The organism is Stappia indica (genome assembly GCF_020177335.1).
In the GTDB taxonomy this organism is placed as follows: Bacteria; Pseudomonadota; Alphaproteobacteria; order Rhizobiales; family Stappiaceae; genus Stappia; species Stappia indica_B.
In genome coordinates this window covers 173015-287260 of the sequence record NZ_JAIVMG010000004.1, presented here as the reverse complement: position 1 = coordinate 287260, position 114246 = coordinate 173015, and the positions used below count along the sequence as shown (strand labels likewise).

The 114246-nt window shown below is 65.7% G+C and carries 101 protein-coding genes and 1 tRNA gene (2 of these 102 only partly in view); 52 read left to right on the top strand and 50 right to left on the bottom strand.

Annotated features, from left to right (window positions below):
• From LC062_RS08250 to LC062_RS08230, 5 genes are all read left to right on the top strand, one after another.
• On the top strand, positions 1–59 hold the end of the coding sequence (locus tag LC062_RS08250) for an ABC transporter permease (RefSeq protein WP_224910552.1). 808 nt of this gene lie to the left of the window's left edge; the window shows 59 of its 867 coding nt (coding positions 809–867); the start codon falls outside the window, past its left edge; it ends in the stop codon at positions 57–59.
• Complete coding sequence (locus LC062_RS08245) at positions 52–1368, top strand: cytosine deaminase (protein WP_224910551.1); 1317 nt, start codon at positions 52–54, stop codon at positions 1366–1368. The genes LC062_RS08250 and LC062_RS08245 overlap by 8 nt, the downstream gene beginning before the upstream one ends.
• Positions 1368–2768 (top strand): FAD-binding oxidoreductase, encoded by a 1401-nt coding sequence (locus LC062_RS08240; protein WP_224910550.1) that lies wholly within the window; start codon positions 1368–1370, stop codon positions 2766–2768. The genes LC062_RS08245 and LC062_RS08240 overlap by 1 nt, the downstream gene beginning before the upstream one ends.
• A gap of 104 nt (positions 2769–2872) precedes the next feature.
• A complete protein-coding gene (locus LC062_RS08235; RefSeq protein WP_224910549.1) occupies positions 2873–3460 on the top strand; it encodes an NAD(P)H-dependent oxidoreductase in 588 nt (195 codons plus the stop codon).
• A 168-nt stretch (positions 3461–3628) separates the two neighbouring features.
• Positions 3629–4111: a MarR family winged helix-turn-helix transcriptional regulator gene (locus LC062_RS08230; protein WP_181760585.1), complete on the top strand. Its 483-nt coding sequence runs from the start codon at positions 3629–3631 to the stop codon at positions 4109–4111.
• Between the two features lie 89 nt (positions 4112–4200).
• Here the strand turns inward: LC062_RS08230 and chrA are convergent, their stop codons facing one another.
• Entirely contained in the window at positions 4201–5535 is a 1335-nt protein-coding gene (gene chrA, locus LC062_RS08225; RefSeq protein ID WP_224910548.1) for a chromate efflux transporter, read from the bottom strand.
• Between the two features lie 238 nt (positions 5536–5773).
• Between chrA and LC062_RS08220 the strand changes: the two genes are divergently transcribed.
• The 4 genes from LC062_RS08220 (at position 5774) to LC062_RS08205 (ending at position 9534) form a co-directional block, all read left to right on the top strand.
• Positions 5774–6673, top strand: a complete 900-nt coding sequence (locus LC062_RS08220) for a DMT family transporter (protein WP_224910547.1) — start codon at positions 5774–5776, stop codon at positions 6671–6673.
• Positions 6674–6794: 121 nt separating this feature from the next.
• Positions 6795–7868, top strand: coding sequence for a LacI family DNA-binding transcriptional regulator (locus LC062_RS08215; protein ID WP_224910546.1), 1074 nt, complete (start codon positions 6795–6797; stop codon positions 7866–7868).
• 37 nt (positions 7869–7905) lie between these two features.
• Complete coding sequence (locus tag LC062_RS08210; protein WP_224910545.1) at positions 7906–8904, top strand: 2-hydroxyacid dehydrogenase; 999 nt, start codon at positions 7906–7908, stop codon at positions 8902–8904.
• A 189-nt stretch (positions 8905–9093) separates the two neighbouring features.
• Positions 9094–9534 carry an AprI/Inh family metalloprotease inhibitor gene (locus LC062_RS08205; protein WP_224910544.1) on the top strand — a complete coding sequence of 147 codons (441 nt, stop codon included), beginning with the start codon at positions 9094–9096 and terminating at the stop codon, positions 9532–9534.
• Between the two features lie 70 nt (positions 9535–9604).
• Here LC062_RS08205 and LC062_RS08200 read toward each other — a convergent pair whose 3' ends face one another.
• On the bottom strand, positions 9605–10804 hold the full coding sequence (locus LC062_RS08200) for a pyridoxal phosphate-dependent aminotransferase (protein WP_224910543.1): 1200 nt from the start codon (positions 10802–10804) through the stop codon (positions 9605–9607).
• A 149-nt stretch (positions 10805–10953) separates the two neighbouring features.
• Here LC062_RS08200 and LC062_RS08195 point away from each other — a divergent pair, with 149 nt between their 5' ends.
• The 4 genes from LC062_RS08195 to LC062_RS08180 all read left to right on the top strand — a co-directional run bounded on the left by LC062_RS08195 (position 10954) and on the right by LC062_RS08180 (position 14547).
• Entirely contained in the window at positions 10954–11409 is a 456-nt protein-coding gene (locus LC062_RS08195; protein WP_224910542.1) for a methylated-DNA--[protein]-cysteine S-methyltransferase, read from the top strand.
• A gap of 137 nt (positions 11410–11546) precedes the next feature.
• Positions 11547–12608 carry a CobW family GTP-binding protein gene (locus LC062_RS08190; RefSeq protein WP_224910541.1) on the top strand — a complete coding sequence of 354 codons (1062 nt, stop codon included), beginning with the start codon at positions 11547–11549 and terminating at the stop codon, positions 12606–12608.
• Between the two features lie 6 nt (positions 12609–12614).
• Complete coding sequence (locus tag LC062_RS08185) at positions 12615–13595, top strand: WD40 repeat domain-containing protein (protein ID WP_224910540.1); 981 nt, start codon at positions 12615–12617, stop codon at positions 13593–13595.
• A gap of 43 nt (positions 13596–13638) precedes the next feature.
• Positions 13639–14547, top strand: a complete 909-nt coding sequence (locus tag LC062_RS08180; protein ID WP_224910539.1) for a LysR family transcriptional regulator — start codon at positions 13639–13641, stop codon at positions 14545–14547.
• A 40-nt stretch (positions 14548–14587) separates the two neighbouring features.
• On the opposite strand, the gene LC062_RS08175 is transcribed toward LC062_RS08180, so the two are convergent.
• On the bottom strand, positions 14588–15664 hold the full coding sequence (locus tag LC062_RS08175) for a Leu/Phe/Val dehydrogenase (protein WP_224910538.1): 1077 nt from the start codon (positions 15662–15664) through the stop codon (positions 14588–14590).
• A 312-nt stretch (positions 15665–15976) separates the two neighbouring features.
• On the opposite strand from LC062_RS08175, the gene LC062_RS08170 reads away from it, so the two are divergent.
• Both LC062_RS08170 and LC062_RS08165 read left to right on the top strand, forming a co-directional pair.
• The gene (locus tag LC062_RS08170; RefSeq protein ID WP_224910537.1) at positions 15977–16636 is read left to right on the top strand and encodes a DUF1007 family protein; all 660 of its coding nucleotides are present in this window, start codon (positions 15977–15979) and stop codon (positions 16634–16636) included.
• Positions 16637–16652: 16 nt separating this feature from the next.
• The gene (locus LC062_RS08165; protein ID WP_224910536.1) at positions 16653–17720 is read left to right on the top strand and encodes a nickel/cobalt transporter; all 1068 of its coding nucleotides are present in this window, start codon (positions 16653–16655) and stop codon (positions 17718–17720) included.
• Positions 17721–17752: 32 nt separating this feature from the next.
• On the opposite strand, the gene LC062_RS08160 is transcribed toward LC062_RS08165, so the two are convergent.
• The 5 genes from LC062_RS08160 to LC062_RS08140 form a co-directional block, all read right to left on the bottom strand.
• Positions 17753–18625 carry a DMT family transporter gene (locus LC062_RS08160; RefSeq protein WP_224910535.1) on the bottom strand — a complete coding sequence of 291 codons (873 nt, stop codon included), beginning with the start codon at positions 18623–18625 and terminating at the stop codon, positions 17753–17755.
• 158 nt (positions 18626–18783) lie between these two features.
• Positions 18784–19128: a nitrile hydratase accessory protein gene (locus LC062_RS08155; protein ID WP_404829697.1), complete on the bottom strand. Its 345-nt coding sequence runs from the start codon at positions 19126–19128 to the stop codon at positions 18784–18786.
• A gap of 40 nt (positions 19129–19168) precedes the next feature.
• Positions 19169–19828, bottom strand: coding sequence for a nitrile hydratase subunit beta (nthB, locus tag LC062_RS08150; protein ID WP_224910533.1), 660 nt, complete (start codon positions 19826–19828; stop codon positions 19169–19171).
• Complete coding sequence (gene nthA / locus LC062_RS08145; RefSeq protein WP_224910532.1) at positions 19825–20490, bottom strand: nitrile hydratase subunit alpha; 666 nt, start codon at positions 20488–20490, stop codon at positions 19825–19827. The genes nthB and nthA overlap by 4 nt, the downstream gene beginning before the upstream one ends.
• A gap of 147 nt (positions 20491–20637) precedes the next feature.
• A complete protein-coding gene (locus LC062_RS08140) occupies positions 20638–21402 on the bottom strand; it encodes a gamma-glutamyl-gamma-aminobutyrate hydrolase family protein (RefSeq protein WP_224910531.1) in 765 nt (254 codons plus the stop codon).
• A gap of 208 nt (positions 21403–21610) precedes the next feature.
• On the opposite strand from LC062_RS08140, the gene LC062_RS08135 reads away from it, so the two are divergent.
• Positions 21611–22705, top strand: coding sequence for a TRAP transporter substrate-binding protein (locus LC062_RS08135; protein ID WP_224910530.1), 1095 nt, complete (start codon positions 21611–21613; stop codon positions 22703–22705).
• A 118-nt stretch (positions 22706–22823) separates the two neighbouring features.
• Here LC062_RS08135 and LC062_RS08130 read toward each other — a convergent pair whose 3' ends face one another.
• Positions 22824–24215, bottom strand: coding sequence for a TRAP transporter large permease (locus tag LC062_RS08130; RefSeq protein WP_224910529.1), 1392 nt, complete (start codon positions 24213–24215; stop codon positions 22824–22826).
• Positions 24215–24823, bottom strand: coding sequence for a TRAP transporter small permease subunit (locus tag LC062_RS08125; protein ID WP_224910528.1), 609 nt, complete (start codon positions 24821–24823; stop codon positions 24215–24217). Before LC062_RS08125 ends, LC062_RS08130 begins: the two co-directional genes overlap by 1 nt.
• 335 nt (positions 24824–25158) lie before the next feature.
• Here LC062_RS08125 and LC062_RS08120 point away from each other — a divergent pair, with 335 nt between their 5' ends.
• On the top strand, positions 25159–28620 hold the full coding sequence (locus LC062_RS08120) for an indolepyruvate ferredoxin oxidoreductase family protein (protein ID WP_224910527.1): 3462 nt from the start codon (positions 25159–25161) through the stop codon (positions 28618–28620).
• A 24-nt stretch (positions 28621–28644) separates the two neighbouring features.
• Here LC062_RS08120 and LC062_RS08115 read toward each other — a convergent pair whose 3' ends face one another.
• Positions 28645–29394 carry a response regulator transcription factor gene (locus LC062_RS08115; RefSeq protein ID WP_224910526.1) on the bottom strand — a complete coding sequence of 250 codons (750 nt, stop codon included), beginning with the start codon at positions 29392–29394 and terminating at the stop codon, positions 28645–28647.
• Entirely contained in the window at positions 29391–31346 is a 1956-nt protein-coding gene (locus LC062_RS08110; protein WP_224910525.1) for a PAS-domain containing protein, read from the bottom strand. The genes LC062_RS08115 and LC062_RS08110 overlap by 4 nt, the downstream gene beginning before the upstream one ends.
• Before the next feature lie 297 nt (positions 31347–31643).
• Here LC062_RS08110 and LC062_RS08105 point away from each other — a divergent pair, with 297 nt between their 5' ends.
• The 11 genes from LC062_RS08105 (at position 31644) to LC062_RS08055 (ending at position 43906) form a co-directional block, all read left to right on the top strand.
• Positions 31644–33632, top strand: coding sequence for an AMP-binding protein (locus tag LC062_RS08105; RefSeq protein ID WP_224910524.1), 1989 nt, complete (start codon positions 31644–31646; stop codon positions 33630–33632).
• Positions 33629–34450, top strand: coding sequence for an ABC transporter ATP-binding protein (locus tag LC062_RS08100; RefSeq protein WP_224910523.1), 822 nt, complete (start codon positions 33629–33631; stop codon positions 34448–34450). Before LC062_RS08105 ends, LC062_RS08100 begins: the two co-directional genes overlap by 4 nt.
• Before the next feature lie 5 nt (positions 34451–34455).
• Positions 34456–35409 carry a branched-chain amino acid ABC transporter permease gene (locus LC062_RS08095; RefSeq protein WP_181760614.1) on the top strand — a complete coding sequence of 318 codons (954 nt, stop codon included), beginning with the start codon at positions 34456–34458 and terminating at the stop codon, positions 35407–35409.
• Positions 35410–35419: 10 nt separating this feature from the next.
• Positions 35420–36496 (top strand): branched-chain amino acid ABC transporter permease, encoded by a 1077-nt coding sequence (locus LC062_RS08090; RefSeq protein WP_224910522.1) that lies wholly within the window; start codon positions 35420–35422, stop codon positions 36494–36496.
• Positions 36497–36650: 154 nt separating this feature from the next.
• The gene (locus tag LC062_RS08085) at positions 36651–37973 is read left to right on the top strand and encodes an ABC transporter substrate-binding protein (RefSeq protein ID WP_224910521.1); all 1323 of its coding nucleotides are present in this window, start codon (positions 36651–36653) and stop codon (positions 37971–37973) included.
• A 120-nt stretch (positions 37974–38093) separates the two neighbouring features.
• Positions 38094–38930, top strand: a complete 837-nt coding sequence (locus LC062_RS08080) for an ABC transporter ATP-binding protein (RefSeq protein ID WP_224910520.1) — start codon at positions 38094–38096, stop codon at positions 38928–38930.
• Positions 38931–39043: 113 nt separating this feature from the next.
• Positions 39044–40288 (top strand): phenylacetate--CoA ligase family protein, encoded by a 1245-nt coding sequence (locus LC062_RS08075; RefSeq protein ID WP_224910519.1) that lies wholly within the window; start codon positions 39044–39046, stop codon positions 40286–40288.
• Between the two features lie 131 nt (positions 40289–40419).
• Positions 40420–40869, top strand: a complete 450-nt coding sequence (locus tag LC062_RS08070) for a response regulator (RefSeq protein ID WP_224910518.1) — start codon at positions 40420–40422, stop codon at positions 40867–40869.
• A gap of 369 nt (positions 40870–41238) precedes the next feature.
• A complete protein-coding gene (gene hemH, locus LC062_RS08065; protein WP_224910594.1) occupies positions 41239–42270 on the top strand; it encodes a ferrochelatase in 1032 nt (343 codons plus the stop codon).
• 182 nt (positions 42271–42452) lie between these two features.
• Complete coding sequence (locus LC062_RS08060; protein ID WP_224910517.1) at positions 42453–43448, top strand: SPFH domain-containing protein; 996 nt, start codon at positions 42453–42455, stop codon at positions 43446–43448.
• Positions 43445–43906, top strand: coding sequence for an NfeD family protein (locus LC062_RS08055; RefSeq protein WP_318246099.1), 462 nt, complete (start codon positions 43445–43447; stop codon positions 43904–43906). The genes LC062_RS08060 and LC062_RS08055 overlap by 4 nt, the downstream gene beginning before the upstream one ends.
• Positions 43907–44022: 116 nt before the next feature.
• Here the strand turns inward: LC062_RS08055 and LC062_RS08050 are convergent, their stop codons facing one another.
• The 3 genes from LC062_RS08050 to LC062_RS08040 all read right to left on the bottom strand — a co-directional run bounded on the left by LC062_RS08050 (position 44023) and on the right by LC062_RS08040 (position 46845).
• Positions 44023–44874 (bottom strand): flagellar motor protein MotB, encoded by an 852-nt coding sequence (locus tag LC062_RS08050; protein WP_224910516.1) that lies wholly within the window; start codon positions 44872–44874, stop codon positions 44023–44025.
• Between the two features lie 29 nt (positions 44875–44903).
• Positions 44904–45671, bottom strand: coding sequence for a motility protein A (locus LC062_RS08045; RefSeq protein WP_224910515.1), 768 nt, complete (start codon positions 45669–45671; stop codon positions 44904–44906).
• Positions 45672–45837: 166 nt separating this feature from the next.
• Entirely contained in the window at positions 45838–46845 is a 1008-nt protein-coding gene (locus LC062_RS08040; RefSeq protein ID WP_224910514.1) for a KpsF/GutQ family sugar-phosphate isomerase, read from the bottom strand.
• 162 nt (positions 46846–47007) lie between these two features.
• Between LC062_RS08040 and LC062_RS08035 the strand changes: the two genes are divergently transcribed.
• From LC062_RS08035 to LC062_RS08020, 4 genes are all read left to right on the top strand, one after another.
• Positions 47008–48504, top strand: a complete 1497-nt coding sequence (locus tag LC062_RS08035) for an outer membrane beta-barrel protein (RefSeq protein WP_224910513.1) — start codon at positions 47008–47010, stop codon at positions 48502–48504.
• 88 nt (positions 48505–48592) lie between these two features.
• Entirely contained in the window at positions 48593–49864 is a 1272-nt protein-coding gene (locus LC062_RS08030) for a lytic murein transglycosylase (protein WP_224910512.1), read from the top strand.
• 40 nt (positions 49865–49904) lie between these two features.
• The gene (locus LC062_RS08025; RefSeq protein ID WP_224910511.1) at positions 49905–51077 is read left to right on the top strand and encodes an SGNH/GDSL hydrolase family protein; all 1173 of its coding nucleotides are present in this window, start codon (positions 49905–49907) and stop codon (positions 51075–51077) included.
• Between the two features lie 146 nt (positions 51078–51223).
• Positions 51224–52588, top strand: a complete 1365-nt coding sequence (locus LC062_RS08020) for a methyl-accepting chemotaxis protein (RefSeq protein WP_224910510.1) — start codon at positions 51224–51226, stop codon at positions 52586–52588.
• Between the two features lie 136 nt (positions 52589–52724).
• Here LC062_RS08020 and LC062_RS08015 read toward each other — a convergent pair whose 3' ends face one another.
• Positions 52725–54155, bottom strand: a complete 1431-nt coding sequence (locus LC062_RS08015) for a glutamate synthase subunit beta (RefSeq protein WP_224910509.1) — start codon at positions 54153–54155, stop codon at positions 52725–52727.
• Between the two features lie 14 nt (positions 54156–54169).
• Complete coding sequence (gltB, locus tag LC062_RS08010; protein WP_224910508.1) at positions 54170–58918, bottom strand: glutamate synthase large subunit; 4749 nt, start codon at positions 58916–58918, stop codon at positions 54170–54172.
• A gap of 594 nt (positions 58919–59512) precedes the next feature.
• Here gltB and LC062_RS08005 point away from each other — a divergent pair.
• Complete coding sequence (locus tag LC062_RS08005) at positions 59513–60541, top strand: threonine aldolase family protein (protein WP_224910507.1); 1029 nt, start codon at positions 59513–59515, stop codon at positions 60539–60541.
• 203 nt (positions 60542–60744) lie between these two features.
• On the opposite strand, the gene LC062_RS08000 is transcribed toward LC062_RS08005, so the two are convergent.
• On the bottom strand, positions 60745–61197 hold the full coding sequence (locus LC062_RS08000) for an Hsp20 family protein (protein ID WP_224910506.1): 453 nt from the start codon (positions 61195–61197) through the stop codon (positions 60745–60747).
• Between the two features lie 297 nt (positions 61198–61494).
• Here LC062_RS08000 and LC062_RS07995 point away from each other — a divergent pair, with 297 nt between their 5' ends.
• Positions 61495–61854 carry a hypothetical protein gene (locus tag LC062_RS07995; protein ID WP_224910505.1) on the top strand — a complete coding sequence of 120 codons (360 nt, stop codon included), beginning with the start codon at positions 61495–61497 and terminating at the stop codon, positions 61852–61854.
• A 168-nt stretch (positions 61855–62022) separates the two neighbouring features.
• A complete protein-coding gene (locus LC062_RS07990) occupies positions 62023–62961 on the top strand; it encodes an alpha/beta fold hydrolase (protein WP_224910504.1) in 939 nt (312 codons plus the stop codon).
• 10 nt (positions 62962–62971) lie between these two features.
• On the opposite strand, the gene hisN is transcribed toward LC062_RS07990, so the two are convergent.
• Together hisN and LC062_RS07980 are read right to left on the bottom strand one after the other, a co-directional pair.
• Positions 62972–63763, bottom strand: coding sequence for a histidinol-phosphatase (gene hisN / locus LC062_RS07985; protein ID WP_224910503.1), 792 nt, complete (start codon positions 63761–63763; stop codon positions 62972–62974).
• A 478-nt stretch (positions 63764–64241) separates the two neighbouring features.
• Positions 64242–65132 carry an N-formylglutamate amidohydrolase gene (locus tag LC062_RS07980; RefSeq protein WP_224910592.1) on the bottom strand — a complete coding sequence of 297 codons (891 nt, stop codon included), beginning with the start codon at positions 65130–65132 and terminating at the stop codon, positions 64242–64244.
• Positions 65133–65385: 253 nt separating this feature from the next.
• Between LC062_RS07980 and cpdR the strand changes: the two genes are divergently transcribed.
• From cpdR to LC062_RS07960, 4 genes are all read left to right on the top strand, one after another.
• Positions 65386–65745 carry a cell cycle two-component system response regulator CpdR gene (gene cpdR, locus LC062_RS07975; protein ID WP_181760540.1) on the top strand — a complete coding sequence of 120 codons (360 nt, stop codon included), beginning with the start codon at positions 65386–65388 and terminating at the stop codon, positions 65743–65745.
• Between the two features lie 187 nt (positions 65746–65932).
• Positions 65933–66007 (top strand) — tRNA-Val (locus LC062_RS07970).
• A gap of 289 nt (positions 66008–66296) precedes the next feature.
• Complete coding sequence (gene ykgO, locus LC062_RS07965; protein WP_029059454.1) at positions 66297–66422, top strand: type B 50S ribosomal protein L36; 126 nt, start codon at positions 66297–66299, stop codon at positions 66420–66422.
• A 65-nt stretch (positions 66423–66487) separates the two neighbouring features.
• Positions 66488–67219, top strand: coding sequence for a tetratricopeptide repeat protein (locus tag LC062_RS07960; RefSeq protein ID WP_224910502.1), 732 nt, complete (start codon positions 66488–66490; stop codon positions 67217–67219).
• Between the two features lie 63 nt (positions 67220–67282).
• On the opposite strand, the gene pyk is transcribed toward LC062_RS07960, so the two are convergent.
• The 4 genes from pyk to LC062_RS07940 form a co-directional block, all read right to left on the bottom strand.
• Positions 67283–68719 carry a pyruvate kinase gene (gene pyk / locus LC062_RS07955; RefSeq protein ID WP_224910501.1) on the bottom strand — a complete coding sequence of 479 codons (1437 nt, stop codon included), beginning with the start codon at positions 68717–68719 and terminating at the stop codon, positions 67283–67285.
• A complete protein-coding gene (locus tag LC062_RS07950) occupies positions 68716–69138 on the bottom strand; it encodes a DUF1036 domain-containing protein (protein WP_181760537.1) in 423 nt (140 codons plus the stop codon). Before LC062_RS07950 ends, pyk begins: the two co-directional genes overlap by 4 nt.
• Before the next feature lie 105 nt (positions 69139–69243).
• A complete protein-coding gene (locus LC062_RS07945) occupies positions 69244–70572 on the bottom strand; it encodes a glycerate kinase type-2 family protein (RefSeq protein ID WP_224910500.1) in 1329 nt (442 codons plus the stop codon).
• 29 nt (positions 70573–70601) lie between these two features.
• Positions 70602–71510 carry a DMT family transporter gene (locus LC062_RS07940; protein ID WP_224910499.1) on the bottom strand — a complete coding sequence of 303 codons (909 nt, stop codon included), beginning with the start codon at positions 71508–71510 and terminating at the stop codon, positions 70602–70604.
• Between the two features lie 212 nt (positions 71511–71722).
• Here LC062_RS07940 and LC062_RS07935 point away from each other — a divergent pair, with 212 nt between their 5' ends.
• The 3 genes from LC062_RS07935 to LC062_RS07925 all read left to right on the top strand — a co-directional run bounded on the left by LC062_RS07935 (position 71723) and on the right by LC062_RS07925 (position 73323).
• Positions 71723–72535, top strand: coding sequence for an N-formylglutamate amidohydrolase (locus tag LC062_RS07935; protein WP_224910498.1), 813 nt, complete (start codon positions 71723–71725; stop codon positions 72533–72535).
• Positions 72536–72632: 97 nt separating this feature from the next.
• Positions 72633–72929: a DUF1244 domain-containing protein gene (locus tag LC062_RS07930; protein ID WP_224910591.1), complete on the top strand. Its 297-nt coding sequence runs from the start codon at positions 72633–72635 to the stop codon at positions 72927–72929.
• Positions 72930–73059: 130 nt separating this feature from the next.
• Entirely contained in the window at positions 73060–73323 is a 264-nt protein-coding gene (locus LC062_RS07925) for a DUF2312 domain-containing protein (RefSeq protein ID WP_224910497.1), read from the top strand.
• Between the two features lie 147 nt (positions 73324–73470).
• Here the strand turns inward: LC062_RS07925 and LC062_RS07920 are convergent, their stop codons facing one another.
• The 7 genes from LC062_RS07920 to LC062_RS07890 form a co-directional block, all read right to left on the bottom strand.
• Complete coding sequence (locus LC062_RS07920) at positions 73471–74871, bottom strand: NAD(P)(+) transhydrogenase (Re/Si-specific) subunit beta (RefSeq protein ID WP_224910496.1); 1401 nt, start codon at positions 74869–74871, stop codon at positions 73471–73473.
• Between the two features lie 12 nt (positions 74872–74883).
• On the bottom strand, positions 74884–75360 hold the full coding sequence (locus tag LC062_RS07915; protein WP_224910495.1) for a proton-translocating transhydrogenase family protein: 477 nt from the start codon (positions 75358–75360) through the stop codon (positions 74884–74886).
• A gap of 9 nt (positions 75361–75369) precedes the next feature.
• A complete protein-coding gene (locus LC062_RS07910) occupies positions 75370–76509 on the bottom strand; it encodes a Re/Si-specific NAD(P)(+) transhydrogenase subunit alpha (RefSeq protein ID WP_224910494.1) in 1140 nt (379 codons plus the stop codon).
• Positions 76510–76609: 100 nt separating this feature from the next.
• On the bottom strand, positions 76610–76921 hold the full coding sequence (locus LC062_RS07905; protein ID WP_224910493.1) for an aa3-type cytochrome c oxidase subunit IV: 312 nt from the start codon (positions 76919–76921) through the stop codon (positions 76610–76612).
• A 107-nt stretch (positions 76922–77028) separates the two neighbouring features.
• The gene (locus tag LC062_RS07900; RefSeq protein WP_263625545.1) at positions 77029–78318 is read right to left on the bottom strand and encodes an ABC1 kinase family protein; all 1290 of its coding nucleotides are present in this window, start codon (positions 78316–78318) and stop codon (positions 77029–77031) included.
• 52 nt (positions 78319–78370) lie between these two features.
• Positions 78371–79354, bottom strand: a complete 984-nt coding sequence (locus LC062_RS07895) for a heme-dependent oxidative N-demethylase family protein (protein ID WP_224910491.1) — start codon at positions 79352–79354, stop codon at positions 78371–78373.
• A complete protein-coding gene (locus tag LC062_RS07890; protein ID WP_224910590.1) occupies positions 79351–81177 on the bottom strand; it encodes a M3 family oligoendopeptidase in 1827 nt (608 codons plus the stop codon). The genes LC062_RS07895 and LC062_RS07890 overlap by 4 nt, the downstream gene beginning before the upstream one ends.
• A 241-nt stretch (positions 81178–81418) precedes the next feature.
• Here LC062_RS07890 and LC062_RS07885 point away from each other — a divergent pair, with 241 nt between their 5' ends.
• The 3 genes from LC062_RS07885 to LC062_RS07875 all read left to right on the top strand — a co-directional run bounded on the left by LC062_RS07885 (position 81419) and on the right by LC062_RS07875 (position 87248).
• Entirely contained in the window at positions 81419–83020 is a 1602-nt protein-coding gene (locus LC062_RS07885; RefSeq protein WP_224910490.1) for a sigma-54-dependent transcriptional regulator, read from the top strand.
• 197 nt (positions 83021–83217) lie between these two features.
• Positions 83218–85101: a L,D-transpeptidase family protein gene (locus LC062_RS07880; protein ID WP_224910489.1), complete on the top strand. Its 1884-nt coding sequence runs from the start codon at positions 83218–83220 to the stop codon at positions 85099–85101.
• A gap of 449 nt (positions 85102–85550) precedes the next feature.
• Positions 85551–87248 carry a DUF882 domain-containing protein gene (locus LC062_RS07875; RefSeq protein ID WP_224910488.1) on the top strand — a complete coding sequence of 566 codons (1698 nt, stop codon included), beginning with the start codon at positions 85551–85553 and terminating at the stop codon, positions 87246–87248.
• A gap of 148 nt (positions 87249–87396) precedes the next feature.
• Here LC062_RS07875 and LC062_RS07870 read toward each other — a convergent pair whose 3' ends face one another.
• Both LC062_RS07870 and rpsU read right to left on the bottom strand, forming a co-directional pair.
• Entirely contained in the window at positions 87397–88248 is an 852-nt protein-coding gene (locus tag LC062_RS07870; RefSeq protein WP_224910487.1) for a tetratricopeptide repeat protein, read from the bottom strand.
• Between the two features lie 446 nt (positions 88249–88694).
• Positions 88695–88922 (bottom strand): 30S ribosomal protein S21, encoded by a 228-nt coding sequence (rpsU, locus tag LC062_RS07865; protein ID WP_029059436.1) that lies wholly within the window; start codon positions 88920–88922, stop codon positions 88695–88697.
• Positions 88923–89315: 393 nt separating this feature from the next.
• Here rpsU and LC062_RS07860 point away from each other — a divergent pair, with 393 nt between their 5' ends.
• On the top strand, positions 89316–90707 hold the full coding sequence (locus LC062_RS07860) for an MATE family efflux transporter (protein ID WP_224910486.1): 1392 nt from the start codon (positions 89316–89318) through the stop codon (positions 90705–90707).
• A 69-nt stretch (positions 90708–90776) separates the two neighbouring features.
• Here the strand turns inward: LC062_RS07860 and LC062_RS07855 are convergent, their stop codons facing one another.
• The 3 genes from LC062_RS07855 to LC062_RS07845 form a co-directional block, all read right to left on the bottom strand.
• Positions 90777–91886 carry a 5-(carboxyamino)imidazole ribonucleotide synthase gene (locus tag LC062_RS07855; protein WP_224910485.1) on the bottom strand — a complete coding sequence of 370 codons (1110 nt, stop codon included), beginning with the start codon at positions 91884–91886 and terminating at the stop codon, positions 90777–90779.
• A 26-nt stretch (positions 91887–91912) separates the two neighbouring features.
• Entirely contained in the window at positions 91913–92410 is a 498-nt protein-coding gene (gene purE, locus LC062_RS07850; RefSeq protein ID WP_224910484.1) for a 5-(carboxyamino)imidazole ribonucleotide mutase, read from the bottom strand.
• A gap of 157 nt (positions 92411–92567) precedes the next feature.
• Entirely contained in the window at positions 92568–92789 is a 222-nt protein-coding gene (locus LC062_RS07845) for a YdcH family protein (RefSeq protein WP_224910483.1), read from the bottom strand.
• 279 nt (positions 92790–93068) lie between these two features.
• On the opposite strand from LC062_RS07845, the gene LC062_RS07840 reads away from it, so the two are divergent.
• Complete coding sequence (locus tag LC062_RS07840) at positions 93069–93248, top strand: YdcH family protein (RefSeq protein ID WP_224910482.1); 180 nt, start codon at positions 93069–93071, stop codon at positions 93246–93248.
• A gap of 130 nt (positions 93249–93378) precedes the next feature.
• Here the strand turns inward: LC062_RS07840 and LC062_RS07835 are convergent, their stop codons facing one another.
• Together LC062_RS07835 and LC062_RS07830 are read right to left on the bottom strand one after the other, a co-directional pair.
• Positions 93379–95016: an acyl-CoA synthetase gene (locus tag LC062_RS07835; protein WP_224910481.1), complete on the bottom strand. Its 1638-nt coding sequence runs from the start codon at positions 95014–95016 to the stop codon at positions 93379–93381.
• 102 nt (positions 95017–95118) lie between these two features.
• Complete coding sequence (locus tag LC062_RS07830; protein WP_224910480.1) at positions 95119–95880, bottom strand: sulfite exporter TauE/SafE family protein; 762 nt, start codon at positions 95878–95880, stop codon at positions 95119–95121.
• A 351-nt stretch (positions 95881–96231) separates the two neighbouring features.
• Between LC062_RS07830 and LC062_RS07825 the strand changes: the two genes are divergently transcribed.
• Complete coding sequence (locus tag LC062_RS07825; protein WP_224910479.1) at positions 96232–98145, top strand: propionyl-CoA synthetase; 1914 nt, start codon at positions 96232–96234, stop codon at positions 98143–98145.
• 272 nt (positions 98146–98417) lie between these two features.
• The gene (locus LC062_RS07820) at positions 98418–99209 is read left to right on the top strand and encodes an SDR family NAD(P)-dependent oxidoreductase (RefSeq protein WP_224910478.1); all 792 of its coding nucleotides are present in this window, start codon (positions 98418–98420) and stop codon (positions 99207–99209) included.
• Positions 99210–99335: 126 nt separating this feature from the next.
• On the opposite strand, the gene LC062_RS07815 is transcribed toward LC062_RS07820, so the two are convergent.
• Positions 99336–101195: an ABC transporter transmembrane domain-containing protein gene (locus tag LC062_RS07815; protein ID WP_224910477.1), complete on the bottom strand. Its 1860-nt coding sequence runs from the start codon at positions 101193–101195 to the stop codon at positions 99336–99338.
• Between the two features lie 458 nt (positions 101196–101653).
• On the opposite strand from LC062_RS07815, the gene rpmE reads away from it, so the two are divergent.
• On the top strand, positions 101654–101878 hold the full coding sequence (rpmE, locus tag LC062_RS07810) for a 50S ribosomal protein L31 (RefSeq protein WP_181760514.1): 225 nt from the start codon (positions 101654–101656) through the stop codon (positions 101876–101878).
• Between the two features lie 113 nt (positions 101879–101991).
• Here rpmE and rcdA read toward each other — a convergent pair whose 3' ends face one another.
• Positions 101992–102534, bottom strand: coding sequence for a protease adaptor protein RcdA (gene rcdA, locus LC062_RS07805; RefSeq protein ID WP_224910476.1), 543 nt, complete (start codon positions 102532–102534; stop codon positions 101992–101994).
• Between the two features lie 416 nt (positions 102535–102950).
• Positions 102951–103157: a DUF1192 domain-containing protein gene (locus tag LC062_RS07800; protein WP_224910475.1), complete on the bottom strand. Its 207-nt coding sequence runs from the start codon at positions 103155–103157 to the stop codon at positions 102951–102953.
• A 140-nt stretch (positions 103158–103297) separates the two neighbouring features.
• Between LC062_RS07800 and LC062_RS07795 the strand changes: the two genes are divergently transcribed.
• Positions 103298–104305 (top strand): NAD(P)H-quinone oxidoreductase, encoded by a 1008-nt coding sequence (locus LC062_RS07795; RefSeq protein WP_224910474.1) that lies wholly within the window; start codon positions 103298–103300, stop codon positions 104303–104305.
• 223 nt (positions 104306–104528) lie between these two features.
• The gene (locus tag LC062_RS07790) at positions 104529–105257 is read left to right on the top strand and encodes a DUF1013 domain-containing protein (protein ID WP_224910473.1); all 729 of its coding nucleotides are present in this window, start codon (positions 104529–104531) and stop codon (positions 105255–105257) included.
• A gap of 88 nt (positions 105258–105345) precedes the next feature.
• On the opposite strand, the gene LC062_RS07785 is transcribed toward LC062_RS07790, so the two are convergent.
• From LC062_RS07785 to gap, 9 genes are all read right to left on the bottom strand, one after another.
• The gene (locus tag LC062_RS07785; protein WP_224910472.1) at positions 105346–106377 is read right to left on the bottom strand and encodes a peptidoglycan -binding protein; all 1032 of its coding nucleotides are present in this window, start codon (positions 106375–106377) and stop codon (positions 105346–105348) included.
• Between the two features lie 40 nt (positions 106378–106417).
• Positions 106418–107425, bottom strand: coding sequence for a flagellar motor protein MotA (locus tag LC062_RS07780; RefSeq protein ID WP_224910471.1), 1008 nt, complete (start codon positions 107423–107425; stop codon positions 106418–106420).
• Between the two features lie 89 nt (positions 107426–107514).
• Positions 107515–108309 (bottom strand): inositol monophosphatase family protein, encoded by a 795-nt coding sequence (locus tag LC062_RS07775; RefSeq protein WP_224910470.1) that lies wholly within the window; start codon positions 108307–108309, stop codon positions 107515–107517.
• Positions 108310–108426: 117 nt separating this feature from the next.
• A complete protein-coding gene (gene efp / locus LC062_RS07770; protein WP_181760506.1) occupies positions 108427–108990 on the bottom strand; it encodes an elongation factor P in 564 nt (187 codons plus the stop codon).
• Between the two features lie 233 nt (positions 108991–109223).
• Positions 109224–110432 (bottom strand): tetratricopeptide repeat protein, encoded by a 1209-nt coding sequence (locus LC062_RS07765; protein WP_224910469.1) that lies wholly within the window; start codon positions 110430–110432, stop codon positions 109224–109226.
• Positions 110429–111073 carry a thiamine phosphate synthase gene (locus LC062_RS07760; protein ID WP_224910468.1) on the bottom strand — a complete coding sequence of 215 codons (645 nt, stop codon included), beginning with the start codon at positions 111071–111073 and terminating at the stop codon, positions 110429–110431. Before LC062_RS07760 ends, LC062_RS07765 begins: the two co-directional genes overlap by 4 nt.
• A gap of 356 nt (positions 111074–111429) precedes the next feature.
• On the bottom strand, positions 111430–112461 hold the full coding sequence (locus tag LC062_RS07755; RefSeq protein ID WP_224910467.1) for a class I fructose-bisphosphate aldolase: 1032 nt from the start codon (positions 112459–112461) through the stop codon (positions 111430–111432).
• Positions 112462–112624: 163 nt separating this feature from the next.
• Positions 112625–113818 (bottom strand): phosphoglycerate kinase, encoded by a 1194-nt coding sequence (locus LC062_RS07750; protein WP_224910466.1) that lies wholly within the window; start codon positions 113816–113818, stop codon positions 112625–112627.
• A gap of 134 nt (positions 113819–113952) precedes the next feature.
• A protein-coding gene (gap, locus tag LC062_RS07745) for a type I glyceraldehyde-3-phosphate dehydrogenase (RefSeq protein ID WP_224910465.1) crosses the window boundary here: on the bottom strand, positions 113953–114246 show its end. 714 nt of this gene lie beyond the right edge of the window; 294 of the gene's 1008 nt are visible here — the last part of the coding sequence; the start codon falls outside the window, past its right edge; it ends in the stop codon at positions 113953–113955.

Genomic DNA, 114246 nt, shown 5'->3' with positions numbered 1-114246 from the left:
TGGTGACCCATCTCCTGTTGCGCAATTGGCATGAAAGTGCGGTGAAACGCGATGGTTGAAGCAATTTCCCCGCCTGGGCAGGAGCGTTACCTGCTCGTCAATGCGACCCTTCCCGGCAGCTTGACAGCCGGCGGGCTGGACCATGCGGGCGATGGTCTGGGGCGGGCGGATATCCTGATCGAGAATGGCGGGATCGCGGCGGTGTCGCCCTGCGGTGTCCTGCGCGGCCAGGGGCTGCCGAAAAGTGAGCTCGATGGCGGGCTGGTGCTGCCCGGGTTCATCGACATGCATACCCATCTCGACAAGGGGCACATCTGGCCGCGCAAGCCCAATCCGGACGGGACCTTTGACGGGGCACTCGCCGCCGTGGACACGGACCGGGCCGCCCATTGGTCGGCGGAGGATCTGCGCCGCCGGATGGACTTTGCCCTGCGCTGTGCCCATGCCCATGGCACGGTGATGATCCGCACTCATCTCGACAGCATGTCGCCGCAGGACGCGATCACCTGGCCGGTGTTTCGCGAGCTGCGCCGGGACTGGGCCGACCGCATCGAGCTGCAGGGGGCGGCGCTTTATGGGGTGGATCTTTTGAACACGCCCGGCTTCCTGCCGCGTATCGCCGACCGGGTGGCGGAGGCGGGCGGTGTGCTTGGGGCCGTGACCTACATGATCGACGGGCTGGAAGGGCATCTGGACAGCCTGTTCCAGGCTGCGGCGGAGCGCGGGCTCGATCTCGATTTCCACGTGGACGAGACGGCGGATCCGGGCGCGCGGTCACTGCGGCTGATCGCCGAAGCGGCGCTGCGCAACCGGTTCGAGGGACGCATTGTCTGCGGTCATTGCTGTTCGCTGGCGCGGCAGGACGCGGATGAGGTCGACAGGACGCTGGATCTGGTCGCGCGCACCGGTCTCGGCGTTGTCAGCCTGCCGATGTGCAATATGTATCTGATGGACCGGAAGGCCGGGCGTACGCCGCGCTGGCGCGGTGTCACCCTGCTGCATGAGATGAAGGCGCGGGGCATTCCGGTGGCGGTTGCCTCCGACAACACCCGCGATCCGTTCTATGCCTATGGCGATCTCGACATGGTGGAGCTGTTTTCCCAGGCGACCCGCATCCTCCATCTCGATCATCCGGTGGGGGACTGGATCGACGTGGTCACGCAGGCGCCGGCACGGATGCTCGGCGATGCCGCCCATGGCCGTCTCGACCCGGGCGGGCGGGCCGATCTGGTGGTGTTTCGGGCCCGCAACTGGAACGAGCTGGTTGCCCGGCCCGGCGGGCCGCGCACAGTGCTGCGCGGCGGGCGGGCCATCGACCGGGACTTGCCCGACTATCGTGAACTCGATGATCTGATGGAGCGTTTGTGATGAATGATCTTGCCGCGCTGAAGGCGGACCTTGAAGGTCTGGCGATCGAAGACAATCCGCAGATCGTCCGACAGAAAAGCCGCGATTTCTTCTGGTACTCGCCGGTGCTGAAGCGGCAGCTCGACGAGGTGTGCGCCGATATCGTCGTGACCGCGACGAACGAGGCGGAGGTGGTGCGGGTGCTGCGTGCCTGCTACGCCCATGATGTTCCGGTGACGACCCGTGGGGCCGGCACCGGAAACTACGGCCAGGCCATGCCGCTGTCGGGCGGTGTGGTGCTCAATCTGGCGGAGATGAACAAGGTGCTGGAGGTCTCCACCGGCATGGTGCGGGCCGAGGCCGGGGCGATCATGTCGGCGATCGACGACGCGGCCCGGCCGAGCGGTCAGGAGCTGCGCCTGCATCCGTCGACCTATCGGACCGCGACCATCGGCGGTTTCGTCGCCGGCGGGTCCGGAGGTGTCGGTTCGATCAACTGGGGCGGCTTGCGCGATTTCGGCAATATCCTGCGGCTGCGGGTGGTGACGATGGAGGCGGAGCCGCGCATTCTGGAGCTGTCCGGGGCGGATCTGCACAAGGTCAGCCATGCCTATGGCACCAACGGGGTCATCACCGAGGTGGTGATGCCGCTGACGGCGGCCTATGACTGGGTCGATGTGCTGACCGGTTTCGGCAGCTTCGCCGAGGCGGCCCGTTTCGCCGATGCGCTGGCCAATCAGGACGGGTTGCTGCTGAAGGAGATCGCGCCGATCGCCGCGCCGGTGCCGCATGACTATTTCCTCCGGCACCAGAAGTTCATCCGCCGGGATCAGTCGGTTTGCGCGCTGATGGTCGCGCCTTTCGCGATGGATGCGTTTGCCGCCTTCACCAGCCGGTTCGGCGGCGTGGAGATCCTTTATCGTTCGGACCTTGCCAGCGACGAGGACAAGCAGGGGCTGCCGCCGGTGTATGAGCTGGCGTGGAACCACACCACCTTGCGCGGCTTGCGGGTCGACCCGACGATCACCTACTTGCAGGTGCTCTACCCGTTCCCCGACCATGTGGAAAAGGCGGTGCATCTGGCCGATCTCCTTGGCGACGAGGCGCCCGCGCATCTGGAATTCGTGCGCTTCGACGGCCGGAACACCTGTTTCGGCCTGCCGATCATCCGGTATTCCTCCGAGGACAGGCTTGAGGAGATCATCCGCATTCACGAGGACCGGGGCTGTCCGGTGTTCAACCCGCACTGCTACACGCTGGAAGAGGGCGGCATGAAACAGACGGATGCGGTGCAACTGGCCTTCAAGAAAGAGGCCGATCCGAAGGGGCTGCTCAATCCGGGCAAGATGATTGCCTGGGAAAATCCTGATTTCGACTTCAGCAGCGACCAGACTTACCTGTTTCCCGGCCTGGCCAGGTAGGCGGCCAGGCATTTTCGCCGGAGGGCGGGCCGGTGGGGGCCCGCAGCCGGTGCGGGAGAGGGGCGCCCGCCCGGGCGGCCTCCGGGTGCGACGAGGACGTCTTGATGCGGGTTCTGCTGATCCATTGTCATCCGTGCGGGGAAAGTTTTGGCGCGGCGCTATGCGCGGCGGCGCGGGATGCGCTGGAGCGCGGCGGGCATGAGCTGCGCGTCACAGACCTCTACCGCGAGGGCTTCGACCCGGTGATGTCGGAGCCGGAATGGCGGCGGTATCACGACGAGGAGGTCAACCGCACACCAGTGGAGCGCCATGTGGAGGACATCCTCTGGGCCGAGGCGCTGGTGTTCGTCTATCCGACCTGGTGGTTCGGCCTTCCGGCGATGCTGAAAGGGTATCTCGACCGGGTCTGGGTGCCGCATGTCACCTTCGATGTTCCGACTGCGGCGCGCGGGATGCAGCCGAGAATGCAGCACATCTGCAAGATCGCTGTGGTCACCACTTGCGGGGCGTCGTGGCTGGTGTCCTGGCTGATGGGGCAGCCTGGCCGCAGGACCATCCTGCGCGGCATTCGCGCCCTGTGCGCGCCGCGCTGCAAGACATGCTATCTGGCGCACTACAACATGGACAGCTCCACCCAGGATAGCCGGGTTCGTTTCTTGAAAGCCGTCGAACGACAGCTCGGCAAGTTCTAGGATCCAGACTCTGGCGGAAAAGCAGCGCCATCCCGGTAAAGTGTTTTGCCTCGTAAGAATGAACAGGGCACATTTATGGTCTCTGGCGGCATGAGCGCTTTCGCGGGTGCTGCCCGATCCGGTGGCTATGTCACAAAGGGTTCATTTGCCGGCATTAGAAAGTGCACCATGGCGTTCAATTACAAGAAAAGCGTGACGTTTCGTCTGGCGCAAACCGCCAAGGCCCATCGTTCGCGCGCTGGCACCCACCTTGCCCGGATCGGCTTGCACCCGGGGCAGGAAGCGGTTCTCAAGATTCTGTCCGACAATGACGGGCAGACCATGAGTCAGCTCGCGGCGGTTCTCTGCGTCCAGCCGCCCACGGTGACCAAGATGGTGACCCGGCTTTCGGCGCAAGGGTTGTTGCGCCGGGCCGCCTCCGAGACCGACGGGCGGCTCTCCCGGGTGTTCCTCACCGAAGAGGGGCGGGCACGGGTCGAGATCATCGACAAGTCATGGAAGCGGCTGGAGCGGGAAGCGCTGGTCGGGCTCGATGACAAGGACCGCAAGAAGCTGCGCAAGCTCTTGCGGCAGGTGGAGCGCAATCTGGGCGCGCGCGTTGGCGAGGATCCGGAGATCGAGGATCTGGAAGAGCCCCCCGTCGCCAGTTGAGTTGAGGGGGGCGTTCGCGACGTAAGGGGCCTGGCGGACGCGCCGGGCTCTTGTTGTTCCGGCTCGTGCCTGTCTCTTGAGCCGAAGATCTAGCCGAGGCCGGCGGCACGGGCGGCGATGCCGGCCAGCGCGGCAAGGATGACCACCTCCGCGACACCGCGTTTCAGCAGGAACAACAGACAGCCGGCGAGCAGCGCCAGTATTGCGGCCAACGGGTCGAGGCTGGCGGGAACGGGCAGGGATGTGTCGAGCCATCCGCTGTCGATGGGGATGGTTTGCGTGAAGAGCACGTTGATCGCGAACCACAGGGACAGGTTGAGGATGGTGCCGACCACTGCGGCGGTGATGCCGGACAGGGCATCCGACAGCCAGGCGATGCTGCGCAGCCGTTCCATGTAGGGGGCGCCGACGAGGATCGCCAGGAAACTGGGGGCGAAGGTGACCCAGGTGGTCATCATGGCGCCGAGGACGCCGCCGATGGCCGGCGGGAACGGTGCCGGCTGACCATAGCCGCCGAGGAAGCCGACGAACTGGGTCACAAGGATCAGCGGACCCGGCGTGGTTTCGGCAAGGCCGAGACCGTCGAGCATTTGGCCGGCGCTGAGCCAGCCATGGGTCTCGACCGCCACCTGGGCCATGTAGCTGAGCAGCGCATAGGCGCCGCCGAAGCTGACCACCGCCATCAGCGAGAAGAAGCCGGCGATGTCGAGCAGGATATGCTCGGGCAAGAGCAGCAGGACGAGACCGGCCGGGGCACCCCAGAGGCCAAGGCCGATCGCCAGCCGGGCTGCTGTCTGCCGCCAGCCAGGCACTGCGGCCGCCGGTGGGGTTTCTTGCGGGGCGGCGGGAGCGGACCGGCGACGGCCGCGACCGAACAGGGTGCCGGCCAGCGCGGCGGCGGCGATCACCAGCGGAAACGGCAGGGCGAAGAGGTAAAGGGCGAGGAAGGCACAAAGCGCGATCCCCCAGGCACTGGCGGTGATGAGGGCGCGGCCCGCGAGGCGCAGGAGCGCTTGCAGGACGATGGCGAGAACGCCGGCCTTGATGCCGAAAAACAGGCTCTCCACCACCGGGGTTTCGCCATGGGTGACGTAGAGCGCCGAAAGGGCCAGCATGGCCAGTGCGCCGGGCAGGATGAACAACAGGCCGGAGATGATGGCCCCGCGGGTGCCGGCGACGATCCAGCCGCAATAGGTGGCAAGTTGCTGCGCTTCGGGGCCGGGCAGGATCATGCAGACATTGAGCGCGTTCAGGAAACGCTCTTCCGAGACGGCCTTGCTGTCGGCCACGTATTCCCGGTGCAACAGAGCGATCTGCGCCGCTGGGCCGCCAAAGGACAGAAGACCGATGCGCAGCGCACGCCGCGCCAACGGGCCGAGGGCCTGTGTCTTGCCGGCGTGTTGCATCTCTGGGTTCCCGGTCATCTGGTGGTCACTCTCGTGGGGCTGTTCAAACTTGCGCGCATAAAGGCTTTGCCGATCAGTTTGATGACGGCAAGCGACTTTCCCGCAAGAAAGGGGTAAGAGGGGCGTGTTCGCGCAATTCGCGCCTCAAGAACCTCTCCGCCTGCCCCCTGGGCTGGCCAGCTCTGCCCTGCCAAGATGGTGACCTGCCATGAATACCCGTTTCTTGCGTCGCGATCCCGCGGCAGGAACACCTGAAGTGCGCGAGCGGTTGCTCGGGATCGCGTTGATTTCCTTTGCCTTCTTCTGTTTGTCCGTGCTCGATGCGACGGCCAAGTACCTGGGCGCGACCCTGCCGGCGGAACAGATCGTCTGGACCCGGTTCACCACCCATGTGGTCTATGCGGCGCTGTTGTTTCGCATCTGGCGGACACCGCGGCTGCTGCAAAGTCGTCGTTGGGGCTTGCAGATCCTGCGGTCGCTGTTGCTGCTTGGGACGACGGTGTTCAACTTTATCGCTGTCCGCTATCTGCAGCTTGCGGAAACGATCTCGATCATGTTCGCCGCGCCCTTCGTCGTCACGGCACTGGCCGGGCCGCTGCTCAACGAATGGGCGGGGTTGCGGCGTTGGCTGGCGATCATCGTCGGCTTCATCGGCGTCCTGATCGTGACCCGGCCCGGCTTCGGCGGGATGCATTGGGCCGCGCTGCTGTCGGTCGGTTCGATGGTCTGCTACGCGCTTTATGCCCTGACCACACGGATGCTGGCGCAGACCGATTCGCCCGTCGGCATGTTGCTGATCTCCGCCGTGGTGGCGAGCCTGGCGATCTCGCCGGTTGCGATCGATGTCTGGGTGGCCCCGCCCGACCTGACAACCTGGCTGTTGTTGCTGTCGACGGGAGCCCTGGGCTGCATCGGTCATTTCGCGCTGATCCGCGCCCATGTGCTGGCCCCGGCGCCGGTGCTGGCCCCGTTCATGTATGTCCAGATCCTGTGGATGGTCGCGCTGGGGTATCTGATCTTCGCCGATGTGCCCGGTGCCTGGACGGTGATCGGGGCCTCGGTGGTGATTGCCTCCGGCCTCTACATTCTTTATCGCGAACGCCGGGTGGGCGGCGCGGAACCGGATGCGGAGACCTCCGGGCGGACGGGGACATGAAACGGTCGCCAGCCCACATCGGGGGCGGTATGGTGGGCGGCGCCTGTTCCAGCCGCTGTTTCACGCGACCGTTCAGGTGTTGTCAGCGAGAGGTCGCAGCGTGAGCAGGAAGACACCGCCGATGTCTGAAGGGACCGCCCGGGAGGCGGACCGCAAGCGGCGCGCGCGCCGACTGACCCTTGGCGATCTTGCCGCCGAACTCGATGTCTCGACCGCGACCGTGTCGCTCGCCTTGCGGGATTCGCCGCTGGTTGCCGGGGAAACGCGCAAGCGGATCAAGCGCCACGCAATCGAGGTCGGTTACATCTACAACCGGTCGGCGGCGGCGTTGCGCACGGCGCGGTCCAACATGATCGGCATTGCCGTCCACGATATTCTCAACCCCTATTTCGCCGAGGTGTTCCGCGCGCTGGAAGACGAGCTGGAGCGGGAACATCAGGTGGTGCTGATCTGCAATCATCGGGACGACGCGACCCGCCAGCGCAATTTCGTCGACAGCCTGTTGCAGCACCGGATCGACGGGTTGGTGCTGTGCGCCTCGGTCGGAACCACGGCGGAGGAAATCAACGCCATCGCCCGGTCCGGCATTCCGGTCACGCTGATCTGCCGCGATGTGGAAGGCGCCGAGGTGCCGGTGGTGCGCGGCGACGATGTGGCCGGTGCCCGGGCCCTGACCGAACACCTGATTGCCCGTGGCCATCGCCATATCGCCATGGTCGGCGGGCGGCGGCAAAGTTCGGCCGGTCGCGACCGCAATCTCGGCTGGCGGCAGGCACTGGAAGCGGCGGGGATCGATCCTGCGGCGCAGCTCGATCTGCCGGAACTGATGACCCAGTCCGATGGCCGTGATGCGGTGCCGCGCCTGCTGGCCGCTCGGCCCCGGCCCACGGCGGTGTTCGGCTTCAACGACCTGTTGGCGCTCGGCATGCTGTCGGCGCTGCGCCGGGCCGGCGTCGAGCCGGGGCGGGACATGGCGATCGTCGGCTATGACGACACGGACGGGGCGGCAACCCGCACGCCGGCGCTGACCTCCGTGTGGAACTGCCCGGACGAGATCGGGCGCCGGGCGGCGGATCTTATCCTGCGGCAGATCGCCGGGGAGAAGGTGGGCGCGGCGCGGCTTCTGATCGCGCCGGAACTGAGGATCCGCGAAAGTTCGCCGCCGCCCCTGAAGAGCGCGGGCGCGCCGGGGTGATCGGGCCGGGCTGCGGGGATGGGAGACAGCGGACAAGATGGACAGTGAGGGAGATGGCGTGATGTCGGCGGTGGAGATCCTGATGGTGGGCCGCATGCCGGCGCTGGTGGAGCGGCAGCTACGGGAGCGATTCACGCTGGTGACGGGCGCGGATACCAGCGATGTGGCCTTGTCGCGGGTGCGCGGTGTCGCCTCCGGGGCGCATGCGCCGGTCGGCCCGGAGCTGCTGCAGCGGCTGCCGGCGCTGGAGATCGTCGCCAATTTCGGCGTCGGCTACGATTCCGTTGACGTTGCCTGTTGCGCCGAGGGCGGCATTGTCGTCACCAACACGCCGGATGTCTTGACGGAGGAGGTGGCCGATACCGCGCTGGGTCTTCTTTTGATGACCGCGCGGGAGTTGTCCGCCTCGGAACGCTGGCTGCGGGCCGGACGCTGGGCGCGGGATGGGGCCTATCCGCTGACCCGGACCACCTTGCGCGGGCGCACGCTCGGCATCCTCGGTCTTGGCCGGATCGGCAAGGCGATCGCCCGGCGGGCCGAGGCCTTCGGCTTGACAGTGATGTATCACGGCCGCCACCGGCAGGAGGATGTGGCCTATCCCTATTTCGAGACGCTGGAGGGGCTGGCGGGGGCCTGCGACACGTTGATGGTGGTGGCGCCGGGCGGGGCGGAAACCCGGCATCTGATCGATGCGAAGATCCTCAAGGCGCTGGGCCCAGAGGGGATTGTGATCAACATCGGCCGGGGCACGGTGATCGACGAGGCGGCGCTGATCGAGGCGCTGAAGGCAGGCACGATCCTGGCCGCCGGGCTCGATGTGTTCGAGCATGAGCCAAGGGTGCCGCAGGCGCTGATCGACATGGACAATGTGGTGCTGCTGCCGCATGTGGGGTCGGCCTCGCAACACACCCGCGACGGGATGGGGCAGCTGGTGGTCGACAATCTGGCGAGCTGGTTCGGCGAAGGCCGCCCCCTGACGCCGGTGCCCGAGACCCCAGTACCGCAGACACCTGTAACCGTTACAGGGCCATCTTAACGAATTTTTATCCTTAACGATGCGTTAACGCCCTTTTCGCATACTGGCATCAGGCAGGCGGCTTGTTCTGAGGACTTCCGGCGATATTTCGCGGCGCGCGGCGATGACGCCCGCGCGTCCTTCGACCGGAAGCCGGGCCGCCAGGCTCCCATGTGCCGGCAGATCGCCGGCCGAGCAAGGAGCGAGATCATGGGCAAGCAGTTCAATCAGATCGGCGTCCTGGTGTCCTGGGCGCTGTTCGCACTGTTGTTTTTCGGAACCGGCATCACCGGGGCCGAGCAATTGGCACGCACGGTCTCCGGCAACTGGCAACTGGTCGACGAGATGTCCGGCGCCAATTGTACGCTGGTTCTGGGCGCGCGGCCGGCTGCGGTTGCCGGTCCTGCCGGGGTATTCACCGCACGGGCGGACGATTGCCAGGCGCTGTTTTCCGGAGCGCAGGATGTCGCTGGTTGGGTGGCGATGCGCGAGGGCGGCCTTGCCCTTGTTGATGACACGGGCGCGATGCTGGCGGCGTTCGACGTGGGCGAAAGCGAGGGGCTCGTCTCGGTGGAGCCGTCCGGTGTGTTCCTGACGCTGATCCCGGAGACCACCGTCGCCGTCTCCGCGCTGATCCCGACCGTGCGCTGACGCGGATCTTCAGGACATTCGTTGCAGGTGGGCCGGCCGGAGCCGGCCTCCTCCTCGTGGCTGATGCCAGCTATCGGCCGGCGGCGGCCGCGGTGCCCTGGTTCTCTTCAAGAAACAGCTTCATCCGCGTGAGCGCCCGGGCGATGTTCTCCGCCGAATTGGCGTAGGACAGGCGAATATACCCCTCGCCGAGCGTGCCGAAATCCGGGCCGCCGATCACCGCCACACCGGCGTCTTCCAGCAAGGCGCCGGCCAGGGGCTTTGCCTGCCAGCCGGTCGCTGAAATGTTCGGGAAGGCATAGAACGCGCCCATCGGCGTGCGGGCGCTGACCCCGGGCAGGGCGTTCAGCCCATCGACCACCAGTTTCCGCCGCATATCGAATTCGTGCATCATGTCGGCGACCGCGTCTTGCGGTCCGGTCAGTGCGGCCAGACCGGCGAATTGCGCCGGCGCGTTGACGCAGGACCAGGCATTGACCGCCAGCTTGCGCGCCTTGTCGATCAACTGGTCCGGCCAGACCGCGTAGCCCAGGCGCCAGCCGGTCATGGCATAGGTCTTGGACCAGCCATCGAGCAGGATCAGCCGGTCGCGCAGGGCCTCAAAACCCATCAGCGAGCAGTGTTCCGCCCCGTCATAGGTCATCTGACCGTAGATCTCATCGGAGAGAATGGCGATGTCCGGCCGGTCGGCAAGGCCGGCGACGAGCTTCTCGATCTCGGCGCGCGGGGTGACGCCGCCGGTCGGGTTGGCCGGCGAATTGAGGATCAGAAGCCGTGTTTGCGGCGTCAGCAGCTCAAGGGTTTCCTCGGCGGAAAAGGCAAAGTCGTTGCTCTCGCGGATCGGCACCGGCACGGGCCGGGCGCCGGTGAACTCGATCATCGAGCGGTAGATAGGAAAGCCCGGGTCGGGGTAGAGGATATCGACGCCCGGGGCGCCGAACATCAGGATCGCCATGAACATGGTGACCTTGCCGCCGGGCACGATCATGATGTTTTCAGGCGATGCCTCGGCGCCGGTGCGCCGCGCGACATCGGCGGCCACCGCCTCGCGCAGCGGCAGGATGCCGGTGGCCGGGGTATAGCCGTGATGACCGTCGCGCAGCGCCTTGATGGCGGCTTCGACAATGTGCTCGGGCGTGCGGAAATCGGGCTGGCCGATGCCGAGATTGATGATGTCGCGGCCCTCATCGGCCAGCCGGGTCGCCCGGGCCAGCACGGCGAAGGCGTTTTCCTCGCCAATCCTGTCGAACCCTTCGATGGTCGTGAGCATCCGTTCCCCTCCCTTGGCGGCCTTTCGCGCTGTGCGGCCCTCTTGCTTCTTGTTACGGTGCCGGGCGGCGGAAGGAAAGCACCTGGCAATCGACAGGCGGTCCAGGTGGGGCCTATGCTGGCCGCGCCCGGCGGCGGAACGAGGATGCCATGCCCCTTGCCCATCTTGAGACATCGGTCGGTTTGCTGGAGGTCGAGGCGCGGGACGGGGCCATCGTCCGGCTCGGCTGGGAGCGGACCGGGGAGGCTGGCTCCTCGCCGGTGCTCGATGCGGCGCTGGCGCAGCTGGAGCGCTATTTCGCCGGCACGCTGACGGTGTTCGATCTGCCGCTGGCGCCAGCGGGCGGCGCGTTCCAGCAACAGGTGCATGCGGCCATGCTGGCGATTCCCTATGGGGAGACCCGCAGCTATGGCGAGATCGCCCGGGACCTTGGCAGCTACGGCCAGCCGGTCGGGCGCGCCTGTGGCGCCAACCCCATCCCGATCATCATCCCCTGCCACCGGGTGCTGTCGGCAAACGGCCTTGGCGGCTACTCGGGCGACGGCGGGACCGACACCAAGATCGCCCTTCTACGGCATGAAGGGGGCTATCCCTTCCTGCTGTAGGCCGCGCGGCGCGGCGACACCCACGCGCCCCTTTGCCATGGCCGGCAAAACGCTATAGTGCGGCACAAGATCTCTTCCCGGTGCGGTTCGTCTTGAACCGGCGCCGGCCCCGGCTGACCGAAAAGGCTTCAGGTTCGATGACGACTGCAAACGACGGCAAGATCCCCGTAACCGTGCTGACCGGCTATCTCGGCGCCGGAAAGACCACCTTGCTCAACCGCATTCTCAGCGAGAATCACGGCACCCGCTATGCGGTGATCGTCAACGAGTTCGGCGAAATCGGCATCGACAATGATCTTCTCGTGGAATCCGACGAGGAGATCTTCGAGATGAACAACGGCTGCATCTGCTGCACCGTGCGCGGCGATCTGATCCGCACCGTCGAGAACCTGATGAAGCGCAAGGGCAGCTTCGACGCCATCGTCGTGGAAACCACCGGCGTCGCCGATCCGGCACCGGTGGCGCAGACCTTCTTCATGGACGACGATGTGCGCGACAAGGCCAAGCTCGATGCGGTGGTCGCGGTGGTCGATTGCCGGCATGTGCTGCAGCGCCTTGCCGACACCAGCGAGGCCGAGGACCAGATCGCCTTCGCCGATGTGGTCCTGCTCAACAAGACCGATCTGGTCACCGCCGCCGAGCTTGCGGCGGTGGAGGCACGGATCCAGTCGATCAACCCGTATGCGCGGCTGCACCGGACCGAACGCTGCTCGGTCGCGCTCGACGCAGTGCTGAACCGGGGGGCGTTCGATCTGGACCGGGTGCTGTCGCTCGACCCGCATTTCCTGGAACCGGCCGAGCATGCGCATGAATGCGGGCCCGATTGCGACCACGACCACGGGCACGATCATGACCACGGGCACCACCACCATGACCATGATCACGCTCATGCGCATGACGCGCCCCATGCGGTGAAGAGCGTGTCGATCACCGCCGGCGAGCTCGACCCGCAGGTGTTCTTTCAGTGGATCGGCAATGTCAGCCAGGTGCAGGGGCCGAACATCCTGCGGCTGAAGGGCATCATGGCCTTCCGCGACGATCCGCAGCGCTATGTGGTGCAAGGGGTGCACATGATCCTGGAAGGCGATCATCAGCGCGACTGGAAGGCGGATGAGGCGCGCGAAAGCCGGCTGGTGGTGATCGGCCGGGATCTCGATTTCGCGGCGCTCACGACCGGTTTCAAGGCGTGCGAGGCCTGAGCGGGGATGTTGACACTGGCACCTTATGAGTTCGGCGGCTTCGTCGTTGCCGCCGGTTTTCTGGGCGACACCCCGATCTTTGCCCTTGGCGATGGCACGGTGCGTCTCTTTCCGGACGGGGCGGAGCGGTCCGTCGAGGTGCATCAGGGCGGTTTGCTGGCCGCCTGCCGCAGCCAGGACGGCGCGGCGCTGATCACCGGCGGGGATGATGGCCTGGTGCGGCGCACCGCTGTCGATGGCACTGTCGAAACCCTGGCCGAACTGCCGCGCAAGTGGATCGACATCGTTGCCGCCGGGCCGCAAGGGGCGGTGGGGTTCGCCTCCGGGCGAAACGCCCATGTGCGGCTGGCCTCGGGCGAGTTGCGCGATTTCTCGGCCGCGCGGGCGGTTGGCGGGTTGGCCTTCGCGCCGAAGGGGTTGCGACTGGCGGTGGCCCGCTACGACGGGGTCACGCTTCACTGGGTGAACACCCAGGCGCCGGCGCAGGAGCTTGCCTGGAAGGGCGCCCATGCCCGCGTCCTGTTCTCGCCGGACGGCAAATACGTGGTCACCACCATGCCGGAAAATGCCCTGCATGGCTGGCGCCTGTCGGATGGTCAGGACATGCGCATGACCGGTTATCCGGGCAAGGTGAAATCCGTCGACTGGTCAGCGCGCGGACGGTATCTGGCCACCTCCGGTGCCAACGCGGCGATCCTCTGGCCGTTCTTCGGCAAGACCGGACCGATGGGGCAGCAGCCCTTGCAGCTCGGCACCCGCTCCGATCAGCTGGTGACACGGGTCGCCTGTCATCCGGGCGAGGAGGTGATCGCCATCGGCTATCAGGACGGCATGGTTCTGGCGGTGCGGTTCGCCGATCAGCAGGAGGTCTTGTTGCGCCGGCCGGGCCGCAGCGGCATCAGCACCCTCGCCTGGGATGGCGCCGGTGCGCGATTGGTGTTCGGCACCGAGGAGGGCGAGGCCGGGTTGATCTCGCTGGCCGGCTGACCGGTGCTTACCGGCGACAGGTCATGATCGGGGGGAGGCATTCGTGGATACACTGAGCAGGATGCGCTGTTTCCTGAAGGTGGTCGATGCGGGCGGTTTTTCCGCCGCCGCGCGCGAGCTGGGCCGTTCCAAGGCGCTGGTGTCGAAATATGTCGGCGAGCTGGAGGACGAGCTGGGGGCCCGGCTGCTCAACCGGACCACCCGGCAGATCTCGATGACCGAGGTTGGCCATGCCTTCTACAAGGAGGCGAGCGATATCCTCACCCGGATCGATGATCTCAAGGCGTCGGTCCAGAACACCCATCAGGCGGCGCGGGGCAAGCTCAGGATCAGTGCGCCGCGCTCCATGGGCGATGATTTCATCAATCAGGCGGTGATGGACTTCCTGGTCGCCGAGCCGGATATCTCGATCGATCTGCGGCTGGAGGACCGGTTCGTCGATCTGGTCGAGGAAGGCTTCGACGTGGCGATCCGGGTGAGCGAATTGACCGACTCCAGCCTGATCGCCCGCAAACTGGCACCGTTCCGCGGTGTGATCTGCGCGACGCCGGCGGTGATCGAACGCTACGGGGTCCCGCGTCAGCCGCAGGATCTGGCGGAGCTTCCCTGCATCATCGACAGCAACTACCGGTTCCGCAACAACTGGCAGTTCAAGGGAGAGGCAGGGCGGATCAGCGTGGCGGTCTCCGGCCGGGTCGAGGTGAACAGCGCCCAGGCGGCGCGGGCGGCGGCGCTGCGCGGCCTTGGGTTCTTGCGCACGCCGCATCTGTTCGTGCACCGGGACATGGTGGCGGGCGATCTCGTCGAGGTGCTGCACGACCACCAGCACGACGGCCAGGCGATCCACGTCGTCTACCCGCACCGGCGCCATCTGTCGGGCAAGGTGCGGGCCTTTGTCGATTTTCTCTCAGACTGGTTCGCCGCCAAGCGCAAGCGCGGCGAAATCTGCTGAGGAGGCGGCGGATCGCCCCGCCGCCTCGTGAAGACGCGCCTCAGCGACCGTCCAGCCGTTCCCGGGCGATCTGGTCGGCCACGTCCTGGGTCGACAGATCGAGCGCATCCGCGCGCTGGAAGATATCCATCAGGGTTGAGCCGATGGCGAGCACCTTGGCGCGTGCCGCGCTGTCGTCGCCACCCGGGCGGGCGAGGGCGATGGAGATCACGCCGCCGGCGTTGATGGCATAGTCGGGGGCGTAGAGCACACCGCGCGCGCGCAGCATGGTGCCATGGCGGGCTTCGGCAAGCTGGTTGTTGGCGGCGCCGGCGACAATCGGGGCGCCCAGTTCGGGAATGCTGGCGTCGTTGAGACCGGCACCGAGCGCGCAAGGGGCGAAGACATCGGCGACGGCGGCATGGGCGCGGTCGGCGGCAACGACCGTGGCGGAGAATTCCGACACGGCCTTCTCCACCGAGGGCGTGTGGATGTCGGCCACCAGCAGCCTGGCGCCGGCCTCATGCAGGTGACGGGCCACCGTCATGCCCACATGACCGAGACCCTGGACGCAGACCGTGCGTGCCGTCAGATCGTCGGAGCCGAAACGATGGGCAACTGCCGCCTTGATGCCGGTGAAGACGCCAAGCGCGGTGTAGGGCGAGGGGTCGCCGAAGCCGTTGGCCGAGGTGCCGCGCACATGGGCGGTCTCGTTGGCGATGATGTCCATGTCGGCGCAGGTCATGCCGACATCCTCGGCGGTGATGTAGCGGCCGCCGAGCCGGTCGACCTGGCGGCCGAAGGCGCGTAGCAGCTCCGGCGTTTTCTGCGTGCGCGCATCGCCGATGATCACCGCCTTGCCACCGCCCAGATCGAGGCCGGCGAGGGCGTTCTTGTAGGTCATGCCGCGCGACAGGCGCAGCGCATCGGTTTCCGCCTCGGCGTCATTGGCATAGGCCCACATGCGGCAGCCGCCGAGCGCGGGCCCGAGCCGGGTGTCATGAATGGCGATGACGGTGCGCAGGCCGGTGGCCGCGTCGAAACCGTGCATCACCTGTTCATGACCGTCGAAGTCGGGGTGATCGAACAGGGAAACCGGCGCGCTTTGCGTTGGCCGGCGCGACAGCGGGGCGTTCATGACTGTTTCCTCCAGAGCGCGGTCGTATCGCTTGGCCATGTGGAGACGACTGGCCAGTCGGTCGATGCGTTTTATGAAGGGTAATATGCCCGCGATATGGCGGAAGATCGCTCTTTTCTGCCGACCTTTGCAGGAAATGTGGGAGGAAATATACTCATAGGGAGGAATTTCGCGAAAATCCTCCCTATTCGTGATCTTGCATGCGATGCCCTGTCGCTTCGCCTTGCTGTTGCCGTGAATTGCCGAAACAAACCGGAGGTGCGAGAACCACGGATAATTGCGTGGATTCGCACATTGGAGGCTTGGCTGTCGATGAGGTTGGATTTTGCCCGGGCGATTGTCGCCCTGTTGGCGCTCTTGGTGCCTGGGACACAGGCCCTTGCCCATCCGCATGTGTTCGTCGAGGCCCGCGCGGAGATCGTGTTCGACGCGGCGGGCCGGCTCGCGGCGGTGCGCCATGTCTGGCGGTTCGACGAGGCGTTCACCGCGTTTGCCGTGCAGGGGCTCGATGCGGACGGGGACGGCACGTTGTCGCGCGAGGAGCTGCAGCCCCTGGCGCAGATCAATGTGGAATCCCTTGCCGAGTATGATTTCTTCACCTTCCTCTACAAGGGCGAGGATGAGGTCGCTTTTGGCGATCCGGTGGAATACTGGCTCGATTTCTACGGCGGACGCCTGACCCTGTTCTACACCTTGCCGCTCAAACAGGCGATGATCACAGATGCCTCCTCGCTGACCCTTGAGGTCTTTGATCCGAGCTATTTCGTTGCCTTCGAAATGACGCCGGATGCCCCGTTCTCGATGGTGGATGCGCCGGCGACCTGCACGCTGACCTTCACCCCGCCGCCGAAGCTCGATGAAGGCACGGCGATGGAACTGGCGCAGATCCCGGCGACGGAGCGCGAGCTTTCTCCGGATCTGATGCAGGTCACCGAAACCCTGTCCAACTCGGCAAGTGTCGGGTGCAAGTAGGAGTGCAAGCAGGAGCATGAGCATGCGCAAGGCCTTCTCCCTCCTGGCGGCAGCCGCTCTGGTCTGCGTCGGCGTCACCGCCGCCGTGGCGGCGCCATCGCCCTTCGGCGTCGGTCTGCCGGAGCCGGCGCTGACGCCGTCCGGGCCGTTTGCCGGGTTTTTCGCCTGGGTGGCGATGAAGCAGAGCGCGTTTTATGCCGCGCTGACCGGCGCGCTGAAGGAGATGCAGGCCGATGGCACCGCCGGATGGTGGCTGATGGCTCTGTCCTTTGCCTATGGCGTGTTTCACGCGGCCGGGCCTGGGCATGGCAAGGCGATCATCTCCTCCTATGTGCTGGCCAATGAGAAAACCCTGAAACGCGGCGTGCTGCTGTCCTTCGCCTCGGCTCTGGCCCAGGCGGTGACGGCGGTGGCGGTGATCGGGGTGGCCTCGGTGCTTCTGAAGATGACGTCGATCGCCATCACCGAGACGACCCGCTGGTTCGAGATCGGCTCCTATCTGGCGGTGATGCTGCTCGGGGCGTTCCTCGTCTGGAGCAAGATCCTGCGGCCGATGTTCGGCCCGCGCCGCGCCGCCGCGCTCGGTGCCCAGGCGGCGGTCGCCCATAATCATCATGACCACGATCATTCGCACCACGGTCATGATGGTCATCACCATCATCACCATGGGGATCATGCGCATCACGATCATGACCATGGACCCGGCGAGGTCTGTTCCAGTTGCGGCCATGTGCATGCGCCGCCGCCCGCCCTGCTTCAGGGCAAGATGTCGCTGGCCCGCGCCTGGTCGGTGATCCTGGCGGTGGGCCTGCGCCCCTGCACCGGGGCGCTGGTGGTGCTGGTCTTCGCGATTTCGCAAGGGTTGGCCTTGGCCGGCGTGGCGGCGACTTTCGCCATGGCGATCGGCACGGGGATGACCGTCTCGGTGCTGGCCATTCTGGCGGTGACGGCCAAGGGGGCGGCGATGCGGCTGACCGACGGTCGGCGCGCGCTGGTCCTGCACCGGGCGGTGGAAGGCTTCGGTGCGCTGTTCGTCTTCGCCATCGGGCTGACGCTGTTTGTCGCGGCGGTGGGCTGGGGATAGACCCGTCTCGCTGACCGTCTGCGAAGGGGGCTTCAGGTTTCTGGAACCATCTCGCGTGCGGCGGCCTGCTCCCGGTGAATGACATAAAGCCCGGCGGCGATCGTCAGGGCGATGCCGAAGGCGGCGGTGCCATCGGGCAGGTCGTGGAAAATCGCCCAGCCGATCAGCGTGGCGAAGGGGATTTCCAGATACTGCATCGGAGCCAGCGTGGCAGCTGGCGCCAGGCGCAGCGACCAGGTCATCAGCAGATGGGCGAGGGTACCCAGAATGCCGAGGCCGAGAAGCAGCAGTGTCTCGCGCGCGTTCGGGAAGCTCAGTTGCAGCGTGGCAATCTCGCTGTCGCGGGTGAACAGCAGGGCGATGGCAAGCAGAATGGCGGCCATCGCGCCGCTGACCGCCTGCAGGCCGATCGGATCGGCGATCTTGGCCACGCCGCGGGTCACCAGCATGTAAAGGGCGAACACCACGGCCACCAGCAGCGGCAACAAGGCCGGGGCGCCAACCGCATCGTAATTCGGCTGGATCACCAGAAGCGTGCCGATGAAGCCAATGAGGCAGGCGGCGATCCGGTGCGGACCGACCTGCTCGCCCAACACGAAGCGCCCCAGCAGCAGCATCAGGAACGGCATGATGAAGGCAATGGCGATGGCATCGGCCAGCGGCAGGTACCGCAAGGACAGGAACATGGCGCCAATGCCGAGGATCTGCAGCAGGGTGCGCAGGAAGGTCAGTTGAAGCAGGCGTCCGGACAGGGGCAAGGGCTTGCCGCTGATCAGGGCGAGCGGCAGCAACAGCCCGGTCTGGATGGCGAAGCGGACAAGCAGCAAGAGAGCGAGCGGGATCGTGTCGCCAAGGATCTTGGCGATGCCGTCGCCAAGCGGTGCCAGGAAACAGAACCCGAGCATGAATAGAATCCCGACGAGCGGGCGATCATGTGTCATTTATCAATTATAAGATGTTGTAAAATTCATTGAAAGCGCAATGGTTGCATTTGGCCGTGCATGACCACAAGGTCGCGCCCGCCTGGCCGCCGGCGAGGGCTCCTGGCCGGTGGCTGCGGGCGTCAGGCGGGGGGAACGGGGGTTCCGTCGCGCCCCAGTTCGATCGGTTCGCCATGCGGTGTGGCCTCCGCTGCCCGTTGCCAGGCAAGACGGCGGGCTTCCATCCCGCTCGCCGAGGTGACCTTGTGGCCGGTGACCATCGCCTCCAATGCCCGCAGCCAGTGCCGGTAGTAGCTGTCGCCGCAATCGGGATCGCCGGCGGCCTGGGCGGCGCGGATCTCGGCGGAGAGCATCTCCGCCCATTGCGACCAGGTGAATAGCCCCTTCTCATGCAGGGCGAGTGTCATGGCGAAGGCGCGGGCCTCCCAGGGTTCGCGAAACACCGGCTCGGTGCCCTTCTTCGGCATCTGGGAGAAAAGCGCGGCAACCTGTTCGGCGGTGGTGGTCTCAGAGCGGGTCAAGATAGGGCTCCCACAGGTCGATCCTCAGGCTGAGATCCTCGGCGGCATCCGCGCCCCAGATGGCGCGCCCGTCAAAGGCGACGCCGTAGAGCCAGGTCGGGTTCTCGCCCCGGCCGGCGGCGCTGTCGTCGGGAAAGACGTGGCAGCCGTGGATCGTCTCGATGATGCCGGTCTGCCCCCGGCAGTAGCGCGGAATGCGGGTGTGCCCCTCCGGATGCATGATTTTCGCGCGTACCTTGTCGCCGATGCTGAACCGCGCCGGCGCGGAGGCGGGCCGGTCGACCGGCCCGCCCTTGGCAAGAGCTGCGTCGACCTGGTCTGCTGCAAGCACGCGCTTGACCGGTCGGCTCTGGCGCAGGCTGTGGCCGGCGGCAATTTCCTCCGGCCGGACCAGATCGCGCTCGGCGAGCAGGGTCTCCAGGCCGGCGAGCCAGATCTCGTAGTAGCTGGAGGCGAGGTAGCGCTCCGGGGGCATGCTTTCGCGTGCGAAGCGCGACATGTCGATGTTCCATTCGCCGGTCGCACCCATGGCCAGGGTGATGGCGAAGGCACGCTTCTCCCACGGCGCGTGGAACACCGGCTTGACCGGTTCGGGTGTGATGGGGCCGAAGCCCATCATGCCGCCAAGGTCCTGGGCGCCGTTCATCGCCCCGTCTCCGCAGCCTGCTGCGGCGAAAGGGCAAGCCCGGTGCCGATCATGCTGTCGCGGGTGACCAGCCGGGCCAGCTCCTGTTCGCTCCAGCCCTCGGTGCCTGCGGGCCGCATCGGCACCACCAGATAGCGGACTTCAGCGGTGGAATCCCAGACCCGGATGCGGGTCTTTTCCGGCAGGGTGACCCCGAAATCGGCCAGGACACCGTGCGGGTCGCGCACCACCTTGGCCCGGTAGGGAGCGGATTTGTACCAGACCGGCGGCAGGCCGAGCACCGGCCATGGGTAGCAGGAGCACAGGGTGCAGACGATCATGTTGTGCTGTTCGGGGGTGTTCTCGACCGCGACCATGTGCTCGCCCTGCCGGCCGATATAGCCGAGTGCGTGGATCGCCGCCGTGGCATCCCGGCGCAGCCAGTCGCGGAAGTCCGGTTCGCGCCAGGCCTTGGCGACCACATGAGCGCCATTGTGCGGACCGACCTTGGTTTCATAGGTCTCGATGAACCGGTCGAGCGCCTGCGGATCGACATAGCCCTTTTCGATCAGGATCGATTCCAGTGCACGCACGCGCAGTTCGGTCTCCGACAGGTGCGATCCCTCGTGCGAATGCCCCGCATGGCTCTCGCCGTCCTGTCCCGGCCCATGATCATGCGCCATATGGTCTCCTCCCCAGAGTGCGGCCTCTTTTGCCCGCGGCGCACCTCCCGTGCGACTCGAAGCGGGCAAAAGGCGATGGTCATCAATTCATCGGCGAAGTCCGATGTTGCAAAACGTCGCGTCTCGCCATTCTCTCCCTGGCGGTTTTCAGGCCGCGCTGCGGGCCGTGGCGGTCATCTGCGCCCGGGCCGCCTCGCCGAAGGCAGCGAACAGCCGTGCCGAGGCGGTGTCGCTGCCGACCCAGTATTCCGGATGCCATTGGGTCGCCAGCGCGAAGCCGGGATGGGCATCGACGGAAACCGCCTCGATGGTGCTGTCCTCCGCCCGTGCCTCAATGGTCAGGCCCGGCGCCAGCGTGCCGATCGCCTGCCGGTGCAGGGAGTTCACCTCCACCCGGGCGTCGCCCAGAACCGCGGCAAGCCGGCCGCCGGGAATGATATCGACGTGATGGGCAAGAGCGAAGCGTTCGTCCATGCTGCCGCTTTCCGGCGCGCGGTGATCCTGCCGCCCCTCGATCTCCTGCACCTCCGATACCAGGGTGCCGCCGAGCGCGACATTGAGCTCCTGCAAGCCCCGGCAGATGGCGAACAGCGGCAGGCGCCGCGCCAGCGCCCGGCGAATCAGCGGCAGGGTGGTGGCATCGCGCCGCGTGTCGAAGGGGCCGTTGCGCTCATGAGCATCGCCGCCATACAGCGAGGGATGCACGTTGGAGCGCGAGCCGGTGAGCAGCACGCCGTCGACCCGGTCGAGCAGACTGTCGAGATCGAGGGCGGGCCCCAGCGCCGGCAACAGAACGGGCATGGCATCGGCGCCATGCACGAGGGCATCGAGATAGCTGGAAATCGCGGCGTGCCAGTCGAAGCCATCGATGGGCTTGACGTCCGCACTGACGAGAACGACCGGTTTGCGCATGAGAGCTCCTGTCGGGCCGGAATCGGGAATACAACTTTCGGATAGTATCTTGAATTCTGTCCTACTTCCTCACGGTCGCCCTTGTCTATGCGATCCACATGCGTTTTATATCACAGTCAAGGTGCCGTTCAGAACGAGGGCGCTTGGTTGTGCCGGGCAATCAACAGAGCTCCGGCAAACGTTTGAAAACACTTCCGGGAGGGGACGTATGGATCGCCGTTCATTTATCAAGAAGGCCGGGCTCGTCGGAGCGGGCGCCGGAGCCACCGCGCTTGCCGCGCCGGCCATTGCCCAGGGCAACCAGACCTGGCGCATGGTCACGACCTGGCCGAAGAATTTCCCCGGGCTTGGCGTTGGCGCGCAGCGTCTGGCTGACCGCATCACCGCCGCCTCCGGCGGGCGGCTGACCATCCAGGTCTATTCCGCTGGCGAACTGGTTCCGCCGCTGCAGTCGCTCGACGCGGTGATCGATGGGTCCGCCGAGATGAGCCATGGCGCGGCTTACTACTGGCAGAACAAGAGCCCGGCGCTCGCCTTCTTCACCGGCGTTCCCTATGGCATGACCTCGCGCGAGCTCACCGCTTGGGTGCGCTACATGGGCGGCCAGCAGGTCTGGGACGAGATCTACGATCAGTTCGGCGTGCAGGGCTTCCTGTCCGGCGACACCGGGACCCAGGCGGGTGGCTGGTTCCGCGAGGAGCTGACCGGTCTCGATTCGGTCAAGGGCCTGCGCTTCCGGACCCCGGGTCTTGGTGGCCGGGTGTGGGAGAAGCTTGGCGCCACCGTCACCAACATGGCCGCCGGCGAGATCTTCCAGGCCTTGCAGTCGGGCACGCTGGACGCGGCCGAGTTCGTCGGACCGTACAACGATCTGGCGCTGGGCTTCTACCAGGTTGCCAAGAACTACTACTTCCCGAGCTTCGTGGAGCCGGGCCTGGCCACCGAGCTGGTGGTCGACAAGGCCAAGTACCAGGCGCTGCCGACCGACCTGCAGGCGATCGTCCGTGACGTCTGCCAGGCGGAGTACGATCAGGTCGCCTCGGACTTCTATGCCAATGACCCGCGCGCTCTGAAGACGCTGGTCGATGAGCATGGCGTGATCGTGCGCGAGTTCCCGGCCGACATCATGGAGGCGGGTGCCAAGGCGGCCGAGGAGATCCTCGGGGGCTTGCGCGATTCCGATGATGCGCTGACCAAGAAGACGACGGAAAGCTTCATCGAGGCGCTGAACATCCTGCGCACCCGCACCGAAGGCACCGACGGCGCCTTCATCGAGGCGCGCAAGAAGTACTTCAAGATCTGATCCGGCGCGACACACGCTGGAAACGGAAAACCCCGGCCGCAAGGCCGGGGTTTTTTGTTGTCCGCGAGGGACGGGGAGTAGCGGAGCGGTCGGCGGCGTAGGCGTTGCTCCGCTTTCCTTATTGGTAGAGCGCCTTCGGCAGCCAGGTGGCGATCTGTGGGAACGCGAACATGATGGCGATGGCCAGCATCTGCAGCAGCACGAAGGGCAGCACGCCCTTGTAGATCATCGCCGTCGACACGCTGTTGGGCGCCACCCCGCGCAGGTAGAACAGGGCGAAGCCGAAGGGCGGGGTCAGGAAGCTGGTCTGCAGGTTCACGCCCACCAGAATTCCGAGCCAGACCGGATCCACGTCCAGGGCAAGCAGGATCGGCGCGGTGATCGGGATGACGATGAAGATGATCTCGAACGTGTCGAGAATGAACCCCAGCAGGAACATGATGAACATCACCACCGCCACGGCGGCGAGCGTGCCGCCCGGCAGGTTGGACAGGAACTCATGTACCAGGTTGTCGCCGCCCATCAGCCGGAAGACGATGGAGAACACCGAGGCACCGAACAGGATGATGAACACCATGCAGGTGATGGAGGCCGAGGCGATGGCGGTCTCGCGCAGCACCGTGAAGGACAGGCGCCAGCGCAAGCCGGCCAGCACCATGGCACCGACCGCGCCGACGGAGGCCGCTTCGGTCGGCGTGGCAATGCCGCCAAGGATCGAGCCCAGCACCGCCAGGATGAGCATCAGCGGCGGGACCAGCGCCACGGCAACCTCGCGCAGGAGGTCCTTCTTCTCCTCCGGCGGAACCGGGGTCGCCGGGCAGGAGGCCGGGTCGAAGATCGCCTTGAGCGCGGTCCAGCCGAGATAGAGACCGACCAGCAGCAAGCCGGGCAGCAGGGCGCCGGCGAACAGGTCGCCGACCGAGACCGGCACCGGGGCGAAGTTGCCCTTGGCCATCTGTACCTGCGAATTGATGCCCGACAGCATGTCGCCCATGAAAATCAGCACGGTCGAGGGTGGAATGATCTGGCCGAGGGTGCCGGAGGCGCAGATGACGCCGGAGGCAAGCCTCGGGTCATAGTTGGCCCGCAGCATCGCCGGCAGCGAGATCAGGCCCATGGTCACCACCGTTGCGCCGACAACGCCGGTGGAGGCGGCCAGAAGGGCGCCGACGATGATCACCGACATGCCGAGGCCGCCGCGCATGTTGCCGAACAGCTTGCCCATGGTGAGCAGCAACTGTTCGGCGATCTTCGAGCGCTCCAGCATCACGCCCATGAAGATGAACAGCGGCACGGCGACCAGCACCTCGTTGGTCATGTAGCCGATGTAGCGGTTGGCGAGAGAACCGAAATTCGACGGGTCGAACACCCCGAACCACATGCCGACCAGCCCGAACATCAGCGAGACGCCGGCCAGGGTGAAGGCGACGGGAAAGCCCAGAAGGAGGAAGCCGATGATACCGAAAAACATGAGCCCCGACAGGAGCTCGCCAACAAGGACAGGATCCATCAGGCGCTCGCCTCCGGTTTGACATCCGTTTTCGCGTCGTAGCGCAAGGCTGCGGGCAGCAGGGTCTCATTCCCGGTCAGCACCAGGATCGAGCGCAGCGCCATCGCGATGCCTTGCAGCGCGACCAGCACCGCAAAGCCGAGAATGAAGGTCTTGAGAATGAAAAGCCCGGGCATTCCGCCCACATTGGCGGAGGCCTCGGTGAGCCGCCAGGACCGGCTGACGAAGCTCCAGGCGTAGTAGAAGACGACCCAGGTGAAGGGCAGCAGGAACAGGATGACGCCGATCAGGTCGACCAGCGCCTTTCGCCGTACGTTTGCGGGCCGGTAGAAAATGTCGACCCGCACATGATCGTTGCGCAGCAGCGCAAAGCCGGCGACCGCCGTGAACATGGCGCCGTTCAACCAGATGTAGAGATCCTGCATCCAGACGAAACTGCTGGAAAAGACATAGCGCTGGACGACCACCGTGAAGCAGACGGCGACAATGGCCAGTGACAGCCATGAGAAGATGTTTCCGATCAGGGTGTTGAGACCGCTGATGATCCGGACGATGGCGGCAAGCGCGCGCATCGGCTCAGACCCTGCCGCGCGCGCTGCGCGGTGCATGTGGATATGTCATGATCGGCCCTCTTTCCCTCCCGTAAAAAAACGGTGCCGGCTGTGTCGCCGTTTCTCCCGTCCGCCCGTCGCCGAGCGCTGTCTGATTAGCAGCTTTGCGGCTTCTGCAAAAGCAAGGCAGGGCGAAAACTCCGCAATTTTAGCGAGAAAAGACGGTTTTTTGTCCCTGGAAGCTGCGCGATGCACGGAGCGCCGATCCGGATATACTGGAAGGGAATCACGGCACGGCCGATAGTGGCGGAAGCGGCGCTCTCGATGAACCGGACAGGAGCGGATCCTGATCCGTGTCCGGTCCGGGTTCCGCCGGGAGGAGACAGTTGACCATGCGCAATCGGGTTTCGCTCGATGACAAATACGATCTGAGCAAGGAGCGGATCTTCCTGTCCGGCACCCAGGCGCTGATCCGTCTGGTCCTGATGCAAAAGGCGCGCGACCGCGCGGCCGGGCTCAACACCGCCGGTTACGTGACCGGTTATCGCGGGTCGCCGCTCGGCGCGCTCGACCAGCAGTTCCAGCGGGCGGCCAAGGTGCTGGCGCCGGCGGATGTGGTGTTCTCGCCGGCGATCAACGAGGATCTGGCGGCGACGGCGGTCTGGGGGACCCAGCAGGCGGAGATGCGCGGCGAGGGGCGTTTCGACGGGGTGTTCGGCATCTGGTATGGCAAGGGGCCGGGCGTCGACCGGTCGGGCGACGCGTTCCGACATGCCAATCTGGCCGGGACCTCGCGCCATGGCGGTGTGCTGGCGCTGATGGGCGACGATCACACCTGCGAAAGCTCGACCACGGCGCATCAGTCCGAATTCGCCCTTGTCGATGCGATGATGCCGATCCTCAACCCGGCGGGTGCGCAGGAGATCCTCGATTTCGGCCTCTATGGCTGGGCCTTGTCGCGCTATGCCGGGCTCTGGGCCGGGCTGAAACTGGTCAAGGACAATGTGGAATCCACCGCCTCGATCGACGGGCGTCTGGACCGGGTGCGGCCGATCCTGCCGGAGTTTCCGTTTCCGCCGGGCGGGGTGCATGTGCGCCCGAGCGATCATCCGCTGGCGCAGGAGGCGCGGCTGCATGAGGTCAAGCTGCCGGCGGCGCGCGCCTTCATCGCCGCCAACGCGCTCGACCGGGTGGTGCTGTCGGGCGGACGGGCGCCGGGGGTCGGCATCGTGTCCACCGGAAAGAGTTTTCTCGACGTTGTCGAGGCGCTGGACCTTCTGGGCATCGATGAGGTGACGGCGGCCGACCTGGGGCTGGCGTTCTACAAGGTGGGCTGTCCCTGGCCGCTCGATGCGGACCGGTTGCGGGCCTTCGCCCGGGGGCTGGAACTCGTGATCGTGGTGGAGGAAAAGCGGGCCCTGATCGAACCGCAGATCAAGGAAATCCTCTACCGCACGGCGGATGCGCCGCAGGTGCTGGGAAAGACCGACGAGACCGGGGCGATCCTGTTTCGCGCGCCGGGCGCGCTGGAGCCGATGCAGATCGCGCTGGAGATCGGCAAGCGGTTGCAGGCCCGCCGGCCGCAGGAACGGCTCGCCGCCCGGATCGCCGATCTGGAGGCGCGCAGCGAGCGGCTGCGGCGGACCGGAGACGTTGCCGTCCGCAGCCCGTATTTCTGTGCCGGCTGCCCGCACAATTCCTCCACCCATGTTCCGGAGGGAAGCCGCGCCTATGCGGGGATCGGCTGCCACTACATGGTGCAGTGGATGGACCGGCGGACCGAGGGCTACACCCAGATGGGCGGCGAGGGGGGCAACTGGATCGGCGAGGCGCCGTTCTCCCGCACCGGCCATGTGTTCCAGAACCTTGGCGATGGCACCTACAACCATTCCGGCGCGCTGGCGATCCGCGCGGCCAAGGCTTCCGGCGTCAACATCACCTACAAGATCCTCTACAACGATGCGGTGGCGATGACCGGCGGCCAGGCCCATGACGGCGGGCTGACGGTTGACCAGATCGCCCGGCAGGTGGCGGCCGAGGGCGCGCGGCGGGTGGTTCTCGTCACCGATGAGCCGGGCAAGTATCCGCCCGCGACCAATTGGCCGGCGGCCATGTCGATCCACCATCGCGACGAGTTGCTGGAGGTGGAGCGGGAACTGGCGCGCGAGCCGGGGTTGACCGTGCTGATCTACGATCAGACCTGCGCGGCGGAAAAGCGCCGGCGGCGCAAGCGCGGGCTCTTCCCCGACCCCGATGAGCGGATCCTGATCAACGACCTGGTGTGCGAGGGCTGCGGCGATTGCGGCGTTCAGTCCAACTGCGTCGCTGTGCAGCCGGTGGAAACCGAATGGGGCCGCAAGCGGACCATCGACCAGTCGTCCTGCAACAAGGATTTTTCCTGCGTGAAGGGGTTCTGCCCCTCCTTCGTCAGCGTGCGGGGGGGGATGCTGAAGGGCCGGGCGGTCAACGCGCCGGCGGCGCCTTCCGTGCCGGAGCCGGAGATCGCGCCGCTTGACCGGGTGCACTCGATTCTGATCACAGGCGTTGGCGGCACCGGTGTCGTCACCGTCGGCGCGGTGCTCGGCATGGCAGCGCATCTCGACGGGCTCGGCTGTGGCATCATCGACATGGCGGGCCTGGCGCAGAAGGGCGGGGCGGTGACCAGTCATCTGAAGCTGGCGCCGCGTCCGGAGGATATCTCGGCGATCCGGGTCGGCACCGGCGGGGCCGATCTGGTGCTGGCCTGCGACATTGTCGTCGCCGGATCGGCGAAGGTGCTGACTTCCATGCGCGAAGGCGCGACCACGGCCATCGTCAACACCCATGAGACCCTGCCGGGCGACTTTGCCCGCAATCCGGATTTCAGCCTGCCGGGCCGGCGGTTGGTCACAGCCATCGAGCAGGCGACGGGAACGGGCCGCAGCCGCTTCATCGACGCGACCGAAGAGGCGACCAAACTGTTCGGCGATGCGATTGCCGCCAATATGTTCCTGCTGGGCTATGGCTGGCAGCTGGGCGCGATCCCGCTCAGCCGGGAGGCGATCGAGGATGCCATTCGGCTCAACCGGGTTTCGGTGGAGATGAACCTTGCCGCCTTCGCCTGGGGCCGGGTGGCCGCCGTTGATGGCGAGGCGCTCGCCCACGCGGTGCGAAGCAGTGAGGCGGTGCCCGAGCATCACCGCCTGTCGGAAAGCCTTGAGGAAATGATCGCCCGGCGCAGCCGGTTTCTCGCCGAGTTTCAGGACAAGGCCTATGCGGAGCGCTTCGAGCGGCGGATCGCGGCGCTGAAAGCGCGGGCGGAACCGTTCGGCACTGACGGGGAGGCGTTGGTGCGGACCGGCGCGCGCGAATTGTTCCGGCTGATGGCGATCAAGGATGAATACGAGGTGGCCCGGCTCTATTCCGGCAGTGCCTTCCGCCGGCAGTTGGCCGATACCTTCGAAAGCCACGGCCGGCTGGAGTTCCACCTGGCGCCGCCGCTTCTCAGCGGCACCGATCCGCGCACGGGGCGGCCAGCCAAGCGCCGGTTCGGCCCGTGGATCATGCCGGTGTTCGGTCTTCTGGCGCGGATGAAGCGTTTGCGCGGCGGGGTGTTCGATCCGTTCGGCCGAACGGAAGAACGGCGGATGGAGCGTCGGTTGCGCGACCGGTTCGAGGCGATTGTCGACGATGTGGCGGCAGCCCTCGATGCCGAGCGCATCGGTGCGGCCACCGCGCTCTTGGCCTGGCCGGAGACCATCCGCGGCTTCGGGCCGGTACGGGCGGCGGCAGCGGAACGGGCGGAGGCAAGGCTCCCGGAGTTGCTGGCAGCCTGGCGGGCCGGGGCTGAGGCATCGCGGCAGGCGGCGGAATAGCGCGCGGGCGGCGGCTGGCGGCGGTCAGCCGCCCCAGTCCACCTGGGTGGTCAGCATGTAGCCGGAGCCGTAGACGGTGCGGATCAGTGACTGGCCGCCGGGCCGGGTCAATTTCTTGCGAATGCGGGAAATGCGCACGTCGATGGCACGGTCGAGCGCGTCGTCGCGTCCGCCGTGCTCCAGCAGATAGTCACGGCTGAGCACCCGTTTGGGCGCGCGCAGCAGGGTGGTGAGGAGGGTCGTCTCGCTGGTCGACAGGAAGGTCTCGGTTCCGTCCGGGCCCACCAGGCGATGCGATCCCGGCTCGAAGCTCCAGCCGGAAAATCGGGCGATTTCGCAGCTCGGTGCGCTGGGGGCGGGCTCGGGTGCGGCCCGGCGCAGCAGGGAGCGGATCCGGGCAACGATCTCGCGCGGATCGAACGGCTTGACCACATAGTCATCTGCACCGAATTCCAGTCCCATGATCCGGTCGGAGGCGTGGGCCCGGGCCGACAGGACGAGAATCGGCACCGGCGCATGGGCGCGGATGCGGTTGATCACCTCCATGCCGTCCATGTCCGGCAGGCCGAGGTCGAGGATCACGGCGGCGGGGGCACGGTCTTCCAGCGCCAGAAGAAAGGCATCTGCGGTGGCGAATTCCTCGGTGTTGAACCGGTAGGTGGCCAGCGTTTGCGTCAGCAGGTCGCGAATGGCGGCCTCATCCTCGACGATATGGATCAGGGCGTCTTCGGGCGCCACGGCCCCCTTGTCGCGGATCGGGTCGGGATGAGTCATGAGGCAAGGATCTCGCTCATGGTCTGTGCAAGGGCGCAGATGGTGAAGGGCTTGGCCAGAACCGGGCAGTCCCCAGCCACGCAGTCCGTTGGCACACCCTCCTGCCCCGGTCCGCGTCGGTAGCCGGTCATGAGCGCGGTCGGCAGGTCGGGACGGGCACGGCGGATCGCGGCAACGAGATCCATCCCGTTCATCTGACCCGGCATGACGACATCGCTCAGGACCGCTTGAATGTCGGGGACGGAGGCAATCAGGTCAACTGCGTCTTTCGCCTCATTGGTGACAAGCACGGTGTAGCCGAGAGCGCAAAGCTGATCGCGCACCACATTGGCGACGTCGGTGTCGTCATCGACCAGAAGGATCAGCTCTCCGTGGCCTGCGGGCATGATGGTGTCGCCGGTGCCCGTTTCATCGGCGGGAATGTCCTGATGGACGGGCAGCAGCAGGCAGATGCGCGCGCCCTCGCCCGGCTGGCTGTCGATGGTGATGCCGCCACCGGCCCGACGGGCGAAGCAATAGACGGTGGGTAGGCCGAGGCCGCTGCCGGTGCCGAAGGTCTTGGTGGAAAAGAACGGATCGAAGGCCTGCCGGCGCACCTCCTCGCTCATGCCCTGGCCGGTATCGGCAACCAGAATGCGCGCATAGCTGCCCGGCGCAATGCCGATGGCCTCGGCCTCCGATGTCTCCAGGTGCGTCTCGTCGAGGGTGACGGTCAGCTTGCCGCCCTGCGGCATGGCATCGCGCGCGTTGAAGATCAGGTTGACGAGGGCGTTTTCCGCTTCCGACGGATCGATCCGGGCGACCAGCGCCGGCGCCTGGCTGGCAACCGTGAGGGCGATGGAGGCCGGCAGGGAGCCGGCGACCAGCCGTTCGATGTCGGTCAGCAGCGCGGGCAGGTGAACCGGCTTGGCGTCGGGGGCATCGCCGCGGGCGAAGGCGAGAAGGCGTCGGGTCAGGTCGGCGCCGCGCTGGGCCGCTTGCAGCACCGGGTCGAGATGGGCGGCAAGATCGGGCATGGCCGGCGCTTCCGCCTTGCGCCTCAGACTGAGAACATTGCCGATGATGATCGTCAGGAGGTTGTTGAAGTCATGGGCAACGCCGCCGGTCAACTGTCCGACCGCCTCCATGCGCCGGGCCTCGGCAAGGGCCACTTCGCTGCGTTTCTGGTCGGTGGCGTCAAGCGACAGGACGAAACAGCCGAGTGTGCGCCCGTCGAGGGTCCGGTCCGGAATGAGCGTGGAGCGCATGTGCACCAGCCGGCCGTCCTTGCGGGTGCGCGAATACTCGTAGGACACGGCCTCGCCTTCGAAGGCCCGGTCGATATGCGGGACGATCTGCGGGTAGAGCTCGGGGCCGATAACCTCCTCGGCGGGGCGTCCGACAATCGATTCCACCGTGTGATCGAACCATTTGGCATAGCGCCGGTTGGCGAAGCGGTAGACCGGCCCCGGGCCGATATAGGCGATCAGCGCCGGCACGCTGTCGGTGACCAGGCGCAGCCAGTCCTCGCTCTGGCGGAGTTGCCGGGTGCGTTCGGCGACGGTGCGCTCCAGCGTCGCTTGCTGCTGCCGCTCGCGGGTGACATCGGTGTAGGTGGTGACGAAACCGCCAGCGGGTAGCGGCGCGCCGGTGACCAGCACCACCTGCCCGTCGGGCCGCTTGCGCTCGAAGGTGTGCGGCTCGAACAGCCGCGCCCGCTCCACCCTCCGCGCGACCAGCACCTCCACGTCACTGTCGCCATATTCGCCGCGCGCGGCATTGACGCGCAGGAACTCGGCCAGATGGGTGCCGCGATTGGCCAGATGCCAGGGGAACTCCAGCATCTCGAACAGGCGTCTGTTCCACGCCACCAGACGCAGGTCCGCGTCGAAGACGGAAAACCCCTGGTTGATATGGTCGAGCGCGGCCTGCAACAGGTCGAGGCGGTCGCGATAAAGATCTCCGGTCAACATGAGCGGATTTTAGGCAAAGAAGCGCCCGTGTCGAAGAAAAAGCGAAAGGGCGGGTCGGCGGAGGGCCTTGCCTGGCCTCCGCCCTACCAGGACAGGGAGGCTGACACAATTCGTTGCAATTGGCACATACTGGCGCAACGTGCCGCGAATAGCGTTGCAGTTGAGCGCGCACCTGCGTCAATCTCGGGAAAGTCTCCAAGAAGAGAGAAGAGGTTGAACGGTTCAGGATGTGATAATATCGGCACGCTTGAAAACGCGACCCCGGACAACCGGGGCGTCCAGAAGGGAAGAAACGCTATGGCAGGGTCGCCCGTCGTCGAGCGCCTCGACGAGGACACCTTTCCGAAATTCCTCTTGCGCAATGCCAGGGTCTTCGCGGACCGTCCGGCCATTCGCGAGAAGGATCTCGGAATCTGGCAGGCATGGACATGGGCGGAGGCCCTTGAGGAAATCCGTGCCTTTGCTCTCGGTCTTCGCGGCATCGGGTTTTCCGCCGGTGACAAGATCGCGATCATCGGTGGCAATCGTCCGCGCATGTACTGGTCCATGGTTGCCGCGCAGTCGCTCGGCGGCATGCCGGTTCCGCTCTACGCGGACTCGGTCGCCGAGGAGATGGCCTATGTGCTGGAGCACGCGGAGGTGCGTTTCGCCTGCGTCGAGGATCAGGAGCAGGTCGACAAGATCCTGTCCACGTCCGACGCGCTGCCGAAGCTGGAGCAGATCGTCTATGACGACCCGCGCGGTCTGAGAGACTACGACCACACGCGGCTGCACAGTTTCGAAGCTCTGCAAGAGGCAGGGCGGGCGGCGATGGCGGCGGACGGATCTCTTGAGGCGGCCTGGCTCGATGGCATCAAGGCGGCCAAGGGCAGCGACCTTGCGATGATCCTCTACACCTCCGGGACCACCGGGCGGCCGAAGGGGGTGATGCTCTCCTTCGACAATCTGGTGATTTCCGCGCGCAACGGCAATGCGTTCGACAAGCTCGACGAGCATGAAGAGACGCTGGCCTATCTGCCGCTGGCCTGGATCGGCGACTATGTCTTCTCCATCGCCCAGTCCTATATCGCCGGCTATTGCGTCAATTGTCCGGAAAGCCTGGAAACCGTTCTGTCCGACCGGCAGGAGATCGCGCCGACCTATTTCTTCGCCCCGCCGCGGGTGTTCGAGGGAATGCTGACGCACATCATGGTGCGGATGGAAGATGCGGGTCCCCTCAAGAAGAAGATGTTCGACGGTTTCATGGCGCTGGCGCGCCGGGTGGGCGAGCGCATTCTCAACGGGGAGCCTGTCGGTTTCCGCGACCGGCTGGCCTACGCGCTCGGTGAGATCATGGTCTACGGGCCGCTGAAGAACCAGATGGGCTTCACCCGGCTGAAGGTCGGCTATACCGCCGGCGAGGCGATCGGTCCGGAGATCTTCCGCTTCTATCGCTCGCTCGGGCTCAATCTCAAGCAGCTCTACGGGCAGACCGAGGCCAGCGTCTACATCACCATGCAGCCGGATGGCCAGATCTTCGGCGACACGGTGGGCACGCCGGCGCCGGATGTGGAGCTGAAGATCGCCGAGAACGGCGAGGTGCTCTATCGCTCGCCGGGCGTGTTCGTCGGCTACTACAAGAACGAGGAGGCGACCCGCGCCACCAAGACCGAGGATGGCTGGGTGCTGACCGGCGATGCCGGCTACATCGCCGAAAATGGCCATCTGAAGATCATCGACCGCGCCAAGGATGTGGGCAAGCTGACCGATGGGGCGCTGTTCGCGCCGAAATACATCGAGAACAAGCTGAAGTTCTTTCCCAACGTCAAGGAGGTGGTGGCCTTCGGCGACGGGCGCGACTTCTGCGGCGTGTTCGTCAACATCGATCTCACGGCGGTGGGCTCCTGGGCGGAGCGCAACAACGTCAACTATGCCTCCTATCAGGAACTGGCCGCCCATCCGGACGTCTATGACATGATCCAGGACCATGTGGATCAGGTGAACCGGGATCTGGCCGCCGAGCCGATGATGGCCGGGGCGCAGATCAAGCGTTTCCTGATCCTGCACAAGGAGCTGGATGCGGATGACGGCGAGCTGACGCGCACCCAGAAGGTCCGCCGTTCCTTCATCGCCGAGCGCTACGCCCCGTTGATCGAGGCGATCTACGACGGCTCCACCCGCAAGCATGTGCGGACCGAGGTCACCTTCGAGGATGGCCGCAAGGGGGCGATCGAGGCGGACGTGGAGATTCGCGACCTGACGATCCATCCTTCGTCCGGTGGTGGCTTGCAGGAGGCGGCGGAATGAACGTTCTGGTGAAACCGACGGGCATGCAGGCCGACGGGGAGACGGCGCCGGGCGAGGTGCTGCTGCGCATCGACAGCGTGTCGCTGTCCTTTGGCGGCGTCAGGGCGATCACCAACATCTCCTTCGACATCATCAAGGGAGAAGTGCGGGCGATCATCGGCCCGAACGGCGCCGGCAAGACGTCGATGCTCAATGTGATCAACGGCTTCTATCACCCTCAGGAAGGGACGATCACCTGGCGCGGTAAGGTGCGGCGCAAGATGAAGCCCTATGAGGCGGCGAGCCACGGTATTGCCCGCACCTTCCAGAATGTCGCCCTGTTCAAGGGGATGACGACGCTGGACAACATCATGACCGGGCGCGGGCTGAAGATGCATTCCGGTTTCCTGTGGCAATGCCTGCGCGTTGGACCGGCGCTGCGCGAGGAAATCGAACATCGCCGCAAGGTCGAGGAGATCATCGATTTCCTGGAGATCCAGGCGATCCGCAAGACGCCGGTCGGGCGGTTGCCCTATGGCCTGCAGAAGCGGGTGGAGCTGGCCCGGGCGCTGGCGATGGAGCCGGAGCTGCTTCTGCTCGACGAGCCGATGGCGGGCATGAACCTCGAGGAGAAGGAGGACATGAGCCGCTTCATCCTCGACGTCAACCAGCAGTTCGGCACCACCATCGCGCTGATCGAACATGACATGGGCGTGGTGATGGATCTGTCCGACCGGGTGGTGGTGCTCGACTACGGGCGCAAGATCGCCGACGGACCTCCGGAGGAGGTGCAGGCGAACCAGGATGTGATCGACGCGTATCTCGGGGTCTCGCACTAATGGACATGCTCTACAACATCCTCATCGACCCCTTCGTGCAGATGGTCGATGCACCGGACTTCCTGATCCAGGTGGTCTGGGAAGGCTTCGTCGCCGGCGTGCTCTACGCCCTGATCGCGCTTGGTTTCGTGCTGATCTACAAGGCCTCGGGCGTCTTCAATTTCGCGCAAGGCATCATGGTCGTGTTCGCCGGCCTGTCGCTGGTGGGCCTGCACCAGAAGGGGGTGCCGGCCTGGCTGGCTCTGATCCTGGCGATCGGCATCATGGCGATCCTCGCCGTGTGCATTGAGAAATTCGTCATGCGGCCGCTGGTCGGCCAGCCGGACATCATCCTGCTGATGGCGACCATCGGCATGACCTATTTCCTGATCGGCCTCGGCGAAGTGATCTTCGGCGGCGAGCCGAAGCAGATGATCACGTCCGAGCTCGGCCTGCCGACCGGCTCGACGGCCTTCGAGATGGGCGAGCGCGGGCTGGTGATCCTGCAGCACATCGACATCGCCGCTGCGGTCATCGCGCTGCTGATGGTCGGCGGCCTCGCGGTCTTCTTCAACCGCACCCGTATTGGCCGCGCCCTGCGCGCGGTGGCCGACGACCACACCGCGGCCCTGTCCGTGGGCATCTCGCTCAATCAGATCTGGGCGATCGTCTGGTTCGCCGCCGGCATTGTCGCGCTGGCCACCGGCATCATGTGGGGCGCGCGGTCGGATGTGTCGTTCGCCCTGGAGATCGTGGCGCTGAAGGCGCTGCCGGTGCTGATCCTCGGCGGTTTCACCTCCATCCCCGGCGCCATCATCGGCGGGCTGATCATCGGCATCGGCGAGAAGGTCGGTGAGATCTACTGGGGTGGCCTCGTGGGAGGCGGCATCGAAAGCTGGCTTGCCTATGTCATCGCGCTGGTCTTCCTGCTGTTCCGTCCGCAGGGTCTGTTCGGCGAAAAGATCATCGAGCGGATTTGAGGAACCAGCCATGTTCTATCGTGAAGCCGGCCAGTACAAGACGACCTACGCTGCCGACCAGCAGATTTTCCCGATCCGCCAGGATCGTATCGGGATCGGGGTCATCCTCGTCCTCGCCCTCCTGCTGCCGCTGGTGGCGAGCGAGTTCATGCTCTCGGCCATCGCCATTCCCTTTCTGATCCTGGCGCTCGCCACGATCGGCCTCAACATCCTGACGGGCTATGCCGGCCAGCTCTCGCTGGGCACCGGCGCCTTCATGGGGGTGGGCGCCTACAGCTGCTACAAGCTGGTGACGATCTTCCCGGAGGTGAACGTCATCGTCCACATCCTGCTGTCGGGCGTCTTCGCCGCTGCCGCGGGCGTGGTCTTCGGGCTGCCGTCGCTGCGCATCAAGGGTCTGTACCTTGCGGTGACGACGCTCGCCGCGCAGTTCTTCCTCGAGTGGTGCTTCATCCGCATCTCGTGGCTGTACAACTACAACGCTTCCGGCGCGATCGAGGTGCCGGGACGAGAGTTCTTCGGCACGCTGATCACCGGCCCGGCGGCCGGCGGCACCACCCGCTACTACGTGGTGCTGGCCATCGTCGTGGTGATGACCCTGCTCATCAAGAACCTGATCCGCGGCCGCATCGGCCGGCAGTGGATGATGATCCGCGACATGGATATCGCCGCCGAGCTGATGGGCGTGCGCCCGCTGGTGGCCAAACTCTCGGCCTTTGCCGTGTCGTCCTATGTGTGCGGCGTCGCCGGCGCGATGTTCGTGTTCTTCTATCTCGGCGCCTCGGAGCCTGCGGTGTTCTCGATCACCCTGTCGTTCCAGGTGCTGTTCATGGCGATCATCGGCGGCCTCGGCTCGCTGGTGGGATCCTTCTTCGGCGCGGCGTTCATCTGGATCCTGCCGATCCTGCTGCGCGTCGGCCTGCCTGCGCTCGGTGTCGATATCGCCGCCGAGACTGTGTTCCAGGTCGCGCAGATGGTCATCGGCGCGCTCATCATCTTCTTCCTGATCGTCGAACCGCACGGGCTGGCCCGGCTGTGGGCGATCGGCAAGGAGAAACTCAGGGTCTGGCCGTTCCCTTACGCGTGATCAGGGAGGATCCGCGGGGAGGGGTGACCCTCAGATGCCATCGGGGGGCGAGCCGGACCTGGTCCAACTGGCGAGACTTCGTTGGCAAGGCCCCGCAAGGGGTACGAATGGGAGGAAGGCTCCGCAAGGGGCACGAACGGGAGGAAAGAAAAACATGCGAATGAAAACTCTCCTGGCGGGATCGGTCCTGATGGGCTTGGCGGCGTCCTTCGCCGCCCCGGCCGTCGCCGAGGATTCCGTCTACATCCAGCTGCCGACCTATCGGACCGGCCCGTATGCCGGCTCCGGCATCCACATCGCCAACGGCATGTCCGACTACCTGGCGATGATCAACGAGCGTGACGGCGGCGTGAACGGCGTCAAGATCGCCTTCGACGAGTGCGAGACCGGCTACGACACGCAGAAGGGCGTGGAGTGCTACGAGCAGGCCAAGGCGAAGAACACGCTGGTCTTCAATCCGTGGTCGACCGGCATCACCCTGCAGGTGATCCCGAAGTCGTCGGTCGACAAGATCCCGGTCCTGTCGATGGCCTATGGCCTGTCCGCGGCGGCCGACGGCAACACCTTCCCCTGGGTGTTCAATCCGCCGGACACGTACTGGGACGGCCTGTCGGCGATCATCAAGTATATCGGCGAGCAGGAAGGGGGCATGGAAGGCCTCAAGGGCAAGAAGATCGGCTACATCTTCCTTGACGCTGGCTATGGCCGCGAGCCGATCCCGCTGCTCGACAACCTCGCCCAGAAGTATGGCTTCGAGGTGCTGCAGTACCCGGTTCCGGGCAAGGAGATGCAGAACCAGGCCTCGCAGTGGCTGTCCATCCGCCGCGACCGTCCCGACTATGTCGTGATGTGGGGCTGGGGTGCCATGAACCCGACCGCCATCAAGGAAGCGGTGAAGAACCGTTTCGACATGTCGAAGTTCATCGGCGTGTGGTGGGCCGGTGGCGACGAGGACGCACGGGCCGGTGGCACGGGCGCCAAGGGCTACAAGTCCGTCAGCTTCAACAATGTCGGTGCCGACTATCCGGCCCTGCAGGACATCAAGAAGCTGGTCGTGGACGCGGGCAAGTCGCACACTCCGGCAAGCACGATTGGCGAGAACCTCTACAATCGCGGCGTCGTGAACGCTCTCTACATGGTCGAAGGGATCCGCACCGCCCAGGAGATGACCGGCAAGAAGGTGATCAACGCCGAGGACATGCGTCTCGGCCTGGAGAACCTCAAGATCGACGAGGCACGTCTGGAGGCCATCGGCCTGAAGGGCATGATCGCGCCGATCGAGATCACCTGCGCCAATCACTCCGGTCACCACCCGCTGTTCATCCAGGAATGGGACGGCGAGAAGTGGACCTCGGCGACCGACTGGTTCTCGCCGCTCACCGAAGAGGTCACGCCGATCTTGATGCAGGCCTCCAAGGATTACGCGACGTCGAATGCCCCGTGGCCGACCCGTGACGATGCCTGCCCGGCCAACTGAGCCGGTATCGCGCGAAAAGACCCCGGTCCGCGGCCTGGCTGCGGACCGGTCCTAGATCCGCCGGCCCGCGCCTTATCCGCCCGGGCCGGCCCGCCCAACGTCTAGCGCCGGAAGACTGACATGGACGCCAATGCACAGCAGACCGAGACGTCCGCTTCGACCATCCTCGCTGTGAACAACATCGAGGTGATCTACAACCACGTAATTCTGGTGCTGAAGGGCGTTTCGCTGACCGTGCCGGAAGGCGGCATCGTCGCCCTTTTGGGGGCCAATGGCGCCGGCAAGACCACGACGTTGAAGGCCGTGTCGAACCTTCTGCAGGCCGAACGGGGCGATGTCACCAAGGGTACGATCATCTTCAAGGATGAGCGGGTGGAGGCGTTGTCGCCGAACGATCTGGTGCGGCGCGGCTGCATCCAGGTGATGGAGGGCCGGCATTGCTTCGGCCACCTGACCATTGAGGAAAATCTCCTGACCGGCGCCTATACCCGCAAGGATGGCGGGGCGGCGGTCAAGGCGGACCTTGAAATGGTCTATGACTATTTCCCGCGGCTGCGCGAGCGGCGGGGCAGCCAGGCGGGCTACACCTCCGGCGGCGAGCAGCAGATGTGTGCCATTGGCCGGGCGCTGATGAGCCGGCCGAGCATGATCCTCTTGGACGAACCGTCCATGGGTCTGGCTCCTCAGCTCGTCGAGGAGATCTTCGAGATCGTCAAGGAGCTCAACGAGAAGGAGGGCGTCTCCTTCCTGCTTGCGGAGCAGAACACCAATGTCGCCCTGCGCTACGCCACCTATGGCTACATCATGGAGTCGGGGCGCATCGTGCTCGACGGTGCCGCCAAGGCGCTGCGCGAGAACGAGGATGTCAAGGAATTCTATCTGGGTGTCGGCGGCGAAGGGCGCAAATCCTTCCGAAACGTCAAGCACTACAAGCGACGGAAACGCTGGCTGGCCTGAGCCGCCAGGGCCGGTGCGCTGTCCGCCGCGACGCGCTCCGACAGGGATCCGACAGGAATGACACTGACGTTGCCGAAAGGCGGCGCAACGCCCGGCCGGGCGAGGGGTAAGCCATGAGCGCAGAGCATTTCGATCAGCTCGAAATCCAGGATCCCGAAGCGCGGGAAGCGGATCTGTTTGCCCGTTTGCCCGCGCAGATTGCCTACGCCAAGGACAACGCACCCGGGTGGGCGGCGCATCTGACGGGGATCGATGCGGCGGCGGTGTCCAGTCGGGAAGCGCTGGCCGCTCTTCCGGTGCTGCGCAAACCGGAGTTGATGGCCGCACAGCTGCAAAATCCGCCGTTTGGCGGGTTCGCTGCCGGTGACCCATCCGCCTTCGGCCGCGTCTTCATGTCACCGGGGCCGGTCTGGGAGCCGCAAGGAGAGGGGACGGATCCCTGGAACTGCGCCCGGGCGCTGTTCGCGGCCGGGTTTCGGCCCGGGGATGTGGTCCACAACGCCTTGTCTTATCAGTTGACGCCGGGCGGCTTCATTCTCGACCTGGGCGCCCGGGCGCTCGGCTGCACCGTGTTTCCCGCCGGTGCCGGCAACACCGAAGCCCAGCTCGATGCGCTGGAGGCCCTGCGTCCTGTCGGCTACACCGGCACCCCGGATTTTCTCAAGGTGTTGCTCGACAAGGCGGCGGAAACCGGCCGGGATGCCTCCTCGATCCGCAAGGCACTGGTCTCGGGCGGCGCCCTGTTTCCCAGTCTCAGGGCCGAGTACGAGAGCCGGGGCGTCTCCGTGTTGCAGGCCTATGCGACGGCGGACCTTGGCGTCATTGCCTATGAGAGCATGGCCGATGAGGGGCTGATCGTCAGCGAGAACATGATCGCCGAGATCGTGCGTCCGGGAACGGATTGTCCCGTGCCCGATGGGGAGGTGGGCGAACTGGTGGTGACCTGTTTCAACCGGTCCTATCCGCTGATCCGGTTCGGCACCGGGGACCTTTCGGCGGTTGTCACCGGTCGCTCTTCGTGCGGGCGCACCAACATGCGCTTGAGAGGCTGGATGGGGCGTGCCGACCAGCGCACCAAGGTCAAGGGCATGTTCGTTGATCCGAAACAGGTGGCCGCGGTTCTCGCCCGGCACCCGGAGGTGGCGCGGGCGCGGCTGATCGTGGAGCGGGAACAGGATCGGGACGTGATGCGGCTCGCCTATGAGGTGGCCGGCGACGTGCCGGCGGACCTGGGAGCGGCCTTGTCCACAAGCCTGCGTGAGATCACCAAACTGGGTGGCTCTGTCGAGCTGGTGGCATCGGGAAGTTTGCCCAATGATGGCAAGATTATTTCAGACGAGCGCAATTACGATTCATGATATATTGTTCATCAATGGTTAATGTTATTTCCGACGATGGATAAAAACGCGGGCGTTCAGGTTGCGCCCGCGTTGGCTCTCGTCCTATTCATAGTTCGGTAACCACGACTTCACGGATATGGATCCGGCGGATGCATGGGACTGAAAACGCGATGAGCGGTGCGGCGATCCTGCTGGTCGAGGACGACCCGGATGATGTGCGCATCATTGAGAAAGCGCTTGAATCCTCGACGGTTCCGGTGACGATCTCGACCGTGGAAAACGGGGTGGAGGCGCTGGAGTTGCTCGACAAGGCCGCACTGGCCGGCGAGCCCGCTCCGGATCTCATCCTGCTCGACCTCAACCTGCCGATCATGAGCGGCACCGAGTTTCTCACCAAGCTTCGCGCCCATCCGACCCTGAATGCCATTCCGGTGTGCGTTTTCACCACCGCCGATGATGCGATCACCATTCGCCGGGCCTATGCGGCCGGGGCGAATGCGGTGGTGACCAAGGCTGACAGCCTTGTGGGGATGAGTACGGTGCTCAACACCATCGTCGAGTTCTGGTTCAAGGTCGCCGAGCGCTACAGTTCGGACTGATCCCTCGTCCTCGTACGTTTCCTCAAGAAGATAAGCTGCGGCGGGCGGCACATCGCCGGTCGTGGCCAGGTGCCGCGTCAGCGGTCCTGCGGCGGTGTTGCTTCGGGCGACGATCCGAAGCGGCACCTGCCGCGTAATGCGTTGGGGCGGACAGGCCCAGGGGCAGGGGGCGGCTTTGATCGATCGCGCATGTGAGCCACCGAGAACGGCGATTTTGCCGCATGGTGGCGTTTCCGGCATGATGCAGGTTGTTCGCTGCGGTCAATGCCTTATGTCACAGCCACATGAGACGGACGCAGAATCGGGAGCCGAAGGGACAGCATGACGGTCATCGCAGAACAGGGGCAGGAAAAAGAGCGGGCTCACGAGATGCGCCAGATAAAGCTGCCGGGCGACCATCCGCCGGTGAAGGCGGGTCGGATCGGCGTATTGCTGGTCAACCTTGGCACGCCGGACGGCACGGATTTCTGGTCGATGCGCCGGTACCTGCGCGAGTTCCTGACCGACAAGCGGGTCATCGAATGGCCGAAGGCGCTGTGGTATCCGATCCTCTACGGCATCGTCCTCAACACCCGGCCGAAGAAGTCCGGCAAGGCATATGAGCAGATCTGGAACACCGAGCGCGACGAATCTCCGCTTCGGACGATCACCCGCAGCCAGTCGGACAAACTGGCCACCGATCTGGCCGGTGAAGATGAGCGCATCATCGTCGACTGGGCGATGCGCTATGGCAACCCGTCGATCCCTTCCCGGCTTGACCATCTGCGGGCGCAAGGGTGCGAGCGGCTGCTGGTGTTTCCGCTCTATCCGCAATATTCCGCCTCGACAACGGCGACCGTCAATGACGTGGTGTTCAAGGAACTGACCAAGCTGCGCTGGCAACCGGCGCTGCGCACGGTTCCGCCCTACCATGACGATCCGGTCTATATCGACGCGCTGGCCAACTCGATCGAGACCGAGCTTGCCGGGCTCGATTTCGAGCCGGAAACGGTGCTGGCCTCGTTCCACGGCATTCCGCAGTCCTATTTCCGCAAGGGCGATCCGTATCATTGCCATTGCCAGAAGACGACGCGGCTCTTGCGCGAGCGGCTCGGCTGGTCCTCGGACAAGCTGCGGATCACCTTTCAGTCCCGGTTCGGTCCGGAGGAATGGTTGCAGCCCTACACGGACAAGACGGTGGAGAGCCTCGCCAGGGAGGGGATGAAGCGAATTGCCGTCCTCAATCCGGGCTTCGTGGCCGATTGCCTGGAGACGCTGGAGGAAATCGCCGGGGAAGCGGGGGAGATCTTTCACGAAAACGGCGGCGAGAAATTCGCCCATATCCCCTGTCTGAATGACAGTGAGGAGGGAATGCGGGTGCTGCGAACCATTGTCGAGCGCGAACTGTCCGGCTGGGTCTGACATTGGGGGAAGGATGCGGCCTCGGCAGCATCCTCCACGCTTGCGGAACGCGGCGAAGCGGTTACAACTCCAGCAAGGATGGCGCCGGGACGGTCGGAACCATGAGGGTTCCTGTTCCCGAGCCGAGCCCGTCATGAACGGGCCGGCGCGCTGCAAGGCATGCGAGAAAAGGATTGGCGCTCATGCTTGAGGGCATTGTCGGGTTTGACCTTTTTGTCATCGGTCTGTTCGTGTTGGCGGTTCTTGTCGTCCTTGCGGGCGTCAAGACGGTGCCCCAGGGCTACAACCACACGGTCGAGCGGTTCGGACGCTACCGCAAGACCCTGACGCCGGGGCTGAATTTCATCGTGCCCTTCGTCGATCGCATCGGTCACAAGATCAACATGATGGAACAGGTCCTCGACGTGCCCTCCCAGGAGGTGATCACCAAGGACAACGCCACCGTGACCGCCGATGGCGTCACCTTCTATCAGGTGCTTGATGCGGCCCGCGCTGCCTATGAAGTGTCCGGTCTGGAAAACGCCATTCTCAACCTGACCATGACCAACATCCGGTCGGTGATGGGGTCGATGGATCTCGATGAGCTTCTGTCCAACCGGGACGAGATTAACGCCCGGCTGCTGAAGGTGGTCGATGCGGCCGCCTCGCCCTGGGGCTTGAAGATGACCCGGATCGAGATCAAGGACATCAACCCGCCGCGCGACCTGGTCGACGCCATGGGCCGGCAGATGAAGGCGGAACGTGAAAAGCGGGCTGCAATCCTTGAAGCGGAAGGCAAGCGTCAGTCGGAGATCCTGCAGGCGGAAGGCGAGAAGCAGTCGCTGATCCTGGAGGCGGAGGGGCGCAAGGAAGCGGCCTTTCGCGACGCGGAGGCGCGCGAACGCGCGGCGGAAGCCGAAGCCAAGGCGACGCAGATGGTCAGCGAGGCGATTGCCGCCGGCGACATGCAGGCGATCAACTATTTCGTGGCCAACAAATATGTCGAGGCTTTGGGCGCTTTCGCCAAATCGCCGAACCAGAAGCTGATGATCCTGCCGACCGAGACCACTTCCGTTCTCGGATCGCTGGCCGGCATCGCGGAGATTGCGAAGGATGCGTTTTCCGAGGATGGCCGCGGCCGGTCGCGCGGCGGTTCGGTCCCGGCGACTGGCGGGCGCGAGGGAGGCAACAACGCGTGAGCATCGTCGAACGGATCGTCTTCGAGCTCGGCCCCTGGTCCTGGTGGATCCTCGGATTGATCCTGCTCGCGCTGGAGGTGCTGGCGCCGGGAACCTTCTTTCTCTGGTTCGGGCTGGCGGCGCTGATTGTCGGCACGCTTGCGCTGTTCATCGATATGGCCTGGCAGGTGTCGCTGGTGCTGTTCGTGGTGGTGTCGCTGGTGTGCCTGTTCGCGGGGCGGGCGTTGATGCGCCGTTCGGAGGACGACACGGACGAGCCTCACCTTAACCGGCGCGGCGAACGGTTGGTCGGGCGCGAATTCGTGCTGCGCGAGCCGATCGTGGACGGAAATGGGCGGATCCAAGTGGACGATGGGTTCTGGCGCGTCGCCGGACCGGATTGTCCCGAGGGAACCCGGGTGCAGGTCGACAGGGTCGAGGGCGCGCAACTGATCGTTCGCCCGGTTGACGGCAGATAGCTCCGGACGGCGGCAGCAATATCAGGCCGGAGCGGCGCGGGGGCTGATCGGCCAACTTCCCGCGCGGCGGTCCCGGTGGGGTCGCCCTGCTCAGGTGATGCGCTTGCGGATGGCTGTCAGGGATTGTGGCCGAGCGGCATCGGCGGATCTTCGGCCATCAGCAGGATGCCGATCCGCCGGTTGGCGGCCAGGAACGGATCGTTCGGAAACAGCGGTTCGGTGTCCGCCTTGCCGACCACGCCGAAGAAACGATCGCTCGGGATACCGTATTCGGCGAGGATCTGCCGCGCCGCATTGGCCCGGTCGGCGGAAAGCTCCCAGGCCGTGTAGCCGGGATTGACACTGTTCCGGCCAGAGGTGGTGTGTCCGGTGATCTGGATGCGGTTGGGCATCCGGGCAACCACCGGCGCCATCTTGGCCAGCAGCCGCCGGGTGATTTCGTAAGGATATTTGGAGCCCTCGGGGAACATCGACCGGCCATCCTGGTCGACCAGGGTGATGTTCAGCCCCTCCTCGGTTTCCTCAAGCAGGATGTTGGAGGAGATTTCGGTGATGTCGGGCAATTCCTGCCAGGCCTGGCGCAGGGAGGCGGCGGCGGTCGCGAACTGACGCGGATGCTCGATGTCGGCCTCCTTGACGTCATGGGTGTTCGCCTCCGGCCCTTGCTTGCGCCGGTTCTCATGGCGGTCCTTGGCGAAATCGGAATCGAGCTCTTCCGGGACCTGGGTGATGTCCTTCATGTAGTCGCGGATCGGGATACCCTCGACCTCGATGATGCCGGTGCGCTTGGAGACTTCCTTGACGCCAAAGGCGTCGCGCATGGAACCGGCGACGACCTGCAGCTTCTGCTTGTCCTGGATCGAAAAGGAAATGATCAGCACGAAGAAACAGACGAGCAGGGACATCAGGTCGGCGAAGGTGACCAGCCATTCCGGTGCGCCGCCGCCGGCGGGTTTCTTTCGTGCCATGGGTCAGGTCTCCGCGCCGGCGTTCGAGTTCAGGCGGCTTCCGCGAATTCGGCGCGGGCCTTCTCCGGGACATAGGCGATCAGCATGTCGCGGATCAGCGCCGGGCTCTTGTTCTCACGAATTTGCAGTACCCCGTCGATCACCAGCGTCTGGTTGACTTCCTCGGTGTCGAACTTGGAATCGAGCTTGTCGACGATCGGCAGGCAGATGATGTTGGAGACGAGCGCACCATAGAGCGTGGTCAGGAGGGCAATGGCCATGGACGGGCCGATGGTGGACGGGTCGTCCATGGTCGCCAGCATTTGCACCAGGCCGACCAGAGTGCCGATCATGCCAAAGGCGGGGGCGGAATCGCCCAGGGCCTTGAACACCTTCCTGCCTTCCTGAAGGCGCTCCAGATAAAGGTCCCGTTCCCGCTCCATCGCGTCCTTGATGAAGGCCGCCTCATAGCCATCGGCAATATACTGAATGCCCTTGGCAAGGCTGGCGTCGGAGACTTCGACATTTTCCAGGCCGAGCGGACCGGACTTGCGCACGGTGTCGGCGAGGCTGGTGATGTCTTCGATCAGGTCGCGGGGGTTGACCTTCTTGTGGGTGAAGGCGGCCTTGCTGCCGACAATGAACGCACTGCCGATGCCGGCAAGGGGGAACCGCACCAGCGTCGCGGCGAAGCCGCCGCCGAGGACGATCAGGATTGAGGGCAGATCAATGAACTGGGTGATATTTCCGCCGAGCAGGATGGCGATGGTAACCACTGCAAAGGCGGCGACAATGCCGATGATTGAACTGAGATCCATTTCCCACCACGCTCCGGAGCTGGTCAGCCCGAATGACTTCCGGGAAGGATCATAGGCCGCACATGGCTAACCCTTCCCTAAGCCGCCGTTCACAATGAACGTGGTTCTGGAATACTTTTCCTAGGGTAAATGCGCGGTTAAATACCGGTCTGGCAGATCGCCGGCCTCAGGCGACGCCATGGCGCAACAGGTCGTGCAGATGCAGGATGCCGATCGGCATCCCGTCCTCGACCACGAAGACCGAGGTGATCGACTGGCTGTTGAGGAATTCCATCGCCGAGGCCAGCAGCATGTCCGGCGCAACGGATTTCGGTGAATGGGTCATCACATCGCCGACGGTCTTGTCGAGGAAATCCGGGGTGAGGTGACGGCGCAGGTCACCGTCGGTGATGATGCCGATCAGCCGACCGTCCGCATCAATGACGCCGAGCACGCCAAACCCCTTCTGGGTAATCAGGACGATGGCCTCGCCCATGGAGGTTTCCGGGGTGGTCAGCGGCAAGGCATCGTGCCCGTGCATGATATCGCGGGCATGCTGCAGGCTGGCGCCAAGGCGGCCACCTGGATGGTAGACCCGGAAATCCTGGGCGGTGAAACCGCGGCCCTCCAGCAGGGCAATGGCCAGGGCGTCGCCGGTCGCCATCTGCAGGATCGTGGAAGAGGTGGGCGCCAGCCCATGCGGGCAGGCCTCCTCCACCTTGGGCAGTTGCAGCAGGATGTCGGCGGCGCTGCCAAGGGCGCTGTCGGCGCGCGAGGTGATGGCAACAAGCGGAACCGAGAACCGCCGTGTGTAGCCGATGATACTCGCCAGCTCCTGGGTCTCGCCGGACCACGACAGGGCCAGCACCACATCCGCATCGGTGATCATGCCGAGATCGCCATGGGCGGCTTCGGTGGCGTGGACGAAGGAGGCCGGGGTTCCGGTCGAGGCGAGGGTCGCGGCGATCTTCGCGCCAACATGGCCGCTCTTGCCAACGCCGGTGACGATCACCCGCCCCTTGGCGCCGGCAATGGTCCGCACCGCGGTGGCGAAGGGCGTTCCCAATCCGTTTCCAAGCGCCTCATGCAGGGCTTCCAGGCCGTCGATCTCGGTCCGGATGGTCCGCAGGGCAGATGCGAGCGGGCGGGCGTCATCGTGCGCAGTCGGGCGGTCGATCTTCGCTGTTGCCGTCATGATCTCGTCCTTGGGTCCTTGATAAGGACTGCTTAACCGCGCGGCAACAACGCGGCAAGGGAGAACTTGTAGCGCAGGACGGAGGCCATGCCCCGGGTCATGCTCCGGACCGGCAACGATCCGTTAACCTTAACAGCCTATTATCATTTGCAAATTGGGTCGGTGTCGCCGGCCGATGCACATGGTTCGGTGATGTTCCGCTACGGCACTCTCGTCATTTCCACATTCGCCTGCCTTGCCATGCTCATGCCTGTGCATGCGCAGGAGGCCGATCTGCGGGGTGGATTTGGCGTGGTCCTGCCGGCTCCCGGGGCGGAGCCGGAGGCGGGCGTGGATGCGGTCGATGGCGCTGGCGAGACGGCCGATCTTGCTGCGGCCGGCTTGCGCGGTGTGAACGCGGGCGAAGAGGTCGAGGCACTGGCCACCGTGGACCGGCAGCGTCCGGTCCAACCCTTCGCCGAGCGGGTGCGGGCGGCGCAGCGACGTACACCGGCGGGGAATCGGGCCGTCCTTGATGATACGGTCTATGCTGGCGATACCTTGCGCGATCAGCCGCGCGGCATTCGCCTGGGCTCGTTCCTGCTCTACCCGGAGCTGGCGGTCGGGATCGGCTGGACCGACAACCGGGCCAATGACGCGAACGGCACGCCCGGCCCTTCCTACATCATCGCGCCGACCTTGCGGCTGGAATCCAACTGGTCGCGGCACAGTCTCGGGGTCAACTTTCGCGGCAGCTACATCGGCTATGGCGATGATGCGGTGGATGACGACCCGAACGTCACCACGGATGCGCTTCTGCAGCTCGACCTCAGCGAGCGCACCCAGCTCGACCTCGATGCCCGCTACGGGCTGTCGCTGGAAGATCGGGGGAGCGCGGAATCGAGCGGTACCGGTCAGGACGTGCATGAGTTCGGTGCCGGTGTCGCCCTCAGGCGGTCGCTCGGCCTGATCGGCGCCGCGTTCAGCGGGCGGGTGGATTCCACCCACTACACCGGCCGGGACGGGAGTGCCTCGGAAGGCAACCGGGACAATGCGCTGTTTACCGCCGGCTTGCGCGTTGACGGGCAGACCGGCGCAAGCTTCCAGCCCTTTGTCGAGGGGAGCGGCTTCAAGCGCCGGTATTTCGAACAATGCACCAATCCGACCCAGTGCGCCGATCGCAACGCCGTCGGTTTTGGCTTGCGCGCGGGCCTCACCTTCAATGGCGGGTCGAAGCTGAGCGGTGATCTCAGCGCCGGCTGGCGGGCGGAGCATCTCGACGATCCGCGGCTGAAGGTGCTGCAGGGGCTGACCGTCGATGGGTCATTGATCTGGTCGCCGACGCGGTTGACCACGGTGACGGCCTTGCTGGGGACAAATTTCGCGCCTTCAACCATCAGCGGTACGCCGGGGTCGGTCATTTATTCGACGGATCTGCGGATTGCCCACGGGTTTTCCGATGCACTCAGCGGAGAGGTTGGCGTGGGGTACTCGCTGCGGGACTACACGGGAATCTGGCTGAAGGAAAAGGAGGCGCGGGCGACGACCGCGCTCACCTGGGCCTTCTCTTCTCGGGTGGCGCTCCAGGGGCGGTATACCTTTCGCCGGTTCATCTCGACAACGCCGGGATCCGGCTACAGTTCAAATACCATCGAAGCCGGATTGCGTTTTCGCCATTGAACGCCATCTGCTAGACGCGGATCGCCTGCTGGCATTCGCTCGGAGCCGTCGAACGGTTCCGGTTTCGTCCTGAATTCGGGGAGTGGGAATGGGTTTCTCGTCTTTTTCCGTCACGCCCATGCGGCGTTCGTTTGCTTCGATCCGCGCGCCGATGCGGCGGCGGGCCGGGGCGTGGGCCGCGGTTGCTGGCCTGTGTCTGGGGCTTTTGTCGCAGGGCGGCGCTCCGGCGATGGCCGATACGGCGTTCAACCGCTGGGTGGAGGACTTCTGGCCACAGGCCCGGGCCGCCGGCATCGGCCGGACAACCTATCGGCGGGCCTTCGACGGGGTGACGCCGGATCCGGACACGATCCGGCTGATGAACAAGCAGTCGGAATTCGTCAAACCGATCTGGGACTACCTCGACAGCGCGGTGTCGGAGACGCGGGTCGAAAAGGGACGCGAGGTGCTGCGCACCTATTCGCGTGAGCTCGACGAGATTGAGCGCCGGTACGGTGTCGACCGCGAGGCGGTGGTGGCGATCTGGGGCATGGAAACCAATTATGGCTCGTTCATGGGTGAGCATTACGTGGTGCGCGCCCTGGCAACGCTCGCCTATGCCGCGCCGCGCCGTCAGCAGTTCTGGAGCACGGAACTGATTACCGCGCTGAAGATCCTGGACGATGGCCATGTGGATCCCTCGCGCATGGAAGGATCCTGGGCCGGAGCGATGGGTCATACCCAGTTCATGCCGTCGAGCTGGAAGCAATACGCGGTGGACTATGATCGGGACGGGCGCAACGATATCTGGTCGAACATCCCCGATGCCCTTGCCTCGACGGCCAATTACCTGAAGCGGCACGGTTGGCGCAGCGGCAACACCTGGGGCTACGAGGTGGTGCTGCCGCGCGGCTTCGACTATGGAAAGGTCGATGCGGAGAAGACGCTGGCGGCCTGGAGCCAGGCCGGCGTGCAGCGTCCGGGCGGGCGCGCTTTCCCGCGTCCCTCCGACGATGCGGTTCTGGTGTTGCCGGCAGGCGCCGGCGGACCCGCCTTCCTGATGCTGCGCAACTTCTATGTGATCAAGCGCTACAACAACGCCACCGCCTATGCGCTGGCCGTGGGCCATCTGTCGGACCGGATTCGCGGCGGTAATCCGTTCATCCAGAGCTGGCCGCGCGATGCCCTGCCGCTGTCGCGGCCGCAGACCAAGGAGCTGCAGGCGCAGCTCAATCGGCGCGGGTTCAATGTGGGCAAGGCCGATGGCCGGGTTGGTCCGGCCACGCGGAAGGGAATCCGTGCCTTCCAGCGCTCGGCCGGGCTCGTTCCTGATGGCTATCCTTCCGTCCGTCTGCTGGAGCGGGTGCGCGCTGGCAGCTGAAGGCTTGGACGGAGGCCGGTGGCGACTGTATGATCGGTGCATGTCGAAACCTCTTGCGCCCTCCCGCTCGCGGATCAGGAACGCCCCGGTCTGCCGGGTCGTGTCCATGATGCGTCTGGTGACCTTGATGCTGCTGGTGGCGCTGCTGGCCGGCGGCGGCGTTGTGGGCAGCAGCGGCGATGTGCTGGCCCAGAGCAAGGGGCCGGTGGTCGGCGGCAAGACGGTTCGGGGCTTTCACCCGCTCAAGCCGCTGTTTCGCCTGTTCGGGTTGGAGCGGGAACGCCCGCGCCGCCCGGCGCTTCGCGAACAGCCGCCGCAGCAGCGGCTTCAACCCCAGCGGACGGAACCGGTCCGGCCGGTGATCGTCGAGGTGCCGAAGGAGCAGGATGCCCGAACGGTGCTGGTGATGGGCGATGCCCTGGCCGGGGAACTGGCCGAAGGGCTGGTCGCGACCTACGCGGAAACCCCGTCGGTGCGTGTCGACAAGCTGGTGATCAAGCAGGCGGGCCTTGCCGGGGACGGGGACGACGAGCTTGCCGACCGGTTGCGGGCAATTGTTCAGGGCCGGGAGATCGCGGTGGTGGTCGTGCTGATCGGGTCGCTCGATCGCCGGGACATCGAGACCGCGAACGGCATCGCCGCCTTTCGTACCGCCGCTTGGGATGCGCTTTACGCGCGGCGTGTGGACAAGCTGTTGCGCGCAGCGCGTGACCGGCGCACGCCGATGGTCTGGATCGGCCTTCCGCCCCCCAAGGGGCAGGCGAAGCGGGCGGATTTCGGCCATATCAACGATGTGGCCAAGGCCAGCGTCGACGCCGCCAATAGCATCTACACGGATATCTGGGACGTGTTTCTGGACGAAAACGGCGGCTTTACCTCCTTCGGTCCGGATGTGGCCGGCAAGCGCCGGCGGCTCCGCTCTGCCGATGGGGTCGGCTTTACCTGGCCCGGCAAGCAGAAGGTGGCGTTCTTCGCCGAAAAGGAAATCGCCCGGATCCTCGGCTCGTCCGGGGCATTTGCCTTCGACGGGGTCGAGGATGATCCGAATTTCATCGTTCTCACCGGCCGCACGACCGCGCCGGAAACCGACCTTGCCGGCGGGGAGGAGGGCAATGCGCCGGTCGTCGACACGCCGCAATATCAGCTGATCGTGCAAGGGGTGCCGCTGTCAGGGCCAGCAGGGCGGGTCGATGATTTCCGGATGGTGCCATAGGTTCCACGCTGCGGCAGGCCATGCTGGCAGTGCCACTCGGCGGGGCTGTGAAAATTGACGTTAGGGCTTTCCCTAGGGAGAGTATTTGAGCTTTTTTCATTTTTTCCTTTCCATAGTCTCGGTGTGTCAAATCCGAGGTTGATTTCATGCAGACAATGCGCCGCGCGCCCTGGTCCCTGACGATCCTGGGACGTTTCCTGCTGATGGTCGGCACCGCCGCTCTCATCATGCTGTCGGGAACCGGCTATGCCCTCTATGTGTTCCGCCGCTCGCTGAACGAGGCGCTGAGCGATCCGGCGCAGGCGGCACATTTCCTCGGGCCCGAGGCGAGCGCCAAGCTGGACACGCTCATTCTCGGGCAGATGGTGGAGATCGCCCTGGTCTGCATGCCGGTTGGCCTTGGCTTTCTGGCCATGGCCTTCGTGCTGGCTCTCGGGGTCAAGCGACCGCTCGGCGCCTTGCAGGACGGGTTGAAGTCCCTGTCCGAGGGAAATTTCAACGTGGAGATTGCCGGTGCGAAGCGCGGCGACGAGATCGGCGAGATCGCGCGCTCGGTGCTTGATGTCCGGGTGGCGCTGGCGGCAAAGGCCGAACAGGATGCGCATCAGGCGGTGGAGCAGCAGGACCGGATGGCCCGGGAGCGGGCGGAGACCTTGCGCCGGGTGGCGGATGACTTCGAACGATCCGTGGTCGGTGTGGTCGGACGTCTGGGCGAAGCGGCTGGACGGATCGGCGGGTATTCCCAGGATCTGGACGGCGTTGTTGGCGAGGCGGTTCAGGCGGTCGGCGATGCCTCTGACTTTTCCCAGCAGGCAAGCAGTTCGGTGGCGACCGCCGCCGAGGCAGCTGACGAAATGTCGCAATCCATCCTGTCGATCGGGCGGGAAATGGAAGATGCGGCGCAGATGGCCCGCACGGCCGTCGAGGAAAGCCGGACGACCGATGCCATCGTCGGCCGGCTGGCGGACAGCGGTCGGGCGATTGGCGAGGTGGTCGAGCTGATCGCCCAGATTGCCGACCAGACCAACCTTCTGGCGCTCAATGCCACTATTGAGGCGGCCCGGGCGGGCGAGATGGGGCGGGGCTTTGCGGTCGTCGCCAATGAGGTCAAGGAGCTTGCCAGCCAGACCTCGAAGGCCACCGGGGACATCACCCGGCAGGTGGAGGCGGTGCAGCAGGTTTCCGAGCAGGCGGTCGGGGCAATCCGCTCGATCGCCGGGACGGTGGAGCGAATCAGCGCGATCTCCGAGACCATTCTTTCCGCGGTGCAGAAGCAGATGGCCGCCACCGGCGAGATTTCGCAAAGCGTCGATTTCGCCACCCAGAACACCAACAGCGTTGCGGTCAGCATGGATGCTCTCGGTACGGCCAGCGCGGGCACCCGCTCGGCGACCGATCAGATCCGCAGTGCAACCAATGAGTTGGCGGATCTGTCATCAGCGCTGCACGATCAGGTCGGTGGTTTTCTCTCAAGCATTCGCGACAGCTGCGAGGAGCAGGCAGCGGCCTGATCTCCCGCTTCCCGCGTCATTTGCGTTGTTGCCAGGGGAAAAGGCGCGCAGGAACGAAAACGGGCGCCGGCGATTGTCGCCGGCGCCCGTTTTGTTTGTCTGGTCCTGACCGTCTGCAGCGCTGCGGCGCCGCAGGTCAGCGCGGCAGGTTGGACGATCCCGTCAGGCTGATGTCGATGGCGCGCGCAGCCTGGCGGCCTTCACGGATTGCCCAGACCACCAGAGACTGTCCCCGGCGCACGTCGCCGGCGGCGAACACGCCGTCGATGCTGGTCTGGTAGTCCTCGGTGTTGGCGCGCACATTGGTGCGGGCGTCGCGGGCGAGGCTGTCGCCAAGCTCCTGCAGGTAGGTGCCTTCCAGCGGGCCGGCAAAGCCGATGGCGATCAGCACCAGTTCGGCGCGCAGGACGAATTCCGTTCCCGGAATCGGCACCCGCTTTTCATCGACCCGGGCGCATTTGACGCCGGTCACATGGCCGTCCTCGCCAATGATGCCGAGGGTGGCGGCGGCAAATTCGCGCTCCGCGCCTTCCGCCTGGCTGGAGGAGGTGCGCATCTTGGTCGGCCAATAGGGCCAGACGTTGAGCTTGTCCTCGCGCTCCGGCGGGCGCGGCCGGATGTCGAGCTGGGTCACCGACAGGGCGCCCTGGCGGAACGAGGTGCCGACGCAGTCCGAGGCGGTATCGCCGCCGCCGATCACCACCACATGTTTTCCGCCGGCCCAGTAGGGGGCCTCGGCGGAGACATCCTCGCCGCCGACCCGGCGGTTCTGCTGGATCAGGAACGGCATGGCGTACATGCAGCCGGCCAGATCCATGCCCGGCAGCTCGGGATCGCGCGGCCGCTCGGCGCCGCAGGTCAGCAGCACCGCGTCGTGGCGTTCCTTGAGCTCGTCGACGGTAATCGAGACGCCCACATCCGCTCCGTAGTGGAACGAAACGCCTTCGGCCTCCATCTGCGCCACACGGCGGTCGATGTAGTGCTTTTCCATCTTGAAATCGGGAATGCCGTAGCGCAGCAGGCCGCCGGCCTTGGGCTCGCGCTCATAGACATGCACCGTGTGCCCGGCACGGGCGAGCTGCTGGGCGGCGGCCAATCCGGCCGGGCCCGCGCCGACGATGGCGACGGTCTTGCCGGTCTTTGTCAGCGCCGGTTCCGGCTTGATCCAGCCCTCGGCGAAGGCCTTGTCGGCAATCGCCTGTTCCACCGTCTTGATGGCGACCGGCACATCCTCAAGGTTCAGCGTGCAGGCTTCCTCGCACGGGGCGGGGCAGATGCGGCCGGTGAACTCGGGGAAGTTGTTGGTCGAATGCAGGTTGCGGGCGGCCTCTTCCCAGTCGCCGTTGTAGACCAGATCGTTCCAGTCGGGGATCTGGTTGTTGACCGGGCAGCCGACCGGCCCATGGCAGTACGGAATGCCGCAATCCATGCAGCGGGCCGCCTGGCGCTCGACTTCCTTGTCCTCCAGCGGGAGCGTGAACTCCTTGAAGTGGCGAATCCGGTCGGAGGCCGGCTGGTACTTCTGTTCCTGCCGGTCGATTTCCAGGAATCCGGTGACTTTTCCCATTACTCTCGTCCCCCTTACTCGGCCGCCACCAGACCGAGGCGCTTTTCTTCCATTTCCTTCAGCGCCCGGCGGTATTCCACCGGCATCACCTTGACGAATTTCGGCCGGAACGTATCCCAGTTGTCGAGGATCTCGCGGGCCCAGGCCGAATCCGTGTGCGCGGCATGGTTGGTGATGAGCTGGCGCAGGCGTTCGTCATCGTGGCGCGTCATGTCGGCGGTCAGGTCGACGCGGCCCTTGTGCTCGATGTCGCCGCCGTGATGGTGGAGCTTCTCCAGAAGATCGTCCTCTTCCGGAACCGGTTCGATGTCGACCATGGCCAGATTGCAGCGGCTGCGGAACGAGCCGTCCTCATCGAGCACATAGGCGACACCGCCCGACATGCCGGCGGCGAAGTTGCGGCCGGTCCAGCCAAGCACGACGACAACGCCGCCGGTCATGTATTCGCAGCCATGGTCGCCAACGCCCTCGACCACCGCGATGGCGCCGGAGTTGCGCACCGCGAAGCGTTCGCCGGCGATGCCGCGAATGTAGCATTCGCCCTCGGTGGCGCCGTAGAGCACGGTGTTGCCGGCGATGATCGAATGATCGGGGTCGGCGGCACAGGCCGGGTCGGGCCGGATGATCAGCTGGCCGCCGGCCAGACCCTTGCCGACATAGTCGTTGGCATCGCCCTGAAGCGTCACGGTGATGCCGCGGGTCAGGAAGGCACCGAAGGCCTGCCCGGCGGTGCCGGTCAGGTTGATCGCGATGGTGCCCGGCTTCAGTCCCTTGTGACCGTAGCGCTTGGCGACCTCGCCGGAGAGCATGGCGCCGGCCGAACGGTCGACGTTCATGATCGTCTCCTTGATGATCACCTTCTCCTTGCGCTCCAGCGCGGGCGCGGCGGCGGCGATCAGGCGACGGTCGAGGATGTCGTCGATCGGGTGCTGTTGACGCTCGGTCCAGCGACGGGCCTCCGGCGCGGCCTCGGGCATGTGGAAGATGCGGGAGAAGTCGAGCCCGCGCGCCTTCCAGTGGTCGATCATCTGGCCACGGTCAAGCAGGTCGGTGCGGCCGACCAGATCCCCGAACCGGGCGATGCCCATGGCGGCCATCATCTCGCGCACTTCCTCGGCGACGAAGAAGAAGTAGTTGACCACATGCTCCGGCGCGCCCTTGAAGCGCTTGCGCAGCACCGGATCCTGGGTGGCGATGCCGACCGGACAGGTGTTGAGGTGGCACTTGCGCATCATGATGCAGCCAGCGGCAATCAGCGGCGCGGTGGAGAAGCCGAACTCATCGGCGCCGAGCAGGGCGCCGACGATGACATCGCGTCCGGTCTTCAGGCCACCGTCGACCTGCAGGGCGACGCGCGAACGCAGGCCGTTCAGCACCAGGGTCTGCTGGGTCTCGGCAAGGCCCATTTCCCACGGGCTGCCGGCATGCTTGATCGAGGTCAGCGGCGAGGCGCCGGTGCCGCCATCATAGCCGGAGACGGTGATGTGATCGGCACGGGCCTTGGCGACGCCGGCGGCAACCGTGCCGACACCGACCTCGGACACCAGCTTGACCGAGATGTCGGCCACCGGGTTGACGTTCTTCAGATCGTAGATGAGCTGCGCCAGATCCTCGATCGAATAGATGTCGTGATGCGGCGGCGGCGAGATCAGGCCGACCCCTTGCGTCGAATGGCGCACCTTGGCGATGACCGCGTCGACCTTGTGGCCGGGCAGCTGGCCGCCCTCGCCGGGCTTGGCCCCTTGCGCGACCTTGATCTGGATCATGTCGGCATTGACCAGATATTCGGTGGTCACGCCGAAGCGACCCGAGGCGACCTGCTTGATGGCCGAGCGCATCGGGTTGCCGGAACCGTCGGGAAGCGGCCGGTAGCGTTCCGGCTCCTCGCCGCCCTCGCCGGTGTTCGACTTGCCGCCGATCTGGTTCATGGCGATGGCGAGGGTGGAATGGGCCTCGCGCGAAATCGAGCCGAAGGACATGGCTCCGGTGGAGAAGCGCTTGACGATCTCCACCGCGCTCTCGACCTCCTCCAGCGAGATCGGCGTCAGGCCGGCCTCCTCGGCGGACTTGATGCGGAACTGGCCGCGAATGGTGAAGCGGCCGTTGACCTCATTGGTCTCACGGGCGAACTCACGGTACTTGTCCGGCAGGTTGCCGCGCACCGCGTGCTGCAGCGAGGCGACATTGTCCGGGGTCCACAGGTGGCTTTCGCCGCGAACCCGGTAGTTGTACTCGCCGCCAACCTCCAGCGACCGGCGCAGCACCGGCACATCGGCGAAGGCGGTGCCATGACGGCTGGTCGTCTCGCTGGCGACCTCGGCGAGGCCAATGCCCTCGATGGTCGTCGCCGTGCCGAAGAAATACTCGTTGACGAAGTCGCTCGACAGGCCGACCGCATCGAAGATCTGCGCGCCGCAGTAGGACTGGTAGGTCGAGATGCCCATCTTGGACATGACCTTGAGAATGCCCTTGTCGATCGACTTGATGTAGCGATGCACCACCTCATCCGCGTCGACCTCCTCGGGGAAGTCCAGATCGGCATGCAGCGCCAGCAGGGTCTCGAAGGCGAGGTAGGGGTTGATTGCCTCCGCGCCATAGCCGGCCAGCACGCAGAAATGATGCACCTCGCGCGCCTCGCCGGTCTCCACCACCAGGCCGACCGAGGTCCGAAGGCCCTTGCGGATCAGGTGACGGTGGACGGCGGCAGTGGCCAGCAGGGCCGGGATCGGGATCCGGCCGCGGCTGACCAGCCGGTCGGACAGGATGATGATGTTGTAGCCGTTGGTGACCGCCCGTTCCGCGCTGGCGCACAGGTTGTCGAGCGCCTCGCGCATCCCGCCCGCGCCATGCACCGCGTCATAGGTGATGTCCAGCGTCTTGGCCGAGAACTGGTTGTCGGCGATGTCGCCGATGGCGCGGATCTTCTCCAGATCGTCATTGGTCAGGATCGGCTGGCGCACCTCCAACCGGCGGGAGGTGGACAGGCCCTTGAGATCAAAGAGGTTCGGCCGCGGCCCGATGAAGGACACCAGGCTCATCACCAGCTCCTCGCGGATCGGGTCGATCGGCGGGTTGGTGACCTGGGCGAAGTTCTGCTTGAAGTAGGTGTAGAGCAGCTTCGGCTTGTCGGAGAGCGCGGAGATCGGCGTATCGGTGCCCATCGAGCCGATCGCTTCCTGGCCGATGGTCGCCATCGGCTGCATCAGCAGCTTGATGTCTTCCTGGGTGTAGCCGAAGGCCTGCTGGCGGTCGAGCAAGGTTTCGGCGGCCACCGGCGCGCGCCCGCGCACCTGCGGCATCTCTTCCAGAACGATCTGCGAACGGTGCAGCCAGTCCTTGTAGGGATTGGCGGTGGACAGCATCCGCTTGATCTCCTCGTCGGAGATGATGCAGCCCTTCTCCAGGTCGATCAGCAGCATCTTGCCCGGCTGCAGCCGCCATTTGCGGACGATCTTTTCCTCCGGCACCGGCAGGACGCCGACCTCGGAGGCCATGATCACCATGTCGTCGTCGGTGACGATGTAGCGGGCCGGGCGCAGGCCGTTGCGGTCGAGCGTCGCGCCGATCTGCCGGCCATCGGTGAAGGCCACCGCCGCCGGTCCGTCCCACGGCTCCATCAGGGCCGCGTGGTATTCGTAGAAGGCGCGCAGGTTCTCGTCCATCAGCGGATTGCCGGCCCAGGCTTCGGGGATCAGCATCATCGCCGCATGGGCGAGCGAATAGCCGCCCTCGACCAGGAATTCGAGCGCGTTGTCGAAACAGGCGGTGTCCGACTGGCCTTCGTAGGAGATCGGCCAGAGCTTGGAAATGTCTTCGCCGAACAGCGGCGAGGAGACCGACGCCTGGCGGGCGGCCATCCAGTTGACATTGCCGCGCAGGGTGTTGATCTCGCCGTTATGGGCGACCATCCGGTAGGGATGAGCGAGATCCCAGGACGGGAAGGTGTTGGTGGAGAACCGCTGGTGCACCAGCGCCAGCGCCGAGGCGAAACGCTCGTCCTTCAGGTCGGCATAATAGGCGCCGAGCTGGTTGGCGAGGAACATGCCTTTGTAGACCAGCGTTCGGCTCGACATGGAGACGATGTAAAAGCCGTTGTCGACCGCGTTGGTTTCCGCGCGCACGGTGTTGGAAATCACCTTGCGCAGCACGAACAGGCGCCGCTCGAACTCGTCCTGGGTCTGGCAGCCGCGACAGCCGATGAACACCTGACGGGAGTAGGGTTCCGTCGCGACGATATCGGGCGCCTTGGACAGGGAGGAATTGTCGACCGGCACATCGCGCCAGCCGAGACACTCCTGGCCCTCGTCCGCGATCACCCGCTCGATGATCTCCTGGCAGGTGGCGCGCAAGGCCGGGTCCTGCGGCAGGAACAGGAAGCCGACGCCGTAGCGTCCGGCCTCGGGAAGATCGAACCCGAGCCCCTTGGCTTCCTCGGCGAAGAAGGCATGCGGGATCTGCACCAGCATGCCGGCGCCGTCACCCATCAACGGATCGGCGCCGACGGCGCCCCGGTGGGTGAGGTTCTCCAGGATCTGCAGACCGTCGGCGACGATCTGATGCGATGCCTTGCCCTTCAGATGGGCAATGAAGCCAACACCGCAGGCGTCATGCTCGCGACCCGGCTGGTACAGCCCTTCCGTGGCGGCGCGTGCCCGGCCGGCCGCCGTGGCTGTTGTCGTCGTCGGTTTCGAGGTGTGGGCAGTGGCCGCGTTCTGTGGGGCCACGAGGCCGTGGGCCCCGGTCATCGCATCGGTCTTGGTCATATCTGCCCTCTTTCTCACCCCTGGCGTCCGGCGGGTCCTCTCCCGTTCGGGTCGGGCCTTTTCTCGAAAGGCGCGGCTCGTCCGGCGAACGGGCCGCGGCCCTGACGCTGACATATATGGTGCGGTCCTGCTCAGCCGGTCCGCCTGCTCGCGGCGGGATGCGTCCCGCCGAAGGCTCGTCCTGTTGCTCTCGTCCTGAGAGCGGCCGATCCTGATATCCGCCGCGCCGCCGTTGCTCCCGTCGGCGGTTCCTTGCCGCGATCCTGGATCGGCCAGGAGCGGCTGAAGCTTGTCGCTTCAAAGCGCCGGAGGTTGGTTTTTTGCGCCCGGGTGAGCGCAGAATACTCCGGTGCGGCGTCGATATGGAACCATCGTGAAATGATTCCCGGTCAAATGGGACAGCATTCCTGTCCTAATTTGGCGGGCGAACAATGCCAGATTTCCAGGCGGGGGGCAAGAGCGTTTCCGCATCCCGGTGCACTATTTCTTGCGCGCAAGGGCGGTGGATTGTCACATTCGGCCGCTTCCAAGGGCTCTTTTGCAACTTTCTGTCGGGGGCTTGCCAAGGGCGGAAACGCTGGCGTAGACGGTGGTATGGAGTTCTCAAGCGATAACTGGGCGGGAGCCTCGCAGCCGGTGATGGATGCGCTTTCCCGCCACAACGACGGGATGGCGCCCGCCTATGGTGCGGATCCGGCGACCGAAACGGTAACGGCACGCTTTCGCGAGGTCTTCGAGACCGATGTGGAGGTGCTGTTCACGGCAACGGGCACGGCCGCCAATGCGCTGGCAATGGCCGCCTGCAGCCGGCCCGGCGGGCTGGTGTTCTGCAGCGAGGTCGCCCATCTGCATTGTGATGAGTGGGGTGCGGCGGAGTTCTACAGCCACGGTATGAAGCTCATGCCGGTCGCAACGCAGCAGGGCAAGATCACGGCGGAAGACCTCAGCGCGAAGCTGGCGGAGTGTCCGGAAGGCAGCCGGCTCGGGCGAACGGTCGCGCTCAGTCTGACCCAGGCCAGTGAATGCGGCACGGTGTACCGGCCCGAGGAGATCGCCGCGCTGACCGCGGTGGCCCGGGAGCGGGACATGCTGTGCCATATGGACGGGGCGCGTTTTGCCAATGCGCTGGTGCATCTTGGGGTGACGCCGGCGGAGATGACCTGGAAGGCGGGCATCGACGTTTTGTCCTTCGGCGGGACCAAGAACGGGTGCTGGTGCGCCGAGGCGCTGGTCGTGTTCCGGCCGGAAAAGCTCCGCGATCTGGCGGAGCATCGGGCGCGTGCCGGCCACGTCTTTTCCAAGTCGCGCTTCGTGGCCGCGCAGTTCGATGGCTATCTGGCCGAAGATCACTGGCTCGATCTTGCCCGCCATGCCAATCAGGCGGCGGCGCGTCTTGCCAAGGGGATCGCGACCAGTGGTTCCGCCCGTCTGGCCTGGGAGCCGGAGGCGAATGAGGTGTTCGCCATCCTCTCCAAGGGTCAGATCGCGCGCCTGCAGGCGGCGGGTGCCCGGTTCTATGAATGGTCGAAGGACGGCTGCGGGCCGGACGAGGCCATGGTGCGGCTGGTGACGAGCTTCCGCACCGGCGATGCGGAGGTTGACGCTTTTCTCGCGCATCTGTGAGCCTGCGGACCGGTCGCGCGCGGTGCGGCCCGGCGGAGTGAAATGGTTCTAAACGTTGCGGGGATGGTGGTCTCGACCGTGCATCCGGGGGCGACGGAGGGGCCGTTCGCTGTTGACGGCTATGGCGAAAAAGCAAAACCGGCCGGGAGAGCCCGGCCGGTTTCATCATATCTGGATGAGAGATGGCGCTGTGGCGCCTGGGATCAGTTGACCGAGCTCTCGATCTGCCGGGCATTCTCCGCGCCGGTGCGGATGTCGATCTTGCGCGGTTTCATCGCTTCGGGGATCTCGCGGGCAAGGTCGATGTGCAGCAGGCCGTTTTCCATGCTGGCACCGCGAACCTCGACGAAGTCGGCCAACTGGAAGCGGCGCTCGAAGGCGCGTGCGGCGATGCCGCGATACAGCACCTCGCCGGTTTCGGTATCGGCGGCGCGCTCACCCTTGACGGTCAGCACATGTTCCTTCGCCTCGATTGACAGGTCGGCCTCGCCGAAGCCGGCGACCGCCATGGTGATGCGGTAGGTGTTTTCCCCGGTCCGCTCGATGTTGTACGGCGGATAGCTCGGGGCGTCCTGGGCATTGGCATCCAGCATCGAGAACAGCCGGTCGAAGCCGACGGTGGAACGGTAGAGCGGGGTGAAATCAAGATGACGCATGACGTTGTCCTCTTTCAGTGAGCGACGGTTGATGCTCTCGCTCCCGCGTGTCCTCCGGTCTGGCAGAACCTGCGGGGAACGTCTCCACGGACCCGGTAGCGGCGTCCGTGACCAAGAGATGGGGAGCGGCGAAAACGGAATCAAGAGGGGAGGATGAGCGCTGTTTTTCGGGCGTTGCCGGGTGGGCCGCGAACATGAACGCCGGCTGAACGGCGCCTTCCGATCCGGTTCACGGCGCTGCTGGCAATCTGGCTTCAGTCGATCGGGCGATAGCGCCCCAACACGGGAGACCGGATCATGATGAAAGCACTTCTTGCCGCCGCGACCTTCAGCCTTCTCGTCGCCGCCCCCTCCGCCCAGGCGCTGGATATTCGCGCCAAGGCGCCGACACCCGCCGTTGCCGAAGCCACGGTGCAACTGGCCGGCTGGCGCGGACCGGGCCGGCATCGCGGCGGTTATCGTCTGGAACGGCTCGGCCCGCGTCAGATCGCCCGTCGTCTCGGCCGCAAGGGCTATTATGGCATTCGCGGGATTCGGCCGCGCGGTGACGTCTATCTGGTGCGCGCCCGGGGCTGGCGCGGAAAGCCCGTGCGGTTGGTGGTCGATGCCTATTCCGGGCGGGTGCTGGACCGCAGCCGGGCACGTCGCCGCTGGTGACGGCAAGGCTGCCAAGGATCAGACCGGGCGCAACGCGCCCGGTCCCGGCGGACAATGCCGGAGCTCTCGTCCCGCAAGCCGCGCACTTGAGCGCTGCCGGTGGGTCCTGTATGAGGGGAGCCAGGCCGGTTTCGCACGGCATTTGCAACGGACCGGTGCCGCTTTTCCATGAAGCTCGTCGACCTTCCGGACAATCCAATCCCCGAAGGGGCCGTGTGTGGCGCTTGCGAGACAAGCGACGGTCTGCTCCTGCGCCATGCGCGCTGGATGCCCACGGGCAGTCCGCTGAAGGGCACGGTGACCCTGTTGCAGGGACGGGCCGAGTTCATCGAAAAGTATTTCGAGACGGTCCGGGATCTCCGGGCACGCGGTTATGCCGTGGTGACATTCGACTGGCGGGGCCAGGGCGGTTCGGCGCGGGTCTTGCGCAATCCCCGGCGCGGCCATGTGGATGATTTTTCCGACTTTCTGCTCGATCTCGACGCGGTGCTGACCAAGGTCACGCTCGCGTCGATGCCCGGGCCGCATTATGCGTTGGCCCATTCCACCGGCGGGGCGGTGCTTCTTTACGGCGCGCGACGGCTGCGCACCCGGTTCGAGCGGGCGGTTCTGAGCGCACCGCTGATCGGGCTCGGCAAGGTCGGCCTGAGGCAGGGGCTGGTCTGTCCGCTGGCGGCCTTCCTGTCGGCGGTCGGTTTCGGTGCGGCCTATGTTCCGGGCGGCGGGCCGAAACTGAACATGCGGTTCGAGACCAATCCGCTGACCTCCGACCGGCGGCGGTTCGAGCGCAACGAGGCCGTTCTCGCGGCGGCGCCGGAGTTGGAAATCGGAGCGCCGACCATCGACTGGCTGGCGGCGGCCTGCCGCGCCATGAAGCGGTTCTTCGAGCCCGGCTTCGCGCCGGACATGGCCCTGCCGGTGCTGATCGTCACCGCCGGGCAGGATCGTATCGTGTCGACCCCTGCCGCCGAGCGTTTCGCCCGGCAGGCGCGTTCGGTGCAGTATCTTGAGATCCCGGGAGCCCGGCACGAGCTGTTGATGGAAGCCGATCTCTACCGGGATCAGTTTCTCGCGGCCTTCTCGGCCTTCGTCGACGACAAGGTGTGAGCCCCGCCGGTCAGGCGGCGACCCGCGCCAGAAGCCCCAGAACCTCGTCGTGCAGCCGCTTGTCGCCGCTGGCGACGATCTGCCCGCCGTCTGCCGGCGAGCCGCCGGTCCAGGTGGTGACCGCGCCGCCAGCGCCTTCGACGATCGGGGCAAGCGCCACGATGTCATAGGCTTGCAGGCCGGTTTCGATCACCAGATCGACCTGCCCGGCGGCCACCATGCCATAGCCATAGCAATCGGTGCCGAAGCGGGTGGTGCGCACCCGGGCCTCGATGGCGTTGACGACGCTGGCTTCGCTGTCGCTGAACAGGCCCGGATGGGTGGTGCACATGATGGCGTCGTCCAGCCGGGCGCAGGGGCGGCACTTCAGTGGATGGCGCTCGCCATGGGAGACGCGCCAGGCGGTGTTGCCATCACCGTAGAAGCGTTCGCGCACGAACGGCTGGTCGATGACGCCAAACATCGGCCGTCCGCCTTGCTTCAGACCGATCAGGGTGCCCCAGGTCGGCAGGCCGCAGATGAAGGCGCGGGTGCCGTCGATCGGGTCGAGCACCCAGACATGATCGGCATCGAGACGGACATTGCCATGCTCTTCACCGAGAATGCCATGATCGGGATACCGCTCCTCGATCAGGGCGCGAATCGCGCTTTCGCCGGCCCGGTCGGCGACGGTCACCGGATCGAAGCCCTGCGACAGCTTGTTTTCGACAGCAAGCTCCGCACGGAAATGGGGGAGAATGGCCCGGGCGGACGCCTCGCAAAGGCGATCTGCGAAGCTGGCCAGCTCTTCGGTGCTCGACATTGGACAATCTACTCCCGGTTCGGGGGCGCCGGCACCGTGAGGGCGCCGGTGGAAACGGTTCAGACCTGCTGTTTAGGGGGTTGGCGGGCGCCTGTCACGTTGGTGCCGTACCTTTCCAGCGTGCAATACCGATTTGCTGCGCCGCAATGCGGTGCGAAAAGAAGTCCGGAATTGCTGTCATAAGTGGCATCTAGTTGAGAATATTGATTAAATTTAGGGCGATTACGGGAAATTCTCCTCGTCTCCGCTATTGGGTCTTGACTTTTGTGCGCTGCACGAGAAATATATTGCAGTGCGATATGGCGATGCCAGATCGCGCCGCCCTTCTTGGGCGTTTCCTCCCTAGACTCGGGCCGCCTCGCAAGAGCGCGGCCCTTTTTTCTGGGTGCTGCCGGCCGCCTCGCAAGAGCGCGGCCCTTTTTTCTGGGTGCTGCCAGTGATTTTGGGCGGCGCGGATATGATGAAAAGGGCTGTCAGACTATTCGGCCGCGAGTGCCTCGGCGGCGAGGGATCCGTCGGAGATGGCGACCAGCTCGCTGGCGAACTTCCTGAGATTGCAGGCGAGTTCGGCAAAGCCCGCGTTGCGCTCGGTTCTGCTCTCATCCATGTAGAGCGCCCGGTTGATCTCGATCTGCAGGGCATGCAGCCCCTTGGCGGGCCGGCCGTAATGCTCGGTGATGAAGCCCCCGGCATAGGGCTTGTTGCGGCTGACGCTGTAGCCCATGTCGCGCAGGATCCGCGTTGCGGCCTCGATCAGCAAGGGCGCGCAGCTGGTGCCATACCGGTCGCCGAGGATGAAGTCGGGACGTGCGCCGCCGTCGGAGCTGCGGACCGCCGAGGGCATGGAGTGGCAATCGACCAGAATGGCGTAGCCGAAATCCACGTGGGTCTGAGCCAGGATCCGCCGCAAGGCGCGATGGTAGGGCTTGTAGAGCGTCTCGATACGCAGGAGCGCTTCCTGCACGCTGAGGCGTTCACGGTAGATTTCCTGCGCCTCGCCCACCACCCGGGCAATGGTGCCGAGACCGCCGGCGACACGGATCGAGCGGCAGTTGGCGTAGGACGGCAGCCGGTCCTCGTACATCTTGGGATCGAGTTCGTAGGGCTCCCGATTGACGTCTAGATAGGCGCGGGGAAAGCGGGCGCGCAACAGCGGTGCGCCGAGCGCAAGAACCGGCTCGAACAATTCATCGACAAACGCATCCTCCGACCGGCGAATGGCGCGGGTGTCGAGGCGCGAGGCGCGCAGAAAGGCATCCGGGTAGTCGCGGCCCGAATGGGGGGAGTTGAAGACAAAGGGAACACTCTGCTGCGCGGGCCGGAGGACGTCGAAGGCGTTCGTATCGCTGAATCCGGTGACCACCTGCATGCGCATTCCTCGCTCTGTCCGAAGCCCTCGCTTCTCGTATGGTTATATTTGCGCCCGAATCGCGGTTAATGTCCACAAAGACGCCCGGTGGCCGGGGACGAATGGCGACGATCGCGGCGCCTTTCACTGGATATTTACCGGCGCGCGACCTTATAACGGGGACGCAATGTGCCAAAACGGGACGGACGGTGAGGCGGCGGCGTGCCGCAGGCCGGCGCCGCTCCGGGCGCCGACAGCGAGACGGACAAGACGAATGACGCGGATCCTACTGGCGGAAGATGACAATGACATGCGGCGCTTTCTGGCGAAGGCGCTACAGAAAGCGGGATACGATGTCGTTTCCTTCGACAATGGCAAGAGTGCTTATGAGCGGCTGCGCGAGGAGCCGTTCTCACTGCTCCTGACGGATATCGTCATGCCGGAAATGGACGGAATCGAACTGGCCCGCCGGGCGACACAGCTCGATCCGGACCTGAAGGTGATGTTCATCACCGGATTCGCCGCTGTCGCGCTCAATCCGGATTCGCAGGCGCCGAAGGATGCCAAGGTCCTGTCCAAGCCCTTTCACCTGAAGGATCTGGTGCATGAGGTGGAGCGGATGCTCGCCGCCTGAGATCCGCGCGCCGGATCACCCTTGATCCGGCAATCTGTTTTCCACTGTTTGCGAGAGGTGTGAAGAAGTTTTGCAAGGGGGCTTGCACGGTCAATCGAAGCCCGCTATATCGCTTGCCACTGCGGCGCTTCTGGCGGCGCGGTAACCGGACTTCACGGCGCTGATCGCGCCGCTACCAGTGAAATTCGGGCGTGTAGCTCAGCGGGAGAGCACTACGTTGACATCGTAGGGGTCACAGGTTCAATCCCTGTCACGCCCACCATCTTTCGCCGGATCTGCCTCTCGGGGCAGGGCGGCAGACCGCAGGACCAACCCCGTCATCCAAGGATGGCGACGCAGCGCAAGCGCGAGGATGTTGGGCCAGCGGATCGGGAGCAACCATACGCTTTTGTCAGGCGTGGCCGGCGGCTTCGGATAATCGGATCGGATCGACGTTTCTGTGTGGCGCCTTTCAAAAGGTTCCAGGCAGGTTGGTCTGGGCGCCTCTGGCGCCCGTTTGTTTTTTCCAGGATGCCGCCGTCGTCGTGGCTCCGGTTTCGGAGACGAAAGACATGAAGATCAAGAATTCGCTCAAGGCGCTGATGGGCCGTCATCGTGACAACCGCATGGTTCGTCGCAAGGGCCGTGTCTACATCATCAACAAGAAGGCTCCGCGGTTCAAAGCCCGTCAGGGCTGAACCTCTCGGATCTTCTTCCGCACCATTGCTATTGACGACCGTGTACGGCAAGCCATATTGCCAGTATGCGGTCGTTACTTGCGTTTCTCATTCCCTTCGCTCTTGTTCTGACCGGGGTCATTGCCCCGGTCGGCAGCAAGGCTATGGCCGTCGAGGCATGGCCAGCGCAGGCGCAAGCGGATACGCCCGGCGTTCTGCCGCCCGAATCCCTGCCCGATGATGTGGTGCCGCCCTCGGTGGACGACCTCGACGCGCCGACCACCGATGCAGAGCCGCCCGACGAGCCTGGGCCGGCGATCCCCGAGCCTCTCGATACAGCCGATGAACTGACGACGCTGTTCGCGCGCCTGGTCGATGCGGGCACGGCCGAGAAGGCCACGCCGGTGATCGCCCGCATTCAGGTCCTGTGGCTGCACTCGGGCAGCGCCACCGTCGATCTTTTGATGGCCCGCGCCGGGGCCGCCATGAAGGCCCAGGACTATGCCCTTGCCCTCGATCTGATGGACATGGTGGTGCGGTTGGCGCCGGAGTTCGCCGAAGGCTGGAACCGCCGGGCGACCGTGCATTACCTGCGTGAGGACTTCGGCCGCTCACTGGTGGACATCGAGCGCGTTCTGGCGCTTGAACCGCGTCACTGGGGGGCGATGTCGGGGCTTGGCATCATTCTGCGCCGTCTCGGGCGGGAACGGGCTGCGCTGGCCGCCTTCGAAGAGGTCTTGCGCATTCATCCCGCGAGCGAAAATGCCCGCAAGGCGGTCAAGGAGCTGGCGGCAAGAACGGCCGGTACCGAGACCTAAGGATCGGCCGTCCGCCCGCTGCCGCGATTGGCTGGGTCGAGGGGAGGGGAGAGACGAGGCGGTTCAGAGACCGCCGCGCCCGTCGCTGCCGACAAAGGAAATGCGCAGCATGTTGGTCGAGCCCGGAGTGCCGAAGGGCACGCCCGCAGTGGTGATGATGCGCTGACCGGGCTTGGCAATGCCTTCCTGGAAGGAAATACGGCAGGCGCGGTCGACCATGTCGCTCTCATCCCGGGCATCGTCACTGACGACGCAATGGAGGCCCCAGGCCAGGGACAGGCGCCGGGCGGTGGCCGCCACCGGGGAGATGACGATGACCGGCACGGTCGGTCGCTCGCGCGAGGCGCGCAGGCCCGTTGCTCCGGAGGTGGTGTAGCAGACCACGGCCGCCAGATTCAGGGTTTCGGCGATCTGCCGGGCCGCAGCGGAAATCGCATCGGCGCCGGTCGCCTCCGGCTCCTGCCGCTGACCTTGGATGATCGAGCGATAGTTGGGGTCGCGTTCGACCTGCCGGGCGATGCGGTCCATGGTGCTGACTGCCTCAAGCGGGAACTCGCCGGCGGCCGACTCGGCCGAGAGCATCACCGCGTCGGCGCCCTCGAACACCGCCGTCGCCACGTCGGAGACTTCCGCGCGGGTCGGGACCGGCGAGGAAATCATCGATTCCAGCATCTGGGTGGCGACCACCACCGGTTTGCCGGCGCGGCGGCAGGCGCGCACGATCTGCTTCTGCAGGCCGGGAACCTGTTCCAGCGGCATTTCCACGCCGAGATCGCCACGGGCGACCATCAGCGCATCGGACAGGTCGATGATCTCACTGAGGCGTTCAATTGCCTGCGGCTTCTCGATCTTGGCGAGAATGCCGGCGCGGCCGCGCGTGACCTTGCGCACCTCGGCCAGGTCTTCCGGACGCTGGATGAAGGAAAGGGCGATCCAGTCGACCTTGGCCTCCAGCGCGGCTTCCAGATCCTTGTGATCCTTCGGCGTCAGGGCGCCGACGGGGATCTCCGTGTCCGGGACGCTGACGCCCTTGCGGTTGGACAGGCGACCGCCAACCTCGACCACGGTGGTCGCGCGGGTGGCAATGCACTCGACCACCCGCAGGCGGATCTTGCCATCGTCCAGGAGCAACCGGTGACCGGGCTCCAGCGCTTCGAGGATTTCCCGATGCGGCAGGTTCACGCGGTTGACGTTGCCCGGGGTCGGGTCGCTGTCGAGGATGAAGGTCGCGTCGTTTTCCAGAACGACCGCCTCGCCTTCGAAGGTGCCGACACGCAGCTTCGGACCTTGCAGATCCGCAAGGATCGCGATCGGACGGTTGGCTTCGGCCTCAATTGCCCGGATGGTGTCGACCAGCATGTTCAGCCGGGCATGGTCCGCGTGGCTCATGTTGATGCGGAACACATCCGCGCCGGCCTGGAAGAGTTTCCTGATGGTCTCGGGGTCCGAGGAGGAGGGCCCTAGCGTTGCAACAATCTTGACCCGCCTGTCACGCTTCATCGTCCGCCCGTTCCCCCTTGTACCGGCTCCGTCAGCTGGACGGTCCAACTGCTCTGCTCGCCGGTGTCGATCTCGAAAAAGCCGGTGCGTTCGAAGCCGCGCGCGACACAATCCTCGATCCCGTTGATGGTGAATTCCTTTTCGCGGGTGCACATGAAGGCACGTCCGCCCCACTCGCCGAACTGATCGTAGTCGACGGCGTAGATGTAGTAGTAGCGCGACACGAGCGCGCCGGTGACCAGCGTCTCACAGGAGTTGGCGGGCAGGTTCCACCAGCCCTCGGTCACCCATTCGGTGTCTTCGCGGTAGCCGATGGCAACGCCAACCTGGCTTTCCGTCTTGTTGCACAGGCGCAGCTCGGCCCGGGCAGGTTGTGCGGTGAAGGTCGTTGCGGCAACAGCCAGCAGTAGAGCCGACATGGAGGGGATCCAGGTCCGGAGTGCGGACCCGACTGTCGTGGAGTGCCTTTGGCTCTCGGCTAGTGCGTTCATTCGATTACTCGTGCCACGACCTAGAGTGCCACCTTATGGCTGAGACCTCTCGGCCTTGTCAATGATGACAGCCCTGAAGTCGTTGACGTTGGTATGGGTTGGACCGGGGCGAAGGAGGTCGCCCAGTGCATTGAAAAAACCGGTACTATCGTTTCTGGCCAGAAATACGGCGGCATCATGACCCAGTCTTGCAGCGCGGCCAAGTGTGGTCGGGTCGATGAAGGCACCAGCCGGGTCGCTCGCCGCGCCGGATCCGCCATCGGTTCCGTCCGTGTCGCCGGCAACGGCGGAGATCGCCGGGTGACCTTCAAGCGCCAGTGCCAGAGCGAGGGCATATTCCTGGTTGGGGCCGCCGCTCCCGTCGCCGCGAAGGGTCACGGTCAGCTCACCGCCGGACAACAGGACGGCGCGGGTTCCGTCCCGCGCAAGTTGCAGCGCGCGGCGGGCGTGTTCGGCGGCCACCTCCCGGGCTTCGCCCTCGAGACTGTCGCCCAGCATGATCGGCGTGTAGCCGAGGGACCGGGCGGTCTCGGCGGCCGCGGCCAGCGAGAGCGCCGGCCGGGCGATGATCCGGTAGTCGGTGCCATCGAACACCGGGTCGCCGGGCTTGGGTGTCTCGTTCACCGTATCGTTCAGGGCGCGGTGAATGCTGTCCGGTGCGTCCGGCGCGTGGCGGGCGACGATGGCGCGGGCGTCTTCCAGCGTCGTCGGATCGGCGACGGTCGGGCCGGAGGCGATCGCGGCGGGATCGTCACGCGGCACGTCGGAAATCGCCAGGGTGGTGAGTGCGGCGCCCGAGCCCCGGGCAGCGGCAAGGCGCCCGCCCTTGATGCGCGACAGGTGGCGCCGCACGGTGTTGATCTCATCAATGGTGGCGCCGGAGGCGAGTAGCGCCCGGGTCAGCGCCTGCTTGTCGGCGAGCGAAACCCCGGCGACCGGGGCGACCCAGTTGGCCGAACCGCCGCCGGACAGCAACACGACGATCTGGTCGCGCGGACCGGCGGCGGCGGCAAGAGCCAGCGTGCGGGCGCTGGCTGCGACGCCCGCCTGATCGGGCACCGGATGCCCGGCCTCGATGATTTCGATCCAGCGGGTCGGACGGCCATAGCCGTGGCGGGTGACGCAAAGACCGGAAAGCCGGTCCGGACCGAGCCCGTCGCGCTCCCGGTAGACCCGCTCGGCCACCTCCGCCATCGCCCCTGCCGCCTTGCCAGCACCGAGCAGAAGGATGCGTCCGCCTGGCGCCGGCGTCGGCAGATGTTCCGGCAGGGCCGTTTCGGCGCGCGCGGCATCGACCGCCGCCTGAAACAGGGCGGTGAGATGGGCGCGGATCGTTGCGTCTGGACCCCCGGTTGCTGTCATGTTCAGTCCTTGTTGATGTCGCTCAAAGGCTACCCGTCCTGGCGGCGGGGGCGGGCGATATAGATCCCGGCGAGGATCACCGCCCCGCCGGCAATCTGCATCGGTGTCAGCGCCTCGCCTAGTAGAAGATAGCCGGCAATGGCGGCGGTGACCGCCTCAAGAAAGATGACGAGGGCGGAAAAGCCGGCGGACAGGGCGCCAAGCGCGAAGGTGAGCAGGCCCTGACCGCAGACATGGCTGAACAGGGAAATCGCCAGGAGAGCGGCAACGCCCGTCCAGGAGAACGGCAGGAGCATGTCTTCCAGCAGCACCGCGACGACGAACAGCGCGGCGCAAGTGACCAGCGAGCTGCGAAAGACGAGAAGGCCGGCGCCAAGCCCGCTCCCGCCACGCCGGGCAAAGCGGATGGCAAGGAAGTAGGCGCCGAAGAACAGGGACGCGATCAGCCCGTAGAGATCGCCGCCAAGGCGCTGCGGCGCATGGGCAAGGCTTGTGCCGAGCAGCAACCCCGCGCCGGCGAGGCAGCAACCAAGGCCCAGCAGCATGGCCCGGGTGACCGGCTCATTAATCAGGGCACGGGAGGCGAGCATGACCCAGACCGGCGCGAGGGTGGCAAAGAAGGTCGCGTTGGCAATCGTCGTGTTCATGATCGACAGGTGCCAGAAGATGAGGTCCCCGGCGAACACCGCGCCGGCGATCACGGTGGCCCGGTTCCAGGGCGGCGATTTTGCGCCGCGCGGGGCCTCCAGCCGCGCCCAGAGGCCGAGCAGCGACAGGGCCAGGGCCACCCGCCAGAAGGCGCTGGTGAAGGGACCGACCTCCGCATGACGCACGAACACCGGTGATATGCCCATGGCAATGGCGCCGCCAAGCAGGGCGGCGAGGGCGAGCAGGATGCGGCGGTCGGGCGCGGCGACGGTGGAGGTGGAAGATGTCATTCGGGTGCCTGGCGCGGGAAATCAAACATCATACAATAGAGCGCAGGTTGTGCCTTGTCGCGCGGCAATTGCCAAGGCCGGCCCGCTTCGCCGAGGCGGTGACGATGGCGGTTGCGGCGAGCCGCCGGGGGCGGATATGGTGCGCCGCGCCGGCCTGCCTTGATGCATGAGGCCGGCCCCTCCCGTTTTCCCTCCTGCGTGGCCCCTTGACGATGTTTCCTGTCCGTTCCGCCGCACCGCATCCCGACCAGTCGCCCTTCGAGATCGTCGATGGCGACCCGGCCTGCGGTCTGTTGCTGTTGTGCGATCATGCCAGCAATGCCCTGCCGTCGGCCTATGGCACGCTCGGCCTGCCGCCGGAGCAGCTTCAGCGGCATATCGCCTATGACATCGGCGTGCGCGATCTGACCTTGCAGCTTGCGGCGGCCCTTGGCGCGCCGGCGGTGCTGACCACCTATTCCCGGCTGCTGATCGATCCCAATCGCGGCGAGGACGACCCGACGCTGGTGATGCGCCTGTCCGACGGGGCCGTGGTGCCGGGCAACGCCGATCATGACGCTGCCGAGCGGGCGGCGCGAATCAGTGCCTATCACCGGCCGTATCATGAAACCGTGGCGGCGCGGATCGACGCGAGCATCGCCGCAGGCCATCCGCCGGCGATTCTCTCGATCCACAGCTACACGCCGGTGTGGCGCGGCAACCCGCGCCCCTGGCACGCCGGCATCCTGTGGGACAGCGATCCGCGCTTCGCGGTGCCGCTGCTGGAAACCTTGCGCGCGGAGACTGGCCTGGTGGTGGGCGACAACGAGCCTTATGACGGGGCCTTGCGCAACGATTGCCTCTACCGGCACGGCACGGCGCGCGGACTTGCCCATGCGCTCCTGGAAGTGCGCCAGGACCTGATCGGCGATACCGAGGGGGTGGCCGGGTGGAGCGCCCGGTTGGTGCCACATCTCAAGCGGATCCTGGCGGAACGGCCGGAGTTGTTTCAGATCCGCCAGTATGGTTCGCGCTGTGCCGCCTGATGGCGCACTCTGGGGACGGGGCGATGCATGCCCACAGGTCAGGCCTTGCCTGCGTTGAGACGGGAGCGACGAAATGACGAAGACTGAGGAGACATCCATGGATGCGGCGACGCGCACGGAACTGGAGGCCGCGGCCTTTCGCCGGCTGGTTGCGCATCTGCGGCAGCGGACCGACGTGCAGAACATCGACATGATGAATCTGGCCGGGTTCTGCCGCAATTGCCTGTCGAACTGGTATCTCGACGCGGCGCAGGAAAAGGGCGTTGCGCTCGACAAGGAGGCTGCCCGCGAAATCGTCTATGGCATGCCCTATGCCGAGTGGAAGGCGCAGTACCAGACCGAGGCGACACCGGAGCAGGTGGCTGCGTTCAAGACCAGCCACACGCACGAGTGAGACCTCTGCCGATCCGAACCCCGCCAGTCATGGAAATTCGTGCCGGGCTCTTGAAACCGGCATGATTTGCGCGCATTGAGGCGCACCCGAATACCCAACCTGTCACTAACCCCTAAGGAGACGAAACCGCATGTCTGAACCAGGTGGTGTCGCCGGCGATCAGCTGCGCGCCTTTGTGGAGCGTATCGAGCGCCTCGAGGAAGAAAAGAAGGTCATCTCCGACGACATCAAGGACGTCTACGCGGAAGCCAAGGGCAACGGCTTTGACGTCAAGATCCTGCGCAAGGTGATTTCCCTGCGCAAGAAGCAGCCGCATGAGCGTGAGGAAGAGGATGCGATTCTCGATCTTTACATGCACGCGCTTGGCATGGCCGGACCGGCCAACGACGCCTGATCAATCTCCCGGCGGCCGTTTGCGCGCCTTCCGCGCGGACCGGCCGGCGGAGCGGTGAAAAGAAAAACGCGGCGTACCGAAAGGCGCGCCGCGTTTTCCTTTTGTCACGAAACGATCGAAGCCCGCGGGCTTCGACCGGAGCCGGTGTTACATCGCCTTGACGATGCCCTCGGTCATCTTCTTGGCATCGCCGAACAGCATCATCGTCTTGTCGAGGAAGAACAGCTCGTTCTGAATGCCGGCATAGCCGGAGCCCATGCCGCGCTTGACGAACAGCACCGTGCCGGCCTTGTCGACGTCGAGGATCGGCATGCCGTAGATCGGCGATTGCGGATCGTCGCGCGCCGCCGGGTTGGTGACGTCGTTGGCGCCGATGACGTAGACGACGTCGGCCTGGGCGAACTCGGAGTTAATGTCCTCCAGCTCGAACACCTCGTCATAGGGCACGTTGGCTTCGGCCAGGAGCACGTTCATGTGCCCGGGCATGCGGCCGGCGACCGGATGGATGGCGTATTTCACCTCCACACCCTCTTCCTTGAGGATGTCGCCCAACTCGCGCAGCGCATGCTGGGCCTGAGCCACCGCCATGCCATAGCCGGGCACGATGATCACCTTGCCGGCGTTCTTCATGATGAAGGCCGCATCCTCGGCCGAACCCTGCTTGACCGGACGTTCCTCGCCGCCACCGGCACCGCCGGCGCTGGCCGTCTCGCCGCCGAAGCCGCCGAGAATCACCGAGATGAACGAGCGGTTCATGCCCTTGCACATGATGTAGGACAGGATCGCACCGGAGGAGCCGACCAGCGCGCCGACGACGATCAGCGCCATGTTGCCGAGGGTGAAGCCGATGCCGGCCGCCGCCCAACCCGAGTAGGAGTTGAGCATGGAGACGACGACGGGCATGTCGGCGCCGCCGATCGGGATGATGATCAACCCGCCGAACACCAGCGACAGCACCACGATCATCCAGAAGACGGCATGACTCTCGGTCTGAACGAAAATGGCGATCAGCAGCACGATCAGTGCGGCGAGGCCGCCGTTGATGACATGCCGCATCGGCAGCATGATAGGCGCGCCGGACATGCGCCCGTCGAGCTTGGCGAAGGCGATGACCGAGCCGGTGAAGGTGATGGCGCCGATGGCCACGCCAAGCGACATCTCGACCAGGCTGGCGCCGTGGATCTCACCGACCGCGCCGATGCCGAAGGCCTGGGGCGCGTAGAGAGCGCCGGCGGCAACCATCACGGCGGCCATGCCGACCAGCGAGTGGAAGGCGGCGACCAGCTGTGGCATCGCCGTCATCGGCACCCGGCGGGCGGTGACCGCGCCGATGCTGCCACCGATGGCCAGACCGACGACGATCATCAGGAGGCCGCTGATGCCGGGTGCGGCGACCAGCAGCGTCGTGACGATGGCGATGGCCATGCCGATCATGCCGAACAGGTTGCCCTGGCGCGAGGTTTCCGGGCTGGAGAGCCCGCGCAAGGCGAGGATGAAGAGAACGGCCGACACCACATAAAGGATGGCCGTGACATTGGCTGAAAGCATGTGTCCGGCCTCCTATCGCTGCTTTTTCTTGTACATGGCGAGCATTCGTTGCGTGACCAGGAAGCCGCCAAAGATGTTGACGCTTGCCATGATCAGGGCAAGGAAGCCGAAGCCGCGCGCGAAGCTGGCCCCATCGGAGACCAGATCGACACCGACGGCGAGCAGCGCGCCGACGACGATCACGCTGGAAATCGCGTTGGTGACCGACATCAGCGGCGTGTGCAGGGCGGGGGTCACCGACCACACCACATAGTAACCGACGAAAATCGCCAGCACGAAGATGGTGAACTGGAAGACGAACGGATCGACCGCGCCGCCGGTGGCCGCCGAGGCGGCATGGGCGAGCGAGGTGCCGGCGTTGCCGGCAAGCTGGTCGGCGTAGCCTTGTGCCGCATCGGCGGCGGCCTGCGCGTTGGCCGCCGCATCGGCGGCGGCGTCGGCGGCCGCGCGGGCGCGTTCGAGCGCTTCATTGACGCTGAGTTCTGACATGGGGCCCCCCTATTCCGCAGCCGGCGCGAAGGCCGGGTGCACCACGGCGCCGTCCCGGGTGAGGACGGTGGCCTTGACCAGCTCGTCTTCCCAGTCGACCGCGATTGCCTTGGTTTCCTTGTCCACCATGGTTTCAAGGAAGGTGGCAAGGTTCTTCGCATAGAGCGTCGAGGCGGAGGCGGCGATCCGGCCGGGCATGTTGAGATGGCCGACGATCTTCACATCGCCCTGGGTGACGATCTTGCCCGGCTTGGCACCTTCCACGTTGCCGCCGCGTTCGACCGCCAGATCGACGATGACCGATCCGGGGCGCATGCTGGCGACCATCTCCCTGGAGATCAGGCGCGGGGCCGGACGTCCGGGGATCAGGGCGGTGGTGATGACGATGTCCTGCTTGGCGATATGCGTGGCCACCAGTTCGGCCTGCTTCTGCTTGTAGGCGTCTGACATTTCCTTGGCGTAGCCGCCGGCGGTCTCGGCCTGACGGAACTCGTCATCCTCGACGGCAATGAACTTGGCGCCGAGCGATTCCACCTGCTCCTTGGCGGCGGGCCGCACGTCGGTGGCGGTGACGATGGCGCCGAGGCGGCGGGCAGTGGCGATCGCCTGCAGACCGGCAACGCCGGCGCCCATGACGAACACCCGCGCGGCCGGCACGGTGCCGGCGGCGGTCATCATCATCGGCAGGGCGCGGTCGTATTCGGCCGCGCCGTCGATCACCGCCTGATAGCCGGCAAGGTTCGCCTGGGAGGACAGGACGTCCATTACCTGGGCGCGGGTGATGCGCGGCATGAACTCCATGGCGAAGGCGGCAACGCCGGCCTTGCCCATGGCCGCGACCGCGTCCTCATGGCCGTAAGGGTCCATGCTGGCGATGACCAGTGCGCCGGCCTTCATCGCGGCCAGCTCGGTCTCGCTCGGGCGACGGACCTTCAGCACCACGTCGGCGCCGGACAGCGCAGCTTCGGCGGTGTCGGCGATCGAGGCGCCCGCTGTGACGAAATCCTCATCGGGGATGCGCGACAGGGTGCCGGCGTCCTTTTCGACGACGACATCAAAGCCGAGCGCGACGAACCGTTTCACGGTGTCGGGCGTGGCGGCGACGCGCGTTTCTCCTGCCTCGCTCTCGCGGGGCACTGCGAGTTTCATCAATACTGTCCTCCCCATATGGAAGTCTGGCCTGAATGGAAGTCCGGCCGGGATGGAAGTCTGGCCTGGATAGGAAGTCTGGCTGACGGGTGGGAGCCCGTCAGCTCGCTGTAATGATAGCCATCAGGCCGGTCAGGACGAAGACGCCGGCGGAGGGGATCCAGCCGCGATCGCCCATGGCAAGGCCAACGGCAGCGGCGGCCAGAGTGGCCAGCACGAAAACGGTGCCGAAAATGCTGCCGGCGGTGCCACCGAAGGTGAAAAGCACCAGGCACACCATAATATTCAGAAGGGCAATGGTGCCGACCTTCGAAAAATTGATGAAGCCGGCATAGGTGCGCTCGTGTTCGGCATAGTCCATCGTCTGGGCGGTCTGATCTGACATGTGTTCCTCTTGGCGGTTCGTCGTCATTGTTTCGTGCCTTTATAGCAGACAGAAGACTATCGGCAACGCGCTCTTCGCACTGCAACCACGAGCAAGGCACAATTGATTCCGCAGTGCAACCGCAGCCGGGAGGATCAATCGTCGATGCCGGCCGCGCGCAGCACGTTTTTTTGCCGGCTTTGAACGGTGGCCATGTCGAAATTGTCGATCTGCTCGTTGAACAGGCGGAAGAAATTCAGCTCCGCGCGCAAATGCAGGAACACCCCGCCAAGGCCGATGGCCGCCCGGTCCATGAAGACGAATTCGCGCGGCACGGTGACCGGCCCGAGCCGCTTCAGCGCCTGATGCACCCGGAAGGCTTCCTTGCGGCCATACTGCGCCGGGCTGACCCCTTCGGCGATGGAGCGGACCCGGTCGGTCAGGAGCGGGCCGTAGATGAACCTTGCCCAGATGTTGAGCGTGTCGATCAACTCGCGGGTCAGACCGCGAAAGCCCCAGCTCTCGTAGGCGGCGACGGTGCGGGCCTCGTCTTCCTCCAGAAGCCCGCGATAGAGCTCGATCACCCCGGCCACAAAGGCGGGCGGGAAGATGCGGATACAGCCGTAGTCGAGCAGGTTGATGCCCTGCGGCGCGCCGTCTTCCTCGAACACCGTGTAGTTGCCCAGATGCGGATCGCCGTGGATCACGCCGAAATGGCTGAACGGGTGCCACCAGGCATGGAACATCACCTCCGCCAGCCGGTTGCGGTTGGCCAGTGGGTGGTCGCGGTAGGCGAGCAGCGGCTTGCCCTCCAGCCAGGACATGGTCAGCAGGCGTCCGGTGGACAGGTCCGGTTCGACGCGGGGCACACGGATGCGCGGCTCGTCCTTGAGGATCTCCCGGTAGACGGCGATGTGGCAGGCCTCGCGCCGGTAGTCCAGTTCCTCGCGCACGCGGGCGCCGATCTCCTCGGCGATCTGCCTTGTGTCGATGGCTGGCTGCATCCGGCGGTGGACGGAAAACAGCACGGCGAGCTGTGACAGGTCCGCCTCCACCGCCGAGGCCATGTCCGGATACTGCAGTTTGCAGGCAAGGGGGGCACCATCCAGGGCGCTCGCCCGGTGGACCTGACCGAGGGAGGCCGCCGCCGCCGGAACCTTGTCGAAGGCGGCGAAACGCTGCTGCCAGCCGGGGCCAAGCTCGGCCATCATCCGCCGCTTGACGAAGGCCCAGCCCATGGGCGGGGCATCGGCCTGAAGCTGGGCGAGTTCGGTGGCGTATTCGGGCGGGATCGCGTCGGGAATGGTCGACAGCAACTGGGCGACCTTCATCAACGGTCCCTTCAGGCCACCGAGCGCGGCGGCCAGTTCGGCGGCCTGCTTGCGGTCGTCGATGTCGTAGCCGAAGACCTTTGCCCCGGCGAGCCGGGCGGCGATCCCGCCCATGTTGGCGCCGACCCGGGCATAGCGGCCGACCCGGGCGGTCACCCGGTTGCGTTCACGGTCGTTCACTGGGGTGTCCCGTTCCTGTCTGGCCGAAGGCGGCGAGCCGTTCGGCGATGCGATCCCGTTGGTCGGCCAGGCCCTTGTAGGTCAGCTGCGCGGCGTCGAGCGCCAGCAATTGCGCGCGCAGGCCGGCGGCAAGCCGTGCCCCGTCCGGATGAGTGGCGAAGGCGGCGACGGGATCGTGATGCACCTTGATGGTGAAGAGAATGTCGCCGCTTTCCGGCAGGCGGCGCAGGGTCTGCCGCTCGACCCGCACATGAAGGCCCGTGTCCATGCCTTCGCCCCCGGGCGTGGCGACATCGAGCGCTTCTGTCTCCAGCCGCCGGGCGAAGGGGCGGTGGAGGCCGGAACCGGTATAGAGCGACCAGTTGAGCCGCCAGGAGGGGCGGTCGACGGCGAGATTGTCGAAGATCCGGGCGACCATCGGCCCCATCCGCCCATCGTTGAAGCCGGGCACCGTCGCGTGGATCTCGCCCATGGTGCCGCCGAATTTCTCCGCCAGCGACCAGGAGGAGGGAAAGCAGAGGGCGGCGGCGACGAGGCGGTAGCCGTCCGCGCTCCGCCGCATCAGCACCAGATCCTCCTGCACCAGCCGGGCGGCCAGTTCCAGCGGTCGGTCGTGCCAGTCCGCCAGTCTGTAGTCCCGTGCCATCGGCAGGAGCCGGATCTCCTCGCCAGTACGCTGGCAAAGAGTGCGCCGGTAAAGCGCCGGGAAGGTTGCCGGCAGATGGTCCAGCAGGAGGCTTAGAACCTCCCGCTGGGCCTCCAGTGTGTCCGCCTCGGCCTTCAGGACCGGCACCTCGGCGCCGCCCTGAAGCAGCCGTTCCTTTTCCGCCAGGTGGGCGGCAAAGTGGGCATCCGGCTCGATCCAGTCGGCCAGATCAAGCGGAAGCAGCCCGACACTGAAGGGCCGGGCCGATCCGTCATAGGGAGTATGCGCAAAGGGTGGGGCCACCCTCATGGGCGCATCGATCATGCTTGCGCGGCCTCCAGTTCATCGATGAAGCCCTCGATCACCGCCAGGCCCTTGCGCCAGAACGCCGGGTCGGTGGCATTGAGCCCGAAGGGGGCAAGCAGCTCCGAATGGTGCTTGGTGCCGCCGGCGGACAAGAGGGCGAAATACTTGTCCTGGAAGCCGCTTTCTGCCTCCTCGTAGACGGCGTAGAGCGAATTCACCAGGCAATCGCCGAAGGCATAGGCATAGACGTAGAACGGCGAATGGATGAAATGCGGAATGTAGGTCCAGAAGGTCTCGTAGCCTTCGCCGAAGCGAATGGCCGGGCCAAGGCTCTCCGCCTGCACCGACATCCACAACTCGCAGATCTCCTCGCCGGTCAGCTCGCCCCGGCGGCGCGCGGCGTGCACCTTGCGCTCGAAGGCGTAGAAGGCGATCTGCCGCACCACCGTGTTCAGCATGTCCTCGACCTTGCCGGCGAGCAGGATGCGTCGGCGCTTGGCATCGTCGCTGGCGGCGAGCAGGTCCTTGAAGGTCAGCATTTCGCCGAAGACGCTGGCGGTCTCGGCCAGGGTGAGCGGGGTCGGCGCCATCAGCGCGCCGTTCGGCGCCGCCAGCACCTGATGCACCCCGTGGCCCAGTTCATGGGCGAGGGTCATCACGTCCCGGGTGCGCCCCTGATAGTTGAGCAGCACGTAAGGATGGGCGCTCGGCACGGTCGGATGGGCGAAGGCGCCGGGCGCCTTGCCGGCCCGGGCCGGAGCGTCGATCCAGCCTTCGTCGAAGAACCGGCCGGCAATCTCGGCCATCTGCGGCGAGAACCGGCGGTAGGCGCCAAGCACGGTGCTGCGTGCCTCGTCCCAGGGAATGCGCCGGGTGTCCGCATCCGGCAGCGGGGCGTTGCGGTCCCAATAGTCGATCACATCCTTGCCGAACCAGCGCGCCTTCATGGCGTAGTAGCGGTGGGAGAGGCGCGGATAGGCTTCCTGCACGGCGGCGACCAGCGCATCGACCACATCCCGTTCCACCCGGTTGGCCAGGTGGCGGGCATCGGCGATGTCCTCGAAGCCGCGCCAGCGGTCGGAAATCTCCTTGTCCTTGGCCAGCGTGTTGGTGATCAGGGTGAACACCGGCAGGTTGGCGCGGAAGGTCTTGCCAAGGGCCTTGGCCGCCTTCTCGCGGGTGGCGCTGTCCGGGTCCTGCATCAGGTTGAGGGTCGGTTCGAGCGGCAGTTCCTTGTCGTCGACGGTGAAGCGGAGCCCGGCCATGGTCTCGTCGAACAGCCGGTTCCAGGCGCCCGCGCCGGTGCCGGCCTTCTCGTGGAAGAGCTGTTCTACCCGATCTTCCAGCTGGTGCGGCCGTTCCTTGCGGATGTCCGACAGCCAGGGGCGATAGTGGGCAAGGTCAGGGTCGGCAAGGGCCGCGTCGAGCACCGCATCGTCGATGCGGTTCAGTTCCAGGGTGAAGAACAGCACATGGGTGCTGGCGGTGGTCAGCTTGTCCTGAATGTCGCCATAGAACTTCTGCCGCACCGGATCGGTGGTGTCGCCGGCGTAGAACAGACCGGCGAAGGAGGCGAGGCGGCCCATCAGATCGTCAAGGGCTTCCATCTCGCGGATTGCCGCCGCCAGTTCGCCGCCGGAACGGCCGGCGATCTCCGCCAGCTTGCCCTGGTAGCGGGCGGCGAAGGCGGCGGCCTGACGTTCCGCCTTTTCCAGATCTGCGGTGACCTCCGGCGCGTCATGGGCAGGGTAGAGGTCGCCGAGGTTCCAGACCGGCAGCGAGCCGAGAGTTTCCTCGCTCGCCGTTGCGGCGTCAGCCACAGGGGCGCGGTGTCCGGTCATGGCGGCGGAAAGGCTCGTCGGGGTCATCTCGTCTCCGTTGCGGTCGTCTCAGGCCGGGCGGCGCGTCGGCGCATCCCTTCTTGCATATTGTCGTAGGTCGTCCGGCGGCAATGGGCAATCCGCCGCGCCGGACGCGCGGTGGACGTTTTGTTTACCGCGCCCGGGGTAATCTGCCCCGAATTGGTACAATTCCCAAGTGGAAGACCCGGCAAACGGGCCGACATGGAGGCGCAGGGCGCGCATGACCCCGATCAGCGGACGGATACTCGTTGCCGATGACGATCCGGTTCAGCGGCGCTTGCTGGAAGCGACGCTGAAGAAGTTCGGCTTTCGCGTGCGGCTGGCGGAAAACGGGGCCGAGGCGCTGGCGATCCTGACCGGTCCGGAAGGGGCGGATATCGACCTTCTCGTCTTGGATCTCGTCATGCCGGAACTGGACGGCATGGGGGTGATCGCTCGGCTGCGGGAGATGAAATCGGCGATCCCGATCATCGTGCAGACGGCGCATGCGGGGATTGACGCCGCGGTCAATGCGATCCGCGCCGGCGCGCAGGACTTCGTCGTCAAGCCGGTGGCGCCGGAACGGCTCAATGTGTCGATCCACACCTTCCTGAAGATGTCGGCGCTGGAAGGCGAGATCACCCGCATCCACAAACAGTCCAGCGGCACCTTCAGCTTCGATGACATCGTCACCCGGTCGGAGGCGATGGAACGGGTGATCCGGGTCGGCCGCCGCGCTGCCGCATCGCAGATCCCGGTCTTGATCGAGGGCGAATCGGGCGTCGGCAAGGAGCTGATCGCCCGCGCCATTCAGGGGTCGAGTGAGCGCAAGGCGCGGCCGTTCGTCACCGTCAACTGCGGGGCGATCCCGGAACATCTGGTGGAATCGATCCTGTTCGGCCACGAGAAGGGCGCCTTCACCGGCGCGGTTGAAAAGCATGTCGGCAAGTTTCAGGAGGCCCATGGCGGCACCTTGTTCCTCGACGAGGTCGGCGAGTTGCCGCTGGAGATCCAGGTCAAGCTGCTGCGCGCCCTGCAGGAAGGGGAAATCGACCCGATCGGCGCCCGCCGTCCGGTCAAGGTCGATTTCCGGCTGATCTCCGCGACCAATCGCCGGCTGATCGATCTGGTCAAGGACGGGACCTTCCGCGAAGACCTTTACTATCGGCTGAACGTCTTTCCGCTGTGGCTGCCGCCGCTGCGCGACCGCCGCGAGGATATTCCCGATCTGGTGCGCCACTTCCTGGCCCGCTTCGCGGCGGAAGAGGGGCGCCCGCAGATTTCCGCGGTTGCGCCGGACGCCATTGCCATGCTGCAGCGCTACCAGTGGCCGGGCAACATCCGGCAATTGGAAAACGCGGTGTTCCGGGCAGTGGTGCTGTGCGAGGGCGGTCACCTGACCGCCGATGACTTCCCCCAGATCCAGGCCGCTGTTGCTCGGGCCCCAGCTAACGCCGGGCAGGCGATGGAAAGCCGGGGGCAAACTGCTGACGCTCCAGCGTCTGACGCGCCCTGCGAGCCCGCCGCTCTTGCCACCGCGCCGGATCCTTCCTCGGCGACGGCGCCCGAGGCGGCGGCAGGGGGGGCGAAGACCGCCGGCGAGGCGCTGTCGGGCGAGGATCCGCACCAGCCGCCCTTCGGCTTCTTGCGGTCTCTCAACGACAGCGGCCACATCCGCTCACTGGAAGAGGTCGAGGCGGATATGATCCGCACGGCTATCGACCACTATGGCGGGCGGATGACCGAAGTCGCGCGCAGGTTGTCAATCGGCCGCTCAACTCTCTACCGAAAGTTGAAAGATTATGGCCTTGATGCAACACCCGATACCGAGGCCGCCGAGTAGCCCGCTTCCAGCGCTCTCCTCTCTTGCCAGGACGCGAGCCTGCGGGCTTGTTTACCGGTAGCCATCAGGGTGAACCGGTTCGCGGCGTGTTTTCGCGCGCGTCCGGTCGGCCTTCGGTGGCCTTACGCATGAATTCTCCGACGTCTGAATTTCAGAACATGACCGCCGATATGGCACCCGAGAACAGGACCGCCCAGATGCCCGCCCGAACGATTGCTGCCGCTGGTCCTCTTGCCGCGCTCCTGCTTGCCGGTCTTGTCGGCGTTTCTTCCGCGACGGTGGCATATGGCGAAGGCGCCATGGCGATGATCGGGCCGCAATTGCCGGCCGCGGATGCGGTGTCGGAGATTGTCGGTGACACCATCGCCACGCCTGTCGATCCTCTTGGCGAGGCGCTGGGCGCCTATCTCGGCGACAAGATGGCCCGCTCCGAGGCCGTTGCCGCCGCACCCTACCTGAACGCCCGGCGCTGGCAGGCGGTTGCCGATTTCTATGCCGCGCGGGAGAATGCGCCGGTGTGGAGTGCCGATGGCATTCCGTCCCTGGTCGCGCGCCGTTTGATCGGCCGGCTCGGGCAGGCCGATCGCGATGGGCTGACGCCGGCCGATTACGCGCTGCCTGCGGGGCTGGCGCGCACGGCCGGAAAGCTCGATGCGCAGACCGTTGCCCGGTTCGAGACCCATCTGTCGGCGGCGCTTTTGGCCTATGCGGAAGAGGCGCAAGCCGGGCGGGTCGCCCCGAACGATCTGTCCCGTTCCATCACCGCGAGCCCGAAGCGTCCGGAGCCGGTGGCCGCCTTGCAGAGCCTGGCCGAGGCCAGCGATCCGCTGGCCGTGCTGGACGGGTTCAACCCGCCCCATCCTCAGTTTCAGGCGCTGCGCGAGCAACTGGCGCTGCTGCGCCAGCCGAAGACGGAGGAAGAGCGCCCGGTTGTCGTTCCCGCCGGCAAGGCGTTGAAGCCCGGCGCCTCGGACCCGCGCGTCGCCGCTCTTCGCCAGCGGCTCGGTGTTGAGGTGACAGAGGGGGGCGAGGCTGAGCGTTTCGACGATCCACTCAAGGAGGCGGTGCTCGCCTTCCAGCGGGACAATGGCTTGCACCCGGACGGGATTGTCGGCGCGCGCACGCTGCTGGCGCTCAACGCGGTCGCCGATGACGGCATGGCCGTGTCCGATGTGATCGCAAACATGGAGCGGTGGCGCTGGATGCCGCGCGACCTCGGCGCCTTCCACATTTTCGTGAACATTCCGGAGTTTCAGGCGCGGCTCTACCGCGATGGCACCAAGGTCTACGAGACGCGGATCGTCGTCGGCAAGCCGTCCAATCAGACGCCGGTGTTCTCCGACGTGATGGATCACGTCATCGTCAACCCGTACTGGAATGTGCCCTATTCCATCGTTTCCCAGGAGATGCTGCCGTCGATCCAGGCCAACCCGAACGGCTACCTGGGCGGTCGGAACTATGAGGTGCTCGCCGGCGGGCGGGTGGTGAACCCGGCCTCGGTCGACTGGGCCGGCGGCAATCTGCGCTCGGTGCGCATTCGTCAGCGACCGGGACGGGGCAATGCCCTCGGCCAGATCAAGTTCATGTTCCCGAACAAGCATTCGGTCTACCTCCACGACACGCCGTCCAAGAGCCTGTTCGGACGGTCGAGCCGGGCGTTCTCGCACGGCTGCGTGCGGGTCAAGGATCCGTTCGATTTCGCCGACGCTCTGCTGCAGCTGGACGAAAACTGGTCGGCGGCCCGGCTGAAGAAAATGGTCGGCGGTCAGGAACGGCGGGTCGACCTCACCCATGCGGTGCCGGTGCATCTGGCCTATTTCACCGCCTTCGTCGATGCGGAAGGGCGGCTGCAGCGCCGTCCGGACATCTACGGCCACAATGCGACGCTGACCAAGGCACTGGAAATCGACGGCTGGCAGGAGTGGCAACGCTTTGCGGTGGCCGCTCCGGTGGTGCGCGGGCCCCGCCGCGCCGCGCCGGCCAAGGCGGCGACGAAGGAGGCAGTGCACAAGGATGTGCGGACCCGCCGGGCTGAATTGCAGCGGCTGCGCCAGCGCCGCTCCAACGATATGTATCGCTGACGCGCGATCCGGGAGTCGCGTCCCGGGGGCCCGGGTTCCGCCCCGGCGGCGCTGGCAAAAACGTCTTCGGTGCCACCGCGCGGCCCGCCTCTTTTCCTCTCTCCTTCGTCTCCGGCGACCGGGTCGCCGGCTGCGCGTCATAGGTGCACGGAAGGCCTGCGGCTGCGACCTGACCGCGTTTCCGGTGTAGGGGCCGCTCTGTTCTGCCTCAGGAAAAGCCGACAAAAATCAGTGTGAAAGGATGAAAGATTCATTTTTTTGTGGCTGTGATGCGTAATTGCCACGATTTGCGCTCATTTCCGAATACGGTAAAGGCTTCTTAACTTCGGTGCCTTACATCAGTCCAATTGGGGGGCGGATGTTCGGCGTATCCGCCGGCAAACAAGCGAGACTGAACATTGCTCGAGGCATGGTTCTCCTGGGTGCGAACGAGTGCATGTGCGTTCGCCATGCTTGGCTTGATTGCGAGCAGCGCGCTGGTTTCCCTGTCGCCGTCGGAGGCGTTGGCGGAAACGCGAACCCTGAAGCTGTTCAACACCCACACCAAGGAACGGGTGTCCATCACCTTCAAGAAGAACGGACGCTACGTGTCCTCGGGCCTGCGTGAGCTCAACCGTTTCCTGCGCGACTGGCGGCGCAACGAAATCACCAAGATGGACCCGAAGCTGTTCGACCTGGTTTGGGAAGTCTACCAGAAGGCCGGTACCAGCAAGCCGATCCATGTGGTGTCCGGGTATCGCTCTCCGGCGACCAACAACATGCTGCGCGGCCGGTCGCGCGGCGTGGCCAAGAACAGCCAGCATACCCGTGGCCGAGCCATGGATTTCTTCATTCCAGGGATCAACATCTCGAAGCTGCGGGCGCTTGGACTGCGCAAGGAAGTGGGTGGCGTTGGTTTTTATCCGACTTCGCGCACGCCGTTCGTGCATATGGACACCGGCTCGGTGCGCCACTGGCCGCGCATGACCCGCAAGCAGCTTGCCAAGGTTTTCCCGCGCGGCGATACCATTCACGTTCCGACCGATGGCAAGAAGATGCCGCGCTATGCGGAGGCTCTCGCCCGGCACAAGGGTGGCGGCGCGCAGCGCAAGACCGTTCTTGCCAGCGCCAGCGGAACCCGTGCGCGGATCCGCACGACCGGTCAGGATATGACCTCCGGGAACGGGTCGATCTCGCGGCCGGCCCCGGTTGCCGCGTCCGGGTCCGGTGGCCCGAGCTTGATTGCCCGCCTGTTCGGTGGCGGCGATGATGACGCGAAGGATACGGCAACGCCGCGTCCGGCGGCCCGAACCGCTCGTGCCGAGGCGGCCACGCCGCCGCCAGTGCCTTCCGAAGCGCCTCCGGGTGTGCGCAGCGCTGCCGTGCCCGATGTGGTTCCACCGGCCAAGGCCGAACCCGAAGCACGGCCGGAGGTCGATCCGGTGATCGTCGCCAAGGTCGTGCCGCCCAGCAAGCCCGCCGGATTTGCCGCCATCGTTGCGGCCGCCACCGATGGCGCGGTACGGTCGGGAACGCTTGAAGCCCAGGCGCAGCGGCTGGCGCGCGGCGAAACGGCCCTGCCGGCGCCGACTGCTCGTCCTTTGGTGGTCGCTTCGGCTGAAGCCGCGCCGGCTGCTGCCCAGATGGCGTCGGCCTTCCCTGGTGCTCTTCCCCGTCCGGCGCCGCCACAGGATGGCGTTTCGGCCATCGCCGCGGTCACCGGGTCCGCCGCGCCGGCGCGCAAGCCGGAAAGCGGGCTCGCCGGTGCGACCCTTGCCTATGCAGCATCCGCAGGCGCTGTGGCGCCGGCTGACAGCAAGGTCGCCGTGCCACCGCGCCGTGCCGCGTCGATGGCGGGGACGGCAACCGGTGCGCGCGCCGCATCCTTGTCCGGCCGAGTTCCGGCGCCGGTGATCAAGGACCCGCTGGCGCAGTTCGCCGCGCTGCCCGATCGGAACATGCCTCATCTGATGTCTGCTGAGGTGACGACCCGCACCCGTGCATTTGCCGCGCTGTCCCACCCGAACCAGCGGCGCCTCGGCCTGCTTCTGGCTCCAGGTGGGCGGATCTTCGCCAACCGCTTCGGGACGCGCGTTGCGGCAACGCCGAAGGCGGACCGCTTCGAGGGGCCCGCTGTGGTGCTGTTGCCGGTGCTGACCGTCCAGTAGTTCTGTCGGCTGTCAGGACGGAAAACAGACACGAAAAACGCCGCGTCCCGGGAAAGGGCCGCGGCGTTTTTCGTTTGTCCTGTCGAAGGGCAGATCCGGACGCCGGGTTCGGCCCTTCCGCATGGCGCTGTGTCGGGGGCAGGCGCTCTTATCGGGCGGCGGCGCCAAGTGCCGTGCCGGTGTTCAACCGACCAACGCCGGTGCGGGCGATCTCGTTGGACGGATCGATGCCGAGGGCGCGGTTGTAGGAGCGGCGCGCGTCATTGGGCTTGCCAAGCGCCTCCAGGGCCAAGCCGCGATTGGCCCAGGCCATGGCCGAGCGCTTGTCGCGGTTGACCGCATCGGACAGGTCGGAAAAGGCTGCCTTCGGATCGTTGACCGCAAGATAGGAGACGCCGCGCGCGATGTAGGGCTCGGCCGCATTCGGGTCGAGGCCGATCGCGGTGGCAAAATCTTCGATCGCCTGGGTGTGCCGTCCCTGCGCCTGATAGATCAGGCCGCGATTGTGAAACGCCCGGGCATTGCCGGAATCGACGCGAATCGCCGCATCGAAATCCGCGAGCGCGAGCGTGTCGCGGTTCTGCTGGCGGTAGGCGTTGCCACGACCGACCAGCGCGGTGGCGTAGTCCGGCTTGATGCGAAGGGCGGCGGAATAGTCGGCAATGGCCCTGTTGAGATCGCCCATCCGGCGATAGACCAGCGCCCGATTCGCATAGGACTGGTAGGAGTCCGGCGAGAGTTTCAGCGCGGTATCGAAATCGGAAAGGGCCTGTTCGAGGCGCCCGGCGCGGCCGTATGCGATGCCCCGGGTGTTGTAGGCGGCTGCATCCCGCGGGTTGGCGTCGATCACCGCATCGAGCGATTCGATATTGGCGGCCGAGCCGGCGGAGCGGTCGATCTTGACGCCGGAAACCCCCGAGCTCTGACAGCCGGCAAGCAGCAGCGCGACTGCGGTGAGGGGACCCGCCATGGCGGAAAAGGGCAATCTGGCCTCGCGCATCGCTGCTCCTTCCTGCCTGTTCCCGGCGGCTTGTCGAAGCCGCCAGGCCAGCATCGGTTCCTGCCTTGCGGGAGGTGCCGGATGGACCTGGCCCGCCCATGCCGCCCGTTGCGGGACGGGCGCGCGGTCTTCGCCGGCCATGGCGAAAACCGGAATGAAATCAAGTCGGCGTCGCGCCTGGAGGCGACCGCGCGTGTCAGCGTAACCGTGTCAGCATCGCGCGCCAAATGCAAACGGACCAGACCGTTTTCCGGCTGGTCCGTTAACCCATGACGTCACTGATGAGAGAGCCACACGGATTCGCCCCAGCGACACCCGCGCCGGCGTGGCACGTGTCGGGGTCTGAAGGCGGTCTTGACGAAAAGACGTCAATCGCATGGCCGTCCGGCAGAGCTGTTCGCGTCCGTCCGTCGCATCGGCTCGCCGACGCGAAGACAGGTTTCAAATCAGCGGCGCGGCGCCTTGCTCGGCAGCAGACCTTCACGCTGGGCGCGCTTGCGGGCCAGCTTGCGGGCACGACGAACGGCCTCGGCCTTCTCGCGCGCCTTTTTCTCGGACGGCTTCTCGTAATGGCCACGAAGCTTCATCTCGCGAAAGATGCCTTCGCGCTGCATTTTCTTCTTGAGCGCCTTCAGCGCCTGATCGACATTGTTGTCGCGAACCAGAACCTGCACGCGTTTTTTCCCATCGTTCTCGCGCCGGAGCGTAGTCACCCTCGGCGCAGGATCAAATTCTTAACTGACTCGGAAGCGAAACCGGGTCGCACTCCACGAGGAAGCGCAATCCGCATATGGCATCCGCTCAAACAAAAAGAACGGTTCGCCGCTTTCACGTCGCTCGGTAGGGCTGGTTGGTAGCAGACACAGGCGTTGTTGTCCACCGTCCTTCGCCGGAAAACGCAAGGCCGGGCCAAGAAAACCGGTCCGATATGCCTGTTCCGACCTGCCCGGAACAGGCTGGACAGGGTTCACCGAAGCAACTACCTGTGGTGGGACGATCCGATGCCGGGCCAAGTTGCGGCTCCGCATTCTTACGGCAACGCCGAACTCAATCTCTGGAGCTTGAAGATGTCCTGGTCGACACCCGCGTCGCCCGGTGGGGTGGGCCTTTCTGAATTGTGGCGGAGCGACATTCGTCCGACCCTGATGCTCGGTCTGCCGATCGCCGGTGCCCAGGTGGCGCAGATGGCGATCAACACCACCGATGTCCTGATGATCGGTTGGCTCGGGGCGACGGAACTGGCGGCCGTGGTGCTGGCTTACAACCTGTTCATCCTGATCTGGCTGTTCGGCATGGGCGTGCTTCAGGCGGTGATCCCGCTTGCGGCGACCGCGCGCGGCGACCGGCGCCCGCGCGATGTGCGCCGTGCCGTGCGGATGGGCATCTGGTTCGCCGTGCTCTACACCATCCCGAGCTGGGGCGTCTTGTGGTTCACCGAGGATATCCTGCTGGCGTTTGGCCAGGATCCGGAGGTCTCGGCGGTGGCCGGCGACTACATGCAGGTGATGATGTTTTCGGTCCTGCCGTCGCTGCTGGTCATGGCCTTGCGCAACTTCATCACCGTGATGGAAAAGGCTCAGGTGGTGCTGTGGGCGACGGTGCTGGCGGCGCTGATGAATGCCGGGGTCGACTATTTGCTGATCTTCGGTCATTTCGGCTTTCCCCGGCTGGAAGTGGTCGGCGCGGGCATCGCTTCGGTCGCCACCGCGTCGCTGACGGTGGTGGTGCTGGTCATCTATACCCTGTGGCAGCGGCAGTTGCGGCGCTATGCGATTCTGGGGCGAATCTGGCGCAGCGACTGGCCGAAGATGCTGGAAATCCTGCGGCTCGGGTGGCCGGTCGCCGTCACGCTTCTGGTCGAGGTTGCTCTGTTTTCCGGCGCCTCGGTGATGATGGGCTGGATCGGAACGTTGCCGCTGGCGGCCCATGGCATTGCCACGCAGCTGGCCGCGATCACCTTCATGGTGCCGCTCGGGCTCGGGCAGGCGGGGATGATTCGCGTCGGTCTGGCCGCAGGGCACAAGGACCGGGCGGCGGTTGGGCGCGCTGGTTGGGTCGCGCTGTTCGGGTCGATGCTGTTCATGCTTTGCGGCGGCATCGTCTTCTGGTCGTTCCCCGAGACCCTGGTTCGGCTGTTTCTCGATCTGGACAATCCGCAGGCGGAGGAGGTGCTGGCCATTGGCATCACCTTCCTGCTGGTCGCGGCGGTGTTCCAGCTGTTCGACGGGGTGCAGGTGGTCGGTGGCTGCGTTCTGCGCGGACTGTCGGATACCAAGGTGCCGATGGTGCTGGCGATCGTCGGCTATTGGGGCGTGGGTATGGGCCTTGCCTATGGGCTGGCCTTCCCCGGCGGTTTCGGCGGCGTCGGTATCTGGTGGGGGCTGGCGGCGGGCCTTGCCAGCGTGTCGGTGGCGCTGATGTGGCGCTTTGCCTTGCGCGAGCGTATCGGTCTGGTCTGAGGCAAAAACCCCGCGCCGGTGGGCGCGGGGTGAGCTTTTTGTCGGGAAGCGCGAATTGCGGCGCGGCGATCAGGCGCGCAATGGGCGCAGCCGGTTGACATGGCCCATCTTGCGGCCCGGCCGGCTTTCCGCCTTGCCGTAAAGGTGCAGGCAGGCATCGGGCGCGGCAACAAGCGCCGGCCATCCCTCGACCTCAGCGCCAATCAGGTTTTCCATGACCACATCCGCATGTCGCTCAGCGCTGCCGAGCGGCCAGCCGGCAACCGCCCGCACATGCTGCTCGAACTGGGACACCTGGCAGGCGTCCTGGGTCCAGTGGCCGGAGTTGTGTACGCGCGGGGCGATCTCGTTGACCACGAGCCGCTCCGCCTCGTCGCCCGTGCCGGGCAGGACGAACATCTCGACCCCGAGAACGCCGACATAGTCGAGCTTCTCGGCGATGCGCTCGGCCAGCATCCGGGCCTCGGCCGCGGTGCCGGCGGCAAGCGTGGCGGGCACGGTCGAGGTCTTCAGGATGTGGTGTTCGTGATGATTCTCGGCGACGTCATAGGCGCGCAACGTGCCATCAAGGCCACGGGCGACAATCACCGAGACCTCGCGCTGGAACGGCACCAGGGCTTCCATGATCGCCGGCGCCGCGCCGAGCGCCTGGAAGGCGCCGGTGGCATCGGCCGTCTGCCGCAGCATCATCTGGCCCTTGCCATCATAGCCGAAGCGGCGGGTCTTCAGCACGCCCCGGCCGCCCAGTGCCTCCAGCGCGGGAAGGACGTCGTCCTGACTGTCGACAGAGCGGAAATCGGCGACCGGAATGCCGTTCTCGCGCAGGAACGTCTTCTCGGCCAGCCGGTCCTGGGAGACGGCCAGCGCATTCGGCCCCGGACGCACCGGAACCCGGGCGGCCAGATGGGCCGCCGTCGGGCCGGGCACATTCTCGAACTCATAGGTCACCACGTCGACGGCGGCGGCAAAGGCGTCGAGCGCGGCCGTGTCGTCATAGGCGGCGATGGTGAAGCCGGCGGCGACATCGAAGGCGGGGCTGTCCGGGTCCGGGCACAGCACATGCACCTTGAGGCCGAGCGGGGCCGCGGCAAGTGCCAGCATCCGGCCAAGCTGGCCGCCGCCGAGGATGCCGAGCGTCGCGCCCGGCTTCAGGATCGTGCGGGCGTCGGGAGCCGTCATGGTGGTGTCTTTCCGTCGGAAGGCTGTCAGAGATCGTCGGCGGGGCGTTCGGCGACCGCGTCACTCTGGCGTTGGCGCCAGGCATCGAGCCGGTCGGCCAGGTCCGGATCGTTGAGGGCAAGCACGGCGGCGGCGAGCAGAGCCGCGTTGACCGCGCCGGCGCGACCGATGGCCAGGGTGCCAACGGGAATGCCGGCCGGCATCTGCACGATCGACAGGAGGCTGTCCTCGCCCTTCAGGGTGCGCGATTCGATCGGCACGCCAAAAACGGGAAGCGGGGTCATGGAGGCGGTCATGCCCGGCAGGTGCGCCGCGCCGCCGGCACCGGCAATGACCACCTTGAAGCCGACGTCGCGGGCGGAGCGGGAGAACTCGTAAAGCCGCTCCGGCGTGCGATGGGCCGAGACGATGCGTGCCTCGAATGGCACGCCGAGCGCTTCCAGCGTATCGGCGGCATGTTTCATGGTCGGCCAGTCCGATTGACTGCCCATGATGATCGCCACCACTGGCGTCTTTGCTGTCATGCCACTCTCGCAAACTCGTGTCGAAGGGAAGGTCGGCTGGAAAGGCGCGGATTATAGGCAGAGCGGTACGGCGCGCAAGGGGCGGCGTTCCGGGGGAGCGGGCGCAGGCCGGTTGCCCCGGAGCCGGTGGTCGGGGCGGTTCGGTCCTTGCGTTCCGTCAGGCAATGATGTCGGGCAACAGGCGATCTTCCAGCGAGGTAATCCGGTCCTTGAGGAAGAGCTTCTTCTTCTTCATGCGCTGGAGTTGCAGGGCATCCGCCCGGCCGGTTTCGATGATCGCCCCGATTGCCGTGTCCAGGTCCCGATGCTCCTGGCGCAGGCGCGCCAATTCGATCCGGACCGATTTTTCATCCAGTTCCACGCCCATGCCTGAATCCATATCCGTCTCCAAGCGTTCTTTGCGATCCCGTCCCGCTATGGTCGCACCTGCCGAGGCGCGCCCCGCAAAGATACCGCGTATGTTCCGGGAAAGGTAGGGGATTTCAAAGGCGCGAAAACGGGGGGCGCAAGGCGGGGTTGAGGCAGGGTGTCGCAGGTCGGAAGAATTTTTTCAAAAGGGCAGATGTCGCTACGTCACCTTGTGCCGGAACTGTTCGACAGCGGGGAATGGCTGTGTCACACTCACGTCGTCAAAAGCGAATAGGCAAGGAGGTTTTCCATGTCACTACAGTCGCATCTCGTCGAGTTGCAGAAGCGCCACTCGGATCTTGAGCGGAAACTGGAAGAAGCAATGCGCCATCCAAGTATGGACTCGCTTGCCATTGCAGATCTCAAGCGTCGGAAGCTTCAACTCAAGGATGAGATTACACGGCTGGGCGGCGCTGAAACCGTGCATTGAGCGATTTGCACTGACAAACTACCGGCTTCTTCGGAAGTCTGCTGACGTAAAAGCCGCGGCATTGCCGCGGCTTTTGTCGTTTCATGGCGCCGAGATCAAGCCGGAGCCGAGGGGCGTCCGGCCCCTTGCGTCAGCTCTCGCGGGCCATCTCGCGCAGCACGTATTTCTGGATCTTGCCGGTCGAGGTTTTCGGCAGCTCCGTAAAAATGACATGGCGGGGCACCTTGAAATGGGCCAGCCGCTCGCGGCAGAAATCGGTGATCTCCTTGGCGGAGACCTCCGCTCCCGGGCGCAGCTCGACAAAGGCGCAAGGGGTCTCGCCCCATTTCTCGTCGGGCCGGGCGACCACGGCCGCGGCGACCACATCCGGATGCCGGAACAGGGCGTCTTCCACCTCGATGGAGGATATGTTCTCGCCGCCGGAAATGATGATGTCCTTGGAGCGGTCCTTGAGCTGGATATAGCCGTCGGGATGCAGGACGCCGAGGTCGCCTGAGTGGAACCAGCCGCCGGCGAATGCCTCGTCGGTCGCTTCCCGGTTCTTCAGGTAGCCCTTCATCACCACATTGCCGCGGAACATCACCTCGCCGAGGGTCTTTCCGTCCGCCGGCACCGGCTCCATGGTCATCGGATCGCGCACGCTCAGGCCGTCGAGGGCGACGTAGCGCACCCCTTGGCGCGCCTTGAGTGTGGCCTGTTCGTCGGCCGGGCGGGCGTTCCACTCGTCCTTCCATTCATTGACCACCGCCGGTCCGTAGACCTCGGTCAGGCCATAGAGATGGGTGACATTGAAGCCGGCTTCCTTCATCGCCGCAAGCACGGCCTCGGGCGGCGGGGCGGCAGCGGTGAAGAATTCGACGACGCGGCCGGCGAGGTCGCGTTTGTCTGCCTCGGGGGCGTTCAGCAGGGTGGTCATGATCACGGGGGCGCCGCACAGATGGGTCACCCCCTCGTCGGCGAGCGCGTCCCAGATCGGCTTCGGCCGCACCTGGCGCAGGCACACATGGGTGCCGGCGACGATCGAGATCGACCAGGGGAAGCACCAGCCGTTGCAGTGGAACATCGGCAGGGTCCACAGATAGACCGGGTGCTTGGCCATCGAGGCGGTGAGAATGTTGGCCTGGGCCAGCAGGTAGGCGCCGCGATGATGATAGACGACACCCTTGGGGTTGCCGGTGGTGCCCGAGGTGTAGTTCAGCGAGATCGCATCCCATTCGTCGCCCGGCAGCGACCAGGCGTAGTCCGGATCGCCGGAGGTGAGGAAAGCTTCGTAATCCTCAGAGCCGAGACGCTCGCCATCTTGCGGGAATTCCGGGTCGTCATAGTCGATGACCAGCGGCTTGACGGTGGCCAGCGCCAGCGCTTCCTTCATCACCGGGGCGAATTCCCGGTCGGTGATCACCACCTTGGTCTCGGCATGGTCGAGCTGGAAGGCCAGCACCGTGGCGTCGAGCCGGGTGTTCAGCGAGTGCAGCACGGCGCCGGTCATCGGCACGCCATAGTGCGCTTCCAGCATCGGCGGGGTGTTGGAGAGCATCACTGTCACGGTGTCGTTCTTGCCGATGCCGCGCGCGGCGAGTGCGGAGGCAAGCTGGCGCGCACGGGCATAGAAGTCCTGGTAACTGGTGCGCTGGGTTCCATGCACGATCGCCGTGCGATCGGGAAAGACGAAGGCGGCGCGCGCCAGGAAACTCAGCGGCGACAGGGGGGTGTGGTTTGCCTGCGTCTTGTCGAGATCGCGGGTATAGGGACTGCCAGTCTCAGCCATTCATTCCTCCGGAGAACCGAATTGCCCGGTCGGGCGTGCCATCAAACCGCCAAACCCGGTAAGGATCAACCATGCGAAAGGCGTAAGGGGGCGGTCATTGAGTCACATCAATCCGGTGACCCCGTCCCACAAGAGCTTGCAGCCGATCACCGCCACCGCGGCATGGGTGATGCGGTAGAACAGCGCGGGCCGGGTGCGCCGGACCAGCCAGACGCCGGCCAGCGTCGCCAGCGGTGCGAGCGGCAGCAGCAGGGCGGAGGTCGCCAGATTGGCCGCGTCGAACTGACCGAGCAGGCCATAGGGCACCAGCTTGATCGCGTTCATCGCCGTGAAGAACAGCACCGACGTGCCGGCGAAGCGCAGCGGATCGAGGCGCAGCGGCAGCATGTAGATCTGGAACGGCGGGCTGCCGGCATGGCTGACGAAGCTGGTGAAGCCGGCGATCATGCCCCAGAAGCGCCCGGCCCAGGGGCGATGCGGGCGCGGGGCGTTGCGGGCGGCGCCGCCGCGCAGGCTGTCGAGGGTGAACAGGATGGCGACCAGTCCGACCAGCAGGCGCACATGGGCATCGCTGACCTGTGCGGCGGTGACATAGCCAAGGACGATGCCGACAAGGGCGGCCGGCAGGAGGATCTTCAGGCTGGTGGCATCGAAGCTGCGGCGATAGGCGACGAGCCCGGCCATGTCCATGACGACGAGGATCGGCAGCATGATGCCGGCCGCCTGCACCGGCGGGATGACCAGCGCCATCATCGGCACGCCGAGCAGGGACAGGGGCCCGCCGAAGCCGCCCTTGGCCAGCCCGACCATGATCACGGCGGGAACGGCAAGCGCGTAGAAGAGGGGATCTGCGATCGGGGTCACGTCTGGGTATCTCGGGTGAAGGAAGCAGGCAGGACACGGGATGCGGGACGGCTCCGGTCCGAGCCTATACGCTGTCCGGGCGGCCCTGTCATGTTGGTGCGCCTCAACTGGTATGCCGGAGGCCGGTTTGGGCTGCCGCCCTCTTCGCCGAATGTCTTAGCCGGGCGGACTTGCCTTTCCCTTGGCGCTGGCGGCACATACTGTCTGGATGTGAAAAGTGCCAGTGCCTCCGGTGGCGGACCGGCAGGCGGCGCGCTTCTTCGCGGATCGCTTCAGGCAACACGCTTCAGGGCGAAAAAGACAGACCGTGACGGCTTCGCCGATCGCGGGCGGGCAACGAGGAGTGACAGGATGCCAAGCCGTTATCACGAGGTCTATGGCAAATCGATGCGGGATCCGGAGGCCTTCTGGGCGGAGGCCGCCGCCGAGATCGACTGGATCAAGCCATGGGACAAGGTGTTTGACCCCTCGCTCGGAAGTTTCGGTCAGTGGTTCGCCGGTGCGGAATGCAACACCTGCTACAATTGCCTCGACCGCCATGTGGAGCGTGGCCGCCCGGGCCAGCCGGCGATCATCTATGACAGCCCGATCACCGGCAAGTCGGCGAGTTACACCTATGAGGAGGTGCTGGCGCGGGTCAATGCGCTGGCGGCCTGTCTGGTCGACAAGGGTGTGACCAAGGGTGACCGGGTGATCCTCTACATGCCGATGATCCCCGAGGCGCTGATGGCCATGCTTGCTTGTGCCCGTCTCGGCGCGGTGCATTCGGTGGTGTTCGGCGGGTTCGCCGCACGGGAGCTGGCCACCCGGATCGAGGATGCCGGCCCGAAGGCCATTGTGGCTGCGTCCTGCGGCATCGAGCCGGGCCGGGTCGTGGCCTACAAGCCGTTGCTCGACGAGGCGATCGAATTGTCCGCGCACAAGCCCGAGGCCTGTTTCGTGCTGCAGCGGGAGCAGGCCGAGGCAACGCTGATCGAGGGCCGCGACCACGACCTCGGAGCGCTGATGGGCGAGGCGATGGCGGCCGGCCGGAAGGTCGACTGCGTGCCGGTGAAGGCGACCGATCCGCTCTACATCCTCTATACCTCCGGCACTACCGGGCAGCCCAAGGGTGTCGTTCGCGACAATGGCGGGCATATGGTCGCGCTGAAGTGGTCGATGAAGAATCTCTATGGTATCGAGCCGGGCGAGGTGTTCTGGACCGCCTCCGACGTCGGTTGGGTGGTCGGTCATTCCTACATCGTCTATGCGCCGCTGCTGCACGGCGCGACCACCCTGGTGTTTGAGGGCAAGCCGGTGGGCACGCCCGATGCGGGCGTGTTCTGGCGGGTGATTTCCGACCACAACGTGGTGAGCCTGTTCACCGCGCCGACCGCCTTCCGGGCGATCAAGAAGGAAGATCCCGAAGGCAAGCTGATCGGCGACTATGATCTGGCGGGCTTCCGCTCCCTGTTCCTGGCCGGCGAGCGTGCCGATCCGGACACGCTGCAATGGGCCGAGGACAAGCTGGGCGTTCCGGTGATCGACCATTGGTGGCAGACGGAAACCGGCTGGGCGATTGCCGGCAATCCGCTGGGGCTCGGCCTGCTGCCGATCAAGCACGGCTCGCCGAGCGTGCCGATGCCCGGCTACGACGTGCAGGTGCTGGACGATGCGGGCCATCCGGTGCCGGCTGGCACCCTCGGCAACGTGGTGATCAAGCTGCCGCTGCCCCCTGGCTGCCTGCCGACTTTGTGGCAGGCGCCCGAGCGGTTCCGCACCAGCTATCTGGACGAGTTTCCGGGCTACTACAAGACCGCGGATGCCGGGATCAGGGACGAGGAAGGCTACCTGTTCATCATGGCGCGCACCGATGACATCATCAACGTGGCGGGGCATCGTTTGTCCACCGGGGCGATGGAAGAGGTGCTGGCCAGCCATCCGGATGTGGCCGAATGCGCCGTCGTCGGGATCACCGACAAGCTGAAAGGGCAAACCCCTTGCGGTTTCGTCGTCCTGAAGGCCGGGGTCGACCGGCCAACGGCGGAGATCGAGGCGGAACTCGTTCGCATCGTGCGGGAGAAGATCGGGCCGGTGGCGGCCTTCAAGCTTGCGATCACCGTGGAGCGCCTGCCGAAGACCCGCTCGGGCAAGATCCTGCGGGCGACCATGCGCCAGATCGCCGACGGCGATGCGTTCAAGATGCCGGCGACCATCGACGATCCGGCGATTCTCGACGAGATCGAGGATGCGCTCAAGGAACGTGGGTTGGCCGGTACTTCCTGACAGAGCGGCGAGGAACCCGCCGGCAAACGGATGCCGGCGGGCATCGACAGGACGCGCGGGCCGGCCTATGGTCGCGCGGCGTGGTTGCGTGCGCGGGCCGGGAGGGGCCGTCACGCAATGCCATGATCGTTCGTCGATGGGGGCGCAAGGCGGGATATTTCAAACGCCGCCGCGTGCTTCCGATCTGATTAGGAGTTGGCCCACAGGTGCCTGATCCCGGTTTTCGGGATGCGGGGGCCTTGGCCCGAGGCCACGACACAAGCGAGGGTTCCGTGTCTCTGGAAAACAAGGTAGCCATCGTCACCGGCGCGGCCGGTGGCATCGGATTCGCCATTGCCAAGCGTTTCGTGCAGGACGGGGCGAAGGTCGTCATTGCCGACCTTGATGATGCGCGCGGCGCTGCGGCGGAAGCCGAACTCGGTGCGCTGGGCGAGGTGCGCTATGTGCATTGCAATGTCGCCGAGAAGCTCGACGTGCGCAATCTCGTCGCCGCGACACTCGATGCGTTCGGCGATATCGACATCCTGGTCAACAACGCCGGCATCGTCGTCGGCGCGGATTTCCTCGATCTGGAAGAGGCGGATTTCGACCGGGTGCTGGGCGTCAACCTGAAGGGCGCGTTCCTGTGCTCCCAGGCGGTTGCCCGGCATATGGTCGACAAGGTCAAGGACGGCGGCACGCCCGGCACGATCATCAACATGTCGTCGGTGAACGCGGTGTTCGCCATCGCCAACCAGGTGCCCTATTCGATCTCCAAGGGCGGCATGAACCAGCTCACCAAGGTGGCGGCGCTGTCGCTGGCCCCCTACGGCATTCGCGTCAACGGCATCGGGCCGGGCTCGATCATGACGGAGATGCTGGCGTCGGTGAATTCCGACCCGGCGGCAAAGGCACGGGTGCTGTCGCGCACGCCGATGGGGCGCGTGGGCGAACCGTCGGAAATCGCCGGCGTCGCGGCATTCCTGGCCTCCGATGATGCCAGCTACATGACCGGTCAGACCTTGTATGCCGATGGCGGCCGTCTGCCGCTCAACTACACGGTTCCGGTTCCCGACGAGGACTGAGGGGCGCTGCCCTGATTGGCCGTCGTGTCCGGTCGGCATTCAGACAAACAAAAGGGCCGGGGAAGCGATTCCCCGGCCCTTTTTCGTGTGCAAGTGGTGTTGGCGCTGGCAGCCGGGCGGCGCGGGCTATTCGCCGGCGGCGCTTTCGGCAAGCGGGGTGGTCGCAGCGGCCGAGGCTTCCGAAGCGGAGGAAAACGCCTGGGCGCCGGTCTCGAACTGCAGCTTCGCCAGTTTGGCATAGAGCCCGCCGCGGGCCACCAGATCGCTGTGGGTGCCGGTTTCGACGATCTTGCCGCCGTCCATGACGATGATGCGGTCCGATTTCAAGATGGTGGCGAGCCGGTGGGCGATCACCAGCGTCGTGCGCTGTTCCATCAGCCGTTCCAGCGCCTGCTGCACCACGGTCTCGCTTTCCGCGTCCAGCGCGCTGGTGGCCTCGTCGAGCAGCAGCAGCGGCGCATCCTTGAGGATCGCCCGGGCAATGGCGATGCGCTGGCGCTGGCCGCCGGACAGGGTGACGCCGCGCTCGCCGATCTCCGTGTCATAGCCCTGCGGGAGGGCGCGGATGAATTCGTCGGCAAGCGCCAGTTCGGCGGCCCGGCGAATCTCCTCGGCACTGGCATCCGGGCGCCCGAAGGCGATGTTTTCCAGAACGGTGGTGCCGAAGACAACCGTGTCCTGCGGCACCAGCGCCATATGACCGCGAATGTCGCGCGGATCGCAGGCCCTGAGGTCCATGCCGTCGATCAGGATGGCGCCCTTGCTGGGGTCGTAAAAGCGCATCAGCAGATGGAACAGGGTCGATTTGCCGGCACCTGACGGGCCCACCACCGCCACGGTCTCTCCCGGCGCGATATCGAGGTCGATGCCGTTGACCACCGGCACGTCGCCGCTCTTGGCGTAGGAGAAGGATACCTTGTCGAAGCGGACGCTGCCGGTGATCCGCGCAGGCAGGGCGACGGGGTTTTCCGGGGCGGAGATTTCCGGCTCGATCCGCAAGAGTTCGGCCAGCCGTTCGGCGGCGCCGGCGGCCAGGGAAATCTCGCCCCAGACCTGGCTGAGCTCACCGAGCGCACCGGCAGCGAAAATCGAATAGAGCAGGAACTGACCCAGCTCGCCGGCGGAAATGCGTCCGGTGAAGACGTCGCTGGCGCCGACCCAGAGCACGGTGACGACGCTGGAGGCGATCACGAAGATGGCGAAGGCGGTCAGCAGCGCCCGGGCGAGAATCGCGGTTCTGGCGGCGCGGAAGGCCTCTTCCACGGAGGCGGCGAAGCGGTTGCCGGCGAGCTTCTCGTTGGTGAAGGCCTGAAGGGTCCGCACCGCGCCGATGGCCTCAGAGGCATAGGCGGAGGCGTCGGCCAACGTGTCCTGTGCCTTGCGCGACCGGCGGCGCACGGAGCGGCCGAAGGCGATCAGCGGCAGCACGATCACCGGGATCGCGGCGAGCACGAACAGCGACAGGCGCGGGCTGGTGACCACCATCATGGCGGAGGCGCCGAGGAACATCACCAGATTGCGCATGGCGATGGAGGCGCTGGCGCCGACGGCGGATTTGACCTGGGTCGCATCGGCGGTCAGCCGGGAGACCATTTCGCCGGATTTGGCGCTGTCGAAATAGGCCGGAGAGAGATGGACCAGATGGGCGAAGACGTCGGCGCGGATATCGGCGACGATCCGTTCGCCGAGCGAGGTCACGAGGAAATAACGCAGGGCACTGAATCCGGCGAGACAGGCGACCACCACGATCAGCACCGTGAAGTAGCTGTTGATCAGGGCCGGATCGTCGGCGCCGAAGCCGAAGTCGATCATCCGGCGAATGGCCACCGGCAGGACCAGGGTCGTCACGGCGGCGCCAACAAGCGCCAAGAGCGCCAGCAGGACGCGGCCCTTGTAGCGGCCAAGATAGGGAACAAGTGTCCCGAGCGGGCGGATATCGCGGTTTCCCGAGCGTTCGGGCGAGGATGTTGAACCGTAGCGGGACACTCTGTCTCTTTCCGTTCCTGGTCAGCCTGGTGATCGGCGCCGGGCGGGCGGCGCGGGTCGTTTTCTCGCCGGACCATACCCGGTTCCGTGCGCCGGCGCCAATCGTGCGGCAGGGACAATCGGGCGCACCCCGATGGCAATCGGGGCGCGCGTTGCCCCGACGTTCGGACGGTGATTGCCGGTTTCTGGCCGGGGAAGGCACCGCGCAGGCACGCTGGCTCTTGTCTTGCCGGTGCATTTCCGCTATAGCCTCGCGCCTGAAGGTTTTGGGTCGTGCCCCGCATCTGTTGGGCGCAGGACCCGTCGGACAGTGCATCCACCGCAATCCTCGACCTTTCGGCGCCGTTTCGGTGCTTTTCGGGGATATGCGGCATCGATGCCGTGACAGACGCAAGACAGCAACCACAAGCGCCGCGCCTCCCCAGGGCCGGTGTTCGCCGCAGGCACGGGGACAGACGATGAAAAAAGACATTCATCCCGATTACCACACCATCAAGGTGGTGATGACGGACGGCAGCGAATTCTTCACCCGCTCCACCTATGGCGCGGACGGCGACTCGCTCCAGCTCGACATTGATCCGCGGACCCATCCGGCCTGGACCGGTGGCGACCGTCAGCTGATGGATCGTGGCGGCCGCGTCTCGCGCTTCAAGAACAAGTACGCTGGCTTCCTCGGCAACTGATCCGGGACCACAGCGTTTCAAAATGAAAAACCCCGGTCGCATCGGCCGGGGTTTTTTCGTGTCTGGTTGTCGCTCTCTGGCGCGGCATGGCCGCGCCAGGACCGGGAGAGGGGTCAGGAAAGGTTGCCTGAGCCGAAAGCGGCGCTGAGGGCGCTGAGCTGCGCGGCGACCGGGTTGCCGCCGGCGGGCATCTGCATGCCGGCGCGGTCGCTCTCGTGGATCATCCGGTCGAGATGAAGCACCCGTTCCTGGAGCCGCACGGACCGGTCGATGAGGTTGCGCAGGCGCTCGGGAAGCTGATCCCAGCCGGTGCCGTCACGTGTGGAAGACAGGGTGTCGAGCCGCACCTTGTTCTTCTCGTTTCCAGCCTGCTCCGGCGACATTTCGCCTTCGTTGACCGCGCGTTGCAGCAGAAGCCAGGAGGCCATCTGCATCAGCCGGGTGGTCAGGCGCATGGATTCGGTGGCGTAGGCCAGCGACGGGGCGCGGGGCAGGGATTTCGATTCCACCCGGCCATCGCCATCAAGATAGGCGGCGGTTTCCTCCACCAGGGCCATGCCATCGTGAAACAGCGCGTCGAACATGTCCGAATTGGCGAGGCGACCAGCGAAGTCGATGGTGCGATTGCTCGGTGTTGGCGAGAACGGGGTTGTCATCGGCCTCTGCCTCCTTCTGGGCGTTGTTGCGGCGCATGGTGACCGGGTCTGGGGGCCTCGGATGTGCTGCCCTTTTGGGGCCGTCGAGGCTGGAGTGTCCCGATTTGAGCCGTCTGCGATTGCTTCGACGGCAGCCACGCAAGCGCCATGCCAAAAGGGCGCCCTGGTATTCTGTCTTCCTCCCCGAATACACCGAAGCGGAGGACAAAAAAAGAGCCGCGACGAACGCGGCTCGAAGTCATTAACAGGGAGGCGTCAAACAGAGTGGACAGGAGCCACTCGAAATCCAGATGACTGGATACCCACAGTTATGAATTAGAAAGCTTAACAAAGCGTAAATTAATAAAAGTTGAATGACCTGTTTTGGGTCACCTGTTGTTGTCTCAAGAAGTTACCGCAGTAAATTCCGTGGAGTTTCAGTCGTCTTTCTTGCGAAACATCGCATCCGCCGCCGCCCGTACGCCGCCGCGCGATGCCAGCGCCGCTTCGACCCGGGCGATCTCCCCTGTGAGGGCGCGGATCCGCTCCTTCAGCTCATCCTCCGACAGGCGGGAGAGGTCGCCGCCGAGGGGAATCTCGCTTGCCGGGCCTGCCGGGAAGATGTCGTCGTCCTGTGCCGCCATGGTGCGCTCCAGTGCCTTCCTTGGTCACTCCTCTTGCGCCCGAGAATGTCAGCTGCGGCCCTGTGCGGTCAATTGTCATCGTCGGGACAAAGGCTTAAACCGAAGGCAGATGCAGTCAGGCTGATCCTTGGGAGAATTCGATGACCGACACACCGCGCATGATGACCGCGATTGGCTACGAGACACCCGGGGGACCGGATGTGCTGGCGCCGCAACAGCGACCGGTGCCGGCGCCTGCCGAAGGCGAGGTTCTGATTCGCGTCATCGCCGCCGGGGTCAACCGGCCGGATGTGATCCAGCGGATGGGCCACTATCCGCCGCCCCCGGGGGTGACGGATATTCCCGGGCTTGAGGTGGCCGGCGAAATCGTCGCGCTCGGCCATGGCGTGTCGCGCCATGCGGTCGGCGACCGGGTCTGCGCCCTGGTTCCGGGTGGCGGCTACGCGGAGTATTGCGCGGCCCCTGAAGGATCGGTGCTGCCGGTGCCCGCCGGTCTGTCGATGGTCGAGGCGGCGGCTCTGCCCGAGACCTTCTTCACGGTCTGGAGCAACGTGTTCGACCGGGTGCGGCTGGTCGCCGGTGAGCGCTTTCTGGTGCATGGCGGCACCTCGGGCATCGGCACGACGGCGATCCAGCTTGCCAAAGCCTTCGGTGCCGAAGTGTTCACCACGGTCGGCTCGCCGGAGAAGGCGGAGGCCGCGCGGGCGCTCGGTGCCGATCATGTGATCAACTACAACACCACCGACTTCGTGACGGAGATCCTGAACCTGACGGCGGGCGCCGGCATCCATGTCATTCTCGACATGGTCGGCGGCGACTATGTGGAGCGGAACTGGAAGGTGGCGGCGATCGAGGGGCGGATCTGCCAGATCGCCACGCTGAACGGCGTTGCCGAACAGGTCAATTTCTCCCGTCTGATGATGAAGCGGCTGGTGCATACCGGCTCCACCTTGCGGGCGCGCGATGCGGGCTTCAAGGCGGCGATTGCCCGCGCGCTCGGGCAAAAGGTCTGGCCGCTGATCGCGGCGGGCCGGGTGCGGCCGGTGATGGATTCCACCTTTCCCCTGGCGGAGGCGGCCAAGGCGCATGGGCGGATGGAAAGCTCCGGCCATATCGGCAAGATCGTGCTTGAGGTCGCCGAGGCCTGAACCGCCAGCGGGCTGGCGCTTCCTGCCGTAGGGGAATGGCCAATCCTTCCCTGCGGAAAGGGGATGTGACCCTGGGGCGCGGCCCGTTGCGATCGGTGTTTGATTTCAATTCGGGAAGGGCGTATAAGCTTGGCACTTCCCCTTAAATGCGACAGACTTCGGCTTGGCTGGCTCCTGCGCGAATGGCGTGGATCCCGGCGGAGCAGACAGGAGGATTTTATACATGGCAAGCCCTCCCTTGATGCCCAAGGCAACGGCTGTCTGGCTCGTGGACAATACTGCGCTGAGCTTCGAGCAGATTGCCGATTTCTGCAAACTTCACCCGCTCGAGGTGAAGGCGATCGCAGACGGCGAGGCGGCTCAGGGAATCAAAGGCCTTGATCCGGTGATGAGCGGACAGCTCAGCCGCGAGGAAATCGAAAAGGCACAGCGCGACAGCGGCTACCGGCTCAAGCTGCAGGAAGCCAAGACCCGCGTTCCGGAAGCCAAGCGGCGCGGACCGCGCTACACGCCGGTCTCGCGCCGGCAGGACCGGCCGAACGCGATCCTGTGGCTGGTGCGCAACCACCCGGAACTGAAGGACGCGCAGATCATGCGGCTGGTCGGCACGACCAAGCCGACGATCGAGGCGATCCGCGAGCGCACCCACTGGAACTCGGCCAACCTGACGCCGATGGATCCGGTGACGCTCGGGCTCAGCAGCCAGATCGAACTCGACATGGAAGTGGAAAAGGCGGCGAAGAACGCCCCGCCGCGGCCCGAGGGCGAGATGGTCGAGGAGACCCTGCTGCCGGTGGACGAGACGACGTCGGAAGACGCGATGGCCGCGGCTTTTGCCCGCCCCGCTCCGTCGAGCCAGCCGGAAGACGAGGAAATCGACGCCGACGCGGTGTTCGCCAAGCTGAACTCGATGAAGAATGCTTCCGCCGACAAGGATCAGGACGAGGATTGATTCCGGCCCTTGTCGACACTGATCGCAATGACACAGCCGCCCGGAGCACCTGCGCCGGGCGGCTTTTTTATGGGCAGCCGCGCGGGAGTTATCGCTCGGTGAGTTTCAGCTCGATGCGCCGGTTGCGGGCCAGCGCCTGCGGGTCATCGCCGGGCTCCAGCGGCTGGTATTCGCCGAAGCCGGCGGCCACCAGCCGTTCCGGATCGACGCCCTGGCTGATCAGGTAGCGCACCACGGAAATGGCGCGGGCGGCGGACAGCTCCCAGTTGTTGCGAAAACGGCCGGTCCCGGAAAGCGGCCGGGCATCGGTGTGGCCGTCGACCCTGAGCACCCAGTTGATTTCGGCCGGGATCTGCACCGCCAGTTCCTTGATCGCCTCGGCGAGCTTGTCCAGTTCCGCCTCGCCTTCCGGATTGATGGTGTCCGCGCCGGAAGAAAACAGCACCTCGGACTGAAACACGAACCGGTCGCCGACGACGCGGATATCGGAGCGCTGGGAGAGGATCTCGCGCAGCCGGCCGAAGAAGTCGGAGCGGTAGCGGGACAGCTCCTGCACCCGCTGGGCAAGGGCAACATTGAGCCGTCGCCCGAGATCGGCGATCTTCGCCTGGCTTTCCCGGTCCCGGTTCTCCGAGGCGTCGAGCGCGTCTTCCAGAGCGCCGATCTGCCGGCGCAGGGCGGCGATCTGCTGGTTCAGCAATTCGACTTGCGACAAGGCGCGTTGGGAGATGCGCCGTTCGTCATCGAGGCTGCTTTCAAGCGCGGCCAGCGCGCCGCCGGTTTCGCTGGCCCTGGACGAGGAGGCGGCGAGCAGGCCCGCAAGCCGCTCGCGTTCGGCCTCCGCATTGCCGAGATTGGCGGTCAGCGTGGCGATGGTGTCCTCAAGATCGCGGCTCCCGGCCCGCTCCAGCGCCAGCAACTCGGTCAACTCGCTGATCTGGGCGTTGAGGCGATTGAGGACCGTGTCGCGCCCCGACAACTGCTGGCCGAGAAAGAACTGAGCCAGGACGAAAATCGTCAGCAGGAAGATGATGACCAGCAGCAGCGCGGCCATCGCGTCGACGAAGCCGGGCCAGTAGTCGGTGCGGGCATCCCGCCGGCGCAGCCGCGTTCCTGCCATGGCTAGATCGCCTTCCTGCGGGTGGGGGCGGGGCGACGGCTCATCGGGTTTCGTCCCGGATCCGGTCGAAGGCGGTGGACATGGAGGCGAGCAGCTTCTCGATGCGCTTTTGCTGTTCCGACTGATCGTCGGCCCAGTCCCGCATCATCTGCTGTTCGCTGCGCACATGCTGCACCAGGCCCTGAATGCCCTCGGCGAGATTGGCCATCGCCAGCGCGGCATTGCGCCCGGCGCCGCCACCGCCGGTATCGGCAACGCTTTTGCGCAGATCGTCGATGGCCAGCCGAAGTTCGGAAACGCCGCCATACCCGCCGCCGCCGAACTCTTCCGGTTCGATGTCAGTCAGGGTGGAGAGCCAATCTTCCAGCTCGTTGTAGAAGCGGTTCTGGGCCTGTCCCGCCTGCAGGTCGAGGAACCCGAGCACCAGCGATCCGGTCAGACCGAACAGGGAGGAGGAAAAGGCCGTGCCCATGCCGGACAGCGGAGCTTCCAGGCCGGCCTTCAGATCTTCGAAGATCACATTGGCGTCGCCGGAGCCGACGTCGAGGCTCTGGATGGTCAGATTGACCGAACCGACGGTCTGAAGCAGGCCCCAGAAGGTGCCGAGCAGGCCGAGGAACACCAGCAGGCCGGTGAGATAGCGCGCCATCTCGCGCGCTTCATCGAGGCGCATGCCGATCGAATCGAGGATCGAGCGCATGGTGACCGGCGACAGGCTCATCTCGCCGCCGCGATTGCCGAGAAGCGTGGCCATCGGCGCGAGCAGCACCGGCGGACGGCGGACCTCCAGCCCGGGGTCGCCCAGCCGGTAGCCATTGACCCAGCCGACCTCCGGCATCAACCGGATCACCTGGCGGATCGCCAGCAGAATGCCGATCACGCCGGTGGCGATGATAAGGCCGTTGAGGCCGGGGTTGCTCATGAAGGCGGTGGCGATCTGGCGGTAGAGAATCAGCGCGACAAACGCCACCACCGCCAGAAAGATCATCATCCGGATCAGATAGACCCAGGGGCTGGACAGGCTGTAAGGATCATACGCTCGCGCCATGTCCGCTTCTCGACTCCCCGTTGAAGACGAGCCTTTGATAGCGTGAATGTCCGCCGCGTGAAAAGCCGTAATTCCGTCCGCGGCCGTCCTCAGCCGCGCGCGTTGGCCAGGAGCTTGCGCAATTGTCCGTGTACATGCTCGTTGCCGGCGACGATCGAGCGGCTCTCGAACATGTTGTTGCCGCCGTCGATATCGCTGACGTAGCCGCCGGCTTCACGCACCATCAAGAGCCCTGCCGCCATGTCCCAGGGGGACAGGCCATGCTCCCAGTAGCCGTCGAAACGCCCGGCTGCGGTCCAGGCGAGATCGAGTGCAGCGGCGCCGCAGCGGCGCAGACCGGCAACCTCGCCCATCACATGGCGGATTTCCTTCAGGGAGCGGGCATGATCGCCAACGCCGAGGAAGGGAATGCCTGTGCCGATGACGCAATCGGGCAGCGACTTGCGCGCGGCGACGCGCAGGCGGCGGTCGTTGAGGAACGCACCCTGGCCGCGTTCGGCGGTGTAGAGCTCGTCCATGGCCGGATTGTAGATCACGCCGGCGACGATGGTGCCCTCGCGCTCCAGCGCGATCGACACGTTGAAGATCGGAATGCCGTGCAGGAAGTTGGTGGTGCCGTCGAGCGGGTCGACAATCCAGCGGTGCTGCGGATCGTCACCTTCGATGGTGCCCGATTCCTCCATCAGCAGGCCGTAGCCAGGACGGGCCTTCTGCAACTCGGTGCGCACGATCTTTTCTGCATTGTGATCGGCGGCGGAGACGAAATCGCTCGGCCCCTTGCGCGAGACCTGAAGGTTTTCGACCTCGCCGAAATCGCGGGCGAGGCTGCGTCCGGCCTTGATGGCAGCCTGGACCATGACGTTGAGAATGGCGGAACGGGCCATGACGGCTCCTGAGCGTTGGCCGGACCGGCCCGCGTCTCACCGGCTGTGGCAAGGCGGGCGGCCCGGAGATGTTGGTCCCGGAGGAGGTGTCCGGGAAAGTCCCGGAAATGGGAAGTGTCAGTCGGCGCGGCGGACGTACTCGACGAGGCTGGTGTCGACGACGATGCGCTCGCCGGCGGTGATGAACGGCGGCACCATGACGCGGACGCCGTTTTCCAGCATTGCCGGCTTGTAGGAGGAGGACTGGGTCTGGCCCTTGACCACCGCATCCGCCTCGGTGATTTCCAGCGTGACGAACTGGGGCAGGGTGATGCCGATCGGCCGTTCCTCATGCATCTCCAGCGTCACCATCATGCCGTCCTGAAGGAAGGCGGCGCGCTCGCCGACGAACTCGGCCTGCAGCTCGATCTGCTCGTAGCTTTCGGTGTCCATGAAGACGAGCATGTCGTCCTGGGGATAGAGGTACTGGAAGTCCTTCTGCTCCAGCCGCACGCGCTCGACCTTGTCGGCGGAGCGGAAGCGCTCGTTGAGCTTGCGGCCATCGAGCAGGTTCTTCATCTCCACCTGGGCGAAGGCGCCGCCCTTGCCCGGCTTGACGTGCTCGACCTTGACCACCGCCCAAAGGGTGTCCTGGTGCTGCAATACGTTGCCGGGCTTGATTTCGTTGCCGTTGATCTTCATGGGTCGGTCTCGTTTTTCGGTCTGTCCGCCCGGTTGCGTCAACTGGCGCAGGAGCGGGCCATGATCTGTGATGGGCGCGGGGGATCGTCATGGTCCTGCCCGCCCGGGGCTCAGCGTCAGCGCGAAACGGCATGGGCGATGGTCCGGGCCGGTGCGCGGCGCGCCGCCGGTGCGCGGTTTGTCCACCACACTTCCCCGCGCCAATCAAGCAAAAAGGTCGCAAGGGGCGCACCCTAGGGTGTCGTTTCGCTCGGATCCTCGGCCGCTTCCGGTAGCGCTGGCGCATAGGCCTTGGCGAAGTCTTCCGCCTTGGTCCGTTGTGCCGGTTCGAGACCGGACAGGATGCCGTCGAGTTCCAGATCGGAAATGCCCGAGGCGCGCGCCGCCAGATGCCAGCCGGCGGCCTTCTCGATATCGCGCGGTCGGCCCCGTCCATAGGCGTAGACCCGGGCCAGCCGGTTCATGGCCACCGGGTTGCCGGATTTCGCGGCCTGTTCGAACCAACTGGCCGCTTCCTGCTCATCGGGATCGACGCCACGACCGTTGAAGCGCAGGATCGCGTAGCGCACCTGGGCGCCGACATGGCCCTGGCGGGCGGCTCGGCCCATCCAGAATGCGGCCCGGCGTTCGTCGCGAAGATCGGCGGGGCCGTCGAGATAGAATTGGGCAAGCTGGAAGCGGGCGTCGATGTCGCCGAGATCCGCGGCCCTTTCCAGAAGGTCGCGGGCCTTTTCCGGGTCGAAAGGGCGGCCTTCGCCGGTCTGGTAAAGGCCGGCAAGATTGTAGATCGCGGCGGCGATATCTGCCTCGGCGGCGATTTCGAACAGATCGCCGGCCTTTTTCCGGTCCTCGGGCACGCCGATGCCATTGAGATAGAGAAGGCCGAGGCGCCCCGCCGCCTGCTTGTTGCCGGAGGAAACGGCAAGGTCGTACCAGCTCGCGGCCTTGCGGGCATCGCGCGGCAGGCCGTGGCCGGTCTCATAAAGCACGCCGAGCAGGGTCTGGGCGGCGGAATCGCCCTGTTCGGCACGCGGTGTCGCGAGGGCCAGCGCCGTCAGGTACCAGCCGCGCTGAAAGGCGCCATAGGCGTAATCGGCGTTCTCGCCCTCGACGGCAAGCGGCAGAGGCGGCTTCTGGCTGACCGGCGGTGTCAGGACCGGCGTTGCGGCCTCCGCCGGCGTGGGCGCGGCCAGGGTACTGTCCCGGCGCCGCATGGGCGTTGCCGTGGCTGCTGCGGGAACATCCGGAATGGCGATGGCCGGAGCGCCCTCCTGCGGGGCGGAGCTGTCAGATGCGGAGGGTGTCGCCGGGGCGGGGGGCGTCTCGGACGTGGCGGGGGAGGCAGGCGTCTCCTCGGCGCGGGCGAGCGCTGCCGCGCCGACCAATGTGGCGGTGGCAAGGGCTGCCGCGAGAAACCGGGAACTGGCTGTCGGGACGCTCATCCATCCTCCGCGACCGAAAGGGAATGGCGGGCGAGAATCGCATTGGCCGCGTTCACGGCCGCCGCCGGCCCTTCCGGATGATTCCAGACCGCGCCGCGCAGGGCAATGAAATCGGCGCCGGTGGCGGCGCAGGCCTCGACGCTGTCCATGCTGGTGCCGGCAAGAGCGACGCAAGGGGTCTCGAACACGTCCGCCCACCAGGCGGCGAATTTCAGCGTCTTGGCATGGGCCTCCGCCTCTTCCGGCTGGTCGAGCAGGCCGAAGAAGACGTAGTCGACGCCGAGTTCGGCGACGCTCATGGCATCGTGCCGGGTGCGCAGATCGCCGACGCCGACGATGCCATCGGGGCGGAAGGTTTCCAGCGCCCGCGCCAGGTCCTCCGTACCGCTGTCGACATGCACGCCATCGGCACGGCAGCGGCCGGCGGTGCGGGTGTCGTTCTGCAGCAGAACGGCGGTTCCGGCGGCCTGGGCGATCGGCACGAGGCGTTCGACCAGTTTCTGGCTGGCGGCCTCGCCCCGGCCCTCATCGGTGACGAGCAGGCAGGCCACATCGCCGCCCGAGAGCGCTTCGGCAAGCCGGTCCGCGAAGCTGTCGATGTCCAGATCGGCGGGAGTGACGAGGTAGAGACGCGGGGTCAAGGCGGTGGCCCTTCAGGTTCGGATCGTCAAGGTGGCTGGCGGCTGGGCCCTTTTCACCAGAATGATCCCGTGATCACGGCAAAAGAGGGGCCAGGGGCCCCTCGAGAGAGATGACAAAGCCCCTTTTAGGGGCGTCAGCCCGGACGCAGCGAAGCGGAGATCCGGGATCGGCGAGCCACAGCGTTTCGGTTCCAGCCTATCAGAACCGCTATTTGGAGGCTCCCCGATCCCGGGTCACGCTGACGCTTGCCCGGGATGACGCGAGAGGCGCCTTTGCCATTTGTCAGCAGTCTAGAGGGGCCGAAAGGCCCCTCTTGGTTCGCGCGAGGCACCGGATGGGGCCGGTGCGGGTCGGGTCAGGCGCTTTCCAGCGCCTTCTGCCATTCGCCCTTGGCGGCCAGACCGTTCATCTTGGCGCGGTGCAGGAAGGCGGCCTGCGCGGCGGCCACGTTCTCCTGCTTGCCGCCCCAGGCCTTGAGCGCGGCCTGCTGCAGGGCGCGGCCATAGGAGAAGGTCAGCTTCCACGGCAGCGCGCCGGCGGCGTTCATCAGGTGCAGATGCTCGGTCGCCTGTTCGTCCGACTGCCCGCCCGACAGGAAGGCGATGCCCGGAACGGCTGCCGGAACGGTTGCCTTGAGGCAGCGCAGGGTCAGCTCCGCGACCTCTTCGGGGGCAGCCTGGATCGGCGCGTTCTTGCCCGGGACGATCATGTTCGGCTTCAGGACGATGCCTTCCAGCATGACATCCATCTGGAACAGCTCGGAGAACACCGTGTTCAGCGTCCACTCGGTGACTTCGTAGCAGGTCTCGATGTCATGGGCGGCGGTCGGGCCGTCCATCAGGATTTCCGGCTCGACGATCGGCACGATGCCCGCTTCCTGGCAGAGCGCGGCATAGCGGGCCAGCGCATGGGCATTGGACTGGATGCAGGTGCTCGACGGCAGACCGTCGTCCTCGGAGATGTCGATCACCGCCCGCCACTTGGCGAAGCGCGCGCCCAGCTCGTAATACTCGGCCAGACGCTCGCGCAGGCCGTCGAGGCCTTCGGTCACGCTCTCGCCCGGGAAGCCGGCGAGCGGCTTGGCGCCCTTGTCGACCTTGATGCCCGGCACGGCGCCGGCCTTGCGGATCAGCTCCACCAGCGGGGTGCCGTCGGCGGCCTTCTGACGGATGGTCTCGTCGAACAGGATCACGCCGGAGATGTAGTCGTTCATCGCCTCGGTGCTGCGGAACAGCATCTCGCGATAGTCGCGACGGTTGTCCTCGGTGTTCTCGGTGTCGATCTGGTCGAACCGCTTCTTGATGGTGCCGGTGCTTTCGTCGGCCGCAAGAATGCCCTGGCCCGTGGCCACCATGGCTTCGGCGATATCTTCGAGACGCTCACTCATCGGATCTCTTCTTTCCTGTCATCGCAGCGCCGCGCAAGTCCGGCGGCTGGTCAGGAGCAAGGCCCGGATGCCCGAAAGCATGGGCCCGCCCCCCGGGGTTCAAAACTCTGGGTCGCCCACCCCGTTTTCGGGGCGGTGCGAGAGGTCGGGATCGCTCCCGAAGCTAGTTGCTCAGTGCCGCCACGCCCGGCAACACCTTGCCTTCCATCCATTCCAGGAAGGCGCCGCCGGCAGTGGAGACATAGGAGAAGGCACCACCGACGCCGGCATGGTTGAGCGCGGCCACCGTGTCGCCGCCACCGGCAACGGAGATCAGCGGGCCGTTCTCGGTGCGGGCCGCCGCATATTGCGCCGCCGTGACCGTCGCCACATCGAAGGGGGCGATCTCGAAGGCGCCGAGCGGGCCGTTCCACACCAGGGTGGCGGCGGCGTCGATCTTGGTCTTGATCAGTTCAACCGAGGCAGGACCGAGGTCGAGGATCATTCCCAAGGCCGGCACGGCGTCGATGGCAACGGTCTCGTTGCTGGCACCGGCCTTGAACTCCTGCGCGACCACCGCATCGAGCGGGAGCACGATTTCGCAACCGGCGGCTTCGGCCGTGGCCATGATGGTCCGGGCGGTCTCGGCCAGATCGTGTTCGCACAGGGACTTGCCGACGTCGATGCCCTTGGCGGCGAGGAAGGTGTTGGCCATGCCGCCACCGATCACCAGCATGTCGACCTTGCCGACGAGGTTGTTCAGAAGCTCGATCTTGGAGGAGACCTTGGCGCCACCGACCACGGCAAGCACCGGCCGGGTCGGCGCGGTCAGGGCCTTGCCGAGGGCTTCCAGCTCTGCCTGCATGGTGCGGCCGGCATAGGCCGGCAGGCGATGGGCGAGCCCTTCGGTCGAGGCATGGGCGCGGTGGGCGGCGGAAAAGGCGTCGTTGACATAGACGTCGCCCAGCTCGGCGAGCGCATCGGCGAAGCCGGCGTCGTTCTTTTCCTCGCCGGCGTGGAACCGGGTGTTCTCCAGAAGAGCGATCTCGCCGTCATGCAGCGCGTCGACCACCGTGCGCGCCACCTCGCCAATGCAGTCGGCGGCGAAAGCGACCGGCTTGCCCAGCCGCTCGGTCAGCGCCGCGGCGACCGGGGCAAGGCTCATGTCCGGCATGACCGCGCCCTTGGGACGGCCGAAATGGGCCAGCAGGATCACTCGCCCGCCTTTCTCGGAGATCTCCTTGAGGGTCGGCAGCACCCGGTCGATGCGGGTCGTATCCGTCACCCGGTTGCCATCCATCGGCACGTTGAGATCGACGCGCACCAGCACGCGCTTGCCGGCAAGATCGGCATCGTCAAGGGTTCGGAAATCGCTCATCTAGGGTCCTCGACCATGATCTGGAAAGGGCCGCGTCCGGGAGGGCGCGGCCAAGCCGGAAAGCGGGTTTCCGGCCGGGGGGCAATGCGGCGCCGGGAAGGGCCTCGTGCCCCGCCCGGCGCCGCGCTTGCGCGTCAGATGTGCTTCGCCAGAGCGACCGCCGTGTCGGACATGCGGTTGGAGAAGCCCCATTCGTTGTCGTACCAGGTGAGGATACGCACCATGGTGCCGTCCATGACCTTGGTCTGGTCCATGTGGAACACGGACGAATGGCTGTCGTGGTTGAAGTCGCAGGAGACCAGCTTGTCGTCGGTGAAGCCGAGGATGCCCTTCAGCTTGCCGTTGGCGGCGCTGCGGATCGCCTCGTTGACTTCTTCCACGCTGGTCGCCCGCTTGGCAACGAAGGTCAGGTCGACCACGGAGACATT

Bases quoted from the DNA above. Each gene is read 5' to 3' on its own strand.
- LC062_RS07990 (WP_224910504.1), top strand. From the start codon at position 62,023: ATGAAGCTCGTCGACCTTCCGGACAATCCAATCCCCGAAGGGGCCGTG.
- LC062_RS07980 (WP_224910592.1), bottom strand. From the start codon at position 65,132: ATGCAGGTGGTCACCGGATTCAGCGATACGAACGCCTTCGACGTCCTC.
- LC062_RS08130 (WP_224910529.1), bottom strand. From the start codon at position 24,215: ATGGATCCTGTCCTTGTTGGCGAGCTCCTGTCGGGGCTCATGTTTTTC.
- LC062_RS07765 (WP_224910469.1), bottom strand. From the start codon at position 110,432: ATGAGCGTCCCGACAGCCAGTTCCCGGTTTCTCGCGGCAGCCCTTGCC.
- LC062_RS08185 (WP_224910540.1), top strand. From the start codon at position 12,615: ATGTTGACACTGGCACCTTATGAGTTCGGCGGCTTCGTCGTTGCCGCC.
- LC062_RS08105 (WP_224910524.1), top strand. From the start codon at position 31,644: ATGGCAGGGTCGCCCGTCGTCGAGCGCCTCGACGAGGACACCTTTCCG.
- LC062_RS08020 (WP_224910510.1), top strand. From the start codon at position 51,224: ATGCAGACAATGCGCCGCGCGCCCTGGTCCCTGACGATCCTGGGACGT.
- LC062_RS07935 (WP_224910498.1), top strand. From the start codon at position 71,723: ATGTTTCCTGTCCGTTCCGCCGCACCGCATCCCGACCAGTCGCCCTTC.
- LC062_RS07775 (WP_224910470.1), bottom strand. From the start codon at position 108,309: ATGGCCCGTTCCGCCATTCTCAACGTCATGGTCCAGGCTGCCATCAAG.
- LC062_RS08120 (WP_224910527.1), top strand. From the start codon at position 25,159: ATGCGCAATCGGGTTTCGCTCGATGACAAATACGATCTGAGCAAGGAG.
- LC062_RS07750 (WP_224910466.1), bottom strand. From the start codon at position 113,818: ATGAGCGATTTCCGAACCCTTGACGATGCCGATCTTGCCGGCAAGCGC.
- LC062_RS07895 (WP_224910491.1), bottom strand. From the start codon at position 79,354: ATGATCGATGCGCCCATGAGGGTGGCCCCACCCTTTGCGCATACTCCC.
- LC062_RS07920 (WP_224910496.1), bottom strand. From the start codon at position 74,871: ATGCTTTCAGCCAATGTCACGGCCATCCTTTATGTGGTGTCGGCCGTT.
- LC062_RS08110 (WP_224910525.1), bottom strand. From the start codon at position 31,346: ATGTTGACCGGAGATCTTTATCGCGACCGCCTCGACCTGTTGCAGGCC.
- LC062_RS07960 (WP_224910502.1), top strand. From the start codon at position 66,488: ATGCGGTCGTTACTTGCGTTTCTCATTCCCTTCGCTCTTGTTCTGACC.
- rpmE (WP_181760514.1), top strand. From the start codon at position 101,654: ATGAAAAAAGACATTCATCCCGATTACCACACCATCAAGGTGGTGATG.
- chrA (WP_224910548.1), bottom strand. From the start codon at position 5,535: ATGACCGGGAACCCAGAGATGCAACACGCCGGCAAGACACAGGCCCTC.
- ykgO (WP_029059454.1), top strand. From the start codon at position 66,297: ATGAAGATCAAGAATTCGCTCAAGGCGCTGATGGGCCGTCATCGTGAC.
- LC062_RS07845 (WP_224910483.1), bottom strand. From the start codon at position 92,789: ATGGATTCAGGCATGGGCGTGGAACTGGATGAAAAATCGGTCCGGATC.
- LC062_RS08200 (WP_224910543.1), bottom strand. From the start codon at position 10,804: ATGCTCACGACCATCGAAGGGTTCGACAGGATTGGCGAGGAAAACGCC.
- LC062_RS08080 (WP_224910520.1), top strand. From the start codon at position 38,094: ATGGACGCCAATGCACAGCAGACCGAGACGTCCGCTTCGACCATCCTC.
- LC062_RS08245 (WP_224910551.1), top strand. From the start codon at position 52: ATGGTTGAAGCAATTTCCCCGCCTGGGCAGGAGCGTTACCTGCTCGTC.
- nthA (WP_224910532.1), bottom strand. From the start codon at position 20,490: ATGGCGCATGATCATGGGCCGGGACAGGACGGCGAGAGCCATGCGGGG.
- LC062_RS08155 (WP_404829697.1), bottom strand. From the start codon at position 19,128: ATGCCGAAGAAGGGCACCGAGCCGGTGTTTCGCGAACCCTGGGAGGCC.
- LC062_RS07800 (WP_224910475.1), bottom strand. From the start codon at position 103,157: ATGGCGGCACAGGACGACGACATCTTCCCGGCAGGCCCGGCAAGCGAG.
- LC062_RS07890 (WP_224910590.1), bottom strand. From the start codon at position 81,177: ATGACCGGACACCGCGCCCCTGTGGCTGACGCCGCAACGGCGAGCGAG.
- LC062_RS08175 (WP_224910538.1), bottom strand. From the start codon at position 15,664: ATGAACGCCCCGCTGTCGCGCCGGCCAACGCAAAGCGCGCCGGTTTCC.
- LC062_RS07950 (WP_181760537.1), bottom strand. From the start codon at position 69,138: ATGTCGGCTCTACTGCTGGCTGTTGCCGCAACGACCTTCACCGCACAA.
- LC062_RS07905 (WP_224910493.1), bottom strand. From the start codon at position 76,921: ATGACGACGAACCGCCAAGAGGAACACATGTCAGATCAGACCGCCCAG.
- LC062_RS07910 (WP_224910494.1), bottom strand. From the start codon at position 76,509: ATGAAACTCGCAGTGCCCCGCGAGAGCGAGGCAGGAGAAACGCGCGTC.
- LC062_RS08015 (WP_224910509.1), bottom strand. From the start codon at position 54,155: ATGGGAAAAGTCACCGGATTCCTGGAAATCGACCGGCAGGAACAGAAG.
- LC062_RS08230 (WP_181760585.1), top strand. From the start codon at position 3,629: ATGGCGTTCAATTACAAGAAAAGCGTGACGTTTCGTCTGGCGCAAACC.
- hisN (WP_224910503.1), bottom strand. From the start codon at position 63,763: ATGTCGAGCACCGAAGAGCTGGCCAGCTTCGCAGATCGCCTTTGCGAG.
- LC062_RS07925 (WP_224910497.1), top strand. From the start codon at position 73,060: ATGTCTGAACCAGGTGGTGTCGCCGGCGATCAGCTGCGCGCCTTTGTG.
- LC062_RS07835 (WP_224910481.1), bottom strand. From the start codon at position 95,016: ATGGCTGAGACTGGCAGTCCCTATACCCGCGATCTCGACAAGACGCAG.
- LC062_RS07885 (WP_224910490.1), top strand. From the start codon at position 81,419: ATGACCCCGATCAGCGGACGGATACTCGTTGCCGATGACGATCCGGTT.
- LC062_RS08165 (WP_224910536.1), top strand. From the start codon at position 16,653: ATGAGCATGCGCAAGGCCTTCTCCCTCCTGGCGGCAGCCGCTCTGGTC.
- LC062_RS08090 (WP_224910522.1), top strand. From the start codon at position 35,420: ATGTTCTATCGTGAAGCCGGCCAGTACAAGACGACCTACGCTGCCGAC.
- LC062_RS08140 (WP_224910531.1), bottom strand. From the start codon at position 21,402: ATGCGCAAACCGGTCGTTCTCGTCAGTGCGGACGTCAAGCCCATCGAT.
- LC062_RS08160 (WP_224910535.1), bottom strand. From the start codon at position 18,625: ATGCTCGGGTTCTGTTTCCTGGCACCGCTTGGCGACGGCATCGCCAAG.
- LC062_RS08050 (WP_224910516.1), bottom strand. From the start codon at position 44,874: ATGGCACGAAAGAAACCCGCCGGCGGCGGCGCACCGGAATGGCTGGTC.
- LC062_RS08115 (WP_224910526.1), bottom strand. From the start codon at position 29,394: ATGACTCATCCCGACCCGATCCGCGACAAGGGGGCCGTGGCGCCCGAA.
- LC062_RS07780 (WP_224910471.1), bottom strand. From the start codon at position 107,425: ATGGCGCGAGCGTATGATCCTTACAGCCTGTCCAGCCCCTGGGTCTAT.
- LC062_RS07785 (WP_224910472.1), bottom strand. From the start codon at position 106,377: ATGGCAGGAACGCGGCTGCGCCGGCGGGATGCCCGCACCGACTACTGG.
- LC062_RS08235 (WP_224910549.1), top strand. From the start codon at position 2,873: ATGCGGGTTCTGCTGATCCATTGTCATCCGTGCGGGGAAAGTTTTGGC.
- LC062_RS07995 (WP_224910505.1), top strand. From the start codon at position 61,495: ATGATGAAAGCACTTCTTGCCGCCGCGACCTTCAGCCTTCTCGTCGCC.
- LC062_RS07875 (WP_224910488.1), top strand. From the start codon at position 85,551: ATGCTTGGCTTGATTGCGAGCAGCGCGCTGGTTTCCCTGTCGCCGTCG.
- LC062_RS07900 (WP_263625545.1), bottom strand. From the start codon at position 78,318: ATGGGCGGGATCGCCGCCCGGCTCGCCGGGGCAAAGGTCTTCGGCTAC.
- LC062_RS08085 (WP_224910521.1), top strand. From the start codon at position 36,651: ATGCGAATGAAAACTCTCCTGGCGGGATCGGTCCTGATGGGCTTGGCG.
- pyk (WP_224910501.1), bottom strand. From the start codon at position 68,719: ATGAAGCGTGACAGGCGGGTCAAGATTGTTGCAACGCTAGGGCCCTCC.
- efp (WP_181760506.1), bottom strand. From the start codon at position 108,990: ATGAAGATCAACGGCAACGAAATCAAGCCCGGCAACGTATTGCAGCAC.
- LC062_RS08030 (WP_224910512.1), top strand. From the start codon at position 48,593: ATGGGTTTCTCGTCTTTTTCCGTCACGCCCATGCGGCGTTCGTTTGCT.
- LC062_RS08215 (WP_224910546.1), top strand. From the start codon at position 6,795: ATGTCTGAAGGGACCGCCCGGGAGGCGGACCGCAAGCGGCGCGCGCGC.
- LC062_RS07870 (WP_224910487.1), bottom strand. From the start codon at position 88,248: ATGCGCGAGGCCAGATTGCCCTTTTCCGCCATGGCGGGTCCCCTCACC.
- LC062_RS08045 (WP_224910515.1), bottom strand. From the start codon at position 45,671: ATGGATCTCAGTTCAATCATCGGCATTGTCGCCGCCTTTGCAGTGGTT.
- LC062_RS08125 (WP_224910528.1), bottom strand. From the start codon at position 24,823: ATGCACCGCGCAGCGCGCGCGGCAGGGTCTGAGCCGATGCGCGCGCTT.
- LC062_RS08100 (WP_224910523.1), top strand. From the start codon at position 33,629: ATGAACGTTCTGGTGAAACCGACGGGCATGCAGGCCGACGGGGAGACG.
- LC062_RS08040 (WP_224910514.1), bottom strand. From the start codon at position 46,845: ATGACGGCAACAGCGAAGATCGACCGCCCGACTGCGCACGATGACGCC.
- cpdR (WP_181760540.1), top strand. From the start codon at position 65,386: ATGACGCGGATCCTACTGGCGGAAGATGACAATGACATGCGGCGCTTT.
- LC062_RS08210 (WP_224910545.1), top strand. From the start codon at position 7,906: ATGGACAGTGAGGGAGATGGCGTGATGTCGGCGGTGGAGATCCTGATG.
- LC062_RS07755 (WP_224910467.1), bottom strand. From the start codon at position 112,461: ATGAGTGAGCGTCTCGAAGATATCGCCGAAGCCATGGTGGCCACGGGC.
- LC062_RS07790 (WP_224910473.1), top strand. From the start codon at position 104,529: ATGGCAAGCCCTCCCTTGATGCCCAAGGCAACGGCTGTCTGGCTCGTG.
- LC062_RS07930 (WP_224910591.1), top strand. From the start codon at position 72,633: ATGGATGCGGCGACGCGCACGGAACTGGAGGCCGCGGCCTTTCGCCGG.
- LC062_RS07795 (WP_224910474.1), top strand. From the start codon at position 103,298: ATGACCGACACACCGCGCATGATGACCGCGATTGGCTACGAGACACCC.
- LC062_RS08095 (WP_181760614.1), top strand. From the start codon at position 34,456: ATGCTCTACAACATCCTCATCGACCCCTTCGTGCAGATGGTCGATGCA.
- hemH (WP_224910594.1), top strand. From the start codon at position 41,239: ATGCGCCAGATAAAGCTGCCGGGCGACCATCCGCCGGTGAAGGCGGGT.
- nthB (WP_224910533.1), bottom strand. From the start codon at position 19,828: ATGAACGGCGCCCAGGACCTTGGCGGCATGATGGGCTTCGGCCCCATC.
- LC062_RS07880 (WP_224910489.1), top strand. From the start codon at position 83,218: ATGCCCGCCCGAACGATTGCTGCCGCTGGTCCTCTTGCCGCGCTCCTG.
- LC062_RS08000 (WP_224910506.1), bottom strand. From the start codon at position 61,197: ATGCGTCATCTTGATTTCACCCCGCTCTACCGTTCCACCGTCGGCTTC.
- gltB (WP_224910508.1), bottom strand. From the start codon at position 58,918: ATGACCAAGACCGATGCGATGACCGGGGCCCACGGCCTCGTGGCCCCA.
- LC062_RS07855 (WP_224910485.1), bottom strand. From the start codon at position 91,886: ATGACGGCTCCCGACGCCCGCACGATCCTGAAGCCGGGCGCGACGCTC.
- LC062_RS08060 (WP_224910517.1), top strand. From the start codon at position 42,453: ATGCTTGAGGGCATTGTCGGGTTTGACCTTTTTGTCATCGGTCTGTTC.
- LC062_RS07940 (WP_224910499.1), bottom strand. From the start codon at position 71,510: ATGACATCTTCCACCTCCACCGTCGCCGCGCCCGACCGCCGCATCCTG.
- LC062_RS08075 (WP_224910519.1), top strand. From the start codon at position 39,044: ATGAGCGCAGAGCATTTCGATCAGCTCGAAATCCAGGATCCCGAAGCG.
- LC062_RS07915 (WP_224910495.1), bottom strand. From the start codon at position 75,360: ATGTCAGAACTCAGCGTCAATGAAGCGCTCGAACGCGCCCGCGCGGCC.
- LC062_RS07860 (WP_224910486.1), top strand. From the start codon at position 89,316: ATGTCCTGGTCGACACCCGCGTCGCCCGGTGGGGTGGGCCTTTCTGAA.
- LC062_RS08190 (WP_224910541.1), top strand. From the start codon at position 11,547: ATGACGACTGCAAACGACGGCAAGATCCCCGTAACCGTGCTGACCGGC.
- LC062_RS07945 (WP_224910500.1), bottom strand. From the start codon at position 70,572: ATGACAGCAACCGGGGGTCCAGACGCAACGATCCGCGCCCATCTCACC.
- LC062_RS08205 (WP_224910544.1), top strand. From the start codon at position 9,094: ATGGGCAAGCAGTTCAATCAGATCGGCGTCCTGGTGTCCTGGGCGCTG.
- rcdA (WP_224910476.1), bottom strand. From the start codon at position 102,534: ATGACAACCCCGTTCTCGCCAACACCGAGCAATCGCACCATCGACTTC.
- LC062_RS08070 (WP_224910518.1), top strand. From the start codon at position 40,420: ATGCATGGGACTGAAAACGCGATGAGCGGTGCGGCGATCCTGCTGGTC.
- LC062_RS07840 (WP_224910482.1), top strand. From the start codon at position 93,069: ATGTCACTACAGTCGCATCTCGTCGAGTTGCAGAAGCGCCACTCGGAT.
- LC062_RS08170 (WP_224910537.1), top strand. From the start codon at position 15,977: ATGAGGTTGGATTTTGCCCGGGCGATTGTCGCCCTGTTGGCGCTCTTG.
- LC062_RS08195 (WP_224910542.1), top strand. From the start codon at position 10,954: ATGCCCCTTGCCCATCTTGAGACATCGGTCGGTTTGCTGGAGGTCGAG.
- LC062_RS07825 (WP_224910479.1), top strand. From the start codon at position 96,232: ATGCCAAGCCGTTATCACGAGGTCTATGGCAAATCGATGCGGGATCCG.
- purE (WP_224910484.1), bottom strand. From the start codon at position 92,410: ATGACAGCAAAGACGCCAGTGGTGGCGATCATCATGGGCAGTCAATCG.
- LC062_RS08240 (WP_224910550.1), top strand. From the start codon at position 1,368: ATGAATGATCTTGCCGCGCTGAAGGCGGACCTTGAAGGTCTGGCGATC.
- LC062_RS08005 (WP_224910507.1), top strand. From the start codon at position 59,513: ATGGAGTTCTCAAGCGATAACTGGGCGGGAGCCTCGCAGCCGGTGATG.
- LC062_RS08135 (WP_224910530.1), top strand. From the start codon at position 21,611: ATGGATCGCCGTTCATTTATCAAGAAGGCCGGGCTCGTCGGAGCGGGC.
- LC062_RS08025 (WP_224910511.1), top strand. From the start codon at position 49,905: ATGTCGAAACCTCTTGCGCCCTCCCGCTCGCGGATCAGGAACGCCCCG.